General features: G+C 72.9%; 97 protein-coding genes and 8 pseudogenes (2 of these 105 only partly in view). 47 read left to right on the forward strand and 58 right to left on the reverse strand.

Translation table 11 applies throughout. The annotated features are described in order from the left end of the window. A protein-coding gene (locus ACFW47_RS25140; protein WP_386307195.1) for an endo-alpha-N-acetylgalactosaminidase family protein crosses the window boundary here: on the forward strand, positions 1-1,122 show its 3' end. It extends 2,856 nt beyond the left edge of the window; the window shows 1,122 of its 3,978 coding nt (coding positions 2,857-3,978); its start codon lies off the left edge, out of view; its stop codon occupies positions 1,120-1,122. A gap of 24 nt (positions 1,123-1,146) precedes the next feature. Here ACFW47_RS25140 and ACFW47_RS25145 read toward each other — a convergent pair whose 3' ends face one another. After that, entirely contained in the window at positions 1,147-2,187 is a 1,041-nt protein-coding gene (locus ACFW47_RS25145; RefSeq protein WP_386284117.1) for a LacI family DNA-binding transcriptional regulator, read from the reverse strand. A gap of 206 nt (positions 2,188-2,393) precedes the next feature. On the opposite strand from ACFW47_RS25145, the gene ACFW47_RS25150 reads away from it, so the two are divergent. The 5 genes from ACFW47_RS25150 (at position 2,394) to ACFW47_RS25170 (ending at position 9,003) form a co-directional block, all read left to right on the forward strand. Beyond that, positions 2,394-4,226, forward strand: a complete 1,833-nt coding sequence (locus ACFW47_RS25150) for a glycoside hydrolase family 35 protein (RefSeq protein ID WP_386307196.1) — start codon at positions 2,394-2,396, stop codon at positions 4,224-4,226. Between the two features lie 203 nt (positions 4,227-4,429). After that, entirely contained in the window at positions 4,430-5,260 is an 831-nt protein-coding gene (locus tag ACFW47_RS25155) for a PP2C family protein-serine/threonine phosphatase (RefSeq protein WP_386284114.1), read from the forward strand. A gap of 51 nt (positions 5,261-5,311) precedes the next feature. Next, positions 5,312-6,319, forward strand: coding sequence for an MASE1 domain-containing protein (locus tag ACFW47_RS25160; RefSeq protein ID WP_386284112.1), 1,008 nt, complete (start codon positions 5,312-5,314; stop codon positions 6,317-6,319). A gap of 280 nt (positions 6,320-6,599) precedes the next feature. Further along, positions 6,600-8,159 (forward strand): APC family permease, encoded by a 1,560-nt coding sequence (locus tag ACFW47_RS25165; RefSeq protein WP_386284110.1) that lies wholly within the window; start codon positions 6,600-6,602, stop codon positions 8,157-8,159. 22 nt (positions 8,160-8,181) lie between these two features. Further along, positions 8,182-9,003 carry a siderophore-interacting protein gene (locus ACFW47_RS25170; protein WP_386307198.1) on the forward strand — a complete coding sequence of 274 codons (822 nt, stop codon included), beginning with the start codon at positions 8,182-8,184 and terminating at the stop codon, positions 9,001-9,003. A gap of 7 nt (positions 9,004-9,010) precedes the next feature. Here the strand turns inward: ACFW47_RS25170 and ACFW47_RS25175 are convergent, their stop codons facing one another. The 7 genes from ACFW47_RS25175 to ACFW47_RS25205 all read right to left on the reverse strand — a co-directional run bounded on the left by ACFW47_RS25175 (position 9,011) and on the right by ACFW47_RS25205 (position 15,465). Further along, positions 9,011-10,531 (reverse strand): FAD-dependent oxidoreductase, encoded by a 1,521-nt coding sequence (locus tag ACFW47_RS25175; RefSeq protein WP_386284108.1) that lies wholly within the window; start codon positions 10,529-10,531, stop codon positions 9,011-9,013. A gap of 23 nt (positions 10,532-10,554) precedes the next feature. Next, positions 10,555-11,469 (reverse strand): diiron oxygenase, encoded by a 915-nt coding sequence (locus ACFW47_RS25180; protein ID WP_386284106.1) that lies wholly within the window; start codon positions 11,467-11,469, stop codon positions 10,555-10,557. 109 nt (positions 11,470-11,578) lie between these two features. After that, positions 11,579-12,676, reverse strand: coding sequence for a P1 family peptidase (locus ACFW47_RS25185; protein ID WP_386307199.1), 1,098 nt, complete (start codon positions 12,674-12,676; stop codon positions 11,579-11,581). A 43-nt stretch (positions 12,677-12,719) separates the two neighbouring features. After that, entirely contained in the window at positions 12,720-13,097 is a 378-nt protein-coding gene (locus ACFW47_RS25190; protein ID WP_386284102.1) for a TraR/DksA family transcriptional regulator, read from the reverse strand. A gap of 102 nt (positions 13,098-13,199) precedes the next feature. Beyond that, the gene (locus ACFW47_RS25195) at positions 13,200-14,057 is read right to left on the reverse strand and encodes a biotin-dependent carboxyltransferase family protein (RefSeq protein WP_386284100.1); all 858 of its coding nucleotides are present in this window, start codon (positions 14,055-14,057) and stop codon (positions 13,200-13,202) included. Then, complete coding sequence (locus ACFW47_RS25200) at positions 14,054-14,716, reverse strand: allophanate hydrolase subunit 1 (protein WP_386284098.1); 663 nt, start codon at positions 14,714-14,716, stop codon at positions 14,054-14,056. The genes ACFW47_RS25195 and ACFW47_RS25200 overlap by 4 nt, the downstream gene beginning before the upstream one ends. Beyond that, positions 14,713-15,465 (reverse strand): LamB/YcsF family protein, encoded by a 753-nt coding sequence (locus ACFW47_RS25205; protein WP_386284096.1) that lies wholly within the window; start codon positions 15,463-15,465, stop codon positions 14,713-14,715. Before ACFW47_RS25205 ends, ACFW47_RS25200 begins: the two co-directional genes overlap by 4 nt. A gap of 194 nt (positions 15,466-15,659) precedes the next feature. Here ACFW47_RS25205 and ACFW47_RS25210 point away from each other — a divergent pair, with 194 nt between their 5' ends. From ACFW47_RS25210 to ACFW47_RS25235, 6 genes are all read left to right on the forward strand, one after another. After that, entirely contained in the window at positions 15,660-16,379 is a 720-nt protein-coding gene (locus ACFW47_RS25210; RefSeq protein ID WP_386307200.1) for a DUF969 domain-containing protein, read from the forward strand. After that, positions 16,376-17,350, forward strand: a complete 975-nt coding sequence (locus ACFW47_RS25215; protein WP_386307202.1) for a DUF979 domain-containing protein — start codon at positions 16,376-16,378, stop codon at positions 17,348-17,350. The genes ACFW47_RS25210 and ACFW47_RS25215 overlap by 4 nt, the downstream gene beginning before the upstream one ends. 14 nt (positions 17,351-17,364) lie before the next feature. Beyond that, positions 17,365-18,015, forward strand: coding sequence for a pyroglutamyl-peptidase I (pcp, locus tag ACFW47_RS25220; RefSeq protein WP_386284090.1), 651 nt, complete (start codon positions 17,365-17,367; stop codon positions 18,013-18,015). Next, the gene (locus tag ACFW47_RS25225; protein WP_386307204.1) at positions 18,015-19,028 is read left to right on the forward strand and encodes a DUF2891 domain-containing protein; all 1,014 of its coding nucleotides are present in this window, start codon (positions 18,015-18,017) and stop codon (positions 19,026-19,028) included. The genes pcp and ACFW47_RS25225 overlap by 1 nt, the downstream gene beginning before the upstream one ends. A gap of 418 nt (positions 19,029-19,446) precedes the next feature. Next, positions 19,447-21,042: a hypothetical protein gene (locus tag ACFW47_RS25230; protein WP_386307205.1), complete on the forward strand. Its 1,596-nt coding sequence runs from the start codon at positions 19,447-19,449 to the stop codon at positions 21,040-21,042. A 176-nt stretch (positions 21,043-21,218) separates the two neighbouring features. Next, complete coding sequence (locus ACFW47_RS25235; protein WP_386307303.1) at positions 21,219-22,028, forward strand: endonuclease/exonuclease/phosphatase family protein; 810 nt, start codon at positions 21,219-21,221, stop codon at positions 22,026-22,028. 12 nt (positions 22,029-22,040) lie between these two features. On the opposite strand, the gene ACFW47_RS25240 is transcribed toward ACFW47_RS25235, so the two are convergent. The 3 genes from ACFW47_RS25240 to ACFW47_RS25250 form a co-directional block, all read right to left on the reverse strand. Continuing rightward, positions 22,041-22,967, reverse strand: coding sequence for an NAD-dependent protein deacetylase (locus tag ACFW47_RS25240; RefSeq protein WP_386307206.1), 927 nt, complete (start codon positions 22,965-22,967; stop codon positions 22,041-22,043). Positions 22,968-23,029: 62 nt separating this feature from the next. Then, positions 23,030-24,340, reverse strand: a complete 1,311-nt coding sequence (locus ACFW47_RS25245) for a phytase (protein WP_386307207.1) — start codon at positions 24,338-24,340, stop codon at positions 23,030-23,032. A gap of 476 nt (positions 24,341-24,816) precedes the next feature. Next, positions 24,817-25,770, reverse strand: a complete 954-nt coding sequence (locus tag ACFW47_RS25250) for an NAD(P)-dependent alcohol dehydrogenase (RefSeq protein WP_386307304.1) — start codon at positions 25,768-25,770, stop codon at positions 24,817-24,819. A gap of 118 nt (positions 25,771-25,888) precedes the next feature. Here ACFW47_RS25250 and ACFW47_RS25255 point away from each other — a divergent pair, with 118 nt between their 5' ends. Continuing rightward, complete coding sequence (locus ACFW47_RS25255) at positions 25,889-26,500, forward strand: TetR/AcrR family transcriptional regulator (protein ID WP_386307208.1); 612 nt, start codon at positions 25,889-25,891, stop codon at positions 26,498-26,500. Between the two features lie 34 nt (positions 26,501-26,534). On the opposite strand, the gene ACFW47_RS25260 is transcribed toward ACFW47_RS25255, so the two are convergent. The 3 genes and pseudogenes from ACFW47_RS25260 to ACFW47_RS25270 all read right to left on the reverse strand — a co-directional run bounded on the left by ACFW47_RS25260 (position 26,535) and on the right by ACFW47_RS25270 (position 30,602). Continuing rightward, complete coding sequence (locus ACFW47_RS25260; protein ID WP_386307209.1) at positions 26,535-28,319, reverse strand: beta-ketoacyl-[acyl-carrier-protein] synthase family protein; 1,785 nt, start codon at positions 28,317-28,319, stop codon at positions 26,535-26,537. A gap of 404 nt (positions 28,320-28,723) precedes the next feature. Next, a pseudogene (locus tag ACFW47_RS25265) lies at positions 28,724-29,284 on the reverse strand (aldo/keto reductase); the annotation flags it as partial. Between the two features lie 19 nt (positions 29,285-29,303). Next, a complete protein-coding gene (locus ACFW47_RS25270) occupies positions 29,304-30,602 on the reverse strand; it encodes an MFS transporter (RefSeq protein ID WP_386307211.1) in 1,299 nt (432 codons plus the stop codon). A gap of 314 nt (positions 30,603-30,916) precedes the next feature. On the opposite strand from ACFW47_RS25270, the gene ACFW47_RS25275 reads away from it, so the two are divergent. Together ACFW47_RS25275 and ACFW47_RS25280 are read left to right on the forward strand one after the other, a co-directional pair. Further along, positions 30,917-31,402: a VOC family protein gene (locus ACFW47_RS25275; RefSeq protein WP_386307212.1), complete on the forward strand. Its 486-nt coding sequence runs from the start codon at positions 30,917-30,919 to the stop codon at positions 31,400-31,402. A 34-nt stretch (positions 31,403-31,436) separates the two neighbouring features. Next, on the forward strand, positions 31,437-31,832 hold the full coding sequence (locus ACFW47_RS25280; protein WP_386307213.1) for a LacI family DNA-binding transcriptional regulator: 396 nt from the start codon (positions 31,437-31,439) through the stop codon (positions 31,830-31,832). Between the two features lie 6 nt (positions 31,833-31,838). Here the strand turns inward: ACFW47_RS25280 and ACFW47_RS25285 are convergent, their stop codons facing one another. From ACFW47_RS25285 to ACFW47_RS25310, 6 genes are all read right to left on the reverse strand, one after another. Further along, positions 31,839-33,053 carry an FAD-dependent monooxygenase gene (locus tag ACFW47_RS25285; RefSeq protein ID WP_386307214.1) on the reverse strand — a complete coding sequence of 405 codons (1,215 nt, stop codon included), beginning with the start codon at positions 33,051-33,053 and terminating at the stop codon, positions 31,839-31,841. A 3-nt stretch (positions 33,054-33,056) separates the two neighbouring features. Beyond that, on the reverse strand, positions 33,057-34,526 hold the full coding sequence (locus tag ACFW47_RS25290) for an MFS transporter (RefSeq protein ID WP_386307216.1): 1,470 nt from the start codon (positions 34,524-34,526) through the stop codon (positions 33,057-33,059). A gap of 37 nt (positions 34,527-34,563) precedes the next feature. After that, the gene (locus tag ACFW47_RS25295; RefSeq protein WP_386307217.1) at positions 34,564-37,080 is read right to left on the reverse strand and encodes an ABC transporter permease; all 2,517 of its coding nucleotides are present in this window, start codon (positions 37,078-37,080) and stop codon (positions 34,564-34,566) included. Beyond that, entirely contained in the window at positions 37,077-37,898 is an 822-nt protein-coding gene (locus ACFW47_RS25300) for an ABC transporter ATP-binding protein (protein ID WP_386284064.1), read from the reverse strand. The genes ACFW47_RS25295 and ACFW47_RS25300 overlap by 4 nt, the downstream gene beginning before the upstream one ends. Positions 37,899-38,037: 139 nt before the next feature. Then, complete coding sequence (locus ACFW47_RS25305; RefSeq protein WP_386284062.1) at positions 38,038-38,733, reverse strand: response regulator; 696 nt, start codon at positions 38,731-38,733, stop codon at positions 38,038-38,040. Then, positions 38,730-39,962, reverse strand: a complete 1,233-nt coding sequence (locus ACFW47_RS25310) for a sensor histidine kinase (protein WP_386307218.1) — start codon at positions 39,960-39,962, stop codon at positions 38,730-38,732. The genes ACFW47_RS25305 and ACFW47_RS25310 overlap by 4 nt, the downstream gene beginning before the upstream one ends. A 603-nt stretch (positions 39,963-40,565) precedes the next feature. On the opposite strand from ACFW47_RS25310, the gene ACFW47_RS25315 reads away from it, so the two are divergent. Beyond that, the gene (locus ACFW47_RS25315; protein ID WP_386284057.1) at positions 40,566-41,606 is read left to right on the forward strand and encodes a substrate-binding domain-containing protein; all 1,041 of its coding nucleotides are present in this window, start codon (positions 40,566-40,568) and stop codon (positions 41,604-41,606) included. Between the two features lie 20 nt (positions 41,607-41,626). Here ACFW47_RS25315 and ACFW47_RS25320 read toward each other — a convergent pair whose 3' ends face one another. From ACFW47_RS25320 to ACFW47_RS25330, 3 genes are read right to left on the reverse strand one after another with little or no spacing between them, the layout of a single operon-like run. Beyond that, positions 41,627-42,337, reverse strand: a complete 711-nt coding sequence (locus ACFW47_RS25320; protein ID WP_386284055.1) for a sulfite exporter TauE/SafE family protein — start codon at positions 42,335-42,337, stop codon at positions 41,627-41,629. Further along, entirely contained in the window at positions 42,334-43,755 is a 1,422-nt protein-coding gene (locus ACFW47_RS25325) for an amidohydrolase family protein (RefSeq protein WP_386284053.1), read from the reverse strand. The genes ACFW47_RS25320 and ACFW47_RS25325 overlap by 4 nt, the downstream gene beginning before the upstream one ends. Beyond that, positions 43,752-45,107: a uracil-xanthine permease family protein gene (locus tag ACFW47_RS25330; protein ID WP_386307219.1), complete on the reverse strand. Its 1,356-nt coding sequence runs from the start codon at positions 45,105-45,107 to the stop codon at positions 43,752-43,754. Before ACFW47_RS25330 ends, ACFW47_RS25325 begins: the two co-directional genes overlap by 4 nt. Positions 45,108-45,555: 448 nt before the next feature. Between ACFW47_RS25330 and ACFW47_RS25335 the strand changes: the two genes are divergently transcribed. Further along, positions 45,556-46,092, forward strand: coding sequence for a hypothetical protein (locus ACFW47_RS25335; protein WP_386307220.1), 537 nt, complete (start codon positions 45,556-45,558; stop codon positions 46,090-46,092). Positions 46,093-46,503: 411 nt separating this feature from the next. Further along, on the forward strand, positions 46,504-47,103 hold the full coding sequence (locus ACFW47_RS25340) for a LuxR C-terminal-related transcriptional regulator (protein WP_386284049.1): 600 nt from the start codon (positions 46,504-46,506) through the stop codon (positions 47,101-47,103). 46 nt (positions 47,104-47,149) lie between these two features. Here ACFW47_RS25340 and ACFW47_RS25345 read toward each other — a convergent pair whose 3' ends face one another. The 4 genes from ACFW47_RS25345 to lanKC form a co-directional block, all read right to left on the reverse strand. After that, entirely contained in the window at positions 47,150-48,949 is a 1,800-nt protein-coding gene (locus ACFW47_RS25345; RefSeq protein ID WP_386284047.1) for an ATP-binding cassette domain-containing protein, read from the reverse strand. Next, positions 48,946-50,691 carry an ABC transporter ATP-binding protein gene (locus tag ACFW47_RS25350; RefSeq protein WP_386307221.1) on the reverse strand — a complete coding sequence of 582 codons (1,746 nt, stop codon included), beginning with the start codon at positions 50,689-50,691 and terminating at the stop codon, positions 48,946-48,948. The genes ACFW47_RS25345 and ACFW47_RS25350 overlap by 4 nt, the downstream gene beginning before the upstream one ends. Before the next feature lie 125 nt (positions 50,692-50,816). Beyond that, positions 50,817-50,945 (reverse strand): SapB/AmfS family lanthipeptide, encoded by a 129-nt coding sequence (locus ACFW47_RS25355; protein ID WP_018849360.1) that lies wholly within the window; start codon positions 50,943-50,945, stop codon positions 50,817-50,819. Positions 50,946-51,007: 62 nt separating this feature from the next. Further along, a complete protein-coding gene (lanKC, locus tag ACFW47_RS25360) occupies positions 51,008-53,590 on the reverse strand; it encodes a class III lanthionine synthetase LanKC (RefSeq protein WP_386284448.1) in 2,583 nt (860 codons plus the stop codon). A gap of 341 nt (positions 53,591-53,931) precedes the next feature. Between lanKC and ACFW47_RS25365 the strand changes: the two genes are divergently transcribed. Both ACFW47_RS25365 and ACFW47_RS25370 read left to right on the forward strand, forming a co-directional pair. Continuing rightward, complete coding sequence (locus ACFW47_RS25365; protein ID WP_386284042.1) at positions 53,932-54,501, forward strand: chloramphenicol phosphotransferase CPT family protein; 570 nt, start codon at positions 53,932-53,934, stop codon at positions 54,499-54,501. A 40-nt stretch (positions 54,502-54,541) separates the two neighbouring features. Beyond that, on the forward strand, positions 54,542-55,111 hold the full coding sequence (locus ACFW47_RS25370; protein ID WP_386284040.1) for an O-methyltransferase: 570 nt from the start codon (positions 54,542-54,544) through the stop codon (positions 55,109-55,111). Positions 55,112-55,172: 61 nt separating this feature from the next. On the opposite strand, the gene ACFW47_RS25375 is transcribed toward ACFW47_RS25370, so the two are convergent. Next, positions 55,173-55,637, reverse strand: a complete 465-nt coding sequence (locus tag ACFW47_RS25375; RefSeq protein ID WP_386284038.1) for a GNAT family N-acetyltransferase — start codon at positions 55,635-55,637, stop codon at positions 55,173-55,175. 131 nt (positions 55,638-55,768) lie between these two features. Here ACFW47_RS25375 and ACFW47_RS25380 point away from each other — a divergent pair, with 131 nt between their 5' ends. After that, positions 55,769-57,205: a PLP-dependent aminotransferase family protein gene (locus tag ACFW47_RS25380; protein WP_386307222.1), complete on the forward strand. Its 1,437-nt coding sequence runs from the start codon at positions 55,769-55,771 to the stop codon at positions 57,203-57,205. 41 nt (positions 57,206-57,246) lie between these two features. Here the strand turns inward: ACFW47_RS25380 and ACFW47_RS25385 are convergent, their stop codons facing one another. Beyond that, positions 57,247-58,221, reverse strand: coding sequence for an aldo/keto reductase (locus tag ACFW47_RS25385; RefSeq protein ID WP_386307223.1), 975 nt, complete (start codon positions 58,219-58,221; stop codon positions 57,247-57,249). Positions 58,222-58,417: 196 nt separating this feature from the next. Here ACFW47_RS25385 and ACFW47_RS25390 point away from each other — a divergent pair, with 196 nt between their 5' ends. The 3 genes and pseudogenes from ACFW47_RS25390 to ACFW47_RS25400 all read left to right on the forward strand — a co-directional run bounded on the left by ACFW47_RS25390 (position 58,418) and on the right by ACFW47_RS25400 (position 61,625). Continuing rightward, the gene (locus ACFW47_RS25390; protein ID WP_386284032.1) at positions 58,418-59,533 is read left to right on the forward strand and encodes a MerR family transcriptional regulator; all 1,116 of its coding nucleotides are present in this window, start codon (positions 58,418-58,420) and stop codon (positions 59,531-59,533) included. A 555-nt stretch (positions 59,534-60,088) separates the two neighbouring features. Then, complete coding sequence (locus ACFW47_RS25395) at positions 60,089-60,754, forward strand: maleylpyruvate isomerase family mycothiol-dependent enzyme (protein ID WP_386284030.1); 666 nt, start codon at positions 60,089-60,091, stop codon at positions 60,752-60,754. 86 nt (positions 60,755-60,840) lie between these two features. Beyond that, positions 60,841-61,625 (forward strand): annotated as a pseudogene (locus ACFW47_RS25400) (formylglycine-generating enzyme family protein). On the opposite strand, the gene ACFW47_RS25405 reads toward ACFW47_RS25400, so the two are convergent. The 4 genes from ACFW47_RS25405 to ACFW47_RS25420 all read right to left on the reverse strand — a co-directional run bounded on the left by ACFW47_RS25405 (position 61,619) and on the right by ACFW47_RS25420 (position 64,634). Then, entirely contained in the window at positions 61,619-63,217 is a 1,599-nt protein-coding gene (locus tag ACFW47_RS25405) for a polyamine aminopropyltransferase (protein ID WP_386307224.1), read from the reverse strand. The pseudogene ACFW47_RS25400 and the gene ACFW47_RS25405 overlap by 7 nt on opposite strands. A gap of 10 nt (positions 63,218-63,227) precedes the next feature. Further along, positions 63,228-63,665, reverse strand: a complete 438-nt coding sequence (locus tag ACFW47_RS25410) for a DUF350 domain-containing protein (RefSeq protein WP_386284026.1) — start codon at positions 63,663-63,665, stop codon at positions 63,228-63,230. 64 nt (positions 63,666-63,729) lie between these two features. Continuing rightward, positions 63,730-64,131 carry a DUF4247 domain-containing protein gene (locus ACFW47_RS25415; RefSeq protein ID WP_386284024.1) on the reverse strand — a complete coding sequence of 134 codons (402 nt, stop codon included), beginning with the start codon at positions 64,129-64,131 and terminating at the stop codon, positions 63,730-63,732. Beyond that, positions 64,128-64,634 carry a DUF2617 family protein gene (locus ACFW47_RS25420; protein WP_386307226.1) on the reverse strand — a complete coding sequence of 169 codons (507 nt, stop codon included), beginning with the start codon at positions 64,632-64,634 and terminating at the stop codon, positions 64,128-64,130. Before ACFW47_RS25420 ends, ACFW47_RS25415 begins: the two co-directional genes overlap by 4 nt. Before the next feature lie 264 nt (positions 64,635-64,898). Here ACFW47_RS25420 and ACFW47_RS25425 point away from each other — a divergent pair, with 264 nt between their 5' ends. After that, positions 64,899-65,672, forward strand: a complete 774-nt coding sequence (locus ACFW47_RS25425; RefSeq protein ID WP_386284020.1) for a polysaccharide deacetylase family protein — start codon at positions 64,899-64,901, stop codon at positions 65,670-65,672. 209 nt (positions 65,673-65,881) lie between these two features. Here the strand turns inward: ACFW47_RS25425 and ACFW47_RS25430 are convergent, their stop codons facing one another. Together ACFW47_RS25430 and ACFW47_RS25435 are read right to left on the reverse strand one after the other, a co-directional pair. Beyond that, positions 65,882-66,307, reverse strand: a complete 426-nt coding sequence (locus tag ACFW47_RS25430; RefSeq protein WP_386284018.1) for a VOC family protein — start codon at positions 66,305-66,307, stop codon at positions 65,882-65,884. 161 nt (positions 66,308-66,468) lie between these two features. Further along, complete coding sequence (locus ACFW47_RS25435; RefSeq protein WP_386307227.1) at positions 66,469-67,743, reverse strand: DUF418 domain-containing protein; 1,275 nt, start codon at positions 67,741-67,743, stop codon at positions 66,469-66,471. Positions 67,744-68,013: 270 nt separating this feature from the next. On the opposite strand from ACFW47_RS25435, the gene ACFW47_RS25440 reads away from it, so the two are divergent. Continuing rightward, on the forward strand, positions 68,014-68,754 hold the full coding sequence (locus ACFW47_RS25440; protein ID WP_386284014.1) for an alpha/beta hydrolase: 741 nt from the start codon (positions 68,014-68,016) through the stop codon (positions 68,752-68,754). 187 nt (positions 68,755-68,941) lie between these two features. Here the strand turns inward: ACFW47_RS25440 and ACFW47_RS25445 are convergent, their stop codons facing one another. The 4 genes from ACFW47_RS25445 to ACFW47_RS25460 form a co-directional block, all read right to left on the reverse strand. Then, positions 68,942-70,660, reverse strand: a complete 1,719-nt coding sequence (locus tag ACFW47_RS25445; RefSeq protein WP_386307229.1) for a PP2C family protein-serine/threonine phosphatase — start codon at positions 70,658-70,660, stop codon at positions 68,942-68,944. A 464-nt stretch (positions 70,661-71,124) separates the two neighbouring features. After that, the gene (locus ACFW47_RS25450; RefSeq protein ID WP_386284008.1) at positions 71,125-71,286 is read right to left on the reverse strand and encodes a hypothetical protein; all 162 of its coding nucleotides are present in this window, start codon (positions 71,284-71,286) and stop codon (positions 71,125-71,127) included. Positions 71,287-71,383: 97 nt separating this feature from the next. Then, positions 71,384-71,953 (reverse strand): DM13 domain-containing protein, encoded by a 570-nt coding sequence (locus tag ACFW47_RS25455; protein WP_386307230.1) that lies wholly within the window; start codon positions 71,951-71,953, stop codon positions 71,384-71,386. Positions 71,954-72,072: 119 nt separating this feature from the next. Beyond that, positions 72,073-73,404: a hypothetical protein gene (locus ACFW47_RS25460; protein WP_386284003.1), complete on the reverse strand. Its 1,332-nt coding sequence runs from the start codon at positions 73,402-73,404 to the stop codon at positions 72,073-72,075. A 112-nt stretch (positions 73,405-73,516) separates the two neighbouring features. Here ACFW47_RS25460 and ACFW47_RS25465 point away from each other — a divergent pair, with 112 nt between their 5' ends. After that, a complete protein-coding gene (locus tag ACFW47_RS25465) occupies positions 73,517-74,767 on the forward strand; it encodes a molybdopterin-dependent oxidoreductase (RefSeq protein WP_386307231.1) in 1,251 nt (416 codons plus the stop codon). 340 nt (positions 74,768-75,107) lie between these two features. On the opposite strand, the gene ACFW47_RS25470 is transcribed toward ACFW47_RS25465, so the two are convergent. Genes ACFW47_RS25470 through ACFW47_RS25480 form a run of 3 tightly spaced genes read right to left on the reverse strand, consistent with a single transcriptional unit; the run spans position 75,108 to position 77,232 of the window. Beyond that, the gene (locus tag ACFW47_RS25470; RefSeq protein WP_386307233.1) at positions 75,108-75,875 is read right to left on the reverse strand and encodes a class I SAM-dependent methyltransferase; all 768 of its coding nucleotides are present in this window, start codon (positions 75,873-75,875) and stop codon (positions 75,108-75,110) included. A gap of 14 nt (positions 75,876-75,889) precedes the next feature. Continuing rightward, the gene (locus tag ACFW47_RS25475; protein ID WP_386307234.1) at positions 75,890-76,528 is read right to left on the reverse strand and encodes a DUF2064 domain-containing protein; all 639 of its coding nucleotides are present in this window, start codon (positions 76,526-76,528) and stop codon (positions 75,890-75,892) included. Beyond that, on the reverse strand, positions 76,525-77,232 hold the full coding sequence (locus ACFW47_RS25480; RefSeq protein ID WP_386307235.1) for a glycosyltransferase family 2 protein: 708 nt from the start codon (positions 77,230-77,232) through the stop codon (positions 76,525-76,527). Before ACFW47_RS25480 ends, ACFW47_RS25475 begins: the two co-directional genes overlap by 4 nt. Before the next feature lie 114 nt (positions 77,233-77,346). Between ACFW47_RS25480 and ACFW47_RS25485 the strand changes: the two genes are divergently transcribed. Continuing rightward, complete coding sequence (locus ACFW47_RS25485; protein ID WP_386307236.1) at positions 77,347-78,108, forward strand: response regulator transcription factor; 762 nt, start codon at positions 77,347-77,349, stop codon at positions 78,106-78,108. A gap of 1 nt (position 78,109) precedes the next feature. After that, on the forward strand, positions 78,110-79,219 hold the full coding sequence (locus tag ACFW47_RS25490; RefSeq protein WP_386307238.1) for a sensor histidine kinase: 1,110 nt from the start codon (positions 78,110-78,112) through the stop codon (positions 79,217-79,219). 16 nt (positions 79,220-79,235) lie between these two features. Here ACFW47_RS25490 and ACFW47_RS25495 read toward each other — a convergent pair whose 3' ends face one another. The 3 genes from ACFW47_RS25495 to ACFW47_RS25505 form a co-directional block, all read right to left on the reverse strand. After that, complete coding sequence (locus ACFW47_RS25495; RefSeq protein WP_386307240.1) at positions 79,236-80,237, reverse strand: NAD-dependent epimerase/dehydratase family protein; 1,002 nt, start codon at positions 80,235-80,237, stop codon at positions 79,236-79,238. Positions 80,238-80,701: 464 nt separating this feature from the next. Next, positions 80,702-82,417 carry a RecQ family ATP-dependent DNA helicase gene (locus tag ACFW47_RS25500; RefSeq protein WP_386307242.1) on the reverse strand — a complete coding sequence of 572 codons (1,716 nt, stop codon included), beginning with the start codon at positions 82,415-82,417 and terminating at the stop codon, positions 80,702-80,704. 158 nt (positions 82,418-82,575) lie between these two features. After that, complete coding sequence (locus tag ACFW47_RS25505) at positions 82,576-83,466, reverse strand: MBL fold metallo-hydrolase (protein ID WP_386283979.1); 891 nt, start codon at positions 83,464-83,466, stop codon at positions 82,576-82,578. Positions 83,467-83,753: 287 nt separating this feature from the next. Here ACFW47_RS25505 and ACFW47_RS25510 point away from each other — a divergent pair. Then, a pseudogene (locus ACFW47_RS25510) lies at positions 83,754-84,438 on the forward strand (alpha/beta fold hydrolase). A 115-nt stretch (positions 84,439-84,553) separates the two neighbouring features. Continuing rightward, positions 84,554-84,711 (forward strand): annotated as a pseudogene (locus tag ACFW47_RS25515) (Crp/Fnr family transcriptional regulator); the annotation flags it as partial. 137 nt (positions 84,712-84,848) lie between these two features. Here ACFW47_RS25515 and ACFW47_RS25520 read toward each other — a convergent pair. After that, on the reverse strand, positions 84,849-85,439 hold the full coding sequence (locus ACFW47_RS25520; protein ID WP_386283976.1) for a TetR/AcrR family transcriptional regulator: 591 nt from the start codon (positions 85,437-85,439) through the stop codon (positions 84,849-84,851). Between the two features lie 176 nt (positions 85,440-85,615). On the opposite strand from ACFW47_RS25520, the gene ACFW47_RS25525 reads away from it, so the two are divergent. From ACFW47_RS25525 to ACFW47_RS25535, 3 genes are all read left to right on the forward strand, one after another. Continuing rightward, positions 85,616-86,470 (forward strand): NAD(P)H-binding protein, encoded by an 855-nt coding sequence (locus ACFW47_RS25525; protein ID WP_386307244.1) that lies wholly within the window; start codon positions 85,616-85,618, stop codon positions 86,468-86,470. 97 nt (positions 86,471-86,567) lie between these two features. Further along, on the forward strand, positions 86,568-86,714 hold the full coding sequence (locus ACFW47_RS25530; RefSeq protein ID WP_386283972.1) for a hypothetical protein: 147 nt from the start codon (positions 86,568-86,570) through the stop codon (positions 86,712-86,714). 204 nt (positions 86,715-86,918) lie between these two features. Further along, positions 86,919-88,166, forward strand: coding sequence for an NAD(P)/FAD-dependent oxidoreductase (locus ACFW47_RS25535; RefSeq protein WP_386307246.1), 1,248 nt, complete (start codon positions 86,919-86,921; stop codon positions 88,164-88,166). Between the two features lie 307 nt (positions 88,167-88,473). Here ACFW47_RS25535 and ACFW47_RS25540 read toward each other — a convergent pair whose 3' ends face one another. From ACFW47_RS25540 to ACFW47_RS25560, 5 genes and pseudogenes are all read right to left on the reverse strand, one after another. Continuing rightward, positions 88,474-89,232, reverse strand: a complete 759-nt coding sequence (locus ACFW47_RS25540; RefSeq protein ID WP_386307248.1) for an SDR family NAD(P)-dependent oxidoreductase — start codon at positions 89,230-89,232, stop codon at positions 88,474-88,476. Positions 89,233-89,263: 31 nt separating this feature from the next. After that, positions 89,264-90,610, reverse strand: coding sequence for an MFS transporter (locus ACFW47_RS25545; protein WP_386307249.1), 1,347 nt, complete (start codon positions 90,608-90,610; stop codon positions 89,264-89,266). 100 nt (positions 90,611-90,710) lie between these two features. Further along, complete coding sequence (locus tag ACFW47_RS25550; protein ID WP_386283962.1) at positions 90,711-91,295, reverse strand: TetR/AcrR family transcriptional regulator; 585 nt, start codon at positions 91,293-91,295, stop codon at positions 90,711-90,713. Between the two features lie 78 nt (positions 91,296-91,373). Further along, positions 91,374-91,960, reverse strand: a pseudogene (locus ACFW47_RS25555) (dienelactone hydrolase family protein). Positions 91,961-92,040: 80 nt separating this feature from the next. Next, entirely contained in the window at positions 92,041-92,706 is a 666-nt protein-coding gene (locus ACFW47_RS25560; protein WP_386283959.1) for a MerR family transcriptional regulator, read from the reverse strand. 119 nt (positions 92,707-92,825) lie between these two features. On the opposite strand from ACFW47_RS25560, the gene ACFW47_RS25565 reads away from it, so the two are divergent. The 4 genes from ACFW47_RS25565 (at position 92,826) to ACFW47_RS25580 (ending at position 96,601) form a co-directional block, all read left to right on the forward strand. Beyond that, positions 92,826-93,239 (forward strand): DUF3291 domain-containing protein, encoded by a 414-nt coding sequence (locus ACFW47_RS25565; RefSeq protein WP_386283957.1) that lies wholly within the window; start codon positions 92,826-92,828, stop codon positions 93,237-93,239. 410 nt (positions 93,240-93,649) lie between these two features. Beyond that, positions 93,650-95,278: a ribosomal protection-like ABC-F family protein gene (gene abc-f, locus ACFW47_RS25570; protein ID WP_386307251.1), complete on the forward strand. Its 1,629-nt coding sequence runs from the start codon at positions 93,650-93,652 to the stop codon at positions 95,276-95,278. 14 nt (positions 95,279-95,292) lie between these two features. Further along, complete coding sequence (locus ACFW47_RS25575) at positions 95,293-95,607, forward strand: DUF5302 family protein (RefSeq protein WP_386307252.1); 315 nt, start codon at positions 95,293-95,295, stop codon at positions 95,605-95,607. Positions 95,608-95,830: 223 nt separating this feature from the next. Next, complete coding sequence (locus ACFW47_RS25580) at positions 95,831-96,601, forward strand: NAD(P)H-dependent oxidoreductase (RefSeq protein ID WP_386307253.1); 771 nt, start codon at positions 95,831-95,833, stop codon at positions 96,599-96,601. A gap of 247 nt (positions 96,602-96,848) precedes the next feature. Here ACFW47_RS25580 and ACFW47_RS25585 read toward each other — a convergent pair whose 3' ends face one another. Next, positions 96,849-98,747, reverse strand: a complete 1,899-nt coding sequence (locus ACFW47_RS25585) for an NAD-binding lipoprotein (RefSeq protein WP_386307254.1) — start codon at positions 98,745-98,747, stop codon at positions 96,849-96,851. 584 nt (positions 98,748-99,331) lie between these two features. Here ACFW47_RS25585 and ACFW47_RS25590 point away from each other — a divergent pair. Beyond that, positions 99,332-99,581, forward strand: a pseudogene (locus tag ACFW47_RS25590) (cardiolipin synthase B); the annotation flags it as partial. A gap of 94 nt (positions 99,582-99,675) precedes the next feature. Here ACFW47_RS25590 and ACFW47_RS25595 read toward each other — a convergent pair. Further along, the gene (locus ACFW47_RS25595; protein WP_386307256.1) at positions 99,676-100,359 is read right to left on the reverse strand and encodes a 1,4-alpha-glucan branching protein; all 684 of its coding nucleotides are present in this window, start codon (positions 100,357-100,359) and stop codon (positions 99,676-99,678) included. 223 nt (positions 100,360-100,582) lie between these two features. Here ACFW47_RS25595 and ACFW47_RS25600 point away from each other — a divergent pair, with 223 nt between their 5' ends. The 4 genes and pseudogenes from ACFW47_RS25600 (at position 100,583) to ACFW47_RS25615 (ending at position 101,963) form a co-directional block, all read left to right on the forward strand. Continuing rightward, positions 100,583-101,194, forward strand: a complete 612-nt coding sequence (locus tag ACFW47_RS25600) for a TetR/AcrR family transcriptional regulator (RefSeq protein WP_386283941.1) — start codon at positions 100,583-100,585, stop codon at positions 101,192-101,194. Then, positions 101,195-101,326, forward strand: a pseudogene (locus ACFW47_RS25605) (hypothetical protein); the annotation flags it as partial. It abuts the gene before it with no gap. 109 nt (positions 101,327-101,435) lie between these two features. Then, the gene (locus tag ACFW47_RS25610; protein WP_386283938.1) at positions 101,436-101,603 is read left to right on the forward strand and encodes a DUF6069 family protein; all 168 of its coding nucleotides are present in this window, start codon (positions 101,436-101,438) and stop codon (positions 101,601-101,603) included. A 174-nt stretch (positions 101,604-101,777) separates the two neighbouring features. After that, positions 101,778-101,963: a hypothetical protein gene (locus ACFW47_RS25615; RefSeq protein ID WP_386307257.1), complete on the forward strand. Its 186-nt coding sequence runs from the start codon at positions 101,778-101,780 to the stop codon at positions 101,961-101,963. A 136-nt stretch (positions 101,964-102,099) separates the two neighbouring features. Here the strand turns inward: ACFW47_RS25615 and ACFW47_RS25620 are convergent, their stop codons facing one another. The 5 genes from ACFW47_RS25620 to ACFW47_RS25640 all read right to left on the reverse strand — a co-directional run bounded on the left by ACFW47_RS25620 (position 102,100) and on the right by ACFW47_RS25640 (position 108,955). Further along, positions 102,100-102,633: a hypothetical protein gene (locus ACFW47_RS25620; protein WP_386307258.1), complete on the reverse strand. Its 534-nt coding sequence runs from the start codon at positions 102,631-102,633 to the stop codon at positions 102,100-102,102. A 147-nt stretch (positions 102,634-102,780) separates the two neighbouring features. Then, entirely contained in the window at positions 102,781-103,473 is a 693-nt protein-coding gene (locus ACFW47_RS25625; RefSeq protein WP_386283932.1) for a hemerythrin domain-containing protein, read from the reverse strand. Positions 103,474-103,634: 161 nt separating this feature from the next. After that, positions 103,635-105,761 carry a SpoIIE family protein phosphatase gene (locus ACFW47_RS25630; RefSeq protein WP_386307259.1) on the reverse strand — a complete coding sequence of 709 codons (2,127 nt, stop codon included), beginning with the start codon at positions 105,759-105,761 and terminating at the stop codon, positions 103,635-103,637. A gap of 224 nt (positions 105,762-105,985) precedes the next feature. Next, on the reverse strand, positions 105,986-108,298 hold the full coding sequence (locus tag ACFW47_RS25635; RefSeq protein WP_386283927.1) for an FdhF/YdeP family oxidoreductase: 2,313 nt from the start codon (positions 108,296-108,298) through the stop codon (positions 105,986-105,988). A gap of 36 nt (positions 108,299-108,334) precedes the next feature. Next, complete coding sequence (locus ACFW47_RS25640; RefSeq protein WP_386283924.1) at positions 108,335-108,955, reverse strand: SRPBCC family protein; 621 nt, start codon at positions 108,953-108,955, stop codon at positions 108,335-108,337. Between the two features lie 207 nt (positions 108,956-109,162). On the opposite strand from ACFW47_RS25640, the pseudogene ACFW47_RS25645 reads away from it, so the two are divergent. From ACFW47_RS25645 to ACFW47_RS25660, 4 genes and pseudogenes are all read left to right on the forward strand, one after another. Next, a pseudogene (locus ACFW47_RS25645) lies at positions 109,163-109,465 on the forward strand (SpoIIE family protein phosphatase); the annotation flags it as partial. Between the two features lie 293 nt (positions 109,466-109,758). Then, positions 109,759-110,514: a (5-formylfuran-3-yl)methyl phosphate synthase gene (locus tag ACFW47_RS25650; RefSeq protein ID WP_386283922.1), complete on the forward strand. Its 756-nt coding sequence runs from the start codon at positions 109,759-109,761 to the stop codon at positions 110,512-110,514. A gap of 8 nt (positions 110,515-110,522) precedes the next feature. Continuing rightward, positions 110,523-111,932, forward strand: a complete 1,410-nt coding sequence (locus ACFW47_RS25655) for an aldehyde dehydrogenase family protein (protein WP_386307261.1) — start codon at positions 110,523-110,525, stop codon at positions 111,930-111,932. Then, positions 111,929-112,733 carry the 5' portion of an NAD(P)-dependent alcohol dehydrogenase gene (locus tag ACFW47_RS25660; RefSeq protein WP_386307262.1) on the forward strand. It continues 302 nt past the right edge of the window, so the window shows 805 of its 1,107 coding nt (coding positions 1-805); its start codon is at positions 111,929-111,931; its stop codon lies beyond the right edge, outside the window. Before ACFW47_RS25655 ends, ACFW47_RS25660 begins: the two co-directional genes overlap by 4 nt.

Consider the following 112,733-nt stretch of genomic DNA (forward strand, 5'->3'; position numbering starts at 1 on the left):
GCGACCGTGCCCTTCGAGGCCGGGCACAAGTACGCCGTGTCCTTCCGCTACCAGACAAACGTCCCGGGCCAGTGGGCCTGGGTGACCGGCGCGGACACCGTCGGCGACGGGAGGACCGAGGCCCGGGAGATCACCCGGGAGACCTTCGAACCCGCTCTGGACACCGCCACGTACACCAGGGAGATCGTCGCCGGCTGCGGCGACACCTGGGTCGGCCTGCGCAAGCTCGGCGGGGCCGCGGGCACGGACTTCGTCCTCGACGACTTCCGCGTCGAGGACCTCGGACCGGTGGACGGCGGCCCGGCCTGCGCCCGCCTGACCGCTCCGGCGAACGCCGATCTCAGCCCGGGCTCGCCCGGCGAATACCGGACGACCTTCACCAACCACGAGGCGGCCGACGCGCGAAACGTCGCGGTGAGCCTGGACGACGTACCCGCCGGCTGGACCGTGGAGGTGAAGGAGAAGGACGGCAACCTCTTCGACTCGGTCGCCCCCGGCGAGACCGTCACGACGAGCTGGCTGCTCACCCCGCCCGAGAGTGCCGCGGGCACCACGGCCGACTGGCAGGCGACGGCCCTTTACGACGAGTCCGGCGCCACCAAGACCGTCACTGCGCGTGCCGGAGCCGCGATCTCCGAAGTGCCCGTGCTGTCCCCGGCCTCGATGACGGCGACCGCCGACTCGGAGAACCGCTCCTCCGGCAGCGCGGAGGGACCGGTCGGCAACGTGCTCGACGGCGACCCCGCCACCATCTGGCACACCGACTACACGGACACGGCCGCGCCCTACCCGCACTGGGTGACCCTGGAGCTGGGCGGGGAGGCCGAGGTGAACGGCCTCGGCTACCTCGGACGGCAGAGCGGAGGGCCGAACGGCCGGGTCGGGGGCTACCGGATCGCCGTGTCCGACGACGGCCGGGAGTGGACGACGGTGGCCGAGGGGTCGCTCGTCGACGCGCACGACATCCAGCGCGTCTCCTTCGAACCGGTACGGGCCGGCTACGTCCGGTTCACCGCGCTCAACGCGCTCAACGGGCAACCGTTCGCGGCCGCCGCCGAGCTGCGCGTCTACGGCGCCCCGGCCGACCCGCCGTCCGGATTCCCGCCGGGCACGCGGCCGTAGCGGCCACCGCGCGCACCGCCCCGCTCAGCCGGCCCCGCCGGCGGCCGGGGCGGTGCTGGCGCGCACGACCAGTTTCGGCTCGACCGAGGCGGGCTCGGGCCCGGCCGCCGGGTCCTCTATGTGCCGCAGCAGGTGACGGAACGCCAGCGCGCCCATGTCCGTGAAGGACTGCGACACGGTCGTCAGTGACGGCGAGCAGTAGGCGGCCAGGTCGATGTCGTCGACCCCGACGACGGAGACGTCCCCCGGCACTTCGCGGCCCGACTCGTGCAGTGCCCGGACGACGCCGAAGGCCATCTCGTCACTCGCGGCGAATACGGCGGTCACCTCGGGGATCCGGGCCAGGACCAGGCCGTTGCGGTAGCCGGACGACGGCGTCCAGTCCCCGGTGAGGACGGGCGGGACACTCCGGCCCTCGGCCTCCAGCGTCTCCTGCCAGCCCTTGAGCCGGCTCTGCGCGTCCAGCCACGCGTCGGGCCCCGCCACGTGCCAGACCGTCTCGTGGCCGAGGTCGAGCAGGTGACGCGTGGCCAGGCGGGCCGCCTCCACCTGGTCGACGGCCACCACCTCCGAGGCGGCGGTGCGGGAACCGTCCACCGTCACGGTCGGCAGCGACCGGGTCAGCTGCTCGATGCGCGGGCTGACGTGGATCAGGGGGACGGCGAGGACGATGCCCTCGACGCCCTGGTCCGCGAGCCGGGTCAGCGCCGCCTCGACGACGGAGGTGTCGAGCGACTCCGTGGAGGCCGTGACCACCGCCCAGCCGGCCGCACGGGCCGCCTGCTCGATGCCGAAAGTCAGGGTGACCCGCGAGTAGAACGTCGTCTGCAGCGTCACCACGCCGATGGTCCGGCTGCGTCCGGACGAGAGCGCCCCCGCCGCGCTGTTCTTGCGGTAGCCGAGCTGTTCGACGGCGGCGAGCACCTTGGCGCGGGTCTCCGCGCGGACATTGGGGTGACCGGACAGCGCGCGCGACACGGTCTGCGCGGAGACCCCCGCCACCCGGGCCACGTCCGTCATCCCGGGCGCCCGACCGGCCGCCGCCGCACCCTTCGCCGTCTCCATGGGGTCCTCTCTCGCGTAAGCGCTCAGGATGATACCGGGCGGATATGGACCATGAGCAATGCGCTATTGGCATCGATAACATTCTGTGCCATAGTTCCGGCCACGGGAGCGGGAGCCGCGCGGCCCCGCCCGTGCACTCACCAGTCCACGCAGCCATAAGGAGGCGCCGTGCCCGCAAGGCGCACGCGAACGGCGGGAGCGGCCGGATGAACCGCCCGGCGCCGGCCCCCCTGCTGACCCACCCGGACGGCCGTCTGCTGCGCGCCGGGCGGCCGCACCGCGTCCTGGCCGGCTCGCTGCACTACTTCCGGGTGCACCCAGGCCAGTGGGCCGACCGCCTGGCGCGTCTCGCGGCGATGGGCCTGAACACGGTGGACACCTACATCGCCTGGAACTTCCACGAGCGACGGCCGGGCGAGCGCCGCTTCGACGGCTGGCGGGACGTCGAACACTTCGCGGCCCTCGCCGCGGACGCCGGGCTCGACGTGATCCTGCGTCCCGGGCCCTACATCTGCGCCGAGTGGGACAACGGCGGCCTGCCCGCCTGGCTCACCGACCGGCCCGGCATGCGCCTGCGTTCCTCGTACCCGCCGTACCTCGACGAGGTCGCCCGCTGGTTCGACGTCCTCGTGCCCCGGATCGCCGGCCTCCAGGCCGCCCACGGCGGACCCGTCGTCGCCGTCCAGGTCGAGAACGAGTACGGCAGTTACGGCGACGACCACACCTACGTCCGGTGGGTGCACGACGCGCTGACCGCGCGGGGCGTCACCGAGCTGTGCTACACCGCCGACGGCCCGACCGAGCTGATGCTCGACGGCGGCACTCTGCCCGGGGTGCTGGCGGCGGCCACCTTCGGCTCGCGCGCCGCCGAGGCCGCCCGGCTGCTGCGCTCACGCCGGAGCGGGGAGCCGTTCGTGTGCGCGGAGTTCTGGAACGGCTGGTTCGACCACTGGGGCGAGAAGCACCACACCCGGTCGTCCGAGAGCGCCGTGGCCGCCCTGTCCGAGATCCTCGCCGAGGGCGGCTCCGTCAGCCTCTACCCCGCGCACGGCGGCACCAACTTCGGCCTGTGGGCGGGCGCCAATCACATGGACGGCGCGATCCAGCCCACGGTCACCAGCTACGACTCCGACGCGCCGATCGCCGAGCACGGCGCCCTGACCGACAAGTTCCACCGGATGCGCGAGCTGCTGCTGACCGCCACCGACCGCCCGCCGCGGCCGCTGCCCGAACCGCCCGCGCTCCTGCCCGCCCGCACCCTGCCCGCCACCCCGGGGCCGCCCCTGCTCGCGGCGCTCGAAGCCGTCGGTGAGGCCGTCCACTCGCCCGACCCGCCCAGCTTCGGGGAGCTGGGCCTGTCCGGCGGGCTCGTCCTGTACCGGGCGCACCCCGTACTGCCGCACGGCCGGGTCGAGCTGGGTGTGTCCGGGCTGCACGACCGGGCGCAGGTCTTCGTCGACGGAGAACCCGCCGGAATCCTCGACCGCGAGACGGACGCCCTCACACTCGACGGAGCGGGCCGGGCCGTCCGCCTCGAACTCCTGGTCGAGAACCAGGGGCGCATCAACTACGGCCCGCTCCTCGGACAGGGCAAGGGCATCCTCGGCGGGGTACGGATCGACCGCCGGCGGGTGCACCGCTGGACCGTGCGGCCGCTGCCCCTCGACGAGTGGACCGCCGACGACCTCGACCGGGCCACCGCCGTGCCGGAGCCCTCCGCGACCGCGTCGACGGCGGACCCGGGCGTGCCGGGCCGCCGGGCGGGATTCGCGACGGCCACCTTCGCCTCCGGCGGAGCGGCCGACACCTTCCTCGCCCTCCCCGGCTTCCGCAAGGGCTTCGTCTGGATCAACGGCTTCCTGCTCGGCCGCTACTGGAACACGGGTCCGCAGGTCACGCTCTACCTGCCCGCCCCCCTCACCACCACCGGCGACAACACCCTCACCGTTCTCGAACTGGAGCGGGCGGGCGACCGCGTGGAACTGCGCGAGGACCCCGAACTCGGCCCGCCGCAGGAGTACGTCGAGACCTTCGACTGAACCCCCGGACCCGGCGGGCGCCGGTATCGAGGCGCGCTCCCTCCGCCTGGCCCGCTCGGTGTGCCCGCGTCGCCGGCAGGTGGGAGACTTGCCGTGTTCGGGGCACAGGGAGGTGCCCCCCGGCGAAGCACGGGCGGAACGGATCATGCGGGGAGAGCAACCCGTCGGAGCCGCCCGGTCCGTGCGTGAACCCGGAGCGGCCGATGTTCCGCAAGCGTCCGGCACCTGACGGCGAAGAACTCCTGGACCGACTCGCGACGCTGACCACACGGGCGCGGGAGCTCGCCGAGCTGCGACGCTCCCAGGTGGAACTCGCCATCGCCCTGCAACGCGACATGCTTCCGGCCGACCTGCCCTTGGTCCCCGGCTTCCACCTCGCCGCCCGGTACGCGCCCGCCTACGCCGGACTCAACGTGGGCGGCGACTGGTACGACGCCTTCATGCTCCCCGACGGCAGGGTCGGCCTCTCCGTCGGCGACGTGCAGGGCCACGCCATCGACGCGGCGGCGTTCATGGGGCAGGTCCGCGCCGGCCTGCGCGCCCTGGCCTCGGTCACGGGCGAACCCGGCGACCTCCTCGCCCGCACCAACGACCTCGTCCTGTCCCTGGGCAAGGACCTCTTCGCCACCTGCACCTTCATGCGGTTCGACCCCGCCACCGGGGTGATGGAGAGCGCCCGGGCCGGTCACATCCCCTGCGTCTGGGCCACGGCGGACGGAAGGGCGGGGGTGTCCGACGACGAAGGGGGACCGCCGCTGGGTGTGGTGAGTGGTGTCGAGTACCCGGTGACCCGGTACCGGCTCGCCCTGGGCGGAGTGTTCGTCCTCCTCACCGACGGGGTGGTCGAGGGGCCCGCGCTGAGCGTCGACGAGGGGCTGGAAAGGGTCGTCCGCCTGGCGGGCATCGCGGCCGTCGCCGGCATGGACGCCCCCGCGCTCGCGGCGGCCGTGCTGAAGAACGCCGAGCTGGTCGGCCACGACGACGACGCGGCCGTCCTGGTCGTGGGCCACGACGCGCGCGCCGTTACCCCATAGGGGGCGTACGGGGTGCCTCCCGCCTCGCCGACGCGGCTCGGGCGGTGTCTGATGGCTGCTGTGGTGGGTATTCGCGCGTGGCCCCGGCCGGTCGTCCTCGCTCTCGGGACGCTGCTCGTCGCCGCTTGCTACTACGCGGCGGGACGGCTCGGGCTCATGCAGCAGCTGGTGGCGGAGGGTGCCGTGGTCACCCCCATCTGGCCGCCCACCGGGGTGGCGGTGACCTGTCTGCTGCTGTTCGGTCCGGCGTGCGTACCGGGCATCGCCATCGGCGCCCTGCTGGTCGTCGCCTCCATCACCCCTCCGGGACCGGCCGCCATCGGTGTGGTGGCCGGGAACACGGCCGCCCCGGTCTGCGCGTACCTGATGCTGCGCGCCGTGGGTTTCCGCACGGACCTGGCCCGCATCCGCGACGGTGTGGCACTCGTCTTCCTCGGGGCGCTGGCCGCCATGCTGATCAGCTCGGGTGCGGGCGTCGGCATGCTCGCCCTCGGGGACCGGCTGCCCGCGGGCCACGTCTGGTTCGTGTGGCTGGCCTGGTGGGTGGGGGATGCCATGGGCGTCGTCCTCGTCGCTCCGCTGCTGCTCCTGCTCTACCGCGGTCGCCGGGCGCCTCCGCGTGGCCGGTGGGCGGAGGCGGCGGTGCTCGTCGTGGCCGCGGGCGCGGTGGTGCCGCTGGCCGCCTACAGCCGGGTCAGCATGCTGTTCCTGGTGTATCCGCTGCTGATCTGGGCCGCGCTCCGCTTCCAGCTGGCCGGCAGCATGCCGTGCGCCCTCTTCGCCTCCGTCGTGACGACCGTCGCGGCCCGCGACGACGCGGGCTCCTTCGGGCGGCTGACCGACGTCGAGGTGATGGTGAAGCTGCAGGCGTTCAACGGCACCATGGCCCTCACCGCGCTGCTGCTCTCCGCCGTCATCAGCGAGCAGCTGCACACCCGGCGCTCGGTGGAGCGTGCCTGCCAGGAACTGGTCGAGGCGCTGCAGCACCTGAGCGCCGGAACGCCTCCGGGCCCGCCCCGGCACACCGGGGGAGGCCCGGCCGGCGCATCGGGGGAGTAGGGAGCAGGCGCCCCGGGGCGGGCGCCCGCCCCGGGGCGTCCGGCATGTGACGCAGATCGCATGGAAAAGTCAGGACGCCGGGAATCGGCCGGTGCTGCGATAACCGGATATCGGACAGTCCCTGCCCGACTGTCGAGATCAGTGGCCGCAGGCGTTCGTCAATCTTTGAACTGAAGGTTGAATGCCGATCATGGCCCGGGAAACCATGGTGAAACGTACCAGCGGGGGAGTGGCACCACGAACCGGAACCACGGAAACCGCAGGATTTAACGTCTCGTTCATGACTCAGCTGGACGTAAGGCCCGGGGCCGACGACACGGGCGACGGAGCCACCGCCGACGGCATGCGGGCCAAGGGCCTCAGCGGCAACTCCGTGGGGCTGCTGGGCAGCGCCGTCATCGGTGTCTCCACCGTGGCCCCCGTCTACTGCCTCACCTCCACCCTCGGCTCCACCGCCGGTGAGGTCGGCGTGCAGATGCCGGCCGTGTTCCTCGCCGGGTTCCTGCCGATGCTGCTCGTCGCCTTCGCCTACCGCGAGCTGAACAGGGCCATGCCCGACTGCGGCACCTCCTTCACTTGGACGGTGAAGGCCTTCGGCCCGCGGGTGGGCTGGATGTGCGGCTGGGGCCTGGTCATCGCCACGATCATCGTGCTGTCGAACCTGGCGGGTGTCGCCACCTCGTACTTCTGGCTGCTCGCCGGGGAGGTCACCGGAAGCGAGTCGGTGGCGGCGCTCGACGACAGCAAGGCCGTGCACATCGTGACCTGCCTGGCGCTCATCGCGATCGCCACCGTGATCAGCTACCGCGGCATGACGGCGACCAAGGGCCTGCAGTACGCACTGGTCGCCCTGCAGCTGGTGGTGCTGGCCGTGTTCGTCGCCATGGCCTTCAGCAAGGCGGGCGACGCCCGGTTCGCCACCTCCGCAGAGTTCTCCTGGTCCTGGCTGAACCCCTTCGCCGTCCAGTCCTTCGCCGCCTTCACGGCGGGGCTCTCGCTGTCGATCTTCATGTACTGGGGCTGGGACGCCTGCTTGACGGCCAACGAGGAGACCAGCGGCAGCAGCCGTACGCCGGGCCGCGCGGCGCTGGTCGCCATGGTCGTGCTCGTCGGCTCCTACCTGGCCACCGGAGTCGCCGCGCAGATGGTCGTGGGCTCCGGCGACCAGGGACTGGGGCTGGCCAATCCCGAGACCTCGGACAACGTCTTCGCCGCGCTCGCCGGTCCGGTCATGGGACCGGCCCTGGGCGTCCTGCTGTTCGTCGCGGTCCTCGCCTCGGCGGCGGCCAGTCTGCAGACGACCTTCATCCCGGTGGCCCGTACGGTGCTCGCCATGTCGGCGTACGAGGCGCTGCCCGCCTCCTACGCCGACGTGCACCCCCGCTTCCGCACGCCGGGCCGGGCCACGGTGACCGCCGGTGTCGCCACCGGCGTCTTCTACACGGTGATGACCCTGGTCAGCGAGCACGTCCTGGTCGACACCATCTACGCGCTCGGCCTGATGATCTGCTTCTACTACGCCCTGACGGCCTTCGCCTGCGCCTGGTACTTCCGCGCCGACCTCCTGCGGTCCGGCCGTGACCTGCTGTTCAAGGGGATCTTCCCGTTGCTCGGCGGAGTGCTGCTCGCGGCCGTCTTCACCAAGACCCTCGCCGACATGTGGGACCCCGCCTACGGCAGCGGATCGTCCGTCCTCGGCGTCGGCTCGGTGTTCGTCATCGGCGTGGGCCTGCTCCTGCTCGGTGTGGTCATCATGACGGTGATGAACCGGCGCAGCCCCGCCTTCTTCCGCGGCGAGGTGCTCACGAGGTCGACACCCGCACTGATCGCCGAGGACTAGTCAGCTCAGGCGACCTTCCCTCATGGCGAAGGACCGTCGGCTGGTGCCGCGGAATCCCAGGATGTTCCGTGCCCGCGTCGTGCGCACCGAACGTGTCTCCCCGTCGATGCACCGGGTGACCGTCACCGGAGCGGACCTCGGCGAGTTCCCGTTGCTGGGCTACGACCACTGGTTCCGCCTGTTTCTCCAGCTGCTCCACCAGCGCCGCCTGCGGCTGCCGGAGTTCACGGGCACCCGGTGGTGGCAGCCGTACCTGGACGTCCCCGAGGAGGAGCGGCCGCACTGCGCCAACTACTCCGTGGCCGACTTCCGCCGGGAGACGGCGGAGATGGACATCGACTTCGTGGTGCACCGGGACGCCGCCGGCGCCGTCGAGGGCAGGGCGGCCGTCTGGGCCTGCGCCGCCCGCCCCGGCGACGCCCTCGCCGTCCTCGACCAGGGCGTCCTGTCCGACCGCCCGCGCGACGCCGCGGAGGTCGTCGTCGTGGCCGACGAGACCGGCCTGCCCGCCACCGCGTCGATCCTGCGCTCACTGCCGCGGGACACCGTGGGACGGCTCATCCAGGAAGTGCCCACCGACGGTGACAGGCGTCCCCTCGACGCCCCCGCCGGAGTCACCGTCACCTGGGTCGTGCGCCGCGACGGCGCCTTGGTGCCCGGCGTCGCGGCACTCGACGGGGTACGGAGGATCGGCTCCGTCAGCCCGGTGGGCTACGCCTTCGTCGTCGGTGAATCGACCTTGGCCACCGAGGAGCGCAAGCACCTGCACCGGCTCGGCCTGCCCAAGGAGCGCATCACCTTCTCGGGCTTCTGGCGGCACGAGACGTCGGCCCAGGCCGCCTGAGACGGACTCAGCGACGGCGGCGCGCGAGACGGCGGAACGCCCGCGCACCGCCGGTGGGAGCCGGCAGCCGGCCCGCGACCGCGTCGGCGAGCAGCGTGCCGACCGTCTCGGCCGCGCACCGGCGGTTCGCGCCGATGCCGCCCGACGGCCCGCGCTTGATCCAGCCCACGACGTAGGTGCCGGGCAGGCCGGTCACCCGTCCTCGCTCGTGCGGTACGGTCCCGGAATCCTCGTCGAAGGGCAGCCCCGACTGCGGCACGCCGCGGTACCCGATGGCCCGCAGCGCCAGGCCCGCCGGGATCTCCCGCTCGCCGGCGCCTCCGGTGACCCGCACGGCCCTGAGGTTCTCGTCGCCGCGCATCTCCAGTGGCTCGGAGTGGAAGCGGAAGACGATGCGGCGCCGCCGCCCGGACGGGTCCGGCGGCGCGGACCAGTCGACGGCCTCGCGCGGTACGTCCCGGAACAGTGCGGCCTTACCCGCTGCTCCGGCCGCGTCGATCGCCGCGCCGACGCGCGGATCGTGGTCGTCCACGACCAGGTCGACGCCCGGGAGGTTCTTCAGGGCGAGGAGCTCGGTCCCGGTGCAGGCGGCGTGCTCCGGGCCCCGGCGTCCGAGGAGCACCACCTCGCGCACCTTGCTGCGGCGCAGCTCCTCCAGCGCGTGGCCGGCGACGGCCGTGCCGGTCAGGGAGCCGGGGTCACGGGCCAGGATGCGCGCGACGTCGAGGGCGACGTTGCCGTTCCCGACCACGACGACCCGGTCCGCCGAGAGGGCGACGGCGTCCGGGGCGACTTCCGGATGGGCGTTGTACCAGGCGACGAACCCGGTCGCGGCGATGCTGCCGGGCAGGTCCTCTCCGGGTATGCCCAGACGCCGGTCGGTGGCCGCGCCCACCGCGTAGATCACCGCGTCGTGGTGTGCGGCGAGTTCGGCGGCCGTGACGTGGGTGCCCACGTCGAGGCCGAGGTGCATGCGTACCCGGGGATGCGTGTGGAGGCGGGCGAAGGTCTCGCCGATCCGCTTCGTGGCCAGGTGGTCGGGTGCCACGCCGTACCGGATCAGCCCGCCGGGTGCGGGGAGCCGGTCGACGAGGGTGACGTCGGACCGGGTGTGCAGCAGCAGGTCCTCCGCGGCGTACATCCCGGCCGGTCCGGTGCCGACGACCGCCACCCGCAGCGGCGCGAAGTCGGCGGGCAGCACGCGTTCGAACTCCGGCGTGCCCCAGGCGTGGAAGTTCGGCCCGTGGTCCGCCCCCTGCCGTTCCGGCTGCCCGGACCGCTCGAAGTAGGCGGCGTTGACCGCGGCGTACGGCCGCTGCGCCGGCGTCAGCTCCTCGGCCGGACGGACGGCGTCCACCGGGCAGGCGTCGGCGCAGGCGCCGCAGTCGATGCAGGCGGCCGGGTCGATGTACAGCATCTCGGTGGCACCGAAGTCCCGTTCCCCGGGGGCCGGGTGGATGCAGTTGACCGGGCAGACGGCCACACAGGCGGCGTCGGTGCAGCAGTTCTGGGTGATCGCGAAGGTCATGTCGTCCGCTCGCCGGGTGGCCGTCAGATGAGGTCGGCGCGCTTGTAGAAGAACAGCGCGGGCTTGGTGAGCAGTCCCACCGAACTCAGGAACGTCATCAGTCCCGAGCAGCTGGAGCGCATCATCGCCTTGTGGTGCTCGTTGGCCTTCGCCTCGCGGAGCGCGCGCTCCTCGTCCAGCCCCGCGTTGGCGTACACCTTCCGGTTCACCATGCTGGTCACGATGACGTAGGCGGCCACCGCGATGAGCACGGCGTGGACGCGCAGACGTATCCGTCCGGCGCGCGCGAGGTGCTTGCGGGTCTCGTCGCGGGCGAACTTCATGTGCCGCGACTCCTCCACGACGTGGATGTTGTTGATGGTGCGGACGAAGGGCACCACCCGCTCGTCACGCATCCAGTCCCGCTGCATCACGTCGAGGACCTCCTCGGCGACCAGGATCGCCGCGTAGGCCGCCTCGCCGAACGCGACGGTCTTGAAGACCCTGCCGAGTTCGACCGCCACGCGGTGCGGCCGGTAGGCCGGCGCTCCGAGCTTCTTGGCCCCGCGGGCGAACATGATCGAGTGGCGGCACTCGTCGGCTATCTCGGTCAGGGCCCACTGGAAGGTGTCGTCCGTCGGGTCCTTCGCGTAGATGTCCCGCAGCACCATCTGCTGGAGGATCATCTCGAACCAGATCCCGGTGCTGGCCACGGACGCGGCTTCCTGGCGGGTGAGGGCCTTGCGCTGGGCGTCGGTCAGTTCGTCCCAGTACCGCGTCCCGTACAGGGTGCTCCACTCCGGGCTGGCCCCGTGGAAGTCCTCGTCGAGCGGGGTCTCCCAGTCGACCTCGGTGAGGGGGTCGTACGAGAGCTGCGCGGACGAGTCGAGCAGCCGCCGCGCGACGCCCACGTCCGGGGTGTGGCTCTTGGTCCTTGGCCGCGAGATGTGGATGGCCATGCAGGGGCTCCTCGAGTCGAGTCGGGGACGGTCCTCGCCCAGCGCTGCTATTACCGTCGGTAACACAGTCTTCTTGTTGACGGACTTTATAGCAAGGGCCGCCGTGTGACTACCCACTGGTAACGGGGAAGTGCGCGGCGGCAGGTCGGCGTGGCGGGGCGGCGAGGGCCGCGAGCAGGCGGTCCCCCGGGAGCGCGGGTGCCGTGCGTCCGCCGAAGCCGGTGGTCGTGGTGGCCGCGAGCAGGGAGTTGAGCACCGCTTCCTCGACGCCGTCGAGCACGGCCTCGAAGAGCGGGCCGAGTCCGGCGTCCGCCACCGGGCCGGCCGTGGGGGAGCCCGTGCCGAAGGCGATGGCGTAGTCCCCGCTGCCGTGGCTGTACGCCGCCCCCGTGCGGGCCAGCGCGAACACCGCGCGCCGCGCGACACGGGTGAGCTGCCGGGCGTCCAGCGGGGCGTCCGTGGCCACCACGATCATGCAGGAACCGGCGCCGGAGCCGGGTGCCGGAGTACCGGAACCCAGCGATGACGGGGTGAGGGCGCGGCCGAGGACCCGCAGGGTGCCGCCGAAGTTGGCCTGCACCAGTACGCCCGCGGTGCAGCGGCGGCCCGCCAGGTCCGTGACGCGTGACGCGGTGCCGATGCCGGCCTTGAAGCCCAGCGCGACGGTGCCCGTGCCCGCGCCGACGCACCCTTCGTCCACCGGCCCGCCGGAAGCGCTGTTGAGCGCCGCCCGCACGTGCTCGTCCCGCACCGGCCGGGAGCGGATGTCGGACAGCAGGCCGTCGTTGCACTCGCCCACCACGGGATTCAGGCTCAGCACCTCCTCGCACCCGGGCCGCTCGAGCATCCAGCCGACGAGCGCGTCGGCGACGCGGAAGGCCGACAGGGTGGAGGTGAGCAGTACCGGGGTCTCCAGCGTGCCGAGTTCGGCGAGCTGGGTGGTGCCGATGAGCTTGCCGTAGCCGTTGCCCGTGAAAACGCCGGCCGGCAGGGGCGTCCGGGGGCCGACGAGGTCGGGTACGACGGCGGTGACTCCGCTGTGGATGTCGGGCTCGCGCCGCACGGTGGCGTGTCCGACGCGGACGCCGGGCACGTCCGTGATGGCGTTGAGGGGGCCGGGGGCGGCCCCTCCGATGACGATGCCGAGGTCCCGGGACCGGGGCCGGGCGGGGACGGACGGGCGCTGGGGGAGAGGCGGTTGTTCCATGCGGGGACGCTACTCGTCGCGTCCCCCCGGCCGCCGCGCGGTCTCAGCGGGACCTCGGCCTGCCCTCCGCCTCGCAGCGCAGGCACCGTTCGAGGTGGGGGAAGGCGTGCAGGCGCTCGGGGTCGATCGCCTGGCCGCACCGCGCGCAGCGCCCGAAGCCGCCGGTGTCCAGGCGGGCCAGGGCCGCCTCGGTCCGGGCCAGCTGCTCGCGAGCCTCGTCCGTCTCCCTGCGGTGCCGCTCCAGCGCCTCGGCCGCCGCGCCGGCGTCCGCCGCGTCCAGGAGGCAGTCGGCCCGCAGCGCCTCGTCGCGCGACGGGGCCGCGGCGATCCGACGGCGGAGTACCGCTGCCTGCTCGGTGAGCCGACGGCGCGGCTCGTCGCCGGCCGCGGGGGCGCCGTCGGCCGGCCGGTCGTCGGTCATGGTCGTCCTGCCTCCTCGGTGGCGTCCCGCACGGTCGCCGTCTTCGGTGTCCTCGCCCTCCATTGTCCGGACGCGGACCGCCCGGCGCGCCCGCGCGCCCCGTCAGCCGAGTGTGAAGCGCACCGGCGTCCCGGCCACGGCCTGGGCCGCCGCGGCGAGGGCGCCCCGCGAGACGACCGCGACGACGGGGTAGCCCCCGGTCGTCGGGTGGTCGTGCAGGAAGATCACCGGACGCCCGTCGGGCGGAACCTGCACCGCGCCCAGGACCATGCCCTCGCTGGGCAGTTCCCCCTCCGACGCCCGTTCGAGCGCCGGTCCCTCCGTGCGCAGGCCGATGCGGTTGCTGTGCGGGGAGACGCGGTAGGTGGCCGAGGCGAGGACGCGCAGGGCGCCCGGGGTGAACCAGTCGGCACGGGGGCCCAGCCGCACCGGCAGGACCAGCTCGGCGGGGGGCGCGGGCCAGGGAGCGGCGACGGGGAGGGCAACGGGTGGGGCCGGGGCTCCCAGCGGGACGACCGCGCCGTCCCGCAGCGGCTGTGGGCCCAGCCCTGACAGGAGGTCCGTCGAGCGGCTGCCGAGAACGGGTTCGACGGCGACGCCTCCCGCCACCGCCACGTACGAGCGCACACCCGCCGTCGCCGCCCCCACGTCCAGGATCGCGCCGGCCGGCACCCGCACCGGGCCGCCCCAGGCGGCGGGGCGCCCGTCCACGGTGACGGAGCAGGGGGCGCCGCCGACCACGACGGTGACGGCGCGGCCCGGTCGCAGGGCGCACCCGGTCAGCGTGGTCTCCAGGACGGCCGCGTCCCGGTCGTTGCCCAGCAGCCGGTTGGCGAGCCGCATCGCGGGCGCGTCCAGGGCACCGGAGCGGGGCACTCCCAGGTGGGCGTGGCCGTGCCGGCCCGCGTCCTGGACCGTGGTGAGCGCGCCGGCCCGCACGACGGTGAGCTCGGCCGTCATGCCGTGACCGCCCCGGGAGCGGTGTCCGCCATGACGAACCGGACGCGCGTGCCCGGCGCGAGCAGCGCCGCCCGCTCCCGCGCCGGGTCCCACAGCGGCCCGGGGTCGGGCATGGTGCCGATCAGCTGCCAGCCGCCCGGTGTGGCGCGGGGGTAGACGGCGCTGTAGGGCCCGGCGAGGGCGACCGCGCCGGCCGGCACCCGGGTCCTGGGCGTGACCCGGCGGGGTACGTGCAGCTCCTCGGGCAGCCCGGTGAGGTAGCCGAAGCCGGGGGCGAAGCCGCAGAACGCGACGCGGTAGGCGTGGGCGGTGTGGAGTGCGGCGACCTCCTCCGGAGCGACCCCCCACAGGGCCGCCACGTCGGCGAGGTCCGGCCCGTCGTAGCGCACGGCGATCTCCACGGCGTCCCCGTGGTCGTCGGCGGCCGGCGGCACCTCCCAGCCGCCGAGCGCGCGGGCCAGTGCCTCCGGGTCCCGGACGCCGTCCAGCAGCACCGTCCGCGCCCCCGGCACGACCTCCTCGACGGACGGCAGCGTCCCGGTGGCCCGCCGGCGCAGCACCTCGGCGTGGAAGGCGGCGGTGTGCCCGGCGTCGGGCAGTTCCACGAGGAGCGCGTGCCGGCCGACGGGACGCGTCGTGAGGACAGGGCTCCGCGTCATGCGAAGGCCCCGATCGCGACCCCGGACGACTCCAGCTCCTCGCGGACCCGCGCCGCGATCCTCGCGGCGCCCGGAGTGTCGCCGTGCACGCACAGCGACCGGGGGGCGACCTCCACCGTCGTGCCGTCCACGGCCTCCACCGAGCCGTGCACCGCGAAGGCGAGCGCCCGCCGGACCACGGCGTCCTCGTCCGTCACCACCGCGTCCGGCTCGCGCCGGGACACGAGGGTGCCCCGCGGGGTGTAGGCCCGGTCCGCGAAGGCCTCGGGCACACCCGTGAGACCGGCCTCCGCGGCGGCGGTGAGCAGCAGCGAGCCGGGGAGCCCGAGCACGGGCAGCGTCCCGCCCGCGAGCAGCACGCCGGCCACCACGGCGCGGGCCTGCTCGGCGTCATGGACGGTGCGGTTGTAGAGCGCGCCGTGCGGCTTCACGTACGCCACCTGCGCCCCGGCGGCCTCCGCGAAGACCCGGAGGGCGCCGATCTGGTACGCCACCTCGGCCGTCAGTTCCCCGGAGGGTACGTCCATGGCGCGCCGTCCGAAGCCGGCCAGGTCGCGGTAGGACACCTGGGCTCCGATCCGCACCCCGCGTTCGGCGGCGAGGTCGCAGACGCGGCGCATCACCGAGGGGTCGCCGGCGTGGAAGCCGCAGGCGACGTTGGCGCTGGTGACGACGGACAGGAGGGCGTCGTCGTCGGTGAGGGTCCAGCGGCCGAAGCCCTCACCGAGATCTGCGTTGAGGTCGATCACACCTTGAACGTAGACGATCGTTGAACGATCCGACAAGAGATCGATGGCTGGTCGACTCTTGTTAGATCGTTCAACGATCGCTAGTGTCCGTGCATCTGCCACGTATCTGCGGCTATGGTCCGGACCGATGAAGCGTCGGTTCCGTTCGTCTCGGATGCGCGCCCTGCCCCCTCCTGCCTGAAGAAGGCCACCGAATGATCGTTCTACTCGGTGTGGTCGTGGTGATCCTCGGATTCGTCACGCGCCGCAACCCCGTCCTCGTGGTGGGCGTCACCGGTATCGTCACCGGACTGCTCGGCAAGATGAACCCGCTGGAGGTCCTCGCGGCCTTCGGCCGGTCCTTCGCCGACAGCCGCTCGGTCACCGTCTACGCCATCGTGCTCCCGGTGATCGGCCTGCTGGAGCGCTACGGCCTGCGCGAGCAGGCCCGCAACCTCATCGGCCGCCTGGGCAAGCTCAGCGCCGGCCGCTTCCTCACCGTCTACCTGCTGGTCCGGCAGGTCACCGCGGCCTTCGGGCTGAACAGCATCGGCGGCCCGGCGCAGACCGTACGCCCCCTCGTGGCTCCCATGGCCGAGGCGGCCGCCGAGCGCTCCACGGGGGCGAAGCTGCCCGACCGGCTGCGCGAGAAGGTGCGCTCCTACTCCGCGTCGGCCGACACCGTCGGCGTCTTCTTCGGCGAGGACTGCTTCATCGCCATCGGCTCCATCCTGCTGATCACCGGCTTCGTGAACTCCACGTACCACCAGGAGATCGAACCGACCCAGCTGGCGCTGTGGGCGATCCCGCTCGCGGTCTGCGCCTTCGTCATCCACGGTGCCCGGCTGCTGCTCATGGACAAGCAGCTGGAGCGCGAGATGGCCGTCGCCGCCGCCGAGCACGACCTGCCGCTTCCGGAGGAGGCCGACAAGTGATCAAAGTCGAATGGCTGTACTGGCTGATAGGCCTGGTCTTCGTCGTCATGGCCGTCCAGATGGCCGGCGACCGCAGCAACCCAAAGCGCTGGACGTCCGCCGCGTTCTGGGGCCTGCTCGGACTCACCTTCCCCTACGGCACGGGAGTCGCGGGCGCCACGGCCGGCAACGGCGGCTGGACCCTGCCCGCCGAACCGCTCGGCGTCGCCGTCCTGGCCCTCATCGTGCTCGCCGGGTTCAACTTCCTCGGCAAGGGCGTCCCGGTCACCACCACCGGCGAACAGCGCGAGGCGTCCGCCGCCCGGCTCGGCAACAAGATCTTCGTCCCCGCGCTGACCATCCCGCTCGTCGCCATCGTCTGCGCCTCCGTGCTGGACGAGTCCGGTCTGTTCGAGCCGGGCAAGGCCACGCTCCTCGGGCTCGGCCTCGGCTGCGTCGCCGCGCTCCTCGTCGGCATGCTGATCACCGGCGAGAAGAAGGTGACCGTCCCGCTCCACTCCGGCCGCTCCATGCTGGAGGCGATGGGCTCCGCACTGCTGCTGCCCCAGCTCCTGGCCGTGCTCGGCGCCATCTTCGCCGCAGCGGGCGTGGGTGACCAGGTCGGCAGGATCGTGAACGACGTCCTGCCGGAGGACTCCAAGTACCTCGCGGTGATCGCGTACTGCGTCGGCATGTTCCTGTTCACCGTGATCATGGGCAACGCCTTCGCCGCGTTCCCCGTGATGACCGCGGCGATCGGCTGGCCCGTCCTCATCCAGCAGATGCACGGCAACGAGCCCGCCGTCCTGGCGATCGGCATGCTGGCCGGTTTCGCCGGCACGCTGTGCACACCGATGGCCGCCAACTTCAACATCGTCCCGGCCACCCTGCTCGAACTGAAGGACCAGTACGGGCCGATCAAGGCACAGCTGCCGACGGGCATCGCGCTGCTCGGGTGCTGCACCGTGATCATGGCGCTCTTCGCCTTCTGAGCCAAGGAACATCCATGACCCGTGTCCTCATCACCGGCTTCGCCCCCTTCGGCGGCGAGAGCGTGAACCCGTCCTGGCAGGCGGCGTCCCTGGTGGCCGCCGAACCGCCCGCCGGGCTCGACGTCAGGGCCGCCGAACTGCCCTGCGTCTTCGGCGAGTCCCTCGACGTCCTGCGCGACGCCGTCCGCGCCCACACCCCCGGCCTGGTGCTCTGCCTGGGCCAGGCGGGCGGACGCCCCGGCGTCACCGTCGAACGCGTCGGCCTCAACGTCGACGACGCGCGCATCCCCGACAACGCGGGCCGGCAACCGGTCGACGAACCCGTCGTCCAGGACGGCCCGGCCGCCTACTTCTCCACCCTCCCCGTCAAGGCCTGCGTCGCCGCCATGCGGGAGGCCGGCGTCCCCGCCGCCGTCTCCAACACGGCCGGCACCTTCGTCTGCAATCACGTGGCCTACGGCCTCGGCCACCTCATCGCCACCGAGTTCCCGCACGCGCGGGGCGGTTTCGTCCACGTGCCCTGGGCGCCGGAACAGGTCACCGACGGCACCGCGCCGTCCCTGCCGCCCGCCACCGTCGCCCACGGCCTGCGCGCCCTCCTGGCCACCGCCGCCCGCACCCCGGCCGGGCAGGACCTCAAGGTCACCGAAGGAGCCACCCACTGATGCCGCTGCGCACCCACGCCGCGCCCTTCGCCCGGCTCGCCCTCGCCAACATCACCCGCGAGTACCCCAACTTCCCCGCCCACCTGATCACCTCGCCCGACGAGCACCTCGCACCCCGCGCACTGCACCCGGCCTTCTACGGTGCCTACGACTGGCACTCCTCGGTCCACATGCACTGGCTGCTCGTCCGCCTGCTGCGCCGACACGGCGGCACACCCGCGCTGCCGGACACCGCGCGGGCCGTCGCCGTGCTCGACCGGCACCTCACCCCCGGCAACGCCGCCGCCGAAGCCGCCTACCTCAGCGACCGCCCCTCCTTCGAGCGGCCCTACGGATGGGCGTGGCTGCTCGTCCTCGCGGCGGAGTGCCGGGCCCTGAAGAACGAGTCCGGCGCCCGCTGGGCCGAGGCGCTGGAGCCGGCCGTCGCCGCCGTCGACGGGCTGCTGGCCGACTGGCTGCCCAAGGCCACCTACCCCGTGCGCCACGGCAACCACCCCAACAGCGCCTTCGCGCTGGGCCTCGCGCTCGACTCGGGAGAACTGTCGCCGGCGACCGAGCGTGCCGTGCGCGAACGACTCCTCGCCTGGTTCGCCGACGACCACGACGCGCCCGCGCACTGGGAACCGTCCGGTCAGGACTTCCTGTCCCCGGCGCTGAGCGAGGCCGACGCCATGCGCCGGGTGCTCCCGAAGGACGCGTTCGCGACGTGGCTCGACCGCTTCCTGCCCGCGCTGCGCTCCGGCGCCCCGTGCCCGCCGCTGGACGTGCCCGTGGTCTCCGACCACGCCGACCCGCAGATCGGCCACCTGCTGGGCCTGACCCTCAGCAGGGCGGCCGCCCTGCGCTCCCTGGCCGACGCCCTGCCCGACGGGCCCGCCCGCGGCCGCCTGGACGAGGCGGCCGGCGCCCACCTCGCGGCCGGCCTGCCCGCGGTGGAGCGCGGCGACTTCACCACCGACCACTGGCTGGCGACGTTCGCGGCACTCGCCCTCGACCCCGTCGGTCTCGGCTGACCAGCGGTGCGTGACGCCCGGTCGGGCTCCGGGGGTGAGGGCGTCGGCGTACGCCTGATCGGGCCGGGAGGCGCCGGTGATCGCGGAGGCGGCCCAGGTGCGGCGCAGCACTCAGGCCGGCACCAGGACGGGCATGCTGATCCCGGCCTCTGCTGCGGCGAGCGGGACGAGGCGCTGGACCGCTCCGGGGCTGGCGTCGCCGTGGACCAGACCCTGGGAGAGCGCCGTGTCCGCCGACGCGAACCGGCTCCCTCCGGGCCGGGCCGGCCGGGCTCGTACGTGCCGGTGAGGACGCCCGAGACACCCGGGTCCCGGCCTCGCTGACGCGTAATCAACGTTGCGCTCGCACAAGTGTTTTGGGAGCCTCCGTTCGACTCAGGACTCAAGCGTCGAACGAGCAACGGAGGACTCCCCCCACATGCTGAGAAGTCGAATACGCCGTGCCTGGCTCACGACCGCCGCCGCGGCCACGCTCGCGTTCACCGGCCTCGCGGTGCCCGGTCACGCCGACGACCTCCCGCCGGACGTACCGGACTCCTGGATCCAGGAGCCCCGGGCGACCGAGGGCACCCCCTCACCGGGCCTGGCGGCGCGCGACTGGACCGGCCCCGGCGGCGCCGCCTCGCCCGGCGACTTCACGCTGTCGCCCGGCGCGATGAACGCCGAGACCACGCGGCGGGTCACCCGCCTCGACTCGGTGCTGCCCAAAATGGGCGTGCAGAACCTGCTGGCCGGCGCGAACCGCGACGCCCGGCCGTGGTGCTCGCGCGATCCGTTCGGCACCGCACCGGACCCCGATCTCAAGTACTGCCTGCAGAACGACGACTCCGTCTCGCGAGAATGGGTCCCGCAGGGCTTCACGGGCGTCTCCGACGCCAAGGACAACGAGCTGTGGGGCGACGCCGGGAACATCCAGCTCTTCGCCTCCTACGACGGCTGGGACCCGGGCCGGGAGAACGACCCCGACCCGGGCGGCGACTGCACCGCGGGCGAACTGGAGGACAACGACGCCTGCAACCAGAAGGGCGTCCGCGTCACCTTCGTGCAGAGCCGCACCAACCCGGCCACCGGCAGTCCGGAGATCAAGTACCGGCACGTCCTGCTGGGATGGACGTACGTGAACTCGGCCGACCACGTCTCCTTCGACGGACTGCACGCCTCCGAGTATCCGATCCAGAAGGGCGTCCACGCCGGCGGCATCGTCTGGTACGGCAACTACCTCTACCTCGCGGACACCCGTAACGGCCTGCGCGTCTTCGACATGCGCTACATCATGGACCTCAACCCGGACGGCGACGCGAGCACCAACGACCCGATGGGCTCCGACACGGACGGTGTGAAGACCACCGCCAACGTCCAGGACAAGACCAAGGTCGGCCGGCACAACAACGTCTGGTACAGCTTCGGTTACCGCTACGTCATGCCGCAGGTGGCCGCGTGGAGGTTCAAGGCCACCCAGAGCAATCCCAAGGGCTCCTACGCCTGTGTCTCCACCGGTGCCCCGAAGGCCTCGCACATCTCCCTGGACCGCAGCACGGTCCCGGACCGGCTGCTCATGGGTGAGTACTGCCGTCCGCAGAGCGGCTACCCGTCCACGGGGCGCATCGCCTCCTACCCGGTCGCCGACCTGGCCGGGCGCTCGGCCGACGTCCCCGCGCAGGGCTGGGCCAATTACCTGCCGATGACCAGCGGCGGCGCGCAGGGCGCGGTGGCGTACGACGGGACGCTGTACGTGAACCAGTCCGCGGGCACGGACGAGCCGGGCAACCTGTGGCGCTACAAGTGGGACAACGGGCAGTTGGTGCAGGACGGCCAGGCCGTCAAGACCGCCCGCGGCGCCGAGGACCTCTACGTCGAGCGCGGCACGGGACGCCTGTGGTCCGTCTCCGAGCACCGCCCGGGAGTGGCGGCGGACTGCACGGCGAACCCGGACCCCGGTGATCCGGCGGGCACCGACTACTGCCAGCGAGTGCTCTACGCGCACAAGCTGAGTTGGCTCGACGGCCGGCCGTGACCCAGGCGGACCGGTGGGGCGCGGGACGGCACGCGGCCGTTCCGCGCCCTCCCCGGGATGCCGCGGACCCGTTCCCGTAGTCTCCTGCCTGCAGACGTCGGATGCCGTGCGTGGTGCCACGGTGAAGGGAGGGGGCGGCGGTGTTCGCAAGGGGGACGCGGTGGCTCGCGGGCGTCATGACCGTCGCCTGTCTCGTGCTCCTCGGTCCCAGCGCGCCGGTCGGAGCCCTCCTGGCCAGGCCGCTGCCCGTCGGCGCCGCCGACGGCATCGTGCCGAACCGGGTCATGACGTGGAACATCTGCAACCCCTGCGAGGTGAGCAACGTCGACCGGGCGGCGGACATCGCCACCTACGCGCCGCAGGTCATCGGCCTCCAGGAAGCGTGCGTGCGCGACGTCGAGCAGATCCGGGCCTACCTGCGGAGCCTCTACGGGCTGGCGTACCACGTCGAGTACGGAACCGTTCTGCGCAAGCGCGGCCGCTGCGGAGGAACGCCGTGGAACCCGGGAGCCTTCGGGCAGGCGATCCTGTCCGCGTCACCGATGACCGACCGCGTCAGCGTGGAGTACCCCGAGGGCGGTTCCGAGGACCGCGGTTACATGGCGGTCACCACCGTGGTGGGCGGCCACCCGGTGCGGGTCTTCAACACCCATCTCGCCCACCGGCGTCAGCAGCCGGTCCGGGCACACCAGACCGGAGTGCTCGCCGCGGCCGTCGAGCGCCATGAACGCGCCATTGTGCTGGGCGACTTCAACGCCGTACCGGACGCCTCCGAACTCTCCCCGCTGTGGGCACTGGCCGCCGGCTCGGACGCCGAGTGCCGCCCGTCTCCGGCCGCCATCTGTGAGCCGACCACCGACTGGAACAGCCGGTTCGACTACGTCTTCCTGCGCGGCGTCGGCTCGGTCGAACAGCACGTGCACCCCACCGCGTACTCGGACCACCACCTGCTGCACACGGACGTGGTACCGGCCCGGGACGCCTGAACCGGGCAGCGGCTACGACGCGGGCGGGGCCGCCGGCCGGCGGCCGGGTCCGTCGCCGTCGGCGGGAATGCCCAGCCGGTCCGCCACGGTGGTGAGGGCCGCTCCCAGGGGGAGCGAGACCCGGGTGAGGGCGTGCCGGTCACCGCGGGTCGGGTCGCGGTTGACGATCAGCACCGGCTTCCCGGCCCCGGCCGCCTGACGGACGAAGCGCAGCCCGGACATCACCGTCAGCGACGAGCCCAGGACCAGCAGCGAGGCCGCCTCCCGCACCAGCGTCCGGCAGTGCTCCACGCGCCCCGGCGGAACGTTCTCGCCGAAGAAGACGACGTCCGGTTTGAGCACGCCGCCGCAGACCGCGCAGGGCACCACCCGGAAGTCCCCGACCTGTTCGTCGGTGAGGTCGGCGTCACCGTCCGGGTTGATGCCCGCGGCCACCGGGGCGAAGCCCGGATTGGCCTCCTCGAGCCGCCGGGCGAGTTCGCGGCGCGGGCTGAAGGTGCCGCAGGTCAGGCAGACGACGCGGTCCAGGCTGCCGTGGAGTTCCACGACGTCCTCACTGCCGGCCGCCTGGTGCAGGCCGTCGACGTTCTGGGTGATCACGCCCGAGAGCAGGCCCCGCCGTCCGAAAGCGGCCACGGCGCGGTGCCCGGCGTTGGGGCGGGCCCGGCCGAAGGTGCGCCAGCCGAGGTGGCTGCGTGCCCAGTACCGTCGCCGGGCCAGGGGATGGGCGGTGAAGTCCTGGTACGTCATCGGAGTGTGCCGGCTCAGGCTCCCGCCCTCGCCCCGGTAGTCGGGAATGCCCGACTCCGTCGAGATACCGGCACCGCTGAGCACGAGCACCCCGCCGGCTCCCACCGCCTCGGCGACCGGCCGCAGGTCCGTGGTGCCCGGCGGCAGGTCCTCGCCCGGGGTCCAGCTCAGAGTGGGGCGCATGCGCATGCGGCAAGGGTACGTAACGGGCGGCCCGGGCAGAGGCGGTGGTCCGGGCCGCCGTACGAGCGTCAGTCGTCGAGGGCCTCCAGGACGTCCGCGAGATCGACGAACTTGAAGCCGGTGGCCTCCCGGTCGCCGTCCTCCGGGGCCATGTGGCCGTCCTGGACGACGAGCAGGCCGTTCGGGTACCTGGAGCCGAGCGGCTCGGCGAGGGCGTCCGCGCCGTCGCACTCCTCGGAGCCGTCCAGCGCCTCGGACGCCGCGGTCACCCGGAAGCCGCCCTCGTACTCGTGGCCGTCGGACCGTTCGCGGTCGTAGGCGACGAAGGTGTCGTCGCCCTGGCTGGAGGCGAGCAGGTAGCCGTCCCCGTCCTCCTCCTTCAGCAGGGTCAGGCCCTCGACGTCCGCGGACACGCGCTCGCCCCCGAAGCCGGGGTCGTCGCCCGCCACGCACTCGTCGGACGGTGCGTCGTAGCGGGCGGGGACGCCGTACTCGCGGACCTTGTCCTGGAGGACCGGCCTGCCCCTCAGGTCGGCCGGCAGGCGCCAGATGCCGACGTCCTCCTGTCCGGCGAAGAGCGTTCCCGTCTCCGGGTCGACGACCATGCCCTCGACCTGCGGCCCCTCCCCGGGGTCGCCGCAGGGCGTCCATCGTGTGCCGTCGGGCATCCTGAACGCGGCGGGCAGGTCCAGAGTGCGGACCTTCCGGTAGGAAACCGTGCCGCCGCGGGCCGGGGTCAGTTCCAGCAGTGCGACACGGGTGGTCGCGTTCTGGCTGACGACGGCGTACGACCGGCCGGTCGCGGAGTCGGTGTACGTGGCCAGGCCGTACGCCGTGCTCTCCCCGTCGACCTCCTCCTGGGAGGCGGAGAAGATCCACGGCGCGGAGGCGTCCGTGACATCGGTGAGGGGGGCGTCGGGCCGGTCTCCGTCGATGCGGTAGACGCGCAGCTTGTCGCTGCCGCGGTCGCTGACGACGGCCAGGTCCGCGGTGCCGGAGCCCAGGGACACGCCGTGCACCAGGTCGACATTGTTGAAGCGGCCCGGGGCGTGGTCCGGGCCGGGCGCCGCCGGGGCGGGGACCGACTGCACCTCCCGTGCGTCGAGGTCGTAGACCCTGAGGCCGCCCTCCTTCGCCGTGGCGATGACGAGACTGGCGTCGGGGTCGGCGGCGTTGCGCCAGATCGCGGGGTCGTCGGCGTTGGCGTTCCCGCCCTCGTCGTCGTCGAACATCGCCTCGGTCTCGGCGCGGGGGACGACTCCGGGCGGGGCGGCCTGCGCCGCCGCACCCGCCGGGGGAACGGCCGCGACGGCGGCGGCGAACACCAGGGCCGCCGCCACCGCGACGGCACCGGAACAGCGTTTCGGGAACGCGTGCACGAACGGTCTCCTTAGTCGGGGAGCGTATGCGTGACATGCTCACGAAGTCAGGCGGAGGTCCGGCGTCGCGTCGGCCACCCGCCGGCGACGGACGAGCGGCCACGAGGTGAACGGCGCCGCCCACCGCTCTCCACTGCGCGATCGGCCCGTCCCCGGGGCCCCGCCGGACGGTCCGCGCGGGCACGATGGCCGGCCCGGCTTGCTGTACTGCAAGTAACAAGATCAAAGTTGGTCTCCGCCCCTCACAGGCCCCCTTGAGGCGGCTCCCCGCTTCCGCGCACCCGTGACCGCGGGTGCCCGGACGAACACAGAAAGAAGTCGGATGAATCCGTCGTACGACCGTCTCGGGCAGGCGCGCGAGGACTACGAGACCCACCTTCGGACCTGCCGCCAGTGCGAGGCGGACGGCGCGAGGTGCCCGGTGGCCAAACACCTCAGGCGCCTCTACAACAACCTCCTCAGATCGGCGTGACCCGTCAGTCGATCCGCACGACGAACTTGCCCCGCACGCCTCCCGCTTCCAGCGCCCGATGGGCCGCCCCGATCTCCTCGAGCGGGAACACGGTGTCCACGACCGGCCGGATCGCGCCGTCCGTCACACGGGCCGCGAGGTCGTTGAAGAGCGCGGTCCTCGGGTTGCCGCTGAAGAAGCGCACCCGGCGGCGGCCGTGCACGGCACTGGCCAGGAGGTGGCCGAGGGAGGCGGCCGGGCGTTCGATGTCGAAGGCGATGGACACCATGCGGCCGGCGGGAGTGAGCAGCCGGCGGTGCGCCTCGACGTCCTTGCCCACGGTGTCGAGGACCACGTCGTACCGGCCGAGGCCGGCCGGGCCGGTGGCACGGTAGTCGTGGACCTCGTCGGCGCCGAGGTCGCGGACGAGGGCGAGGTTGTCCGCGCGGGCCAGCCCGGTGACGTGCGCTCCCATCGCCCTGCCCAGCTGGACGGCGACATGACCGACGCCGCCCGCGGCGCCGCGTACGAGAAGGCGCTCTCCGGGGCGGAGCCGAGCCTTGTCGCGCAGCGCCGTGATCGCGGTGGTACCCGCGGGCAGCGCCGCCGCCTCGACCAGGTCGAGTCCCTTCGGTACCCGGCCCAGCTGACGCGCGCGGACGGCCACGTACTCGGCGGCGCTGCCGAAGCCGGAGGCCCGGGGCATGATGCCCCACACGCGGTCGCCCACCGCGGGACCGGTGACGGCCGCGCCGAGCGCCACGACCTCCCCGGCGAAGTCGAGTCCCGTCCGCTGGGGGAACTTCCGTCCGGTGACCAGGCGCACGCGGCCCGCGCGGGCCAGCAGCTCACCACCGTTGACGCTGGTCGCCCGGACCCTCACCAGGACCTCACCGGGTCCCGGCGCGGGCTTCGGCGCCTTCCCCACGTAGAGCACCTCGGGACCACCGAAGCGGTCGTACATCGCGGCTCGCATCATCTCGGACACTGTCTGCACCTCGTTCGTCATGGCTCTCGCCGTCGAACGTACGATGCCAAGTGGAAGCTGGCGTCCACTTGTGCCGGAGGTGAGAGGGATCGACGGGAAATCCTCTCGGTTGCGCGCCGACGCGCGGCGCAACCGGCGACAGATCCTCGAAGCCGCCCAGGAGGTCTTCACCCGGGACGGCGTGGACGTGCCGATGTCGGTCATCGCCCGCAGGGCGAAAGTGGGTGTCGCCACGCTCTACCGGCGCTTCCCGACCCGCGACGACCTGGTCCGGGAGGTGTTCGCCGAGCAGGTCGAGGCCTGCACGGCCGCACTGGACGAGGCGCTGGACGACCCCGACCCGTGGCGCGGCTTCTGCCACGTGATCGAGAAGATCTGCGCCTTGCAGGCGGCTGAGCGGGGCTTCACCACCGCCTTCCTCAACGCCTTCCCGGAGCGGGCCGCGGACCATTCCCGCCGCCGCCTGGACGGGGAGCGCGGCTTCGCGACCCTCGTGCGACGGGCGCAGGGAGCCGGGAAGCTGCGGCCGGACTTCCACCCGTCCGACATCACCGTGCTGCTGCTCGCCAACAGCGCGCTGTCCGGGACCCCCGACCCCGGAGCCGCGTCCAGACGGCTCGTCGGTCTGCTCCTCGACGCGTTCCGCGTCGGCCCCGGACGGGCGGCACTGCCGCCGCCGACCGGCCTCGGCCTGACACACCTGCACGCTCCGGCGCAGTGAGTCCCGCGGCCGGCGGAGGGGCGCGGGCTCCTCCCTACCGCGACGGCCGGCCCACCCGGCGCAGAGCCAGCACCGCGTTGTGGCCGCCGAAGCCGAAGGAGTTGCTCAGGACGAGGTCGCCCGCACCCGGCAGGGTCCGCGGCTCGCCGCGTACGAGGTCGAGATCGACCGCGTCGTCGAGCTCGGCGCAGCCGACCGTGGGAGGCACCACCCCGTGGTGCAGCGTGAGCACCGCGGCGACGGCCTCGACTCCGCCCGCGGCGCCCTGGAGGTGTCCCAGGTGGCCCTTGAGCGCCGTGACCGGTACCTCACGTCGCCCCAGCACGCCGCGCACGGCCCGTGCCTCGGCGAGATCGCCGTCGACCGTGGCCGTGGCGTGGGCGTTGACGTGGACGACGTCATCGAGGCGGGCCCCGGCGTCCCCCACCGCCCGCCGCAGCGCGAGAGCGATGCCGTCGCCGGACGGATCCGGCGCCGCGACGTGGTGGGCGTCGGCGGACAGCCCCCAGCCGGCCGCCTCGCAGTAGACGCGCGCCCCGCGGGCACGGGCGTGCTCCTCGGACTCCAGGACGAGTATTCCCGCCCCCTCCGCGTTGACGAAGCCGTCGCGGCCCTTGGCGAACGGGCGCGAGGGCGAACCCGCCGACGGGTCACCCTCGGCCAGTGCCCGCATGGCGGCGAAGGACGCCATGATCGCCGGTGTGACCACCGCCTCGGCACCGCCCGCGAGGGCCACGTCGACCCGGCCGTACCGGATGCGGTCGACGGCCTGCCCGATCGCCTCGGTGCCGGAGGCGCACGCGCTGGTGACGGTGCGCGCCTCGCCGGTGATGTGCAGGTCGAGCGAGACCTGCGAGGCCGCCTGCGAGGGGACCGTCATGGGCGTGGTGAGCGGGGAGACGCCGCGCGGCCCCTTCTCCCGCAGTTTCCGGTCCCCGCCGACGAGCACCGACGCGTCCCCGAGGATGGCGCCGAGGCTCACTCCGACCCGCTCCGGGTCGAGCCCGCTCTCGCGGGTGCCGCCGTCCTGGTAACCGGCGTCGGCCCAGGCCTCGCGCGCGGCCAGCACGGCGAACTGCGCGGCGCGGTTCATCCGGCGCGCCGCCTGCCGGGGCAGCAGCCCGGCCGGGTCCACCGGCACGGTCCCGGCGATCCGCACCGGCAGTCCGTCGAACTCGTCGTCCGCCAACTCCCGTATGCCGTGCCGCCCTTCGAGAAGCCCGTGCCACAACTCGCCGGTGCCCACGCCCAGCGGGGTGACGGCGCCGAGCCCGGTGACGACGACGCGCCGCTCTCCGGCCGCCCGGGCCTCCCGCGCGGGGCGCGGCTCATGCCGTACGACCTCGCCCTCGCGGTCGGCCACGGCGGCCCACCGGCGTACGTCGGTGTCGGTCACGCCGCCGTCCGAGTCCGAGTCCGGGCCCCGGTGCCAGGCGCCCCAGCGCCGGACGTACGTCACCTGCCGGGCCTGCGGATCGACGGCGCGGAGACGGGTCACCCGGTCGCCGTCGTGGAATTCCACGTCGTCGAGGGCGGGCGAGCTCACCAGCGGCACAGCGGACACGTCGAGCCGCCGCCCGGCGACGGTCACCCGCTGCTCGCGCCGCAGCTCCTCCTCGTGGTCCACCCCGCCCAGCGGGGGCCGTAGCGCGACGAGGATCACCTCCGGGGAGGCGGGCTGGGTGTGCGTGACCACGTACCACCGGTTCTCGGCCGCGTCCTCGGGGGACAGGGCGAGCAGATCGCCGGGGACGACCTCGGCGGCGGTGACCGGGTAGGGGCGTATCGGTACTTCAGGCGTTTCGGGGCAGTGGGTCATGTCCGAGCATGCTCTCTTTGGTCCGAACTGTCGTACTGGAAGCGTTTATGAGTGTTCTGTACGAAGTGCGAACCGGCCATTGTTGAACTTAAGACATGTCCGTTTTGTTCCGTTCTACCAGTTGGGTGACGTGTGACACAGGGAGCAAGTCCCATGCGGGACAGGGGAGTTGACCCGTCGGGAGGGCTCTGTGTGAAAGGTCACGAAAACCGTCGTCGGTGAGGGACAGGCCGGTGGACGAGCTCGACCGCCGTCAACGGGCCGGTCGAGGGGTGCCCGGTCGTTCACCTGCCGGAGCGCTGAGCCGTTGCACCGGTCAGGCCTCCGACAAACGGTCCAGCCGCCTGCGATGAGCCGGTGTCAGGTGGAGGCGTTCGGCGGCGAGGTTCTCCTCCAGGTGGTCCTACGGGCTCGTGCTCGCGGTCCAGCAGGTTGTAGCGGTTCTGCACACTGGCGATCCCGACGATCCGGCGGGCCCGCTCGAGTTCGTCGACCGTGACCTCGGACAGCCCGATCCGCCCGATCTTGCCTTCGGCCCGCAGCTCCCGCAGCGCCCCGAGCTGATCGGCGAGGGGCGTATCCGGATCGACGCGGTGCAGCTGAAGCAGCCCGATCCGCTCGACGCGCAGTCGGCGCAGCGCCCGCTCGACCTGCTCCCGCAGCACGGAAGGCCGCCCGTCGAGCTTCCACTCGCCCGACGGCCCCGAGCGGGCGACACCGACCTTGGTGGTGACGAGTAGCCCGTCCGGCCAGGGATGCGGCGCCTCGGCCAGCGGTTCCTCGTTGGCGCCCCCGCCGTACAGATACGCGGTGTCGACGAGCGTGACGCCCAACTCGACGGCCCGCCGGGCCACCGCCACCGAGGCCGCGCGGGCCCGGCCCGGTTCCGTCGGCAGATGCATGGTCCCGAACCCGAGCCTCCGCACGTCCAGGTCCCCGGCGATACGCGACACAGTCGTTGCCACGTGCGGTCCCTCCCTCTCGTCACGGGCCGGGGGCCTCGGGCGGAACGGGAAGGGTCCGTCCCACACGGGTCAGTGGGGACAGGGCCATCAGCGCCGGCGACAGCAGCATGCCCGCCGCGGCGGCCAGCAGGCCGGTGCGCGTCCCCCACGCCTCGGCGAGACACCCGCCGAGCAGCGAGCCGAGCGGGGTCAGCCCCATGCCGACGAAGGTGATCGTCGCGGCGGCGCGTCCTTGCATGCCGTCCGGAGTGACGGCCTGCCTCACGGCCATGACCGTGACGTTCACCAGCTGGCCGAAGGCCCCGAACACCAAGTTGACCGCGACGAGCGCGGGAACCGTCAGGGCGGAACCGCCGTGCAGCGCGGGCACGAGCAGGAAGACGCCGTCACCGATCGCCGCCGCGGACACGAGGACGGCGCCGTGCCCGAAACGGCCGGGCAGCCGGGCGGCCAGCAGTGACCCCAGCAGCGCGCCCGGCCCCGTCGCCGCGAGTGCCAGGCCCATGGCGGTGCCCGACAGGTGCAGTTCCCGTGGCAGATGCAGGAGATAGACGGTCATCACGGCCGAGAAGAAGAGCTGGAACGCGGCCGACGCAAGGCAGACGGCCCGCAACCAGGCGTCGCCCGCGACGAAGCGGAGGCCCTCACGGATGCGCCGCCGGACCCGAGGAGGACCTTCCGGGCGCACCGGGACGGACTCGTGGCGGCCGATCCGCCGGATCGACAGGAACGACAGGGTGAAGAAGACCGCACCAAAAGCGGCGGCGGCCGGAGCCGACAGCACGGACACCAACGCGCCGCCGAGGGCGGGACCGCCGATCTGCGCTGCGGACCGGCTGCCCTCCAGCGCGCTGTTGCCGCGCACCAGCTGGTCGCGCCGCACCAGCCGGACCAGCGACGCCTGGTAGGCCACGTCGAAGAACACGGAGAGAGCCCCTACGGCGAGGGCCACCACGAGCAGCGCCGGCAGACCGAGCCCGCCGAGGAGACCGGCCACGGCGGCCGCGCCCAGCGCCAGCGCCCGGCCCGCGTCCGTCAGGACCATCACCGTGCGGGTCCGCCATCTGTCGACGCACGCGCCCGCGAAGAGCGACAGCAGCAGGACCGGTGCCTGTCCCACCGCGCGCAGGACGCCCAACTGACCGGCACCGGCATCGAGCGTCAGGACGGCGAAGAGCGGCAGAATCACCAGCGTCGCGTGCTCACCCAGCTGGGAGGACGTCTGGCCGAGCCAGAGCATGCGGAAGTCGCCGTCCCGCCACAGACGTGAGGCGGGAGAGGGACCGGAATCGGACGAGGTGGAGGAAGCGCACGGCACGGAGGACCCCTCGGAAGACCGAAGACGAGACCCGCCGACCGGCACACGACAGGAAGAGCCGGCCGATTCGGGCAGCGGGAGAGGAAGGCTCGCTGTGCCGCGTGGTACGAGCAGCACGCGATGACGGGCCGTTCACGGCCTCGAACGTCAACGCGTGCTCGGACGACCGACCATGCTCCGCTCCTCCCGGTCACTCTCGGCGTACACACTAACCCGCCCTCGCCGGTGGCCGCTTGACCTTGAGCGGACTTGAGCTTCTAGGTTCGTTCCAGAGCCGCGGGACCGACCGGTGGCACCGTCCGAGGAGATACGCCATGGCAGAGCGCACGGAACCCATCGAGATCCCCGACCGCTACCGCTACGCCGTGATCCCGCACATCATGGTCGACGACGCGGCCGCCGCGATCGACTTCTACGAGCAGGCGTTCGGCGCCCACGAGGAGTTCAGGATCGAGGCTCCCAGCGGCGGCGTCCTTCATGCAGAGATCACCGTCGGACGCTCGTCCCTGATGCTGGGAGACGCCGGTGCGGGCGGAGCGGAGTTCGGCGACTTCCGCTCGCCGGCCGCGCTCGGCGGAGGCACGTCGGTGACGCTGCACGTCTTCGTGCCGGACGTCGACAGCCTGGCGCGGCGTGCGGAGGCCGCGGGTGCCGAGATCCTCCAGCCGCCGACGGACATGTTCCACGGGGATCGCACCGTGGTCCTCAGAGACCCCTCGGGACACATGTGGGTCTTCCTGACCCATGTCGAGGACGTCTCGGAGGAGGAGCTCATGCGCCGCCTGGCCACCGCCGGATGACCCGCGGTCCCGCATCCGGCACGCCTCGTCCGCGATGACGGCCGGCGAGGCCTCCGCGTCCTCGCCCCGCCCCGCCGGCACCCCGCCCACCAGTGGTGAAGTCGCGCGCGCCGCGGGGGTGTCCCGGGCCGCCGTCTCCTGCGTCCTCAACGACACCGAGGGCGGCCGGGGCAGTGATGCCACCCGGCACAGGGTGCGGGAAGCGGCCCGGCAGCTCGGCGGCGGGCCGCACGCCGTGGCGCGGGCCCCGCGGGCCGGGCGCAGCGGGATCGTGCTGCTCACCGCACCCGCGGTGACCTTGGGGCCGCTGTTCGCGCAGGCCTGCGCCGACCTTCGGCAGGCCCTCGCGGAGGCGGGCCGCACCGCCGTCCTCTACGGACCGGCCGGGGCGAGGGGACCCGCCGCCCCGGAGCGCCGTGCGGCCCGGTGACGAGGGTCAGCGGTCGCTGGGACCGCTCTGGACGGGTTCGGGCAGTGTGAGGGCGGTGTGCGCCGGGCGTCCGGTGGCCGGTGGCGAGGCGGTGAGGGCGCGGAGTCTTGCGTTGCGCCTTTCGAGGGCCGCGGCGGTGGTGGGGAAGAGCGCCGCGTCGCCTTCCGTGACCTGTGCCTGGTTCAGTTCGACGAATCCGCGCAGATCCCTTTCGTAGGCGGCGAAGGCCGCGGTGTGGTCACGGTGCGCGGCCAGCGAGGCGGCGAGCACATAGGCACCGACGAGGGCGAGGCTGGAACCCTGCCCGGTCAGGAACGACGGGGCGTAGGCGGCGTCGCCCACGAGCGCGGTCCGGCCACTGGACCAGCGCGGCATGCGGATCTGGCTCACGGTGTCGAAGAACGGGTCGCTCGCGCGGCGCATGGCGGCGACCATGGCCGGGATCTCCCATCCGGCGTCGGCGAAGGTGGTGGCCACGAGGTCACGCTGGGCCTCGGGGTCGCGGAGCACCTCGTACCCGGGCTCCGGGCCCGCGAAGTTGAGGAAGGCGTGCACCTCGTCGGCGTCCTCGACGGCGTAGAGCGCCGCGGCCCTCCCAGGGGTGTTCCACATGAGCACCTCGTGGGAGAGGCCGAAGGTGTTGGGCATGGTGAAGACGGTGAAGCAGTACCCCAGATAGTGGTGGAACCGCTGCTCGGGGCCGCACACCAGCTCCCGGGTACGGGAGTGCAGCCCGTCCGCGCCCAGGACCAGGTCGAAGCTGCGCCGGACGCCGCTGCGGAAGGTGACGTCGACACCGTGCTCATGCTCCGTGAGCACCTCGACGGAGTCGTCGAACACGAACTCCACCTCGTCACGGACGGCCCCGTACAGGGCCCCGGCCAGATCGCCGCGACGCACCTCGACGTCACGGCCCTCGACACCGCCGGCCACCGCCTGGGGATGCACCACCGCCGCCTCGCCGCCGTCGGCGTCCAGGAAGGTCAACCGGCGCGACTCGACGTGCGCTTCCCGGAGTTGCGGCAGGATCCCCATCCGGCGGGCCACCTCCACCGCGGTGCCCCGCACGTCGACCGGATACCCGCCGGCGCGCAGCCCGGCGGACTTCTCCACCACCGTCACCGCGAATCCGTACCGCCGCAGCCAGAACGCCACGGCGGGACCCGCGATGCTCGCCCCGGAGACCAGGACGGTGCCCTTCGTCGCTGTTCCCATGACCATGTGTCAGCTCTCCTTGCTGTGACGGGATACCGGGATGAGGCGGGCGCCGCTTCGTACGAGCACGAGGGCCAGCACCGCGGCTGCCGCGAACGCGGCGGAAGCGATCGCGAGGTAACTGAACACACCCGTGGCCGAGTTCGTCGTCTCTCCGCCGACGACCACCGACGTGGACTCGAGCACGGCGGCACCCGCGAAGTTCAGCACCACCGACCCCATCGAGACCATGACCATGACCAGGCTGGAGACGATGCCCTGCCGTTCGGGGGGAGCCAGGCTCCCCGCCATGTTGAATCCGGACGTCCCGAGCGCTCCCACCGCGACACCCAGCAGGAAGCCGCAGCAGAGCGCCACGGGAAGCCGTGACACCCCGGCGAACATCCCGACGGTCACCACCGTTCCGAGCAAGATGGCGCCGGCGAGTGTCCGGGCCGGTCCGACGCGTGCGGCGAGCCATCCGGCCGACGGGCCCCCGAGCGTGACGCCGAGTCCCGGCGCCGCGAGGAGCAGCGCCACCGACCCCTGGCCGGCCAGTCCGTAGCCGAGTCTCTGATCCGCCGGCACGTCACCTATGAGGGGGATGAGCTGCAGCACGCTCTGGTACGAACCCGCGGCGAGGAAGACCACGAGGAGCGTGAGCACCAAGGGGCCGCCGAGGTTCCTGACGTCGATCAGAGGGTCGGGCTTCCGGCTGGAGACCAGGAACCACCTGGCCAGTGCCGCCACGCCGCCGACGAGGAGGGCCAGCGGAACAGGGGTGAGCCAGCCGAGGTCCGAGCCGAGACTGACGTAGCCGAGTACGCCGGCGAGACCCCCGCCGAGGAGGAGGGCACCAGCGACGTCGAGCCTGCCCGGCGTCCTGGCCGGGGCCTCCGGGAGGACGTGGTGCACGCAGATTGCCATCGCGGCCGCGACGAGGGCCGACACGAGGAAGAGGATCTGGAAGCCGAACCGCTCGGCCAGGTCCTCGATGACGAAACGCGACGCGATGTTGAGGACCGCGGAGCCGGAGGTCACGATGCCCACGACGATCATCGCGATGCGGGGCGCGCAGAGCCCCCGGACCATCGCCACGGAGAGGAAGACCGTGGCCAGGGCCGCCCCCTGCAGCACGCGTCCCGGCACGAACAGCCAGAGGCCGGGCGTCACGGCACACAGCAGGGCCCCCGCGCAGCTCAGGAGCAGTGCCAGGACCAGCACCCTGCGCCTGCCGTGGAGGTCGGCGGCCTTTCCCAGCAGGGGCGCCCACAGCACACCCGCCAGCATCGCGGTGGCGTTGAGCCACGCCGCCTGGCCGGTGCCGAAATGGTCGAGCATCTCCGGGAGGACGACCAGCGGGGCGGTGATGGCCGAGTCGACCACGAAGTTCACCAGGGCCAGGACGGCCACCAGGCCGACGAGCCGTCCGCTCCACCTCGTGTGCCGTCCGGCGTCCGTACGTGCGGGGTCCGTGCTTCCGGTCCTGCTCTGCTGCATGGCTGGCTCCTTGTCGGAGGTGCTGCCGCGGGCGGTCTCAGACATTGCGGTCACGCAGTGCGGCGCGGGCCGGGAGGGTCACGGCGACGAGTCCGAGGGACACCGCGGCCGCGGCGAACGCGGCGTACAGCAACGGGGGCACGTACGGGAGTTCGCCCGTCAGGCCGCGCATCATCGGGGTCAGCGTGATCATGGCGATGGCGGTGCCCAGGGCCACGCCCGCCGCCGACACCAGCAGGCTTTCCCAGCCCAGCATGCGCATCACCTGGCGGCGGGTGGAGCCGACGAGGCGGAGCGTGGCCAGTTCACGCCGGCGGTCCAGGACCGTCATCACCAGGGTGTTGACGGCGGCGACGGCGGCGAAGCCGCCCAGGACGGCGGCCATCATGTAGTTGGCCCAGGCGCCGAACTCCCGGTCCACGTTCTGCGCGACGGCGTACCCGGAGGCGTCGGTGACCTCGCCGAGCGCGGCGAGCGGACCGGCGTCGCCGCCGCTGACGAGCAGCGTGTCCGCGAAGGCCGACGTGACGTGCCCGTCCAGCGAGGCGCGGTCCATCGTCACCGCGGGCAGGCCCAGGCCGCGGCCGTAGACCGCGACGACTTCCGGGGCGGCCTTCGTGCCGTCGGGGAGGTAGAGCGGCAGCTTGTCGCCGAGCTCGACCTTCGCCGCGGTGGCGAGGGTCTTGTCGATGGCGATGCGGCCCTCACCCACCCGCTCCAGGCTGCCGCCGCGCACGTCCAGGTCCTGCACCTGGGCGAGCCGGGCGCCGGGGCCCGAGACGCCCTGGGCCGCGGTCCCCTGCAGCGACGTCTCGCCGCCGCCCTCGACGGGCACCAGTACCTGCGTGTCGAGCAGGCTCACCGCCGCGTCGACGCCGGGGACGCGGGCGGCCCGGTCGGCGGCGTCGGCGGGCAGGCCCGCCGGGTTCGTGACCACGTGGTCCGCCGTGATGCCTTCGCGGAGCTGCTGCGAGGCCACGTGGCTCTCGCTCGTGTGCATGAAGACGAGCGTCGAGGCGAAGGCCATCGCCAGCACGATCGGCGTGATCGCGGAGGCCAGCCGACGGGCGTTGGTGCGGGAGTTGGCGGCGGCCAGCGACGCGGAGGCGCCGCCGCCGCGCAGCAGCAGGCCGAAGAGCGCCGCGCACAGCCGGGCCAGGACCGGGCCGAGCAGAGCGACGGCCAGCATGAAGAGCATCACGACACCGAGGGAGGCGTTGGCCGCGTCGGAACCGGCGGCGGAGGCGGCGACGCCGGCGAGTGCGGAGCCGCCACCGACCGCGCCCAGCCCGAGGACGGTGCGGACGACTCCCGGCCGCAGCCGCTCCACCGAGGCTTCGGCCAGCGCCTGCCCCGGCCTGGTCTTCGCGGGCCTGCGCCCGGCCGTCCAGCCCGCGCCGAGTGCCGTGAGCAGGCCGACCCCGACGGCGGCGAGCAGCGGAAACCCCGAGACGTGCAGGTCGACCGCCTCCGGGACGGCCCCGCGGTCCTGCATCTGCCCGAACCACCAGTGCGCGAGCCCGATGCCGGGCAGACAGCCGAGCAGCCCGGCGAGCGGGGCGACCAGCAGCGCCTCGGCGGCGACCGCGCGACGGATCTGCCGCGGCGTGGCACCAACGGCACGCAGCAGCGCGAACTCGCGGGAGCGCTGGCCGACGGAGAGGGCGACCGTCCCGGCCGCGGTGAAGACCGCGACCAGGGTCGCGATACCGCCGAAGGAGCCACCGACCGCGAAGAGCGTCTCCTTGGCGTAGGCCAGACCGCGGTCCTCGACCTCGCCGCGGTCGTCACCGGTGAGCACTCGCGCGCCGGAGCCCGTCAGGGACTTCTCGACGGCGGCGGCGAGGTCGCCGGGGCCGGCTCCGTCCTCGGCCGTGACGGCGATGGCGTCGGCCTTGCCGGGGTGCCCCGCCAGCACGGACGCCTCGGCGTCGGCGAACCAGGCCGTGGCCCCGCCCACCCCTTCCTCCGCGGTGTCGCCCGGACCGGCCTCGGCCAGCCCGGACACCCGGAAGCCGGCGCGGCCGTCGGCCGTTTCCAGCGTGATGGTGTCGCCGACGCTGGCCCCCGCCGCGCGGGCCGCGTCGGCGCCGAGGACGACCTCGCCCGTCTGCGGCGCGGCGCCGTCGGTGAGCTCGCTGCCGGTGAAGGTGTGCGCGCCCCAGCCGTGGCCGGTGAGCGCGCTCGACGAGGCGGCGCCCCGGTGCACCGGGAAGGTGAAGTCCGGGACGGCGGTGGCCGCGCCCGGCACCTCGGCGGCCCTCGCCGCCAGCCCCACGTCCACGCGGGCGGTGTCCGGCAGCGGGTACGCGGTCTCCTCGGGGCCGTCGATGGTGTCGGCGACGACCCGCGCCGACTGGTCGGCCGCCACGACGACCGGCGCGTTCGCGTACCGCTCCGCCGGCACCGACGCCCTGAGGCCGGTCTCCAGCAGGACGCCGCAGGCCGCGACGATCAGCGCCGACATCATCAGCGCGACGAACGTGCCCGTGAACGAGGCGGGCTTGAAGCGAACGGCCGCGCGAGCGAGGCCGTTCGGAGTGAACTTGCTCATGCCGCCGCCCCCGCCATCGCCCGGGCACGGCCGGTGAGTGCCGTCATCCGGGCCGCGATCTGCTCCGCCGAGCCGCGCTCGAGGTGGTCGGCGAAGGCGCCGTCGGCGAGGAACAGCACCCGGTCGGCCCAGGCGGCCGCGGCCGGGTCGTGGGTGACCATGACGACGGTGGCGCCGAGGGTGTCCACCGCGTGCCGGAGCAGGCCGAGGACCTCGGCGGCGGTGCCGGTGTCGAGGGCGCCGGTGGGCTCGTCCGCGAACACCACGTCGGGGGCGGTGACCAGGGCGCGGGCGACGGCCACGCGCTGCTGCTGACCGCCGGAGAGCTCACCGGGCCGGCGCCGCGCCTTGTCGGCGAGCCCGACCTGAGCCAGCACTGCCGCGGCACGGGCGCGGTCCTGGCGCTGCCCGGCGAGGCGCATGGGCAGCAGGACGTTCTGTTCCACGGTGAGCGACGGCAGCAGGTTGAACGCCTGGAAGACGAAGCCGAGGCGGCTGCGGCGCAGCTCGGTCAGCTCGTTCTCGCTCATGCCGGTGATCTCCGTACCGCCGAGGCGCACGGAACCAGCCGACGGCCGGTCGAGCCCGGCGGCGCACTGCAGGAAGGTGGACTTGCCGGACCCGGACGGGCCCATGACGGCGGTGAACGTGCCGCGCGGGAGGGCGAGGTCGACTCCCGCCAGCGCGTGCACGGTGCCCGCGCCCCTCCCGTACTGCCGCCGGACCCCGCGCAGTTCGACGGCGAGACCGGGAGTGGCGGCCGGCGCCTCCTCCGGTCGGTCGTCCGCCTTCTGCCTCTTGGTGCTGCGCAGCCTCATCTTCGGCCCTCTCGTGATCTTCCGTGCTGACGGGATCAAGAGTGCGAGGGCGGCTGCGCTCCGGGCGTCATACCCGGGAGCCAACGTGGAGGTGCTACCGCGGTAGGGGGTGGAGGAGGGACGAGGGGCGGAGACCGGCCTACTCGCCCGGCGCCACCAGGCCCGATTCGTACGCGAAGACCACCGCCTGCGCCCGGTCGCGCAGGTCGAGCTTGGTGAGGACGCGGCTCACGTGTGTCTTCACCGTCTGTTCGGCCAGCACCAGCGTCCGGGCGATCTCCGCGTTGGACCGGCCGCGGGCCACCAGGGTGAGGACCTCGGTCTCGCGTTCCGTCAGGGCCTTCAGCCGCAGCGCGGGCCTGCCCTTGGCGGCGGGACGTTGCCGGGCGAAGTCCGCGATGAGCCGGCGCGTCACGGAGGGGGCGAGCAGCGCGTCGCCCGAGGCGACGACGCGCACCGCCGCGATGAGGTCGGCCGGCGGGGCGTCCTTCAGCAGGAAACCGCTCGCACCGGCCCGCAGCGCCTCGTAGACGTAGTCGTCCACGTCGAACGTGGTGAGCATCAGGACACGTGGCCGGTGCTCACCAGCCGCTCCGGCGCCCGCGCCGCCCGGCGGGGGAGCGAGGATGCGGCGCGCGGCCTCCAGCCCGTCCATCTCGGGCATGCGGACGTCCATCAGCACGACGTCGGGACGGGTGCGGCGGCTCAGCTCGACGCCCTGCGCGCCGTCGGGGGCCTCACCCACCACGTCGATGTCGCTCTGGGCGGCCAGCAGTGCGGCGAAACCCGCCCGCACCATGGCCTGGTCGTCGACGATGATGACGCGCGTGGTCACGTGAGGTCCTTTTCATCGAGGGGGAGTCGGGCGGCCACCCGGAAACCGCCGTCCGGCAGCGGTCCGGTGTCGAGGGTTCCGCCCACGAGCCGCACGCGTTCGCGCATGCCGACCAGGCCGTGCCCGGTGCCGCCCTCCTCGAGCGGCGCGACGGGTGGCTCGGGCGGCGGCCCGTTGACGACGAGGACGGTGAGCCGCGCACCGTCCTCGGCGGCGGACGCCGACACCGACACCCGCGTCGGAGCACCCGGCGCGTGCCGCACCACGTTCGCCAGGGCCTCCTGGACGATGCGGTACGCCGAGAGGCCCACCGTCTCGGACACGTCGGCGTCGCAAGGGGTGAACTCCACCGGCACGCCCGCCCGCACCGTCGCCTCCACCAGTTGACCGATCCGCGTCAGGCCCGGCTGGGGCACGAGCTCGCCGTGCGCCTCCTCGCTCCGCAGCACGCCCAGGAGCCGCCGCATCTCACCGAGGGATTCGCGCGCGGTCGCCGCGATGGACGTGAACTCCTCCTGGACGTCCGGGGGCAGCCGGTCGAGACGGTACGCCGCGGTGTCCGCCTGCACCGTGATCACGGACATGTGGTGCGCCACCACGTCGTGCAGCTCGCGGGCGATGCGGGCGCGCTCCTCCAGCAGCGTCCGCCGGCCGCGCTCGGCCTCGCTGATGGTCTCCTGCTCGGCCAGTCTGCGCTGCGCCTCGTACCGTTCGCGGAGCGCTGCGGCGAGCAGGAGCGTGATGCCGCCGAGGATGGTCGGCAGCAGGGTCATGGCATCGGTGCCGTGGGGCGAGGCGAACCCCAGGCCGATGTTCGCGCCCGCCGTCGCCAGCCACACCACTAGCAGCGTCCGGCGCCGCTCGCTGAGGCCCAGGGCTAGGCAGAGGCCGACGTACCCGACGATCTCCATGGGCGGGAACGGCCACAGGAGCCGCTCCTCGAAGTCGACGGTGAGCAGGGCGAGCGCCCCGGCGACATCCGCGGCGAAGACCACGTACCAGGCCCGCAGCGGGCGGACGACGGCGAGCAGCAGCGGTGCCGACTGTGCGACGGCCAGCGCGCTCGCCAGGCCGCCGTTCAGGCCGTAGTCGGCGGTGAGGACCTGGATGGTGGTGGGCAGCAGGGCGACGCAGAGCACGAACGCGACGCCCCACGGCAGCAGCCGCACCCACCGACGCGAAGCGCCCGCGAGCAGCGCGCGTGGGCGTTCCTCATCCACTGACGTCATGGGCATCACCTTATGCGCGTCGTGTGCGCAGCCGTTCACGCCGCCGGCGTGAAGCAGGACCCGTCCGTCCGGCGGTGTCCGGCGCGGTCGACCGGACGATGACGGCGAGAAGGCTAGGAAGGCGGTGCGGTGCGGGGCGTCCCCCCGGGGAGCCAGACCTGGTGTGATACCCGGGTAGGGGGTGGGCGACGGGCCGTCGGGGAGCAGGGCGGCCGGTGCGGGCACGCGTGACGTGTCCGCACCGGCGGCATCCTTGGCACCGGCAGCGATCAGGAGACGGCGGTCCCGAAGATGCCCGGTTCGTGGATCGCGTGACCGCGCAGGGCCTGCTTGCAGGCCGAATCCGTGTTGTTGCAGGCGGTTGCGGCAAGTCCACCGTCGGCCGCTCCCTGACCCAGCTGCCGCGCCCGGCTCCGGCACCGTCCGCCCGGCGTCCGGTTCGCCGCGCCCCTCGGCGGGGAGGGAGTGCCGCTCGCCCTCGCGGCACAGTCGGAGAGGGCGGCCGCCCTGGGACCGTCCGCCCACCCGCGACCAGTGGCCGTAGGCTGATCGGCGAAGATGGCTGGGTCAGCCACAACTGCCGGTGAGGGGTGTCCGTTCCACATGGCTCCGTCCGCCTCGGGTCCGAGGCCGCCCACGATCACGGACGTCGCACGCGCCGCCGGCGTTTCGCGCACCACCGTGTCGCACGCCCTCAACGGGCTGGGCAAGGTCGACCCCCGCACGCGCGAGCGCATCCGGCAGGTCGCCACGGAGCTCGGTTACCGGCCCAATCTGCGGGCGCAGCGGCTGCGGCGCGGGCAGGCGAAGGCCATCGCGCTGGCCTCCTCGATGCCGTTCGCCGTGGCGGGCGGGCCGTCCCGGCTCGGGTTCTACATGGAGGTCGCCGCAGCCGCCGCGGAGAGCGCCCTGCTCCACGACTACGCCCTCGTGCTCGTGCCGCCCGTGCAGTCCGGTTCGGCGCTGTACTCCGTCGACATCGACGGGGCCATCGTGGTCGAGCCGGACGTCGAGGACGCGGCCGCCGCCCAACTGCGCGAGCGCGGACTGCCGTACGTGGCGCTCGGCCGGCCGGTGTCGCCCGAGGAGGACGCCCCGTACGTCGACCTCCGCGGCCACCTGGTCGCGGACCTGCTCCTGGACCACCTGCGGGAGCAGGGCGCCGTTCGTCCGGCGCTGATCGTGGGCGCCGGCTCCCGGCACTCGTCCGTGGAAGCGGTCGCCGCCTACGAGCGACGCGCCGAGGAGCACGGCTGGACGCCGGTCGTGGCGAGGGTGCCGGAGTCGGGCGGTGAGCAGGCCGGGTACGAGTGCTGCGCCGCCCTGCTCGCCGAGCACCCCGGCACCGACGCCGTCTGCGCGCTGGTGGACGCCTTCGCGGTGGGCGCCGTCCGGGCGATCCGCGACAGCGGACGTGCCGTACCGGACGACGTCATGGTCGTCACCCGCTACGACGGCCTGCGCGCCCGCACCTGCGAGCCACCGCTCACGGCGGTCGACCTGCACCTGGACCGCGCGGCGTCGGACGCCGTGGAGCTGCTGCTGGGGCGGCTGCGCGGGGACACCGCCGCACCCTCGGTGGCGGTGTCCCCCGAACCGCGGGTGATAGCCCGCGCGTCGTCGCTGCGTACCGCCCGGGCCTGAACCCGGGCGGTACCGGCCCGTCACACTCCCAGCATCAGGACGAGCCCCGAGACCAGCGCGAAGACCAGGACGAACAGGCGCGTCCTGCGGGCGTCCAGCCGGTGGTGCACCAGACGGCTGAGCCATGCGCCCAGGGCGATCGCCGGCAGCAGGACGACGGCCCGGCCCAGCTCCGCGGCCTCTGCCTCCCCCGTGCCGAACAGCAGCGCCAGGGAGGCCACTTCCCCGACCAGGAAGCAGGCGGCGACGGTGGAGCGCAGTTCGGCGGGCGGCCGGTGCTGGTAGACCAGCGCCAGCGGAGGCCCGCCGACGCCGGTCGCGGTCTCGGTCAGCCCGGTCACCGCACCGGCGCCGACATAGGCGGCCCGGCCGGGCGTGAACGCGGGCGCGGCCAGGCTCACGACGGCCGCGAGCACGGTGGCCACGCCGACGAACACACCGAGGCTGCGTTCCGGGATCAGCCAGAGCACCGCCAGCCCGGCCGGGGTGGCGGCGAGCCGCGCACCGGTGATCCAGCCCGCGCCGCGCAGATCGAGCGACGCCCGTTCCCGCCAGGCCACGTACAGGTTGAGCGGGATCATCGACGCCAGGACGAAGACCGGTACCAGGTGCGGGTCGATGATGCCGGCCACGGGGGCGACGATCAGCGCGAAGCCGAGGCCGCTGCTGCCCTGGACGAACGCGGCCACGGCCACCGTGACGGCGAGCACCGCCAGCGTTGCGAACGTCACCGTGCCGCGCCCCGTTCCCCTGCCCGGCGCAGCGCGCGTGCCGCCGTGGAGGTCGGGTGGACCCGGGTCACACCCGCCCGGTCCACGACGGCGCGGGCGAGTTCGGTCGCGCGCCGCACCAGCGCGGGACCGTCCCAGTCGACGGGCGTGCCGTGCCACAGACGCAGCCGACCGGCGACGAAGACGGCAGCTATCTGGTCCCGGTTGCCGCGGCGTACGAGCTCCCAGGGCAGGTCCCAGGAGAGCGCGAGTTCCGGCGTGTCGACGTCGACGAGGAGGAAGTCGGCCGCCATGCCCGGAGCGACGGTGCCGGTGCGGGCACCGAGACCGACGGCGTCGGCGCCCCCGCTGGTGGCGCGCTCCAGCCAGGTCCAGCCGGCACCGCACGAGGAGTCACCGTTGACGAGACCGTACGCCAGCCGCTGGGCGAACTCGGCGGCCTCCGCGAGCCGGAAGCCGTCGCCGCGGGTGCCGTCGGTACCGAGCCCGAAGCGGATGCCGCGCTCGGCCATCGCGGTGGCGGGCGCGACCGCGTTGCCCTTCCACGCGCTGGCCACCGGGTTGTAGCTGACGGCGGTGCCGGTGTCGGCGAGCAGGGTCAGCTCGCGCGGTGTGAGGAGCGTGGCGTGCGCGGCGAGCAGCTGCGGGCCGAGCGCGCCGACGGCGTGCAGGTGCTCCAAGGGCCGCGACCCGTGCCGTACGAGGGAGCGTTCCACGCCCGCCAGGTGCTCGTTGACGTGGATCTGCACGACCGCCCCGGCCTCGGCGGCCAGGCGTGCGGTCGCGCGCAGGGTCCCTTCGGTGGCCGCCTCGGGGATGGAGACGGCCAGGGACGCGTGGACGAGCGGATCCCCGTCGTACCGGGCGAGGTGTTTCTCGGCCCGCTCCAGTACGGCCACGGAGCCGTCACCGCCACCGGTCTCGTCGGTGTCGTTGCAGACAAGGCCGAGTACGCAGCGGATCCCGGCGTCGCGCGCCGCCGAGGCGACCACGTCGGCGTCCACGTCGGCGCGGGTGCCGGCGTCGGCGACGGTGGTGAAGCCCCCGCGCAGCGCCTCCAGCGCGGCCAGCTTGGCCGCCGTGTACGCCGACTCCTCGTCCAGCGCGCCCTCCAGCGGCACCCAGACCCGGCGGAAGATCTCCGACGGCTCCCCGAAGGCGAGCGCTGCGCCGAAACTCTGCGTCAGGTGGTGGTGGGCGTCGACGAAGCCGGGCATCAGCAGCCGGCCGGGCAACGGTACGGCCCGCAGTCCGGGGTGGGCGCGCCGCACATCCTCCGCCGGACCGACGGCCTCGAAGCGGCCGTCGCGGATCACGACGGACCAGCCGTCGACGGGTCCTTCGGGGAGCAGGAGCTTGTCCGGCACGAGGAGCAACGGGCCGGGGGCGGCGAGGAGATCGCGTTCAAAGTGGGTCATCGGTCGCTTTCTGTGCGTGCTGCGGCCAGCCGGGCGGCGACGCCCGGACGGACGTGGTGGAAGAGGATGTTGAGGACGGCGGCGACGAACGCACCGACGGCTACGCCGCTCTCCAGGAGGATGCGGACGTTCGGCGGGAACCGGCCGTACACCCCGGGCACGAGGATCGGCAGCAGCCCCAGGGCCAGGGCGACGGCGCAGATGAACGTGCTGGTGTGCTTGTCGAGGTCGGAGCGGCCCAGCATCTGGATGCCGAGCACGGTGATGACGGCGAAGACGACCATGGCGGTGCCGCCGACGACGGCGGACGGGATCACGCTGATCGCGCGGCTGACGGGCGCGAGGAACCCGATCACGATGAGGACCACCCCGGCCGCGGCGGTGACGAACCGGCTGCGGACGCCGGTGACGCGGACGATGCCGATGTTCTCCCCACTGGTGACCATGAGCGGCAGTCCGAAGCAGCCGCCCAGGAGGGAGGTGAGGGCGTCACCGCGGACGGTCTTGGGCACGTCGGTCCGCGCGTCGATGTCCTTGCCGACGGCCTCGGCGTTGATGACGGTCTGCCCGGTGGCCTCGGCCATGGAGGCCAGGCTGTAGAGCATCAGCGGCAGCGCGGCGACGAGGTTGAAGACCGGCGAGCCGAACGGCATCGGCTCCGGGACGCTGAACAGGCCGCCACCCCCGGCGCTCCCGGTGTCGATCGCGCCCAGCACACCGGCGAGCGCGGTGCCGGCGAGCAGGCCCATCATCACGGCGAGTTGGCGCAGGATGCCGGTGAAGAGCAGGTAGAAGGCGACGGTGAACCCGATCGTCGCCATGCCGAGAGCGAGGTTGGAGGGGTCGGCGAAGCCGGTTGTGCCGGGCTGTCCGGTGACGAGCACCGCGCCGACCTTCACCAGGTTGACGCCCACGATGACGATCATGGTGCCGATGACCAGGGCGGGGAAGAACCTCAGCAGCCGGGAGAAGACCGGGAGCACGACGAAGTAGAACGCCGCCGTAAGGATCACCGCGCCGGTGGCAGTACGCAGCCCGTGCTGGTCGGCGATCGACAGGAACAGGATGAGCGGCGCCCCGCCCGGAAGCATGACGAACGGCAGCCGCGGCCCGAACTTCCAGGGCCCCAGCGACTGGATCAGTGATCCGACGCCGGACAGCACGAAGGCGGCCGAGAGCAGCTGGACGGTCAGTTCGGCGCCGAGCCCGAGGGTGGCGCTCATCAGGAACATCGCCGAGATGGGGGTCGCGGCCATGACGAGGACGTGCTGGACGCCGAAGAGCACGATCCGCAGGAGCGGACGTGACTCGTCGACCGGGTGGGGCGCCGGCCGGGCGCCGGTCCCGGCCAAGGCATGGACCTCTCCGGTACGGACCGCACCGGGGTCGTCGTGCTCGGCGGGGTGTGCGGTGGCTGATCGGCCGGCCGGGTGGGTGGCCGGCTGGGTGGCCGTTGTCGGGCCGGCTACGGGCGGTTGGCCGGCCACAGGCCGGCTCTTGCGGGGATCGGACACGCTCGGGCTCCGTTCGGGCGTACGGGCACAACGCTCGGGTTTCAGCCGCGATCCGGCCCCGGACGGGAGGCCAAATCGATTTGGCCAAATCGATTTGGCCGTCAGTATGGAAGGCCGTTCAGCCACCGTCAAGGGCTAGGCCGTCCGGCCCGGCGACGCCCCGTCGCACCGTTCGGCGCCCGAGCGGCGGTCACCGGTAGGTGTCCGGCCCGCGTGGCACACCTCCCCCGCAGTCGGGCCGGGTGAGCATGGAGCGACCCGTGTTCCCCCGAGCCGAGGCGATGCGATGCCCGACCGCGCCCACCACGTCCCTTTCGAGGCCACCGCACCCAGGGGTGGCCTGCGGCCACGACTGGCGGAGCGGTGGCTGTTCCGGGGCATCTACGGTCTGGTGCTGGCCAGCGCACTCGTGGCCGCACTGGACGTGCCGGGCGAGGAGGCCGATCCCGGCCAGGACGCGCTGTGGGTACTCCTGACCGCGCTGGCCGCGGGCGCCGCCCACGGGTACGCGCACGTCATCGCCCAGCGTGCCGCCGCCGAAGGAGCGGCGAGGCACGGCAGGACGCGGGCGGTTCTCGCCGAGTGGCCGCTGGTCGCCGCCGTACTGCCCACCGTGCTGCTCCTGCTCGGCGCGCTGGCTCGGTGGTGGAGCGAGGACACGGCCGCCGAAGTGGCCCTGCTGTTCAACACCGTCGCCCTGTTCTGTCTGGGAGTCTCGGCGGCCCGCACCGCCGGGCTCGGCTGGCCGGCCTCCTGCCGGGCAGGAGTCGCGGACATGCTGATCGGGCTGGTGGTCATCGCCGCGGACGCGCTGATCGAGTGACGCGGCGGCCGTACCGGCGCATGCCCCGGGGGGCCGGAGCGGGCGGGCCATTCGAGACACATTCACTTCGCCTGTTTTGAGTCTGTGACGCTCCGGTAACAACGGTCCGGCCGCGCAGCGCCGCCCCGCCCGCCGGGTACCCGCCGCCACGGCACCCGACGGGAGCAGCCAACGCGCATCCCGCCCGTCGGACGCGCCGGGGAAGCCCGGTGCGCCACGGACGTGTTCCGGCCGCGTCCCGCCTCGCCCGGGGCCGCCTTCCGGGCGTCGAGAACGGCGCGTTGGCATCGCTTCCGCTCCGAGGCGACGGGACTGCGTGCTTCTCGGGCGGTGACCAGGGGCAGACGGCTGGGGACTGGGGGACGAGCCCGGCGGTCCGCAGGGGCAACCGGGGAAGGCAGGGGGTTGTACATGGTCCGTGTTCTCGTGGTGCACGACGCCGCGCTGCTGCGGTCGGCGTTGGTGCAGTTGCTGCGGTCCGCCGACGGACTCGAGGTGTCGTCCATGCCGGCCCGCGGCGACGAACCTGACGACCACGACTTACCCGTGGACGTCTGCGTCGTCGACGGGGACTGTCTGGAGGGACCGCGGGAGGAAGTGGCCCGCGCGTCCTTCTGGAACCGGTGCGGGACGCGCCTCGTCGTCCTCGCCGCGCCCGAGCGGCCGGGGGTGTTGCGCAGGGCCTTCGACGCGGGCGTGCTCGGTTTCGTGGACAAGGACGCGCCCGCGCGGCGGCTGGTGGACGCCGTGCACACGGTGGCCAAGGGGGAGAGCTTCCTCGACGAGCGGCTCACGGTGGCGCTGCTGCGGGCGTCGCAGACGCCGCTGACGGCCCGTGAACTGAGCGTCCTGGCCGAGGCCTCACGGGGCTCGTCCGTCGCGGAGATCGCCGGCGGCCTGCACCTGTCCCGGGGAACCGTCCGCAACTACATGGCCAGCGCGATCCGGAAGGTCGGGGCACGCAACCGCGTGGACGCGATCCGCATCGTCCAGAGCGCCGGCTGGTTGTGACGGCGGGCGGGGTGAACCAACACCCCGCCCGCCCCCACTCGCACGCTCAGGTACGGCTCCAGTGCCCCACCAGATCGCGGTAGAGGGGCGAGCGTTCGAGCAGTTCCTCGTGCGTGCCGAACGCCGCCCGGACGCCGTCCAGGAGGAGGACCCGGTCGGCCCGGACCGCCGAGGACATGCGGTGGGCCACGACGAGCAGCGTCCCCGGACGTCGTGCGAGCGCCTTCTCGGCGCGCTCCTCCGACGCGGCGTCCAGGTGGCAGGTCGCCTCGTCGAGCAGGAGCAGCCGGGCCGTGGACAGGTACGCGCGCGCCAGCACGATCAGCTGGCGCTCGCCCTGCGACAGGTCGTCGGGCCGCAGCTCCGCGTCGAGCCCGCCCAGCCGCTCGACGAGGGGCGCCGCGCCGAGGTCCAGGACGGCGGCCTCGACGTCGGCCCGGGAGGCGCCGGGCCGCAGGTACGTGAGGTTGCCGCGGACGGTCCCGGTGAACACGTACGCCTGCTGGGGGGCCAGGACCCGCAGCGCGCGGAGCTCCGCCGGCCGACGGCCGGCGACCTCCCTGCCCGCGACCCGCACGGTACCGGTCTGCGGCGTGCACAGGCCGGCGATCAGCCGGGTGAGGGTGGACTTGCCGATGCCGCTGGGGCCGACGACGGCCACGTGTTCGCCGTCCTCCACGCGCAGGTCCAGCGCGTCGAGAACCGGCTCCGCCCGAGCGCCGTACCGCACGGTCACCGAGCACAGCTCCACCGCGGGGGCCTCCCGCGACCGCGCCGCGGCCGCAGGGCGGGGGAAGCTCGCCCGCCACCCGAGCGGGGGCGCTTCGGCGACGGGCGGGCTCGCCGCCTCCGGGCCGGTGAACCGCTCGAGGACGACGAGCAGTCTGCTCCCCGCCGCGCCGATGGCGGTCACCAGGGAGTGCACCGCGGGCAGCAGCGCCTGCGCGAGGTAGGTGAACGCTCCCAGCAGAGCGCCCGTGGTGACGCCCTGCGCGCGCAGCCACGGCACGGTCACCAGCAGGAGCAGCACGGGCAGCTGTGCCGCGGCCCCGAGCGCCAGGGCCCGTACCGCCGCCCAGCGGGCGAGGACACGGGAGGTCACCGCGGCACGTGCGACGAGACGTTCTCCGTCCCGGGACGTCTCCGGCAGGATTCCGCAGGCGGTGACGTCGCGCAGCGCCTTCCTCACTCGCGCGGCGTGGTCGCCCAGCGCCTCGTCCGCGGCGAGGGCCCGCCGCTGGGCCGCCGCCATCGGACGCAGCGTCAGCAGGAACAGGGCCACGCCTCCGGTCAGCGGTGGCACGACGATCAGCACCAGAGCCGGGTGCAACGAGAGCAGCCCGGCCAGTGCCCCGGCCGCCGTGAAGACGAAGGAGCGCAGGGTGAGCACGAGACCGGCGAAGCTGTCCCGCACCATCTCCACCTGGTTGGTGAGCCGCGAGACGGCCGCGCGGTCCCCGCCACCGGGCCGGGACAGGGCGCGGGACAGCGACCGGTCCACCGCGCGGCGCACGAGACGGTCACGCAGCGGTTCCGTCAGCCCGGCCAGCTCGGCGAAGACCCCTCTGATCACCGGGGCTCCCAGCAGCACCGCGCAGGCGGCGACCGCCAGCCAGCCGAGGCCCGCGGCGGTGTCTCCGGCGAGGAATCCACGGTCGAGGGCCTGCGCCACGCCGTAGCCGACCAGGAAGGTCTGGACCGACTCCGCCACCGACCACGCGGCGAGCCGCACGAGCACGCCCTTGCGTTCGGCGAGGAAACGACGGGCGGACGGCCCGAGCCGGTGCTCGGCTCCCGAGCCACGGCGGGAGCCCGCCGTGAAGGCCGGTTCCTCGGTGGGCGTCACGGTCGTGCCTCCTTCCGCAGCGCGCCGACCCGCCCCTGGGGGGCTCCTTCGCCGGTGGACGATCCGCCGCCTTCCTCCCGCCCGCCGAACACCGCCCGGTAGGCGGCCTCCCGCCACAACCGTCGATGCGGGCCGACCGCCCGGACCCGCCCGTCCTCCAGCCAGATCACCAGATCGGCCCGTGCCGCCACCGACGGCCGGTGCGTGACGACCAGGCGGGTGGCGACGGAGGGGGAGCGCCGCTGAGCCCGTTCCACCGCGTGCTCCGTGGCGGTGTCGAGGCTGGAGGTGGCGTCGTCCATGACCAGCATCCGGCCCGCGTGCGCGAACGCGCGTGCCAGCCCCAGGCGCTGGTACTCACCGCCGGACAGCGGCGCGTCGGCGAGCGGTGTGTCGTACCCCTGCGGCAGCCGGAGTACGAAGGCGTCGGCACCGGCGAGGCGGACGGCCGAACGGACCTGGTGGGGCGAGACGGTGCGAGGGCCTGCGGCCACTGCCTCCGCGACGGTGCGGTCGCCCAGTTCCGGACGGGCGAAGGCGAAGCCCACCTCGGCGCGGAGACTCGGCCGGGTCAGCGCGTCGAGGGGTGTGCCGTCCAGCAGGACCCGTCCCCGGTCGGGATCGGTCAACCGGCCGGCCACCGCGGCCAGGACGGACTTGCCCGAGCCGCTGCGGCCCACGACCGCGGCGGTCCGGCCGCCCGGCACCGTCACCCGGTCCGCCCGCAGGACCTCCGCGCCCCCTCGTGACACCCGCACCCCGCGCAACTCCAGCGTCCCGGGTCCTCCCGGGGAGAGCGTGCGGGTTCCGTAAGACAGCGGGGGCAGCTCCTCCAGGGTCCGGGTGCGCTCCCGCGCCGCGCGGCCCCGGGCCACCGCGCCGACCAGTGTGGCCGCGCCGCCGATCCCCGCGGCCAGTTGGGCGTACCGGATCACCGCCAGCAGTTCGCCGGCGCTCAGTACGCCCGCGCCGAGCCGGAGGCCGCCCACGGCGGTGGCGGCCACGGTCAGCAGCGGCACGAGGACACCACCGGTGGCCAGCGCCCGCCCGTGCAGCTTCCACATACGTTCACCGAGCGCTCCCAGTTCGGTCAACGGGCGCAGAACGCGGTCGCGTTCACGGGCGGCGGTGCCCGCGGCGGCGATGGTCTCCGCGCCCTCGACGGCCTCCAGCAGCCGGGACGCGATGTCCGACTGCACCCGCTGGTAGGCCCCGACCGACACGCCCGTGTCCCGCGCGAACGCCCTCAGCAGCAGGGCCAGGGCCGGCAACCCGACGAGGACGCAGGAGGCGACCCACAGATCGACGACGGCCAGCGCGACCAGGGCGCCGGCCGGTGTCACGAGTGAGGCCGCGAGTGCCGCCCTGGCCGCCGGAGCGGCACCCGCGTCCGAGGCGTTGAGGGTGAGCCGCGTCGCGACGTCCCCGGGAGGGTGCGCGCGGGCCGTGTCCGGCACGGCGTACAGGAGCCCGCGCAGTGCGCGGGAGCGGATGGCGGCGGTCCAGTCGGCGGTGCACCGGCCGGTCAGGAACGCGGTGAGACCGTCGAGCAGGATCTCGCCGACGAGGAGTGCGACGCTCGCCGCGAGCCAGGGGCCGGCGTCGCCCCCGCCCAGCAGCAGGTCGAGGGTGCGGCCGAGGGCGAAGGGCTGGGCGACGGCGGCGGCCGCCGCGGCCACCGAGCATCCCAGCACCAGCAGTTCCGGCCCGCGCCCCGGCTCGGTGCCGGGCGACTTCTCCACCGGACGCGAAGGCCCTGGGACCGGAGCGCTTCCCACCGGTCTGCCCCTCTCCTGATCGGCGCCAACGGGCGCGACACGGTGAGCGCGGAGTGCCGCGCCCACCGTGTCGGCTGGTCCGGACGACGTCAGTTACACGTCGTCACGCTGAGGCTGCTGTCGCCGCAGAGCAGCAGGCTCGCGCGGCTGCCGGTCTCCACGTCGCCCATGGCCTCTTCCTTCGGGGTCTCCAGCGACTGCAGCTCGAACAGGTTCATGTGTTCTTCCTTCCATGTGACAAACGGGTGGTGTTCTCTTCACGGCCCCGTCGGGGACCGGCTCATGGGCGCCGCTGGTCCAGCGGCGCTGGGAGGAACGGCAGACCGGCGGGCCGGTCGCCGTGGACGGAGGCGACGGCCAGCAGACATCCGGCCGTCCCGGTGGACAGGTCCATGGACAGGCGCATCATCTGCTCGCCGGGGAAGGCGAGGTGATCGCGGTACGACATGGCGTGCCAGGCCAGCGCGTCGATCTGCCGCCGGACCGCCGCGGGGCCGGTCCCCGGTCCGGTGGCGGACGTGCGCCCCAGGAAGAGCACCATGCCGGCCACCCCCCGGTACAGCCCCGGCTGGGCGTAGAACATGGCCTGCGCCGCGCGTACGATCTCGTGCCGCGCCCGCTCGAACCGCTCGTCGGCGCGGTGCGCGAGGTAGTCGTCGAGCACCATGCCGATGCCCACGCTCCCGGCGCCGAGATACGGCATGGTGCGCCAGCCCTCGTCCACCTGGAGGGCTCCTCCCGCGCCGTGCACGCAGTGCGAGAGGTCCCGGCGCAGCGCGTCGCGCGCCAGATCGAGCAGAGCGGCGTCGCCCGTGCGCTCGTACCGGCGCAGGAACAGCAGGGCGCTGCCCGTCGCGCCGTACAGCAGGCCGGCCCGACTCCGGCGGCCTGGTGCGTCCTCCGCGGAGCGGCGGGCGCTGAGCTCGACGCACCGTGTCGCCGCGTCGCGCAGGGCGGTGTCGCCGGTGCGGTCGGCCAGGGAGTCCAGCGCCAGCCCGACCCCGGCCGTCCCGCTGTGCAGGTCGGTGGAGAGACGGTCGAGCGACTGCTCGGCCAGGAGCCGCGCGAGCTCCAGCGACCTCGCCCGGTGACCGAGACGGTCCAGGACCCACGCGGTACCGGCGATCCCGTCGTGGAAGCCGAGCGGCATCCCCGAGGGCAGGTCCTCCGTCCGGTCGAGCAGCCACTGCTCCGCGTTCTCGTCGCGCTCGGCCCCGCTCTCGGCCAGGGCGTAGAGCACCCCGGCCGCTCCGTGACCGAACGAGAGCCCGCCGCCCGCGGTGGCGAACTGGGCGACGTCCCCCGGGTAGAGACGGTCGTCGCGCGCGGGCGTGGCCGACGCGCGGATGGCCGCCGTCATCGAGTCCCGGCTGCGGGGCCAGTCGCCGGGCGGGACAGGGACGAACCGACGCCCCGTACGGCGGGCGGCCGGTGACGCGCCGGACGCGCCGGTGATCTCGTCGACCGCCGCGTCCAGGAACGCCCGCGGTACGGGGAACTGCCGCGCGACCAGATCCGCGAGGTGCTCCGCCTTGCGCCGGTCCAGGGCCAGCAGGCTCGTCAGCGGCAGGAAGAGGGCCAGGCGCAGACAGGCCAGCGCGTACCGGTCCACGGCGGTGCCCCGCCGGCCCGAAGGAGCCACGAACCCGGGGTGGGCGACCGTCTGGCGGCCCGGCTCGTCGACGTGGTGCGCGGCCTCGAAGTCGAGCAGGGCCACCCGTCCGTCGTCTCGGACCATGATGTTGAACAGGTGCAGGTCGTTGAAGACGACGCCCCGGGCGTGCACTTGCGAGACGGCCCGCTCCACCTGGCCGTGCACGTCGAGCGCCCACTCGGTGTACTCGGCCAGCCGCCGGTCGTCCGGGTCCGCCTCGATGAGCGGGTGACGCCGGGCGAAGAAGGTGTTGAGGGGCTTGCCGTCCAGGTATTCAAGAACCAGGAAGTGATGCTCGCCCACGGCGAAGCGGTCCCGCACCTCGGGGGTGCAGTCCAGCCCCGACAACCGCTCGAGCGCCCGCTGCTCGCGGTCCAGCCGCGCCACCGCGTCCGCGCCGTCCGCCGCCAGCCCGGCGTACGGACGGGCCTCCTTCAGGACGACGGCCTCGCCCGTGCGGGTGTCCCGGGCCCGGTAGACACCACCGCCGTTCGAGAAGTGGATCGCCGACTCGACGGTGTACGGGATGCCGGCCATCGTGACCGTCGCCCGCGCGTCGAGGTGCGGCTTCAGGAAGGCGGGGACACTCACCCAGTCGGGCACGCGGAACACCGGTCCGCGGACGTCGGGCACCAGCTCGCCGGACGGATCGGCGATGGCCGGCCGCAGCTCCCCCTGGTCGTCGTAGCAGTCGCGGCGGGTGAAGCTGCCGTAGCGCACGTGCACCGGGCCCCGGCCGATCCTGAGGTCGCTGAGGATGTGCGGCCCGGCCTCGCCGTCCAGCAGGGCGGCCAGCTCGCCCACGACCCGCTCGAACCGCCCCTCGTCCGCCGGGTACACCGTGACGAACTTCCCGCTGCCCGACCGGTCCGCGTACTTGGCGTTGCGCCGGTGCAGCAGGTAGCGGCTCGGCACGAACTTGAACGCGATGCCCCGGGCGAGGCAGTACTCCCGTACTCGCGCCAGCACGGACTCGGCGTTGTCCAGACAGGCGGACACGTGGAGCTTCCAGCCCTGCGCCGGCAGTACGGCGTCCACGGGGCGCAGTGCGAGCCAGTCGCCCGTCTCGGTGCGCCGCCATCCCGGCGGTACCGGCAGGTCGGCCACCGCGTACCGGGTGCCGGCGGTCGCCGTGCCGGGAGTGGCACGGTGCGGCGCGTCGTAGAAGTGCGGGTCTGCGTCGCAGTACACGGCGTAGCCCTTGTTCACGCCTTCTCCCTCCACCGGGTCGGTGCCGGGTAAGACGCTGTCACGGGCCGCCTCGCCGGGGACAGTCACAGCTGTCACCTGTCCGGCGTGCGGAACTCACAGGTAACCGCACCTACGTTCGGATTGCGTTCGCGTGCCCGAACACCGCCGCAGTTCCCGGTCCTTTCTCTCGCCTCCGACCGGTACACGGCCTCCTCCACGGCATCGAACCCCAGCAGGGCCAGCAGGTCCGGGCCGGCCTCCCGCGACGTGCGCTCTCCCACGCCCGCCCCCACTCTCCCGTGCTGCTCCGGTTCACCGGCGGCGCCTCCGCCGCCCACCACGGTGGGATCATGAGGCGCATGGCGTCCGGACAGGTCATCTTCCTCAACGGCACTTCCAGCTCCGGGAAGTCGAGCATCGCCCGGGAACTGCTCGACGTCCTGGACGACGGTGTCTACTTCCACCTGGCGGTGGACAGCTTCAACGCGATGCGCACCAAGCGGGACCTCGGCCCCGAGGAACTCGACGCCGCCCTGCGGCGTACCAGGCAGGGCTTTCACCGCTCGATCGCGGCCATGGCCGAGGTGGGCAACAACATCGTGGTCGACCACGTCCTCAGCGAACCCTGGCGCCTGCTCGACTGCCTCACGGTGCTACGCCCCCAGGACGTCCTGTTCGTCGGTGTCCACTGCCCCCTCGATGAACTGGTCCGTCGCGAGCTGGCCCGGGGCGACCGCCCCGCCGGCCTCGCCGAGCTCCAGTACGACCTCGTGCACGCGCACGGCGACTACGACATGGAATGCGACACCGGCACGGCGACTCCACGCGAATGCGCCGAGCGGATCAGAGACTTCCTTCCCGGGCGACCCACCCCCACGGCCTTCACCCGGCTGCGCGAACGCTGTCTGCCGAGCCGACGCCGGACGTGAGGCCGTGCTTCGTCGACGCGGCGAGGAAAGGGGACGCGTGATGACGGAAGGGCCCGCGTTGCCTTCCCGCGTGGCAGCCGCGCAACGTGCCGCTGCCGAAGCGGGGTTCGAGCAGAGCTGCATCCCGGACGTGGGCAGACTGCTCGGTCTGGCCGCCACCGCGAAGCCTCACGGGATCATCGCCGAGAGCGGCACCGGCTTCGGAGTGGGGACCGCCTGGCTGCACAGCGGACTGGGCGCCGGCGCCCGCCTGATCACCGTCGAGCATGACGAGGAGGCGGCCCGTCGAGCGGCCGGTGTCTTCGCGGACGACGACCGCGTCAGCGTTCTCACCGGGGACTGGCGGCTGCTCGCACAGCACGCCCCCTTCGACGTCTTCTTCTGCGACGGCGGAGGCAAGCTCGACGATCCCGAGGGCGTCGTCGGCATGCTCGCTCCGGGGGGCCTTCTGGTACTGGACGACTTCACGCCCTCGCCCCACTGGCCGCCCCGCTTCGGTGGCGAAGTGGATGAGCTCCGCCTGTTCTACCTCGCTCATCCAGCACTGAGGGCCACCGAAGTACTCACCACACCGTTCAGTTCCGCGATCGTCGCGGCACGCCGCCCGTAGCCGGGAGGACCGCACCGCGCGCTCCCGCCGGCACGCCGGGCGGCCCCGCCCGCTCCGTGCCTCAGGCGACCGTGCGGCGGAAGACCTGCCGTGAACCGCCCTCGGGCCCAGGGGCGGCGGCCTCTCCGGGGACGAAACCGAGGCGCTCGTAGAAGACCCGGGCGCCGCTCACGTGCGCTCCGGGGTGGTCGCTGCCGAAGGTGACCACCTCGACCGTGCCGGGGCCGCGAACCCACCGGCGCATCGCTTCTTCCATGAGCGCGCGGCCGACGCCAGTCCCGCGCGCCTGCTCGGACACGACGAGCCAGTGAACGTGGTAGTCCGGTGCCGTCGGGCCGAACAGCATGGCGCCCAGGAGGGGCGAACCGACGGGGCCGGCCACGAGCGCCTCCGACCGGTCGATGTGGTCCCGCACCGCCGCGTGGAAGCCGGCCTCACCGACCATCGGACCGAACCAGTGCTCGACCTGCCCCGCCAACGCGAGGAAACCCGGGACGTCTTGCGCTTCGGCGAGTCTGACGTTCATCCCCACAGTCTCGCAGACCGGCCGGTGCCGCCACAGCCGCCGACCAGTGCGGCGCGGGTGTCCGGCCCGTGCCGGCCGAGCACCGCGCCCGCCGCTCGACCGGCGCGGACCGGTCGGTAGCATCGGCTGCCGTGGCAGACGATCGGACGGACTCGGCCTGGGGGACCTTCCTCGAACTCGGCCACCCCGCCGAGGGCCCGATGCACGTCCGGCTGACCCGTGCGCTGCGGACGGCTGTGACCGGCGGACGGATCGCCTCGGGCAGCGCCCTGCCGCCGAGCAGGTCCCTCGCGGCGGACCTGGGCTGCTCGCGGTGGGTCGTGACGGAGGCGTACGCACAGCTCGTCGCCGAGGGGTACCTGGAGGCGCGCAGCGGCTCGGCCACCAGGGTGCGGGCGCAGGCCGTCCCCGCGTCGGCGAACAGCCACGCCGATGCCCCCGCGCCGTGGGAGCCGGAGTTCGACATGCTGCCCGGCGTGCCCGACCTGCGGGCGTTTCCCCGCAGACGGTGGGCGGACGCGGTGCGGGAGGCCACCGGCGCACTGACGTGGGGCGAGCTCGGCTACCCCGACGCGGCCGGTCTCGCCCGGCTCCGGCAACGGCTCGCCGCGTACCTCGTACGGGGCCGCGGCGCGTCCCTGGACGCCCGGCGGCTCGTCGTCTGTGCCGGCACACTGGACGCGGTGCTCAGGCTGTGCCGTGCCCTGCGGGCCGACGGCCACACCCATGTGGCCGTGGAAGACCCCGGCTGGTCGCGGCTGGGCGCCACGGCCGGGGCGGCGGGTCTGGTGCCCGTCCCGGTTCCCGTGGACGGTGACGGTCTGCGGGTGGACCTGCTCAGGCGCACGCCCCAGGTGCGGTCGGTGATCCTGGCCCCCGCCCACCAGTTCCCGACCGGCGTGGTCCTCGCCCCGGCCCGCCGAGCCGAACTGGTCGCCTGGGCCCGTGAGGTCGACGGCCTCGTGCTGGAGGACGACTACGACGCCGAGTTCCGCTACGACCGCCACCCCGTCGGCGCCCTCCAGGGCATGGCTCCCGAGCACGTCGTGCTGATGGGCTCGGTCAGCAAGACGCTGTCGCCGGCCCTGCGGATCGGCTGGGCGGCGGCGCCGCCGCGCTGGGCCGACGCCCTGGCCGCGGACCACGTCGGGGGCGTGCCGCCGCCCGTCATCGACCAGGAGGCGTTCGCCCGGTTCCTGGACCGCGGAGCCTACGACCGGTACCTGCGGGCCTCCCGGCTGCGCTACAAACGCCGCCGCGACCACCTCCTGCGCGAACTCGAGGAGTCGCTGCCCGGGTTCCGGGTGTCCGGCGCGGCGGCCGGTTTCCACCTGCTGCTGTCCCTGCCGGACTGCCCGGCGCCCGCCGTCGTCGACGAGGCCGCACGGCGCGACCTGAGGCTCGCGGACCTCGACGACTACCGCATGGTGCGGACCGCGGGCACCGCGGGCACGACGCTGGTCCTCGGCTACGGCAATCTCACCGACCGGGCCGTCCCCGGCGCCGTGCGACGCCTGGCACAGGCCGTCGACGCGGCTCGGCGCACCGGCGGCCCGCCGAGCCGGTGAGGGCCGGGGAGCGACCGGCCCGAGGGGCGGCGCGGGGCACGTCAGCCCGTCGCGGCGTGGTCGAGCCGCGCCCTGCTCTCCGCGGGCAGCCCCAGCTCCACCGCGCCCAGCACTTCGTCCAGCTGCGCGACGGAGCTCACCCCCACGATCGGGATCACCGGCGGATCGCCCCCGAGCAGCCAGGCCAGTACCACCTGGTTGGGCGTGGCACCGAGTTCGTCGGCCACCTCCCGCAGGACGCTCAGGCGCTGCCCGGTTCCGGGGTGGTCGTAGGCGGCCGGCAAGGTTTTGTCGGGCCGTGTATAGGCGCCCGAGAGCAGCGACGAGTAGGCCATCAGCGTCAGGTCCGGCTCACTGCGCACGTAGTCGAGGAGCTCGGCGGTCACGTGGACGTGGCCGCTCTCCGGGAGTCCGATGTCGAAGCGCGGCTGGAGGTAGGAGTAGCGCTGCTGGACGCAGGTGTACGCGGTCCAGCCGTTGGCCCGGGCGATCGAGCGGGCCCGCTCGGTGCGCCAGGTGGTGTGGTTGGAGCAGCCGAGCACCGACACCTTGCCGCCGCCGACCAGTTCCTCGAGCGCACCGAGCGTCTCCTCCAGGGGGACGGACCGGTCCTCGATGTGCGTCCAGTACAGATCGAGGCGATCGGTGCCCAGGCGTCTCAGGCTGTCCTCCGCGGCCTTGCGTATCACCGGTGCCGACAGCCCCTCGGCCGTCTCCAGGCCGCTGCCGGGCACGGTCGGCCGGGCCCCGGCCTTGGTGGAGATCACGACCTTGTCGTGCATGCGGCGGCTGGCCAGCCATCGGCCGACGGTGCTCTCGCTCTCGTCCCCGGTCCCGCCGGGAACCCAGAACGCGTAGTTGTCGGCGGTGTCGACGAGATCGCCGCCGGCCTCGGTGAAGCGGTCGAGAATGGCGAAGGACGTCTTCTCGTCCACGGTGGTGCCGAAGGGCAGTGCGCCCAGGCACAGGGCGCTGGCGACGGGGCCCGACGGGCCCCCGACTCGGCGTCGGAGCAACGGTGTCACCTCACTTCGTGCCCGCACGCCGAAGACGCGCGGGATCGGACAGGAACGTCTCCACCGTAGGAAGACAACGGTCCGGTGTCCCGGTCCGTTGGGACACCGGAAAACCGGACCGATTCGCGCCGGACGACGCCCGGCCCGCCCCCCGGCGCTTGACCCTCACGTGGCGTCATACCGCATAGTCCGTGGCATGGAAGACCACCTGACCGTGGGACGCGTGGCCGAGCTGGCCGGGGTCAGCGTCCGCACGCTGCACCACTATGACGAGATCGGCCTCGTGCGGCCGTCCACGCGCACCGCGGCCGGGTACCGGGCCTACGCGGCGGCCGACGTGGAGAGACTGCGGCAGGTGCTCGCCTACCGGCGACTCGGTTTCGGACTGCGCGAGATCGCGGACCTGGTCGACGACCCCGCCACCGACACGGTGGCGCACCTGCGTCGTCTGCGCGGTCTGCTGCTGGACCGGCGCGATCGCGCCGCTGCCGCCGTGACGGCCATCGACAGGGAACTGGAGGCACGGGCCATGGGGATGAGGACCACACCGGAGGAGCAACTGAGGGTGTTCGGCGCGCAGCTGTACGACGTCATCGGGTCCGCGTATCCGGCGACGCGGCGCACCGAACCGCGGATCGCCGCGAGGATCTGGGACGCGCTCGGGGACGCGCGGACCGTGCTGAACGTCGGGGCCGGCACCGGCTCCTACGAGCCCCCCGACCGTGACGTGACGGCGGTGGAACCGTCGGCCGTGATGCGCGCGCAGCGACCGGCGGGCTCGGCGCCGTGCGTGGCCGCCGCCGCGGAGCGCCTGCCCTTCGAGGACCAGTCGTTCGACGCGGCGATGGCGGTCAGCACCGTTCACCACTGGCCGGACCCGGTCGCCGGTCTGCGGGAGATGCGGCGCGTGGCCCGCAGGGTGGTGGTGTTCACCTATGACGCCAGCAGCACCGGCTGGCGTGACCGCTTCTGGCTCACCCGCGACTACCTGCCCGAGTTCGGCGGCCTCCTGGCCGACTGGCCCTCACTGGCCGACCTGACCCGCGCGATCGACGGTCGCGCGGAACCGGTGCTCGTCCCCTGGGACTGCGCCGACGGCTTCTTCGAAGCACACTGGCGCCGGCCCGAGGCCTACCTGGACGAACAGGTGCGCCGCGCGGTGTCCGTGTGGACCCGGGTCGGGCCGGAGGCGGAGCAGCGGGCGGTGGACGGTCTCCACGACGACCTCTCCTCGGGCCGGTGGGCCGAGCGCAACCGCGACCTCGTCGCCCTCGACGCCGCAGAGCTCGGCCTGCGCCTCCTCGTGACGTGAACCGGCGCTGAGGGTCGTCAGCGCCGGTCCACGTCACGGTCTGTGCCGAAGGGCCACGGTGGTCACCCCGTCCCCGACCGCCCGGGGCACCGAGAGGCGGAAGCAGTCGTCCGGTGTCCGGGCGGCACGCGCCTCGGCGTCCGGACCTCACCCTGTGGTCGTCCATGTCACCGGGCTGCTGCACCAGTTCGCAGCCCGGGGCGGCGACCGCACCGATCCGTTCACGTCGCCGCCCGGGCGGGTGCAACTCGTCGCCTGCGCGGGTCCTGGCGGCCCGCACCGGCCACCTGCTCGGCACCCACCACATGGCCGCCCGCACCTCTGCCACCCGCAGGCCGTTCGGCGAACCCGGTGCGCACACCGATGAGTTGGAACCACCCGGCGACAAGCCGTTCCGCACTTCGGTCGCGTTGGTGGCGCCGTCGGAACGGTCACCCGGCGGGCGATGACTTCGGTCCAGTGGGGGAGTCTCTTGTTCGAACACCTGCCGGACGAGCACGTTTTCCGGACCAGGTGCGTCCCGGAAGCACGGCTCGTGACAGGAGACTCGCCCGCATGACTGGTTCGGAACTGGCGGCAGACCGCAATCCGAGGACTGAGGTCTGGTCATTGATCCACACGGAGCGAGCGGCGCTGGCGGCCGACCTCGCCGACCTGCCCGACGACCAGTGGTCGGCCCTGTCGCTGTGCGCCGGGCTGACGGTGCGTGAGGTACTGGCGCACCTCACCGCGGGGGCGAGCCTCAACGCAGTGCGCTGGCTCGCGGGTGTGATCCGCTGCCGGTTCGACTTCGACGAGCAGGTGGCGATGCGGCTGGCCGAACAGCTCGGCGCGACCCCGGCCGAAACACTGGACCGGTTCCGACGCGTCGTCCCCAGCAGGACCAAGCCGCCCCTCCCCGCCGTGGCCATGCTCGGCGAGACGATCGTGCACGCGGAGGACATCCGGCGTCCGCTGGGCATGCGTCGGGACTACCCGATCCGGGCGGTCACCCGGGTCGCCGAGTACTACCGAGGGTCGGATCAGGTGGTCGTTGCCAAGGGACGCATCACCGGCCTGCGACTCGTCGCGGACGACGGCCCGTTCGAAACCGGCTCGGGTCCGCTCGTGTCCGGCAGCACTCTGGCCCTGACGATGGCCATGACCGGACGCGCGGCCCACCTCGACGACCTGGAAGGCGAGGGTGTCGAGCGCTTGCGCGAGCGCTGCGGAACGGTGTGAGGGGAAGCCTTCCAACGATCCTCGTTCCAAGGTCGCGGTCGGGACCAGCCCATCGGCCGAAGCCCTCCGCGGTCACCGAGGCGATCATGGGAGTCGTCCGTTCAAGCCGAGGAGGAGCCGTGCGGGTGGAGCAGGTGGACTGGGTCGAGGTCCCCGCCGGAACGCTGCGTCGGGGTACGCCGGGTGACGAAGTGGCGGCGGTGGCCCGCCGCTACGCGGACACCGGGGTGCCGGTGGACTGGTACCGGAAGGAAGTCCCGCGTGCGGAGATCCACGTTCCGGCGTTCCGGATCGCCCGCACGCCGGTCACGGCCGGCCAGTGGGCACCCTTCGCGGCGGCTCCGGCCGACCGGTCCCGGCGACGCCGGCGGACCACCCCGTCATCGGGATCTCCTGGGAGGCGGCGACCGCCTACTGCCGGTGGCTCGGGGGCCGCCTCGGGCTGGGCGTGCGGCTGCCCACGGAGGACGAGTGGGAGCGCGCCGCGCGGGGCGACGACGGCCGGGAGTTCCCGTGGGGCGAGGAGTACCGCACCGGTCTGGCCAATCTCGTGGACCTCGGCATCGGCACCACGACGTCGGTCGGCTCGTTCCCCGACGGAGCCAGCCCCTTCGGAGTGCTCGACATGGCGGGCAACGCCGACGAGTGGACCTCGACCCTCTACGCGCCCTACCCCGGTGCCCCGGCCGATGTGCCGGGCACCGAGGACTGGGCCTTCGACCGGCACATCACCCGGGGCGGCTCGTTCCGCCACGACCGGGACCTGGCCCGTTGCGCCCGTCGGCACGGCGCCTACGAGCCGGACCTGGCGGCGATCGGCGTGGGCTTCCGCCTGGCGGCACCGGCCCGGCCGGTTGCCGGGGCTCAGTAATTGCGCCACTCGTCCAGGACGTACTCGAGCACCGCGGGATCCATCAGGGTGCTCGGCCGTACGTCGGTGCGGCGGCGGTCGACGGGGAACACGGCCGCCGCCCTGAGCACCGCGTCGTCCAGGTACCGCAGCTCGGGAGCCTCCGCGGCGAGCCGCAGCTCGGGCGCCGCGCCGCCGCGGGCGGCGAGCACGAACCCCCAGTTGCCGAAGCTGGGCACATCGACCTGGAACTCCGTGGTCGAGTACCCCGCCGCCTCGATGGTCTTCGCGATCGACCAGTACGTCTTCGGCGCGAAGAACGGCGATCCACTCTGCACCATCACCTTGGCCTGCGGTGTCAGGACCCGGCCGAGCAGATGGTAGAACTCCACCGAGTACAGCTTGGCCAGCGATGCCGAATCGGGGTCGGGGAAGTCGATGACGACCGCGTCGTACTGCTGCCGGGCACCGCGCAGCCAGTTGAAGGCGTCGGCGTTGACCACCTCGGTCCGCGGGTCGTCCAGCGCGTCCCGGTTGAGCGTGCGCAGCGGCCCGTAGTCCCGTGCCAACCGGGTCATCGCGGGGTCGAGTTCGACGAGGGTGACGTGCCGGACGTCCTTGTACCGCAGCACCTCGCGCAGCGCGAGACCGTCACCGCCCCCCATGATCAGCACGCTGGAGCGGCGGCCCGACAGCGCCGGGTGGACGAGGGACTCGTGGTAGCGGTACTCGTCGACCGAGCTGAACTGGAGGTCGCCGTTCAGGAACAGCCGTATGTCGGGGTCCCCGGTGAAAGCGGTGGACCGGGTGATCACGATGTCCTGGTACTGCGTGGTCTCGGCGTGCACGATGGGGTCGGCGTACATGTGCTGACGCGCGGTGATCTCCAGGTCGTCCGCGAACACGTACGTCGTGCAGAGCACGGCCAGCACCGCGGCGACGCCCGCCAGCAGACCGGCCTTCACCATGCGACGGATCTCGTGGCGGAAGATGAACACCACGACGATGACGCCGGCGACCGCGTTGACCGAGCCGACCACCAGTGCGCCCTTCAACTGGCCGAAGGTCGGCAGCAGGAGCAGCGGGAAGCACAGGCCGCCGACGAGGGCACCGATGTAGTCGACGGCGAACATGTCGGCGACGGCACTGCTCGCGTCCTGCCGGCGGATCCGCTGCAGGAGGGTCATCAGGAGCGGGATCTCGGCGCCGATGAGAACGCCGATCACCAGGGACACCACGATCATCGCGGGCATGTAGAGCTGCAGCCAGGCGAATGCCGCGTACAGGGCCAGGACGGACAGGCCGCCGATCAGCGCCAGAGCACCTTCCAGCACCGCGAACGCGACGACCGCGCGGCGCCGCAGCGGTTTGGCCGCCAGCGAGCCCACACCCATGGCGAAGACCATCACGGAGATGACCACAGAGGTCTGCAGCACCGAGTTGCCGACGAGGTAGCTGCCGAGCGCGGTCAGCGCCAGTTCGTAGACGAGGCCGCAGGCGGCACAGAGGAAGACGGCGAGCAGCAGGAGGAACCGCGCCCCCCGGGGCGGAGGAGTCACCGGGGGGCGGGAGGCGGTCGTGGTGTCGCGGTCGTCCAGGGTGGTGGAACTCATGGGAGCCGTTCTAGGAGAGGGCCGCGCCGACCATGAAGGCGGTGCCCAGATACATGCCGGCCTGCACCCAGGCGGCGGGGTGCGGGCGGTCCCCGACGTCCTCCAGGGCGACCGCGCCCATCTGGCCCGGTGCGAGCTTGCCGATCACGATGCCGACCAGTGTCATCACCAGCACGCCGGCCAAGCCGTAGAGGAGTGTGCTGAACAGACCCTGGCCCAGTCCTTCCTCCGACTCGCTCGCCCGGATGGCCTCCATGATGACCAGGCCCACCGCTACGGACTGGCTGCCCAGCAGCACGGCCGCGCCGCGGTTGCGGTCCCGCCACACCACATGGAAGAGCTTGCCGGGCGTGACAAGGTCGAGGGCGACGAAGCCGACGGCCATCACGACCAGGCCCACGACTCCGTAGAGCAGGGCCTGACCGGCCGACTCGAAGATCTCGGTCACAGGGATGCCTTTCTGGAGAGCGTCGTCGGAGCGAGGAGGTGGTGCTGCCTGGACGGCACGGGGCTCACTTGCCTTCGCCGGGACCGCCGCCGCGGTAACTCTGACTGTTCGGGTTGGGCCAGTTGACGAGGTGCTGCTGGTGGCGGCGGTAACCGTTGCGGTAGTCCTCGATCTCGATCATGCTGCCGCCCCGGTACGGCGAGACGGTCACCATGTCGTCGCCGTAGCGCAGGAACTGCATGCCGCCCCCGGAAGACCGGTCGAGCGCCTCACGCTTGTCGTCGATCGCGTCGGCGACCCGGGTCGGGCCGCTGTCCTTGTCGAGCCACCGGGACCCGCTGGCGGTGTACTTGTCGCGGATCCAGGAGCGGGGAACCCCGTCGTCCCCGTCGCTGGAGCAGGCCGCGAGCGAAACGGTGATCAGAGCGGCCGCCACCGCTGCGCGGACGAGTCGGGCGCTGTTCATCGGGCCTCCAGTCGAGTGCGCGTCGATACGATCTGCCCGTTCTGCGGGTACGTGTGCCAGGTGCGCCAGGCCAGTGGGGGGCGTGACGCCTCATCGGATGCCTCGACGACGACTGCCGTCACCGCTTCGGGCGAACCCGGGAAGGTGCCGCACAGGCTGTGTTCCGCGTCCGCCGCCCGGCCGAGAATCCTCGCCACCCGCGCGCTGAACTCTGCAGGGTCGAGACGCGCCGTGGAGGCGCTGAAGTCGTAGGTCCAGCCCGCCAGTTGCCGGGTGAGTCCGGCCGGCAGTCCTCGGGCGGCACCCGGCAGGCACGCCACGGTCTCCCGCACGAGCCCGGCGAACACCTGGTGTGAGGCGCCCAGCAGCCGCATGCGTACGGTCAGTCCCCCCACGAGCACTTCACGTTCGGCGAGCGCCGGCCGCTCGCCCAGGTCCAGTGAGAAACAGAGTTGGTCCGCGTCCGTGTCCAGATAGGGGGCTTGCAGTGTCAGTGCGTGCATGCGGCCCCCGGTCCGATATTGCTACGAGCGGCGCTGAGTATGGCACACGGCCCCCAGGGTGTCGGAACGGCGGGTGCCCGCGGCAGGTCCTTGCCGAACCGGCACGCTGCCGTCGTCACTCGAGCCGGTCGGTTGTCCTTGAACTCTTCCGGAATTGTCCGTGATCGGTAACGGACGCATCCCGCGGCCGTGGTCTTCCGTCCTGCCATGTGGTCCCGACGGGACCGGGGAACGGCGAAGAACTTACGCGAAGGCGGGACGGACATGGCGCGGCACGGCGGCGGACGGGCCTGGTACGGCAAAGTGGTCGGGGCGGCGCTCGGAGTGACGGTCCTCGCGGTCGGCGCCTCGGTGTGGACCGCGCAGGCCGGACCCGTGGGCGCGCCGCCACCGAAGCCGTCCGCATCGGCCACGCCGGGCAGTGACGTCGACCCGGTCGACCCGACCATCGCGCACGCCTCCGACGAGGGGGCGCGGGGCGTCAACATCACCATCGACGACGGCCCCGACCCTGCCTGGACCCCCCAAGTGCTCGACCTGCTGCGCGAGTACGGGGCCAAGGCCACGTTCTGCATGACGGGCACGCAGGCCCAGGCCCACCCGGGCCTCGTGAAGGACGTCGTCGCGGCCGGGCACCGCCTGTGCGACCACTCGGTGTCGCACGACACCGCCATGGACAAGAAGTCCGAGGCGTACCAGTCCAAGGAGATCCTCGACGCCGAGCGCATGATCACCGAGGCGTCCGGGGGCGTGCGGCCGATGTACTACCGGGCCCCCGGCGGTGCCTTCACCCCCCACAGCCGCACGCTGGCCGCATCCCGGGGGATGCGGCCACTGGGCTGGAACGTGGACACCAAGGACTTCGAACGGCCCGGCGCGGACGCCATCGTCGCAACCGTCCGGCGCGAGCTGCGCAACGGGCCGACGATCCTCTTCCACGACGCCGGGGGCGACCGCGCCCAGACGGTCGAAGCCCTGCGCAGGGTCCTTCCGTGGCTCAAGGAGCAGGGATACTCGTTCGGCTTTCCGGTCCACTGACGCGTCCCGCCGCCAAGGCCGTCTCCGTGCCGCAGCGGAAGGTACTCGAGGGAGCTTCCACCGTCCTGGAGGCCGTGAGTATCACAGCATCCCGGGGCGCACATGTCCGTTCGTCCCGCCGGATCCCCGGCATCCGGCACCGGACGTCGGTTCGGTACCGGATGCCGGGGAGTCGCAGGGCGGGGGAGCCTGCCCTGTTGGGCTGTCCGCTACGGCCGTGCGTACGGACGCGTCATGATCTCCATGTTGTGGCCGTCCGGGTCGTCGAAGTAGGCGCCGCGACCGCCGAAGAGGCGATTGATCTGGCCGGGCTCGGTGTGACCGGGGTCGGCGTAGTAGGTGACCCCGACCGCCTCCAGACGCGCGATCATGGTGTCGAACCGCCCGTCGGGCACGAGGAACGCGTAGTGCTGGGACTGGATCGGCTCGTCGCGCTTCTCGTAGTAGTCGAGTGTCACGCCGTTGCCCAAGTCGACCGGCAGGAACGGGCCGAAGGGCGCGCCGACCTCCAGGCCGAGTATCGCGGCGATGAACTCGGCCGACAGCTGCCGGTCCTTGGCGTAGACGGCGGTGTGATTCAGCTGGACGGTGGCCGCCGATTCGGGTTCGTGCCGATGCTGCTGGTCATGGGGCATGTGAACGTGTCTCCGAGTCTTGGATCCGCTGTGGAACGCCGCGTAGGGGCGTTGGAAGGCTGGAAGGGAGGACACGGAGAAACGGCGGGGCTCTTACCCGCCTCGCGCTCACGCCGAGGCCGGGCGCCTCACTCGTGCATGGCCTAGGGCCGACCCGGCAGTCACCTGACCGACTTTAATGCCGCACCGTGCGTCACGGCAACGTCAAGTGTCCTTGCCTCCCGGCTGGGTTCCACCCACCTCACGGCCCGGTCCGGTCGTCGATACGTGACACGCCGGACCAGCGTCTCGAACGGGCCCCGCTGTCCTGCCTGGCGCATGCGGTGCGCCAGCAGCACCGTCGCGATCCAGGTCGCGAGGGCCAGGAGTGCCGTGGTGGCGACGGTCATGACCGCGGAGAGGTTGAGCAGGAAGGGTGTGAAGACCAGCGCCCAGACGACGGACTGTGCCAGATAGCAGGTCATCGACCGCTGACCGACGGCGGCGATCGCGTTCACCACCGTTCCCCGTCGGGGCTCGAGCCGACGAGTGAGCAGTGACACCAGCGCCGCGTACCCGAACCCGCCCAGGACGCCCGTCGAGTCGTGCAGAGGGCCGATCAGCTCCAATACCGGTTGTCCCGGAACGTCCACGATGCCGGTGAGCATCAGCGAAATGGGCTGGGCGCCGAGTACGGCGGCGGCGATCCCCGCGGAGGCCGTGACACGCAGCAGTATTCGGTACCGTTCCGGTCGCTCCAGAATCCGTCGCCGTCCTGCCCAGAGTCCGACGGCGAACGGGCACATGAACCCGAGCGGCCCCAACAACGCGACCAAGGGCGCCACCTGCACCCGCTCGGTGACCATCGTGAGCACGTCCGTGGGAAGCATCGAGCTGTCCGGCGGATCGCCGCTGATGGTCGACGAGTCGCCACTCGGCAAGGAGACGAGCACGAAGAACAGCAGAGCGGTCAGCAGCAGCCAGCGGTCCTTCCAGCGGACCATCCATGCGCCCGCCAACAGCAGCACACCGTATGCCGCCAAAATGTCACCGACGTAGAGCAGCACCGCGTGCACGACACCGACGACGATCAGCACCAGACTGCGCCGCCACAGCAGTCGCCGCACTGACCGCGGCTTTCGGGCCTCCTGCCGGCGCACGATGAGGGCGACGCCGTAGCCGAAGAGGAGCCCGAACATCGGGAACGCCCGGCCGTCGACGAAGGTCGAGATCAGCCAGATGACGAGCGAGTCCGAAGGCGAGCCGTCCCGCGGGTAGCCTCCGAGCACTGACGGTCCCCTAAGGAAGTAGTGGGAGTTGGCCAGCGCGATGAACAGCAGCATGAGGCCTCGCGCCAAGTCGGGTGCAAGGGCGCGCGCGGCAAGAGCGGTCGGTTCGGACACTTGGATCGTCACCCGATCAGTCAACGGCGTCCAGGCACACGGTGCATCGGCCATAAGTCGATCGCTCCATGACTTTCGTACACCAGGTCGCCACAGCCGCTTCCGGCGAGGCCGGCCGGCCACGGTCTCTCCGCATCGAGCGCCGTCCCCCGAAGAAATGGTTGGCGGCCCCCCGTGCTCACTGCTACGTTTCCGGAGGCCGTGCGAGAGATCGAGGAGGTGGTACCCGTGAGCGAATCCACATGGGTGCTCTCCTCCGGAGCCGCGGTCGGGCGATAGGTCGTCCGGGAGCGCCGTTCAACAGCCCTCCCGAAAGGCACGACCATGCGGTTCACTTCCGAGCAACACCTCGACGACGGTCTCCGCGAGCGCGCGTTCGCCATCGGCGAGATCCCCGGCATCCTGTGGTCACCCCTGTCCGCGTCCCCGTCCGCAGCGGCACCCCTGGTCCTGCTCGGCCACCCGCCGCTCGGACTCCACCGGATGTACCCCCGACTGGTCGCCCGGGCCCGGCGCGCCGCGGCGGACGGTTTCGCCTCGGCCACCATCGAGCTGCCCGGAAGCGGCGACCGCCCCCGTTGGCCCGCCGCCGAGCAGGCCCGCGCCGATCTGCGTCGTACGGTGACGGCGGGCCGGCGAGTCGGTGACGAGGCCGTCGACGCCCTCGTTCTGCCGCTGGTCGAGCGGGCGGTCCCGGAATGGCAGGCGGCCCTGGACGCACTTCTGTCACTGCCGGAGATCGGCGGGCCGGTCGGCTACTCGGGCGGAGTCATCTCCATCGGTGTCCGGCTCGCGGTGGTCGAGCCGCGTGTCTCGGCGGCCGTCCTGTTCGCCGGGAGCTTCGTGCCTCGTGCCATCCTCGAGCAGGCTCGGCAGGTCACCATCCCGCTGCACGTCCTGCTGCAGTGGGACGACGAGGCGAACGACCGGCAGTCGGCCCTGGACCTCTTCGATGCCTTCGGTTCCACGGCGAAGACGCTGCACGCCAACATGGGCGGTCACACGGGCGTCCCGGAGTTCGCGGGGGAAGCGGCGGCCCGGTTCCTCACCCGGCACCTGAGGTGAAGCCGACGGGCTGGGCAGCACCCCCGCACGCGATCCTCAGCTCGTCAGGCTGTGACTTCGCGTATACGCCGCCTGTGGGCCGGCCAAGGCCTTCACCGAGGCCGACTCGCCAAGCCAGACCGTCGTATCCATGAGATCGCGGCAGAGCAGGCCGGTGCCCGCGCTGACCGATGTCTTCTCCCACCCCCTATCCGCCGTGCGGCGCGATCCGGCGCAGGGCGAGGAGGGTGGCGTCGTCCGAGCGGTGCGGGCCGTCGAGGCGGGCGACGAGGTGCTCCGCGTAGGCGTGCAGTCCCTCCCGGACCGGGCCCGGGGCCGCCGTCCGCAAGGAGGACTCGGCGGCGTCGAGGAAGCGCAGTGTGTCCAGGTCCGGGTCACCGTCCCGCCGCTCGGTGAGGCCGTCCGAGTAGATGAGGACGATGTCGCCGATCCGCAACGGGGTCTCGTCGGCGGTGTAGGACGCGCCGGGCAGCACGCCGAGGGGGAGTCCCGGTCCGCCGGGCGGGGCGGGCAGGGACGTGGCGCGCCCGTCGCGGACGAGCACCGGGGTGGGGTGCCCGGCAGACACCCAGCGCAGCAACTGCCGCTCGGGGTGGTAGCTGGCGATGATGCCGGTGGCGGTGGACTCGGTGCCGTCGGCGCAGGCGGTCTCGTTGAGCCAGTACGTCAGCTGCTCGACCGGCTGTTCCGTGTAGGCGAGCCCGGCAAGGGCATAGCGCAGTTTCGCCATCAGGGTGACCGCGGACAGTCCGTGTCCCCGGGCGTCGCCGAGGGCGACGAGGAGCCGGCCGTCCGGCAGCTTGCGAGCCTTGTACCAGTCGCCGCCCACTCCCGCCTCGCGCGCGTCCGGCCGGTAGACGGCTGCGGCCTGGAGACCGTAGGCGGCCAGCTCGTCGTGGAAGTGCGGGAGCACCGCTTCCCGCAGGGCCTCCGCGACCTCCCCGAGCGTCTTGGCGTGCTGGCGCTGGCGACGTGCTTCTTGCTCGGCGTGGTCTGCCGTCTCACGGCGGCGGTGTTCGGCGGTGACGTCGGTGAGCACGGCACGGACGCCCCAGACCAGGGCACCGGGGGTGATCCGTACGGGCTCACCGATCATGCGGGTGATCCGGTTGATCCGGCCTGGCAGGCGCAGTGTGCAGTCCGCGGTCCGCTTCCGCAGGATGACGTCGTACAGCATCTGGTAAAGGCCGGGCAGACTGTCGTCCGTGACGGTGTCCGCGAGGTCGGACAGGGTGGGCGGCGGTGTGCCGGCCGCGAGTCCGAGCACCTGGTGGAATCCCAGGGAAGGCTCGACGCCGTCGTCCCCGAGGTTCCACTCCGCCCAGCACGTGCGTACCAGCTGCTGGGCGGCGGTGGCCATGTGCCTGCGGTGGCCGGGTTCCCAGGTGAGCAGCAGTTGGTCACCGCAGGGGGCGACGCGGACTTCAGTGACGAGCCTTACCGGACCGGAAGGGCTGCCGACCACCCACTCGACGGCTTCCGGCCCCTGGGCCGCATGGTCACGGTGCGCGCGGCTGATCATCCCGACGATCGGCGTCCGGCGCAGGGAGGGAAAGCGTGCGTACAGCGACACGGGCCCCGACCACCGTGAGAGCACGCTTTCGGGGAGCCGCTCGGTCACGTAAGCGACGGCCGCCGCGTTCTGGGTCATGTAGAGGGTGTCGACGATCTCGCCCTGGTCACCGGGCACGGGGGTCAGCAACAGGGCCGGTAGCGGGAGGGCGTCGAGGACCTCCTGTCCCGTGGGAAGCCCCGATACCGGCGGAACCTGCGGTGAGGGGTGCCTGCCGGGAGCGGCTTGGTGGTCGGTGTAGTGGTCCCGCGTGTAGGACCGGATGCGCCGACGCTGGGCTCGCAGCAGCCCTCTGATCGCTTCCCGCTCCAGGCGGGCGCGTGCGTTGGGCACCGGGGGGCGATGATCCATGGGGGCTCGGGCCTCCAGCGACGCACAGCGGGGGCAGTAACGAACAGCTTCGACCCGGGGGCGGCGGTCGGCCACTGGTGTTACGCCGGGCGAAGGGCTCGCCGGCCGGCGCCCGAGTGACCCGCCGGACCCCGCACGGCGACGCGCCCCCGTTCGCTGTGCGCGACCGGGATGTCGCCGGGGCATGCGGCACGCGGCCGGGCAACCCGTGCGGTCCGCCACGGCGGCCGCGGCCGGATCCGCCAGGAGCAACACGGGCGTCAGAGGACCGGCTCGTCTCGGAGGAGCCCGAGCAGGGCACAGCCGATCGAACCGCCCGCAGGCCCCACAGACATACCTGACCTCGGCACACGACGTGACCGTGCGGCCCGGGCCCTCGGTCAAGGCCGGTGGCCCCGGCCTGTCTCGTCGTCGGTACGAGGGCGAACCGCTCGAACCCCAAGCACTCAAGGGCGCAAGGCCTCAAGCTCGTCCGCGCGACGGTGGTCCTTGGGCCGCCCGAGGGAACGGCGCATGAGGATCAGATCGTCCAGGCCGGCGTAGCGGACGGCGAAACCCGCCGGATCATGGGCGTCGACCGCCCGGCCAAGGCTGGGCGCGACGTCCATGTCCCCCCAGGGCAGGGCGGGAGTGCACAGGTCGCCGCCGACGCCAGCGACCCGGTAGGCCACCCGAGAACCAGCGAGGTCGGGCGGGTTCGCGACCTCAGACGCGGGCGAGCTCAGCGGCGCCGAAGGAGACGTCGAAGCGGTCGCACCAGATGCTCACACTGGTGTAGCGGGAGGGGTCGATGTCGGCCGGTACCGTGTAGTTCTGGCTGCCCTTGTTCCCCTTGAGCTTCCCGAGACTGACGTACTCCCCGTCGTCGAACACGTGCCAGCCGGCCGTCCCCGACTTCACCGGCGCGTCGGTCAGCCACACCCGCAGGTCCGGGCCGTTGCTCGTGTCGAGGTTCTCGACACGCACGATGTGGGAGCCGTCGGTGAGCCGCACCAGTTTCACCGTTCCCGAGGTCGCGTGCTCGTGGCTGATCAGCCCGCCGCTCGCCAGGGTCACCGGGCCGGCCGGGGCCGGTGCGGAAGGCGTGCCGCCGGCCGGCTGCCCAGCGGACGGCCGCGGTGGCGCCACGGCTTGGGGCAGTGCCTCGTTGACGGTTTCCTCCTGCCACAGCTTCCATGGCTGGAACCAGTAGGAGCCGAAACCGCCCACCCCGACGGCCACGGTCAGCGCAGCGATGCCCCACGGCCTGACCAGAACACTTCGAAGACGTCTCATTGCGCCCCTCCCGAGACAGTCGTTGACCGAACCATTCAATGCGAGAGCCGGCCGGCGCGGGCCACCCGGCAGATGACGAAACTCTTACGGCCGGCCGCTGAGCCGCCGCGCGCCCCGCCTCACCAGCCGGTCGCCAGCAGGTGGTTGAGGAGCAGGGCCAGGACCGCCTGCGCTGCCAGCCAGGCGCGCGGGCGGGTGAGGAACGCGCAGGCCGGCAGGAGCCACAGGGCGAAGGGGAGCCAGATGCGTTCCGTCTCCGCCTTGCTCATGCCGGACAGGTCGGCGACGAGCAGGGCGAGCAGCGACGCGGCGACGAGGAACGCGAGGCGGGTGTCCTCGGCGCGGACCTCCTCACCGTGCCGCCGGACCACAGCGGCCCGGCGCAGGCCCGCCGCCGTCGCCAGGCCCGTGATGAGCACCGTGCAGGCGAGGTTGGCCCACACCCAGTAGCCGTAGGGGCGGACCCCGCCCGCACCCTCGTAGTAGCGGGTGACCAACAGGTGGTACGCCTCCCACCAGTCGAACCCGGCCATGGCGAAGGCCACGGGCACCACCGCCGTCCCCGCCAGCAGCGGCACGAACAGCAGCGGCCGTTCCCGCACCTCGCGTCTGCCCAGCAGCAGTACCGCCGCCCCGAGCACCGCGAAGAGCGTGAGCCCGTACGAGAGGTAGCAGGTCAGGCCGAACAGCAGCCCCGAGCCCGCCGCCCACCACAGCGAGCGCCGCGTGACGGCGAGGGCCAGCAGGGCCACGGCCCACGCGGCGACCGCCGCGAAGTAGCCGTCGGCGGACGTGCCCATCCACACCGCGGCCGGTGCCAGCACCAGGAAGGGCGCCGTTCGCCGGGCGAGCCGTTCTCCGGCCAGGGCGCGTACCGCCACCAGCACCGCCACGCACGCCGTCGCGCCGATGGTGATGCACCAGGCCCCGGCCCAGCCCCCGCCGCCCAGCCCGATCCGGTCGAGCAGTACGAAGGTGAGCGTGGCCGCCGGGGGGTGACCGGCGACGTGGGCCGGCCAGTTGTCGGGGGAGTGGAGCAGGATGTGCTGGGTGAAGTCGCGCAGGGTCGCCGGGACGTCGTTCCAGCGGCCGATGACCGACAGGTACTCCTGGTGGGTGGTGAGCCGGCCCGCGATGCCCCGGTGCCAGCCGTCGATCAGGGCCAGTGACCAGGTCCAGGCCATCGCCGCGCCCCAAGCCGCGGGAAGCAGGGCGCGCCACGGCAGGCGGGCGGCGACGGTCGGGCCGTACGCCACGGTCGCCACCGCTACCAGGGCCGCCGCCGGCGTGCCGGGGCCCAGGTGCGGGTCCCAGCGGCCCAGCAGGGGTGGCCAGCCGACGATCAGGTCCTCGTAGGTGAACACGTACCGGCCGACGAGGACGGCTGCCGCCACGAGCAGCGCGGCGGCAGCGACGGCGTACAGGTCACGGGGAACGGAGCGGAGGGTCACACCGGCACCGTAGGCCGGGAACCCGCGCACCGGTCGGTGCGCGGGCGGACGTCAGCGTTTCGTCATGGGTCGTGGGCCGTCCCGGGTACCGGTCGCGGCCTACCGTCGGACCATGCGCGACCTCGCCCCACGGCCTTTGTCCTCGCCGCGCCTGTGGCGCAGCCCCCTGCGCGGCCCCTGGTTCACCTCGGTACTCGGCCTCGTCCTGCTCGCCGGCATCAGCGTGCTGTTCGCGACCGGCCTGCTCTCGTACGCCGCGTACAACCCGGACCTGTCCCCGGTCAACGACAAGACCCCGGGCAAGGGGCTTCTCGGCTTCTATCTCTTCGCCTGGCCGACCGACCCTCCCTGGCTGTACCGCCTCACCCAGGGCGTCCACGTCACCCTCGGGCTGACCCTGATCCCGGTACTGCTGGCCAAGCTGTGGTCGGTGGTGCCGAGGCTGTTCACGCTGCCGCCGGTCCGCTCACTCGCCCACGCGCTGGAGCGGGTCTCGCTGCTGCTCCTGGTGGGAGGCGCGCTGTTCGAGTTCGTGACCGGGGTGCTCAACGTCCAGTTGGAGTATGTCTTCCCCGGCTCCTTCTACCCGCTGCACTTCTACGGGGCCTGGGTCTTCTTCGCCGCGTTCCTCGCGCACGCCGCGCTGAAGGTGCCGGCCGCGGTGCGCAACGTACGGCGGATGCGTGCCGGGGGAGGGGAGGAGCGGGACAGCCTGGTGGCGTCGCGGCCCGACGCGCCGACGGTGTCGCGGCGCGGGGCCCTGTGGACGGTCGGCGGGGGATCACTGCTGCTGTTCGCCACCAGTGCCGGCCGCAGCTTCGACGGGGCGGTGCGGGCGACGGCCGTGCTCGCGCCGCACGGCGGGGCCGAACCGGGCGGCGGCCCGAACGGCTTCCAGATCAACAAGACCGCCGCCTACGCGGGCATCGACCCGGCCGAGACGCACGAGGACGCGTGGCGGCTCGTCGTCGTCGGCCCCACCGGAACGGTCCGTCTCGGCCGCGCCGACCTGCTGCGACTGCCGCTGCACAGCGCCGCGTTGCCCATCGCCTGTGTCGAAGGCTGGTCCACCTCCGACCAGTGGTGGCGCGGGGTGCGGCTGCGCGACCTCGCCGCCCTGGTGGGCTTCGACGGCGACGCGCCGGACGTGCTCGTCGAGTCCCTCCAGCGGCGGGGCGCCTTCCGCAGGGGCGCCCTGCGCGGCAACCAGGTGGCCGACCCGCGCTCCCTGCTCGCGCTGTACGTCAACGGGGAGACGCTGAGCCCGGACCACGGCTATCCGGCGCGGATCATCGTGCCCGCCGCGCCCGGCGTGCTGAACACGAAGTGGGTGGCGCGGATGACGTTCGGAGACCTGGGATGAACCTCGTACGCAGGGTACGGCCGGCACGCCCTCCGCGGCCCGTGATCGGCAGCCCTTTCCAGATCCCGCTGCTCGCCGCCTCGTTCGCGCTGGCGGGCTACGCGGGGGTGCGGCTGCTCGCCGGTGACTGGTCCGGCGTGGTGCTGTGGTTCGTGGGGGCGGCGCTCCTGCACGACCTGGTGCTGCTGCCGCTGTACGCGGTGGCCGACCGCGCCCTGGTGCGCGGGCTGGGGAAGGCGGGCCGTCGTGAGTGGGTGCCGTACGTGCGGATCCCGGCCGCCTTCTCGGCGCTGCTTCTGCTGGTGTGGTTCCCGCTGATCAGCGGCCGGGTGGACGCGCGCTACCGCTCGGTCGCCGGACTGTCGGCGGACGGCTTCCTCACCCGCTGGCTGGCGATCACGGCGGTGTTGTTCGGCGGTTCGGCGCTGGTGTTGCTGCTGCGCAGGGCGACGAAGCGGCGGTCCCCCGACGTCCACTGAGCGGCCGTCCGCCAGCCGCCGGCGGCCGCGCGGCGGCGCAGGGCGCGGGCGCCGATCCGCGCCCAGGGGAAAGGGCTGCCGGGAGCGGGGCCCGCCGAGCCGTCGACGACCTGCACGTGAGCGCGCTCGTCGACGTCCGCCCGGGCTGTCTCCGCGATCAGCAGGCCGCCGGGCGCGAGCAGGGCGGCGATGCGGGCGAGCAGGGCGCCGGGGTCGCCGCCGATGCCGACGTTGCCGTCCATGAGCAGGACGGTGCCCCAGCGTCCCTCGCCGGGCAGCGGCTCGAACACGGAGCGCCGCAGCGACTGGCCGCCGGTGCGCACGGTGCGGGCCACGGCGGCCTCGCTGACGTCGATACCGAGGACGGTGCGGCCCCGGCCGGCGAGCTCCGCCACCAGCCGGCCCGGACCGCAGCCGACGTCCAGCACGGGGCCCTCGCACCGGTCCAGCACCTCCAGGTCGACCGCGTCGGCCCGCGCGCACCACCGCTCCACGTCCAGCGGCAGCAGCCGGCCGTCGGTGCGCCGCAGGAACAGCGGCCCGCGACCGGTGCGCAGCGCGGCCGCATAGGGGTCGCAGGACTCCCAGTCCCCGGCGGCGCGCGGCGCGGACAGCCGGCCGGGGCCCACACGCGGGGCCGCCCTCACCGGCTCGCCCGCCGGTCCGCGACCGGCGTGCCCGCCGCCAGCCGGGCGGCGAAGCGTCCGTGCGGGGCCAGTGCGGCCACGGCCCGCGCGTCGTCGGCGGTGTCGACGTCCCGGAGCGGCGGCAGGTCGCGTACCCGCAGGCCGGCCGCGACGAGCCGCCCGCGCTGCACGGCGCCCGTCACCGGCGTCGACATGGGCACACCCCGCAGCAGGGCGGGGTCGGGGCGGGACAGGCCCAAGGCCCAGAAACCGCCGTCCTCGGCCGGGCCGAAGCAGGCGTCGCAGTCGGCGAAGTCCACGTCCAGCAGTTCCGGCGTCACCTGCGGGGTGTCCATCCCGATCAGCAGGGCGGGCCCCGTACACCCGGCGAACGCGGCGGCGAGCCGTTCGTCGAGGTCGCCCGGGCGCTGCGGTACGACGTCGAAGCCGGCCGGCAGCCAGGGGCCCGGTTCCCCGTCGAGCACCAGAACCCGACGGAGTGCGGGCGTCGCCGCCACGGCGTGCAGGGTGTCGGCGAGCGCCGCCTCGGCCAGCGCGGCCGCCTCGGCGGGGGTGAAGGGAGGGGTGAGCCGGGTCTTGACCCGGCCGGGGCGCGGCTCCTTGGCGACGACGAGGAGAGTGGTCGCGGCGCTCACCTGGAGGTCTCCTCTCGGAGGTCCGGTTCCTCGGCCAGGACGCGGCGCATGTCCCGTACGGCGTGCCAGGTGCCGCGCCAGGTGCCCGTCACCTTCGAGGCGCCGGTGCGCGGCAGGTACGGGACGTCGTGCTCGGCTACCCGCCAGCCGGCGTCGGCGGCGCGGACCACCATCTGGAGCGGGTATCCGCTGCGCCGGTCGGTGAGGCCGAGGCCGAGCAGCGCCTCGCGGCGGGCGGCGCGCAGCGGGCCCAGATCGTGCAGGCGCAGTCCGGTGCGGCGGCGCAGCATCCGGGCGAGGGCGATATTCCCGGCGCGGGCGTGCGCGGGCCACGCACCCCGGCCCTGCGGGCGTCTGCGGCCGAGGACGAGGTCGGTGCCGCCGGCGAGGATCTCGCGCACGAAGGGGACCAGGAGGGCGGGATCGAGGGAGGCGTCGCAGTCGCAGAAGCAGACGACGTCGGCGGTGGCGGCGGTCAGCCCGGCGTGGCAGGCGGCGCCGAAACCACGGCGCGGCTCGGTCACGACCGTGGCGCCGTGCGCGCGGGCGATGTCCGCCGAGCCGTCGGTGGAGCCGTTGTCGACGACGAGCGCGCGCCAGCCGGCCGGGACACGGGCCAGGACCCAGGGCAGGGCCCGTGCCTCGTTCAGACACGGGAGTACGACATCGACGTCCGGAGGGGGCGAGGTGGTCACGGCTTTCACCCTACGAGCGCAAAACGCGCGAATCGGACTTCCGTTCCTTACGAAACGCGGACGTCGGAGCTGGAGCGTCTCCCGGTGGCGACGCCCGAGGGTCCGCGGTGCGAGGCTGAGTACATGCAGCAGCCCCACGAGTCCACCGTCACGGACGTGTTCCCCCGCAGGCCTCCGGACGGACCCCCTGCCGGTCCCGCCCGGATCCTGGTCGTCGACGACGACCCCACGGTCGCGGAAGTCGTCGCCGGATACCTGGAGCGCGCGGGCCACGTCGTGGACCGGGCCGACGACGGTCCGGCCGCGCTCGACCGAGCCGCCGCGCACTGGCCGGACCTGGTCGTGCTGGACCTGATGCTGCCCGGCATGGACGGCCTCGAGGTGTGCCGGCGGATACGGGGCACGGGACCCGTGCCGGTCATCATGCTGACCGCACGCGGTGACGAGGACGACCGGATCCTGGGCCTGGAGGTCGGCGCCGACGACTACGTGACCAAGCCGTTCAGCCCGCGGGAGCTGGTGCTGAGGGTGGAGTCGGTCCTGCGCCGGACCCGGCCCGCCACCGCGCCGCGCCCGCCGTCCGCGGCCGGGCTGACCGTCGACCCCACCTCCCGCAGAGCCACCAAGAACGGTGTCGAACTGGCACTGACCCTGCGTGAGTTCGACCTGCTCGCCTACTTCCTCCGGCACCCCGGGCAGGCCTTCGCCCGGGAGGAGCTGATGCGCGAGGTGTGGGGCTGGGACTTCGGCGACCTGTCCACCGTCACCGTCCATGTGAGGCGGCTGCGCGGCAAGATCGAGGACGATCCGGCCCGGCCCCGGCTGATACAGACCGTGTGGGGCGTGGGCTACCGCTTCGACCCCGCAGGACGGGAGACGGACTGACGTGCACGAAACCCTCCTCATCGCCCTCTACGCCTTCGCCGGCGCCGCCGCCGGCCTGGCCGGCGCGGGCGTGCTGCGGCTGATCCGGCGTCGCTCGCTGACGGCGTCGCTCGCCGTGGTGGCAGCCGTCGCCGTCCTCGCGATGCTCGCGGGTACCCTCGCCGTCGCGTGGGCGATGTTCCTGTCCCCGCACGACCTGTCCGTCGTCACGACCGTCGTGGCCATGGCCGCCGTCGTCTCCCTCGCCACCGCGCTGCTGCTCGGCCGCTGGGTGGTGGCCCGAAGCCGTGAACTGGCGGCGGCGGCCCGCTCGTTCGGTGACGACGGCGACTACGCGGCACCCACCACGCCGGCCACCGCCGAACTCGACGCGCTCAGCCGGGAACTGGCGGCCACCAGCGCCCGGCTCGCCGAGTCCCGCGAACGGGAACGCGCCCTGGAGACCTCCCGGCGCGAGCTGGTCACGTGGATCTCGCACGACCTGCGCACGCCGCTGGCCGGCCTGCGCGCCATGTCCGAGGCTCTGGAGGACGGCGTCGCCGCCGACCCCGACCGGTATCTGCGCCAGATCCGCACCGAGGTGGAACGCCTCAACGACATGGTCGGCGACCTCTTCGAACTCTCCCGTATCCACGCCGGCACGCTTCCCCTCGTTCCCGCCCGGATCTCCCTCTACGACCTGGTCGGCGACGCCCTCGCGGGCGCGGACCCGCTCGCCCGCGAACACGGCGTGCGGCTGGTCGGCGACGCGGTGGCGGCCGTACCGGTCGAGGTGGACGGCAAAGAGATGAGCCGGGTCCTCGGCAACCTCCTCGTCAACGCGATCCGCCGCACCCCCGCCGACGGCACGGTCGCGGTCGCCGCCGAGCGCTCCTCCGAGGGCGTGGTGGTCTCGGTGACCGACGGCTGCGGCGGCATCCCCGAGGAGGACCTGCCCCGCGTCTTCGACACCGGCTGGCGCGGCACCCACGCCCGTACGCCCCCGGCCGGCGCGGGGCTGGGCCTGGCCATCGTGCGCGGCATCGTCGAAGCCCACCGCGGCCGCGCCACGGTCCGCAACATCCCGGGCGGCTGCCGCTTCGAGGTGGTCCTGCCCCCGGCGGAAACCTGAGCCCCCGGGCCCGCGGTCACCGCCGGCCCGACTCCGCCCGCGCGAACTCCCGCATACCCTCGGCGAACCCGACCCGCGGCCGCCACCCCGTCTCGTTCCGCAGCCGCGCGCAGTCCGCGGTGATGTGGCGTACGTCGCCCAGGCGGTACTCGCCGGTGACGACGGGCTCCGGCCCGCCGTACGCCGCCGCCAGGGCACGGGCCATCTCCCCGACCGTGTGCGGCTCACCGCTGCCGGTGTTGTAGGCGACGAGGCCGCCGCCCGGACTCTGCACCGTCAGCGCGGCGACGTTCGCCGCGGCCACGTCCCGTACGTGCACGAAATCCCGGCGCTGACGCCCGTCCTCGAAGACCCGCGGAGCCTCGCCGCGCGCGAGGGCGGAGCGGAAGAAGGAAGCGACACCGGCGTACGGGGTGTCGCGGGGCATCCGGGGCCCGTACACGTTGTGGTAGCGCAGCGACACCGCCGCAGCGCCGGTCGTCCGGGCCCAGGCGGCGGCCAGGTGCTCCTGGGCCAGTTTGGTGGTCGCGTACACGTTGCGCGGATCGGCCGGGGCGTCCTCACCGGCCAGCCCCGGCACCAGGTCCGCACCGCACACCGGGCACGGGGGCTCGAACCGTCCCGCCTCCAGGTCGGCCACCGCGCGCGGACCCGGCCGCACCACCCCGTGCCGCGGACAGCCGTAGCGCCCTTCCCCGTAGACGACCATCGACCCGGCCAGTACGAGCCGCCGCACGCCCGCCTCGGCCATCGCGGCGAGCAGGACGGCGGTGCCGAGGTCGTTGCGCGAGACGTACTCCGCGGCGTCGGCGAACCCGGTGCCGAGTCCGACCATCGCCGCCTGGTGGCACACGGCGTCCACCCCTGCCAGGGCCCGCGCCACCGCGGCCGGGTCGCGCACGTCGTCGCCGGGATCCTCGCGCACGTCGAAGCAGACGGCGTCGTGCCCGTCCTCCCGCAGGGCGTCGACGACGTGGGACCCGATGAACCCGGCACCGCCGGTGACCAGTACGCGCATACGCCCACGCTAGGCCCGCCGAACGCCCGCACCGCGCGCCGCGAGCGGCACGTCACGGGTCCGTAAGAAGCGGTCGGCACCGCTGCGGTTGTTCGGACGGTCGCCCGGTGCGGAGCATGCGCAGCACCGCGCGTTCGGCGGGGCCCTGAGTGGCGGGGATGGCGTAGGGCCCCTCGTCGCCGAGGTGGGACAGCGCTCCGGCCACCGTCACACCCTCCTCCAGCGGGCACGGCGGTTGCCATGACGCGCTGCCGGGTCAGTCCCCATTCGCTCAGACGCGCCCCGACCGCCTCGCGTACCCGACCAGGCCGCGGATGCGGGCCGGCACGGCCGGACCGCGCACGGGCTGCCCGTGGGCGTCGAGGCCTCCGAGACCGCGCCCGTGTCGTTGCCGGTGGCACCCGGGATCGGCCGGTCGACTGCGGTGAAGACGGATGGGTCTCTCCCTTCGGCCCTCCGGTCGGCTACCGCGGACCGTCGTCGGGTCCGGGCCGGCGCACCACCGTGATCAGGTCGTCCCGGTCGGCCAGCGTCTCAAGAGACAGGGTGCGGTATCCGGCCTGGTCGAACAGGACGGTGATGCGGTCGCCGTCCTCGCTGAGCACGGTGCCCCCGCCCCACTGACCGTGCCGTACTTGAGTGCCGACCGGGTAGCGGGAGGCGGTGCGATGCACGGGCCGGCGGGCCCCGGCGGGGTCTCGGGCGTCGTCGGGTTCCTCAGCCTCACACCGGTCACAGTTGCCGCACGGCGGCTCGTAGGCCTCGCCGAAGTAGCCGAGCAGGAAGTAGCGGCGGCAGCCGGTCTCCTCGGCGTACGCCCGCGCCATGTCGACTCGGGTGCGGTCGGTACGCCGGTGTGCCTCGGCCGCGCGTGCGGCCTCCTCCACTGCCTCGTCCGGTGGTGTGTCCGGGGCCGGACGCACCTCGCCCTCCTCTCCGGTGGTGACCGTGCCGGCCTCCTCCAGGAGGTTCACCGCGGCCGTCACCCGTGGGCGGGACAGGCCCGTCTCCTGACGCAGCTCCGTGAGGTCGGCCGGGTCGTCCTCGTGGTCGTGGACGGCGTCGGCGACCTCGGTCAGCGCCTGTCTGCCGGTAGTGCGGGCGGCGAAGAACGCCTGCATGCCGGTGTCCTCGGGACGGTAGTACAGCACGGCGCGGGCCGGTCGGCCGTCCCTGCCGCAGCGGCCGATCTGCTGGTAGTAGGCGTCGAGCGAGCCGGGGAGCGCGGCGTGCAGCACGTACCGCACATCCTCCTTGTCGATTCCCATGCCGAAGGCCGAGGTGGCCACGACCACGTCGGCCTCACCCGACTGGAAAGCCTGGTGGACCCGGGTGCGCTCGGCGGCGCTCAGACCGGCGTGGTACGCCTCGGCCGCGAGTCCCAGCGAGGTCAGTTCCCCGGCGTAGTACTCGGTGTCCTTGCGGGTCCCCGCGTACAGCAGGCCCGGCTTGGGCTCGGCCGCGGCCCGTTCCACCACGGCGCGCCGACGCTCGGCGTCGTCCTGGAAGCGCCTCACCTCCAGCCGGATGTTCGGCCGGTCGAAACCGGTCACCATCACCCGCGGACGGGTCATGCCCAGGCGCTCGGTGATCTCCCTGCGTACCGGCGGCGCGGCCGTCGCCGTGAGGGCCAGGACCGGGGGCCTGCCCACCCGACGCACGGCCTGTTCCAGACGCAGGTAGTCGGGCCGGAAGTCGTGGCCCCAAGAGGAGACGCACTGCGCCTCGTCCACCACGAACAGAGCGGGCCGTACCTCGGCCAGCCGCTCGACCACCGGGTCCTTCGCGAGCTGCTCGGGCGCGAGATAGAGGAAGCGGACGCTGCCCTCGCGCACCTCCGCCCAGGCGGCACGCTCCTGTGCGGAGGTGAGGTCGGAGTTCAGGGCGACGGCACCCGGCGACGTGTCGTCCCCGGAAAGGCCGGCGATCTGGTCGCGCTGCAGGGCCAGCAGCGGTGAGACCACGACGACCGGACCGCTCAGCAGGAGGCCGGGCACCTGGAAGACCGCGGACTTCCCGGAGCCGGTCGGCATCACCACCAAGGCGTCCGCCCCGTCCAGCACCCATTCCATGGCTGTCAGCTGCTCAGGGCGCAGACTGTCCCAGCCGAAGACGCCGGCTGCCACACCGCGCAACCGCGCGGCCCGTCCCTCGCCCGCGACCAGTCCCGTCGCACCCATACCCAGCACCTCACTGTGATCACGGCGGTGAGCACGTCCGACTGCCTCGGCAGGCGGACCCGGAGCGCTCGCCCGGGGCCCGGGTACCCCGGCAGCGGGCGGCAACCGGCCCACCGGGAGGCCGCCGCCACAGGGTGCGGCGCAGCAGGCGGCGAAGGCTACGCTGCGCGGAACCTTCCCTGCTCGACCTCCGTGACCCTTCCCGTGCCGATCAGCCGGTTCAGGTGCTGTGCCGCGGTCCGACGCTCGACCGGTTCCACGTGCGGGCCCTCGACGTGCGGGCGGTAGACCAGCCGGTGCTCGGCGATCTCCTCGACGGTCCGCGGCTCGGCCAGGAACGCCAAGAGGGTCGCGTCACGCTTGTCCACCACCCCCGCGAAGGCGTCGAGCCGCGCGGAGAACTCTGCGGCGCCCTCGATCACACCCTTCTGGTGAGCGGTGCCGTACCAGCGGACGCCGATCTCCCGGCACCGGCGCAGGGAAGCCTCGAAATCCGTGAGACTGCTGCCCGTGTCTCCGTAGTACGGACCGAACGAGGTCAGGTCGATGTCCGCCACGAAGAGGAAGCCGTCCGGCTCGACCAGGAAGCCGCTGTGGCCCGGCGTGTGGCCCGGGAGGTGGACGACGGTCACGGTGCGGCCGCCGAGGTCGAACACCGTGCCGTCCTCGAATCCCGTGGCGTCGGGGCGATCCCGCACGTGGAAGTGGTCGCGCAGCATCGTGTGGGTACGCTCGGTGGCCTCCGGGGGGAGGCCGTAGCCTTCGACCATGACCCCGCGTGACCGCAGCGCGGCGAGGTCCCCTTGGTGGATGCGGACGGGCGCGTCGTAGTCGGCGAGACCCGCTACGTGGTCTTCGTGCGCGTGGCTCACGAGGACCAGGTCCGCGGGGGGCGCCGTTCCGACGAGTGACAGTGACGGGTCGATGAGCAGTGTCTCGGCGGTGCCGCGCACGAGCACGGAGTTGGCGTAGGGGTAGGCGCCCAGTTCGGCGCCCACCAGCACGGTGACTCCGCCGTACCGCCTTTCCGTGTACGGGGTGGTGGTCAAGGCAGGCAACTCCTTCGTCCGCGCGCGAGTCTGGTGAACGGATCCAGGTGTCGAGGCCGGCCGGCCCGGAAGAGACCATTCGTCGAGGGACCAGATGCCGAGGGGTGGACCTGAGGGTGGGCCGTCGGCCGAGGCGACGGCCGCCACGGCCGCGTCCTGCTCCCCGGCACCTCGGACACGTCCACACGATCACCCTACGGCGCCCGGTGGAACACGTCGCCGGCCTCGTCGCGGAGCGACGCTCGCCGCACCGATGAGTTCCCTGGGCGGGGCCGGTCTGCACGGGTATGGAGACGCACACACTCGAGACAGCCGGCGCGCACCTCGTCCATGACGTTCGCGGGCCGCTGCCGATCACGGACGGACGCCCGCCGCTGTTCATGATCGGGCAGCCCATGGACGCTACTGGCTTCGCCACGCTCGCCGCGCGCTTCCCCGAGCGGACCGTGGTCACCTACGACCCGCGTGGGCTCGGTCGCAGCACTCGTAAGGACGGGCGAGTCGACCACACCCCGCAGACCCAGGCCGACGACGTACACGCCGTCATCGAGGCGCTCGGGGCCGGGGGGCCGGGATGGCTGCGTTCGTGGCCATGACCTCGTGGGAGGGAGAGTTCACCGACGCGTACTTCGAACAGCCGGAGGCCGATCCCGCCGCGTTCGGGATGCCCACGGAGGATGACGGCTCACGGGACGATCCGCTGCTGTCCGACCGGTCATGGGCGGTCAGCGGTTACCGTCCGGACGCCTCCGTGATCGCCGCCGCCCGACCCGCATCGTGATCGCCGCGGGCGAGGAGTCCCACAACCTGCTGACCGGACGCACCTCCGTCGCGACCGCCGAACTGCTCGGGCAGAGGGTGACCGTTTTCCCGAGCCACCACGGCGGCTTCTGCGGCGGCGAGTTCGGGTACCCCGGGAAGCCGGACGAGTTCGCACATCGACTCCGCCAGGTCCTTGACGGCGCCTCGTGACCAACCGCTGACTTCGCCGCGGTCATGGCCTCGCCATGGCCGCTCGCAGTCCTGGCAAGGGTCGCGTCCTACCGACGTTGTCCAGGGAGAAGTCCCGCCGAAGTCCGTCGACGGCATCCCCGGGAGCCCGGACCACCCCCGGCCACGCCGCAGCAGTCCCTCAGTACCGCCGCCCGCAATCTCGCCACCACCACCAAGTCCGCGCCGCGGATGCAGGAGATCACCTCACACTGGCTGCTGCGGATGCTGCCACGGGTGGAGGCCGCGGACGGTGAGGCAGGAGGTGATCGCCCTTTCGTCGATGCGCCCTGATCGCGGCGGACCGCGTGCAGGCACGCTTGGCCGGGCCGGGCACCGCAGGTGCGCCCCGGCCTCACGGGGCGACGCGTGACATCAGGGCAACGGCGCTGTCAACGTCCGCCCGAAGCGGACCGACGCGGGCGGATACCGTCCAGGAGGTAGGCGGTGCGGCGGTCGTAATCGTCACGAGGAGGCCGCTCGCCGTGCTTGAGGGCGAGGGCATTGTCGACGAAGAGAGCGTGAAGGTCGTCCGCCGTGAACTCCGGCCGCAGCGCACCGGAGGCCCGTGCCGCTGCGACGAGTTCGTCGTTGGCCTCGCCTCCGGCCCGGCAGATGTCCATGAGTTGCGGTGAGTGCGGATACGTCTGCAACAGAACGTCGTTGACCGCGGGCTGGCGGTACTGGAGGTCGCGGATCGCGGTGAGGTAGTACGCGATCCGCTCATTGACGTCGTCGATGGTCCGAGTGTGGTCGATGACCGCGAACAGCTCCCTCGCGACGACCTCTTCGATGACGGCCTCGATGAGGCCGATCCGACCGCCGAACCGGTTGAAGACCGTGGCCTTGCTCACCCCCGCCGCCTTGGCGACCTCTTCCAGCGGAACCGTCAGGCCCCGCCCCTGGAAGGCGCCGATCGCGGCAGAGCGGATCTGCTCGGAGTTGCGCCTGGCGTCGGCGCGCAGGCGGGATCCCGAAGGCACCGCACCGGTCAAGGCCCCTCACCGTCTCCCACTGCCGTTCACGTCAAAACTTGACTCGCTTGGTCAGCTTACCTACGGTGGTCGAAAAGTGCGAAGCTGACCTGCCTGGTCAACTTATGGTGCGGCCCCCACCAGGGCGGATCCGGTGTGTGGGCACACAGGAAGAGGCCACGAACATGATCGTTGTCACCGGTGCCACCGGGGCTCTGAACGGGACCACCGTCGAACACCTCCTCAAGCGCGTCCCCGCTGGCGAGATCGGTGTCAGCGTCCGCGACGTCGCCAAGGCGCAGCACTTCGCCGATCGTGGTGTACGCGTGCGGCAGGGCTCCTACGATGACCCGGCCGCGCTGCGCGATTCCTTCGCCGGTGCCGAACAGGTGCTTCTGGTGTCCGGCAACGACCCGGCGGCCGACTTGGTCAGCCTCCACCGAAACGCCGTCGAGGCCGCCGTCGCGGCCGGCGCCCAGCGGATCCTGTACACGAGCCAACTGGCCGCCGTCCCCGGCAATCCGTACCCGCCGTCGGCGATCCACATCGCCACCGAGGCGATCCTCGCCGAGTCCGGAGTCGCCTGGACCGCACTGCGCAATGGCGCCTACGGCACACTGGACCAGGTACTCGGCCCGTGGCAGCAGACCGGAGAGGTCGCCCAACCGGAAGACGGTCCCGTCCCGTACACCGACCGTGCCGACGTGGCCGAGGCCGTCGCGGTCATCCTCGCCGGTGACCGCTCCTTCGACGGCCCGGTCTCCCTCACCGCGCCAACCGCCGTCACATTGGACGACTTGGCCAAGACAGCCTCCGGTCTCACCGGCCGCATCATCCAGCGCATCGTTCTGGACGACGAACAGTGGGTCGCCGACCAGCTCGCGGTCGGCGTCCCGGAGCGGACGGCCCGGTTCATGCTCACCTGGTACCAGGCCGCCCGTGCCGGCCACTTCGCGGAAGCCGGCCCACTCCTGGCAGAACTCCTCGGCCGCGAGCCCCGCAGCGTCGCTGACCGGCTCGCAGCCGGCATCGCCGCCTGAAGGGCTTCGCGTCCTCCGTGCCGCCGACCGGTCAACGAGTGCCACGCCACCGGAGGCCCCGTGAATCTCTCCGCCGCCCTGCTCGGCTCCGCCGGCGGTGACTGCCCGGCCCTCCGTCGGCGTCGATGCCCTGCGCAACCCCGAACCGCACTTCTTCATCCTGGGTGCCAAGTCCTACGGCGGCCTCAACACCTTCCTGCTGCGCACCGGATGCGAACAGGTCGACCGGCTCGCCGCCACGTAGCCGAAGCATCCGAGCTTCTGCCTTCCGGTACGTGAGCGATGCTGCCAGCGCTCACCCACCGTCAGCTCACGCGCGAGGCGGGCCTGGTCTCCACCCGGGTACCGGATCTCCCGCGGCGGTCGAAGTGATCTGCCTCACGTCCTGTCACAGGAGTCGGTGGCGCGGGGTCTTCATGCCGAGCAGCTGAGCCGAAGGGGAGGAACCATGATCGGGAAGACCCAGGTGGTCGTGGCGGGCGGCGGGTACGCGGGCCTGATGGCCGCGAACCGGCTGACGCAGCGAGACGACCTGACCGTGACGCTGGTCAACCCGCGGTCGGAGCTCGTACACCGGGTCCGACTGCACCAGGTGGCGGGCGGCTCTCACGACGGGGTCGTCGCCTATCAGGACATCCTGGCCGACGGCGTCCGGTTGCTGGTCGATGCCGTGACCCGGATCGAAGCAGCCGGCCGCCGCGTGGAGCTGGCGGGCGGCGGCATGCTCAACTACGACTACCTGATCTACGCCGTGGGCAGCGGCAACGCCGAACCGCGCGTTCCCGGGGCAGCCCAGTACGCCCACTCGGTCTCGAACCTGGAGGAGGCTCAGCGGCTGCGGACGGTTCTCGAGGCCACGCCCGTGACTGCTCACGTGACGGTGGTGGGTGCCGGTCCCACCGGTATCGAGACCGCCGCGGAGTTGGCGGAACAGGGCCGCGCCGTGACCTTGGTGTGCGGTGGCCTTCTCGGCCCTTACCTGCACACCCGGGGCCGACGTGCGGTCGCGAAGAGGCTGGCCGGGCTCGGCGTGTCGGTCGTCGACGGCTCCGGCACGAAGGTGACGGCCGTCAGCCGTGAAGCCGTGCGGCTCGCGGACGGCCGCGAGCTGCCCAGTGAGGTCACCGTCTGGACCGCGGGCTTCGGCGTGCCGGACCTGGCCGTGCGCAGCGGGCTGAGCACCGACACGGTCGGCCGCCTGCTCACGGACGAGACGCTGACGAGCGTCGACGACGAGCGCATCCTCGCGGCCGGGGACGTGGCGGCACCGTCGAACCTGCCGCTGCGGATGAGCTGCCTGAACGCGACGCCGCTGGGGGCACGTGCCGCCGACACCGTGCTCAGCCGACTCGCGGGGGAGCAGCCGGAGCCTCTTCACCAGGGCTTCTACGCTCAGTGCATCAGTCTCGGGCGAAACGCGGGCATCTACCAGTTCGCCAACAGGTCCGACACCGCTGTGATGCTGCATGTCGACAAGGGCCTGGGCGCGAAGATCAAGGAGCTGGTCTGCAACGGCATCATCGACCATTTCGCGAAGGAAGCGCGGAAACCCGGTTCGTTCCGGCTGCACCGCATGCCGGGAGGCGCCGCGAAGCGCCGGCAGCTGCTGCGCACCCAGCGGTCCGACCTGGCCGCCGCCGACCGCGACGGACCGGGTGTTGACACCAGCCGTGAGACGGGCCCCTCCATCCGGTGATCTCCTCCTGCGTGTGAGGTTGTTCCTGCTGCCGGCGTCCAGCGCCCTGCTTTGCCCATCCCTGTCGCCGGGCAGCTCAGCCGCGTATGGGCGCCGGCTCGGCCGTGCGCGGTACGCTCCAGAGCGCTCTCGGCGCGGCCGTCGCGCCGTTGCTGGGCGTCGCCGGCGGGCACACGGTGGTGCCCCTCTTCCCCGGCATGACTCTCTGCGCGTTGATCGCCGTCCTCGCCCGCTTGCTGACCGGGCGTCATGCCGCAGCCGCTGCCTCCTGTACCGATCCGGGGGCGCCGCCGGAGCCCGCCGGCCGTCAGGCCGAGGCCCCGCTGTCGATGACCAGGTCGGCGCCGACCACCGCGCCGGCCGCGGGCGAGGCGAGGTAGAGCACCGCGGCCGCCACCTCCTCCGCCTCGGCGACCCGGCCGAGCGGGTTCTCCGTCTTCACGCGTTCGGCGCGGTCGGCCTCGTTCTCGCCGGGCCGCAGCGACATGGGGGCGGCGGAGGCGCCGGGGCTGACCGCGTTGATGCGGATGCCCTGGTGGATGTGGTCGAGAGCGGCGGCACGGGTCAGCGCCGAGACCGCCGCCTTCGAGGCGACGTACGCGGCGGTGTTCGGGAGCCGCAGGTGCGCGCCCAGGTTGGAGGAGATGTTGACGATGGTGCCGCCGCCGTTGTCCTTCATGTGCGCGATCTCGTGCTTCATGGCCAGCCAGACGCCGGTGACGTTCGTGCGCAGCACCGCGTCCCAGTCCTCCTCGCTCACCTCCCCGGCGGGCACGGTGCCGCGGAGTATCCCGGCGTTGTTGACCGCGATGTCCAGCCCTCCGAAGCGGGCGACGCTCTCGCGCACCAGGTCCCGGAGCCGGCCGGAGTCGGTGACGTCGGCGGTGACGGCGGCGGCCGTGCCGTCCGCGGCCTCGATGAGGCCGGCCGTCTCGTGCAGTGTGGCGGCGGTGCGACCGGCGGCGACCACCAGCGCGCCCTCGGCCGCGAAGGCGAGCGCGATCGCGCGGCCGAGGCCGGAGCCCGCGCCGGTGACGAGGACGGTCTTGCCGGTGAAGCGGTTCATGGGGTGGCTCCTCGAGTAGTGGATTGGTGGATTACCTGGTGCGGTGGTTCAGGAGGGCGACGGCGGCGAGGGCGGCCCCCGTCGCGGCCAGGGACGAGGCGTCGCTGCCGAGCGTGAGCAGAAGGGCGAACAGGACGGTCGGGCCGAACTCCATCGCGGTGTTCAGCACGCCGCCCGCGAGCCCGGTCCGCTGCCGCGGCACGCCTTCGGTGGCGAGCACGGCGGCTCCCGCGAAGGAGGCCGCCGTGCCGGCCGGCAGCAGCACGAGGCCCGGCAGCAGTCCGTATCCGTACGGGATGTGCGCGTCGGTCCCGGTGAGTGCGAGGAGGACGAGCCCGGCCGCGCCGGTGCCGAGGCCGGCGGCCGTGACGGTCCGGGCCCCGTACCGGCCGATGAGCGCTCCCGCCGCCCGGCCCGAGGCGATCAGCACCACGGCGAACGGTACGAACGCCGCCGAGGTCCGCAGCTGTGACCAGTCGCGTGCCTGCTGGAGGTGGAGCGAGAGGACCACGAAGGTCATCGCGGTCGCGCAGGCGCTCAGTGCGATGGCCGCGAGGGCGAGGACGCGCCGCCGGTCGAGCAGGAAGCGGGGCGGCAGCAGCGGGTCGCGGGCGCGGCGCTCGGCGTACCAGAACCCGGCCAGCAGCGCGGCCCCGCCGAGCAGTGGCACGAGCACGCCGGCCGACGACCAGGGGCGGGTGTCGGTGACGACGAGTCCGTAACTGGCCAGGGTGATCCCGGTGGCGGCGAGCAGCGCGCCAGGCAGGTCGAGGGTCCTGTCCCGGCTCGCGGTGGTGTCCGGCAGCAGTCGGGGTGTGAGGGCGAGGGCCGCGAGGGCCACCACGAGCGGCACGGCGAGGGTCCAGCGCCAGGACAGCAGCGTCGAGATGACGCCGGAGAGCAGATTGCCCGCGGTCGCGCCGAGTATCGAGAGCCCGCCCCAGGTGGCCATCGCCCTGCCGTACGCGGTCGGGGAGGGGAAGACGGCGCGCAGCACGGCCATGGCGGCGGGCGCGATCAGGGCCGCCCCCGCGCCCTGCGCGAAGCGCGCTGCCAGCAGCGTCCCCATGCCGGGGGCGAGCGGGGCGGCGGCCGAGGCGGTGGCGAAGAGGACCAGGCCCGCGGTGAGGGCACGCCGCCCGCCGCAGCGGTCCGCGAGGCGCCCGCCGAAGAGCAGCAGCCCCGCGAAGGTCAGTCCGTAGGCGGCGCTCAGCAGGATGAGGTTGGCACGCTGCAGGCCGAGTTCGCGTCCGATGCGGGGCAGCGGTACGGCGATCGCGGCGAGCGTGAAGATCAGCGTGGCCTGGACGCCCCCGAGGAGGAGGAAGGCGGGTCGCTGCCGCACGGTGGCGACGCGGGCAGATGCTGTGGCGGTCATGCCTTCCTCCGGTACTTGACACCTGATACTTGACCGATCAGTCCATTATTTGGGCAAAGGAAAGCCGCCCCGTGTTTCCGGCACCTTTGGCGGGCGCGAGTCAGTCCAGCAGGGCCAGGGCCTGTTCGGCCGCGTCCCGCACCCGGGCGGGGTCGCTCGACGCCTTGCCGACGACCCGTACGCCCTGCAGCAGGACGAGCAGCATGCGGGCCAGGGCGCGCGGATCGCGGCCCTCGGGCAGCTCGCCCTGCGCCTGGGCCCGTACGAGCGCGGAGTGCAGCGGGGTCTCGATGTGCTCCCAGCTGAGCTCGACCCGGCGGGCCGCCGCGGGGTCGCGCGGGGCCAGTTCGGCGGCGGTGTTGGTGACGAAGCAGCCGCTCAGCCGGTCTTCCGGGGAGGTGGCCTCCGCGGCGAAGCGGCGCACCAGCGCCCGCACCGCGGGCAGTGCGGGGCCCGGCTGGGACAACTCGGCGAGCAGGGCCGGGTCGCGGGTCTCGGTGTAGCGGTCCATGGCCTTCAGATACAGCTCGTGCTTGCTGCCGAAGGTCGCGTAGAGGCTGGCTCGGCCGATGCCGAGGTGCTCGACGAGGTCCGCCATCGACGTCGCTTCGTAGCCGCGCCGCCAGAACAGCTCAAGGGCCGACTGCAGGGCGGCGTCCGGATCGAATTCCTTGGTCCTGGCCACGCCGAAGAGCATAGGCGTATCCAGAACGATCGGTCAAATAACTGTGGGTCGTAGCGGATTCGGTCCCGGGCCGGAGCCTCAGCCGCCGCCCAGGGGGCCGTCCAGGAGGGGGAGCAGGCGGTCCCAGTGGTGCTTCAGCCCGGAGGAGCTGAAAGCGTCGGTGTCGGACATGGTGAAGCCGTGGACGCTGCCCCGGGGTGGATCTCGCTGGTGTAGCCGACGCCTGCGGCGTCCAGGGGCTGGTTGAGCTCGCCGAGGGCCTCGGGCGTCAGGTCGCCTTCGGCGTGGCCGAGGTGGGCCCGGGCGGTCAGCCGGGAGAAGAGGCCGGGCCCGTCGACGCCCGCCGGGCCGTGGAACGCGGCGACGGCTGCCACCCGGCCGGGGTGGGCGGCGGTGGTGCGCATCGCCGAGAGGCCGCCTATGCAACAGCCGGTCACCGCGACGGGACCGGCGGCGACCTCGGGTTGGGCGGTGCGGAACCCGAGGTGGGCGTCGGCGTCGGGCAGAACACGTTCGGCGGTGTGCGCCTCGATCAAGGGCATCAGCCGGGCGAGGACCGCTGGCCGCAGCGCGGGCCGGATGCCGAAGCCGTCCGCGTGCATCAGCACCCCCGGGCGCTGCTCACCGCCGCCGGCCTGCGGGCGGGCGAGCGGCGTCCTGCGCACCGGCGCCGCGCCCGACGGGGTGCGCGCGGGGATGCTCGTCGTCCCGGCCGTGTCCTTCGGTCCGGACGTCGCCGGCCGGGTCAGCCGCTCCTGAACCGCAGCGCCGAGTGGTGCTCCTGCGCGAGCCGCCGCAGAGCCAGCAGCGCGGGCTCCAGCAGCACGGTCAGCAGCAGGGCCCGCTCGGCCTGCTGCAGAGGGTCGCCCGCGTCCCGGAGCTGGTCGAGGTCCAGCCGCGCCTGGCGATCGGCGAGTTCGGCGTACGGGACGAGCGAGCGCCAGTCGTAGTCCACCCCGAGGGCCCGCAGCGTCTCCAGCGTCTCGGCGACCACCTGCGCGGCGGGCGGGTTCGGGGACGTCTTCCAGCCCATCTCGGCGGTCAGCGCCGCCACGTCGTCGTCGACCTCCTCCGAGTCCGCCCCGGCGGCGGACGGTTCCGCGGCGCCGGCCCGGCGCGGCGGCCTGCCGGACCGCTCGACGGGCAGCGCGCCGAGCACCAGCCCGAGCAGGAGATGCACATCGCCCTGCTGCTCGTCCACCGCGGCCAGTACGTCCCTGGTGGCGCTCACCGACAGCCCCCTCACCCCGATCAGGGAGCGGATCAGCCGCAGTCGGCGTACGTGGTCATCGTCGTACTCGGCCTGGTTGGCGGCCGTGGAACGGCCGGGGGGCAGCAGCCCGTCCCGCAGGTAGTACTTGATCGTGGGGATGGAGACCCCGCTGCGGCGGCTCAGCTCGGAGATGCGCATCCGGTTCGCTTCCTGCTCGTTCTGGCTTTTTCATTGCCCGTCGGATAACGGTTAGTGCCACTGTCCATTACTGTCTACTATGGATAGTGTCACTTCCCATTCCTGAAGGCGAGACCACGGTGCCCACACTTCCCTGGACCGTTCCGAATCCGCCCCCGCCGAATGGCGTGGCGTACGTCATGGCGTCCCGCTTCGAAGTGCGGTCGCTCAAGGACGTGCCGCGCTTCTTCCTGCGCTCCCTGGCGGCCTGGAAACAGGTCCGTTCGGCCCCCGGCGCCTACGGCGCCTCACTGGTCGCGCAGCCCGCCCGGCGCGTCTTCTACACGCTGTCCGCCTGGCAGGACCGCGACGCCCTGTACGCCTATGCCAGGACCGAGCCGCACCGCGGCATCATGACCTCGCTGCGCTCCACGATGAGCGACTCCACCTTCACCTTCTGGGAAGTCGACACCGCCGGGCTGCCCGTCGCCTGGGAGGATGCCAAACGCCGGCTGGCGGAGCAGGCCCGCACCGATGCCGCGGGCGGCGCCTGAGCCGCGACGAGCACCCGTCGCGCACACGTCCCCTCGGGGCACTCGACCACCCGCTCGACGACGACGGCGGCGCGCCGCGCGTACCGCTCCTCCCGGAACCGTCGCAGCGCCACGGCGGCTTCCATCCCGGCGTTGACGGCCACCAGGTCCCCCTCGAGCGTCTCGGTGGCCGGCGGCAGCTCCCGCGCCGCCTCGGGCACCTGGACCGGCCACGCGGTACGGCCCCGCCGGCCGCCTGGCCGGTCCAGGTTCCCTCGCCGGAATATCCGCTTGCTCTCACCGCCGCCACCATGACAACTTCTCAACGCAACTGCTGTCGCAGTAAGGAGTGGACATGCTCTTCCGGGGCGCTCAACCGACCCCGCGGCCCGCCGGGGCCGCCCTTCACGCGAACGCCTCGGAGCACCCCCATGCCCACGCAGATCAGCGCCCGTGCAGTCACCAAGTCGTACAACGGCCGTCTCGTCCTCGACTCCGTCACCTGCGCCCTCACCACGGGTGAGCGCACCGGCATCATCGGAGAGAACGGCTCGGGCAAGACCACCCTCCTGCGCCTGTTCGCCCGGGTGGAGCAGCCGGACGCCGGCGAGGTCACCGTTCAGAGCGACGGCGGTGTCGGCTACCTCCCACAGGACGGTCGGCTCCCCGCGCACCACACCGTCCAGCAGGCCGTCGACGACGCACTGAGCGACCTGCGCGCCATGGAGCGCCGCATGCGCGGACTCGAGGCCGCCATGACCGACGGCGCCGGCGACGACCGGGTCCTCGCCGAGTACGGCGACCTGCTGACCGCCTTCGAACTGCGCGGCGGCTACGAGGCCGACGCACGGGTCGAACGCGCGCTGCACGGCCTCGGCCTCGGACTTCTGCCGCGCGACCGTACCGTCGGCGTGCTCTCCGGCGGTGAGCAGGTCCGCCTGCGCCTGGCCGCACTCCTCGCCGCGTCCCCAGAGGTCCTCCTGCTGGACGAGCCGACCAACCACCTCGACGCCTCCGCCCTGACCTGGCTCGAGGACCACCTGCGCACCCGGCGCGGCACCACCGTCGCGGTCTCCCACGACCGCACCTTCCTCGGCCGCGTCGCCACCACCCTGCTGGAGGTCGACGCCGACCGGCACACCGTCACCCGCTACGGCAACGGCTACACCGGCTACCTCGCCGAGAAGGCCGCGGCCCGGCAGCGCTGGGTACAGGAACACGCCCGCTGGGAAGCGGACGTGGCCGCCCAACGCGAAGCCGCCGGCACCACGGCCCGCCGCGTCGCCCCCGGCCGGGCCATGACCGACGGCAACAAAATGGCCTACGACCGTGCCGCCGGCCGCGTCCAGCAGTCCCTGGCCAGCAGGGTCCGCAACGCCGAGGAACGTCTGCGCCGCCTGCTCGCCGACCCCGTGCCCCGGCCGCCCGAGCCGCTCCGCTTCACGCCGACCCTGCGGTCGGGCCGGCTCTCCGGCACGGTCCTGGACGCCATCGGCGTCGCCGTCACCGGCCGCCTCGCTCCCACCGACCTCACCGTTCGGGCAGGGGACCGGCTCCTGATCACCGGGAGCAACGGCACCGGCAAGAGCACCCTGCTGAGCGTCCTGGCCGGCAGGCTCACTCCTGCGGCCGGTCGCGTCACACGCCGGGGTCGCATCGGCCATCTCCCCCAGGAGCCCGCCCCCGGCCGCCCCGGCGAGACCCTGCTCCACGCCTACGCCCGGGGGCTGCCGGGCCACCCCGAGGAGCACACCGAACGCCTGCTCGCACTCGGCCTGTTCACCCCCGAACGCCTCACGGCCCGCGTCACCGAACTCTCCACCGGCCAGCGCCGGCGCCTGGCCCTGGCCCGCCTGCTGAGCCGCCCCAGCGACGTCCTGCTGCTGGACGAGCCCACCAACCACCTCTCCCCGGCGCTCATCGAAGACCTGGAACAAGCCCTGGCCGACTACCCCGGCACGCTTCTCCTGGTCTCCCACGACCGCCGCCTGCGCGCCCGGTGGCAGGGCGACCACATCGCCCTCCCGCCGCGTGACACCGTCCCGTCCCTGACCGACTGACCAGGAGCCGACACATGACCGACACGCCGACGCCGCACAACCAGCCCGCCACCCAGCCGGAGAACGAGAAGCCCGAGAACGAGAAGCCCGAGACCGAGAAGCCGGAGACCGAGAAGCCGGAGACCGAGAAGCCGGAGACCGGCACCCCCGCGAACGAGAAGAAGACGGCTCCGGCCGAGACGGATGCCAAGCGGAGGTTCCAGGAGGCCCTGGAGCGCAAGGCAGCCGTCAGCCGCTCCCGCCAGGCCCACGAGGACGGCCGCCTCAAGCTCAAGGGCTTCAGCGGGCCCAAGGGCCAGAACCGCGCCTTCCGCCGCAAGTCCGGCTGACCGCGGGCCGCAGAGAGCGGGCCGTCGGCCGACCAACAGGCCGGCGGCCCGCCGCACGCAGGGAACGGGAGCCCTCTGGCTCCGAAGGCACCGAGAAACTGCAGGCTTGACAGCTTCCTGCCGCGCGTGCTCGATTCCCTCTGTCCGCGGTGGCCAGATTCTTTCACTCCATGGCCATCTGGTCACTGACGCTGCGCGAGGACGGAAGTACATGCTGGGGCGCATGAACATCCTCTGGGTCTTCGCTCACCCCGAGCAGCGCTCTCTCAACGCTTCCCTGATGTCCGACGCGCTCGGCGCCCTGGACGCGCTCGGACACGCGTACCAGGTGTCCGACCTGTACGCGATGAAGTGGAAGGCGGTCGTCGACGCCGACGACTTCGGCGGGAGGCCGCCCGACGGTGAACGGCTGTTCGTCGGCGCTGCACAGGAACACGCCTACACGACAGGCGAGTTGAGTACCGACATCCGCGCCGAGATCGAGAAGCTGCTCTGGGCGGACGTGCTGGTCCTGCACTTCCCGCTGTGGTGGTTCGGGCCTCCGGCGATCCTCAAGGGCTGGTTCGACCGGGTCCTGGTGCAGGGTCTCGGGTTCGGCGTGAAGGCGCCGGACGGGCACACCCGCCGGTACGGGGACGGCGGTCTGGCCGGCAAGCGGGCCCTGGTCGTCACGTCGGTGGGGGCCCGGCCTTCCGGGTTCGGGCCGCGCGGGATCCACGGACACATGGACAAGGTGCTGTTCCCGCTGCTGCACGGCACGTTCTGGTACACGGGCATGGCGCCGCTCATGCCGTTCGTGACGTACGGCGCGGACCGGCACGACGCGGCGGACTACGCCCGTACGTCCGCCGCCCTGCGGGAGCGGCTGCGTGCGCTGCCCGATGAAGGACCGCTGCGCTACCGGCCCGAGGCAGGCGGTGAGTACGACGACGAGCTCGTCCTGAAACCCGACCACGCGCCGGGCCGCGAGGGCCTGGGAATCCACGAGCGGTGAAGATGCCGGAAACCCACGCCGGTCCGGCCGTGACGCGGACACCGGTGCCGACAGGACGCACTCGACAGGGCTGGCCGTGGCGGGTGTGATGGGCCCGCCCGCGGCCGCCGAGCCGGATGAGGTAGCCGGTCAAATCCCGATCAGCTGGCGGCTCCGGCGGTGTCCGCACGGCACCGCCGCAACGGTGGCCGGCCCCGTGACGGGTCTCCCGGGCTGAGTCCTGGCGAGCCCCTGCTCATGCCCTCCGTCAGTCCCTGCCGATGACGACCACCTCGTCCTCGGCCGTCCACCGGCGCAGCTCGCGTTTGGGCGGATTGATCCGCACGCCGTAGCGGGGGCTCGTCGACGAGTCATCGTGGCTGCGGTAACCGATGGCGCATTCTCCGCGACGGCGTGCCGCGGCCACAACCGTGGCGAAGAACGTCTCACTCCCCGGCAGCACGTAGTCAGTCGCCGGCCGCAGGCGGACCCCGGCCCCTTCGGCGGAGAACAGTTCCTCGAACACCTCTGCCAGGTGCCGGTTCTGGGAGATCTGGGACATGAGCAGGCCGATGAGCTTGCCGCTGATGATCACGTCGGCCCCGGGGCTGATGGGGGCCAGTGCCCGGTTTCGGTCGTCGATCAGCTCGGTGACGACCGGCAGCTCGCGCCCGGTGGCTTCTTCCAGTTGGCGCAGCAGCAGAAGGGTGACGAGTGTGCGGTTGTCGGGATCGTCCGACGGCCGCCCGGGAACGGGGTCCCGACCCAGCACGATCACGCTGTCGTAGGAGTGGACGTCCAGGCGCCGCAAGGTCTCGGGACGGGTGATGTCCCCGTGGTACAGCGCCAGGCTCAAGCCGCTCCCGCTGTCCGCGTCGGCCTCGCTCACCTGGCGCATCGTCGCTTCCCCCCGTTCCGCCACCACATCGACGGCTGAGCCGGGCCGGGCGCGCCGGTGCAACTGGTCGACGATGAGTGGGGCCCGGCGGTTCCAGCCCAGCAAGAGAATCCGCTCCGGCGGCGCGGGCGTCGAAGAGCGGGATGCCATCGCGGCCTTCTCGACCGACTCCGCGCACTCGTCCAGCCAGGCGGTGTCGTCGTCCTGGGTGATGACGACGAGCAGGTCGTCCGGGGCGATCGGCGTCTCCGGCGGCGGGCTGAGCACAGGGGTGCCGCATCGCATCAGCCCGACGACGCTCGACGTCGAGTAGGACAGGAGAGCGTCGCCGAACGGGCGGCCGGTCAGGGCCGGCTCGCTGATGAGGTAGAACTCGTCTCCGGCGAAGTCGAGGAGTTCCTGGTGGACGAGGGAGATCCCGGGACGGCGGGCGGCCTGGACGATCAGCCGCGCGGTGACGGTGTCACTCTCCAGGACGACGCCGCCAGGTCCGGCGGCGAGACAGGCGGCCAGGCGGTACTGGTCGTCCCGCACGGCGGCGACGACGGGCGGACGCGGCTCCGCCCCGGCCAGCGCCGTCCGGAGCGCCAGCAGTGTCTTCACCACCTCCGCGTCTGCGTCGGGCTCGTCAGGGGGCAGGACCAGCACGACACCGGCCGTGACCGGGCTGGTCAACGGCAACACCGCCGGGTCGGTGGTGGGGCCGCTGCGGCAGATCAGCCGCGTACGGCCGAAGGAGCCCACCTTCGTACCCAGTGCCTCCTCCATGACGGTCTTGTCCCGGTCGGCCAGCACCACAACCGCCGCGCTGCGCTGGTTGACGTTGGCGGCCACCAGCTCGCTCACCACCGTGAACACCTGCTCCGACCATCCCAGAACCACGGCGTGCCCCTGTTCGAGCACGGTGGAACGGCCTCGTCGCAACGAGGTGAGCCGCTCCGTCAGCGCCGTCGTGATCAGGCCGACGAGCGTGGAGACGTACAGCAGAGTGACCAGCGCGAGCAGCACCGACATCATCGCCCGCAGCGGTGTACCCGTCGCACCGCCCAGCCGCAGCGTCTCCCCGGTGAGACGCCACACCTCCGCCAGCCGCTTCGCCAGGGACGGCGGGGCATCGGGGTCGGTCCACACCAGCACCGCACTGGTCGGCACGACGACGGCCAGACACAGCAGCGCCATCCAGCCGACGAGAGCGGCGGCACCGCGGGCCAGTGTGCTGTCGAACCAGTAACGGGCTCTGTCACCGAGCGGAGTCCGCCGCTGCGCCACCGTTCCCCCTTCCGTCTCCCCGTGCTTCCACGAGGCCACGGCGGCACCGCATGGGCGATGCGCCGAGCGGCCCGCCGGAGAGCGCGGACGTGGACACGCATGTCGCAGTGTGGGCTATCGATCCGGGTGGCAGACGGAGTTCGATCAGCGTTCATCCCTTCGGGTGCCCGAGGCGTTCACGCGGCGGACCTGCGCAGACGTGAGTCTCTCCACCGTCTTGGCTCCTTCGGGCCAATGTCTGAGCGAGGAGCGAACGCCTGGCCACCGCCGCCGGTACGAGGACCGCCGTGACTGACGGTCACACGGTGGCGCGTTCCGACGGCGGTCTGTCGCGGTGGAGCTTCGCGGCGGCGGCCGGGACACCGAGTGCGACCGGTGTCTCACCGCAGCCCGCGCTCCCGGTAATAGACTTCGACGATCGTCCCCTGGTGCCCGGCTGCCAACGCGTCCTGCAGAAGGGACTGTCGGCCCAGCGACGGGCGCGGCCCGAGAGCGAAGAATGACCGGCACCCAGCACACACCGGTACCGCGGACGGCGCACACGGTGAAGGGGCCGTCGGTGAGCTGGCCGTGCGGATACGGCGCCGTCTGGAGCGTCTGCCGTGGTGCAGGTGGTGCGCGGCTCGGCCAGTTTCGGTTGGCAGGACACGCAGACGCTGATCCGGGTCCTGATCGAGTCGGCCGAGGAACGCTTTCGGCCGGCCACCGCCTACTTCTCGCCGGACACCCCGCTTCGTCGAGCTGCCGTGCGCCGCCGCGCGGCGGGGCGTCGAGGTGGAGATACAGCTGCCCGGCCCGCACATCGACAAGCGGGTCTGCCGGCTGGCCGGGCAGCCGCTACCTGTGACGGCCCACCGGCGCTGATCGGGTTCGCCCACGCCAGCGGCACTCGGTGTGGTGAACCGGGCGCAGGGTCGGCTCCCGGCGCTCAGCTGGGCCCGGTCGCGGCTGCCTGCCCGTCGTTGCGCAGGACAACGAACAGCCCCCGCGCGCGGCTGCCGTCCGGCATGTGCCAGGCACCGGCCACGTGGCCAGTCACCTCCGGCGGAAGGACGGGCGCGTTCTCCGGGGCGGCACGCAGGACCCGGTGCAGGCGGAGGGCCGGGCCGTCCGGCGCGGACAGCACAGTGCCCTCCTGGTCGTCGACGGCAGTGGCGGAGAAGTCCGTGGGGGCGGGGCCGTCACCCGTGCAGGAGCGGGTGACCTCCCGGTCGGGGGTGTCGCTGGAGTTCTGGTCCTGGGCCTGGACCCGGCCCGCGACCAGAGCCAGCAACTGGGCGACCAGCACCGGGTCATGACAGCCGTCGTAAGCCCAGCGCCGCCCCAACACCGGGTGCTCCATGGTGCCGACGAGCGCGTGCTCTGCCCCGTCGAGCGGGGCACCGCGATAGGTGAGCGGCACCAAGTAGGCGGTGGGCTGGGCGTCCGAGGTATCGGTGACCACCACGAACTCGATCCCGACCTCACCTTGAGGGTCATCCAGCCGGAAGCCGCCGGCCTTGGCCAGTTCCGGTTCGCCCGGGCCGCCGGAGTACCAAGGCCGGGAGGGGAGCCAGGAGGTCAGCAGATCCAGCTTGGTCGGCTTGAGAGCAACGTGGTGGATGACGGCCATGCCGAGGGTTCCCTTCAGTCGAGCGAATGCGACCTTCATACCCTCCCATCAGCGCGACGCCGGCAGGCCGGTTCCTCAGCCGGGAACCTGCGTGAAGTCACCGGCTTCGAGCCGGCCGGCGAGTACCTGGGGCATGTCGCCGATGCCGGGGCCCCGGGCTGTCAGCCCGTCAGCTACGGCTGCTCCAAGCCGGAGTGAGTACTCACTCCGTATGCTGCCGACCATGACAGCGCCCAAGGAGAACCAGACCACCCGCCGCCGCGCCCCCGCGATGACGCCGGAGGAGCGCCGCGCGATGATCATCCAGACCGCGATTCCACTGATCGCCGAGTACGGGGCCGCGGTGACGACCGCGAAGATCGCCCGCGCCGCGGGCATCGGTGAGGGCACGGTCTTCCGGGTCTTCGCCGACAAGGACGAGCTGCTGCAGGCCTGCGTCGCCGAGGCGCTCTCTCCCGAGCACGCGGTCCGCGAACTCGACGCCATCGACGTGCACCAACCGCTGCCCGACCGGCTCGCGGACGCGGCCGAGGCTCTGCAGGCGCACATGTCCAGGATGGGTGCGATCCTCGGCTCGCTGGGGCATCGCGGCGGCAAGCACCCCGGCACGGTGCGCGGTGCCGGCCGCGACGAGTCGACGACCCGTATCCGCGCGGCCCTCGCGGAGCTGCTGGAGCCCGACAGGGCCACCCTTCGCCGGCCGCCGGAGCAGATCGCGGCCCTCTTCTTCGGGCTGCTGTTCACCCAGCCGCGTACGGAGAACGAGCCCGACCTGACCCCGCAGGAACTGGTGGAGTTCTTCCTGCACGGGGCGCTCTCCGGGGACGCCGAGTGAGTGCGCGGAGAAGGCGCCTGGCGGCTACGGCCCCTGGCCGTCCTGGCCCTCGCCCTGGTCTGGCTGGTCGCGGACCCCCTGCTGGGGCACCGGCTGCAGCTCGCCGACGGCGATCGGACGCTCGACATCGGCGCCGCGCCCGTCGCGGTCGCCGCACTGCTCGCGTCGCTCTCCGGCTGGGGACTGCTCGTTCGCCCCGGAGCGGTTCGGAGCGCGGGGCGCCCGCGCCATCTGGACCGGGGTGGCCGGGACCGTCCTGGCCCTGTCCTTCCTGCCCTTCATCGGCGACGGCATGGACGGCGGCACCCAGGTCTCGCTCGCTCTGATGCACCTGGCGGTGGCGGCGGCCCTGATCCCGGGGCTGGGCGGCACGTCCCCAGGGACGGGAGCCGGCGCGGCCAGAGGGTGACCGCTGCCAGTACCGAGTGCACCGCGACGGCAGCGGAGGGAGGCAGCCCTGCTGTCGCGACCGGCCCACCCCGGAACCGCAACCCTCGACCGTCCCGGTGGGACCGTCGGCGGTGAGGGACCCGTAGGCTGCTCCCGTCCGGCGAACCGCCCGCTGAAGGGAAGCAGCCCCACCGTGTTCCAGCAGACCCCCGTCTACGACCGCCTCGTCGCCGAACGCGGCGACATCCCCGTCCAGGTCCGCGGCGAAGCCGACCGGATACACCGCGATCTGGCACAGGTACTGCACCAGGCGGCCGCCAACCCGCCGAGCGCGCCGCAGAGTGTGTTCGAGCCGAAGACGCCGCCCGGCGACCTGTAGGCCCGGGCCGTCGGCTCCCCCCTCCGGCAGACGGCGGGCATCCGCGCCGGGCTTTTGCACCGGCGCGGTCCGGGCGGCCTGCGCGCCCTCTCACCGGCCGCAGGGGTGACACGAACGCCAGCAGCTGCGCGCGGCGCTATCGCCCCCGCGCCTGGTCGGGGGGTACGGGGGCCACGTCCGTCTGTCGGCCGGGACGGACCGCCGCATGGCGCTGCCCCGGGCCAGGGCCTGAGCGACCTGCCAAGGCGTCGGCGACCACACCCGTGGCGAAGGCGTACACCGCCTTGTGGAGCAGGTCGACGACGAGTTCGTGGCGTGGCCAGGTCTGGGGCGGAGCGCCGACGCCGGTGGCGTTCTCCAGGATCTGGTCGCTGGTGACCCGGACGACGGCGAACTTTCCCGACGACCAGGGCCCGCGAAGCCCGGCGTGCGCCATCACCGACCGCAGGACTCCGAGGAGGGCGCCCTGACCGACGTGCATGGCCAGGTTCACCGGCACGGGTTGGCGGCCCGGGTACTCCCGCATGCCGGTCAGACGTTCCATGGTCCGGGCGGGAACGTGGGAGTCGGGCCGACCGGTCAGCCGTTGCTCCGCCTTCTCGCCCAGTGTCATCACCAGCACCCCGGCCGTACCGGCCAGCAGTCCCTGCCACAGCGCGCGCTTCATCATGACGTGGCGGGTACCCAGGGCTCCGCGGTCCACCTGCCTCCTGAACCTCGCGACTGTCATCGTCTCGTTCGGGGGAGGGCGGAAACCCGGCGCCGGACGGCGCCCACCGGACACCGTGGCGCAGGGCGTCCGCGATGAGTGACCGGGTCAGCGACCAGGGGCCCGGTCCACCGGACGGGTGGCACGGAGCACGCGGAAGACGACGCACGCAGCCCCAGCGGCGCCCAGGACCACCAGGAAGGCGCGGCGGGCGGCGGGGCCGCTGGCCGGCGCCAGGTCACGCAGCCGGTCGAATGCGCTGAGGGGGACACCTCGCACGGCGTTGCCCGGTGGGCGACGAGGGACGCCGGGGTGGGGGCGGGTCGGAGCGGTCGCCCGCACCGCTCCCCACGCGGCGCCGATCCGGCGCAACCGACGGTCGCTGAACGCGTCCCGGAGATGAGGCAGCAGCTCGTCCTCCTCATCCCGGATGTCCTGGCGGATGAGGGTGAACGCCCGCTGGATCCACTCGGCCCGCCGGGGGTCGTCGGGCGACTTCTCGACCCGTGCGACCAGTTCGTTGATCGCCTGATGCTCCTCCTCCACGCGACCGGTGAGCTCCCCGCCGTCGGGGGCCACCCGGCGCAGGACGGGCCACAGGACCGTCTCCTCCGCGAAGGCGTGACTGAACACCAGCTGGACGATGTCCTGCCACAGGGCGTCGAGCTCTTCGTCCGGACCGCCGGCCAGCCAGCGGTTCATCATCGTGTCGAGCCGGGCGTGGTCCCTGCGCTGGCGCATCAGGATGCTGCCGCTCCCTCCCAGCGCCGCGGAATCCCGGTGGGTGATCGAGACGGTCATGGTCGCTCCTGCCTCGCGGCAACGCCTGGCTTCCCGGACCGGCGCTTCTGCTCAGTGCCGGGGTGCGGCCGGTCCGCAGAGTCGGGGTTCCCGTCGAAGGCGTGATCCATCACCTGGCGCTACGTCGGTCATCGCGTCACGGGGCGGCCCGCGGACGCGTCTCATCGGGCGCGCAGCAGGAGCAGGGCGATGTCGTCGGTGTAGGTGTGCCGCGGTACCGCGTAGTGCAGCAGGTCGTCGGCGAGATCGCTGATGTTCTGGCTGCTCGCGGTGGTGAGGTGCTGGGCCAGGGAGTCGATGGTTTCGGTGATGTCGGTGTTCGGCGTTTCCACGAGACCGTCGGTGTAGAGGGCGAGAAGCGATCCGGCCGGCAGGGGCGAGGTGGTGACCGGGTAGCCGGTTCCCGGCGTCGAGCCGATGCCCAGGAGAGGGCCGGGCTCCACATCGATGACGCGGGTGTGCGGTGCGGGCGCCACGGTGCGCAGGAGCGGGGGAGGGTGCCCCGCGCTGGCGAGGTGAAGGCGGTGACCGGCGAGGTCGATGTGGATGTAGAGACAGGAGACGAAGAGGTCCGTTTCCAGGTCCGCCAGAACGCGGTCGGTGCGGACCAGGACTTCCTCGGGGTGTGCGCCGGCGGTGGCGTGGACGGCGGTGCGGACCTGTCCCATGAGGGCGGCGGCGTTGATGTTGTGTCCCTGTACATCCCCGATGACGGCGGCGGCGGTGGTGTCGCTGAGACGGATCAGATCGTAGAAGTCACCGCCGATGTCCATGCCGTGCGTGGACGGCAGGTAGCGGGCGGCGACGTCTAGGCCGGGGACGCGCGGCAGGGTCGTCGGCAGGAGTGCCTGCTGCAGGCCGTGGGCCAGGTCGTGCTTGGCGTCGTAGAGCAGGGCGCGGTCCATGGCCTGGGCGATGAGCCCGCCCAGCGAGACGAGCACGGCGCGTTCGCCGGCACCGAAGGAGTGCGGCTCGTCGTAGGACAGGATGCAACAGCCGACGCGCCGGTCGGACACCACCAGGGGGAGGAACGCCCACGCCTGCTTGCCGCTCAGTGCGGGGGCCCTCGGATAGGACCGGGCCATCTCGTCGGGGTTGGCGAAGAAGGCCGGGATGGCGTTGCGCAGCACGTGACCCGCGGGTGTCACGTCCGTGTCCAGGGGCAGTCCGTCGAGGCGGGCGATGGTGCGCGGGTCGTACCCGCGCTGGCCGGTGATCTTGAGGCGTCCGGAGTCGGCGGCCGAGATGACCATGCCCTGGGCTCCGAACGCGGGCAGGATCTGGTCGGCCACCACGTTGATCACGTCGGCCGTCGTGACGGTCTGGCTGAGCGCGGCAGACAGGTGGATCAGCTGGTGGACCCGCCCCGTGGCGGGGCCTGCCGGTGAGGTGAGCGGGGTGCTGATACGAGGTGGTGGCCCGTCGGCCGGATGCTGGTGGTCCTTGTTGCGGGAGACGAGGACGCTGATGCCGCTCTCGTCCGGGTAGAGCCGGAAGTCGAGCCAGGTGCCGGGCGGGCGCAGCGCGGTGAAGGCGACGGGCTCACGGCTGAAGACCGCCGCGCGGTAGTGCTCCTCGTGGACCGGGTCGTCGAGCCACGGCACGGCCTGCCACGGCATGGTGCCCAGGAGACGGTCGGCCGGGCGGCCCAGCAGCTGTGCCGCGGCGTCGTTGAGATACGTGACGCGCCCCTCCAGGTCGAGACTGAGCGCGCCCACGGGCAGTCGCTGGACCAGGTCGACGGCGGCGAGCTGGGCCTGTGCCGAAGCGATGTCGGCTCGTCGCAGGGGCACGGTGCGCGGCTGGTCCGGGAGGGCCCACGAGGTGGGTGCCTGGTCCAGTACCTGGGTGAGGCGCCGCGCGCTGGACAGGATCTGTCCGCGTTCCCGCGGGGTGAGGGACGGCGGGTGACTCCTGGACCACACGAGTACCATCGCCCCGTAGCGGCGGACACCGTGCAGGGGCGCGAAGGCCGCCGCGAACTGGTAGGGCATGCCGGCCGCGGCGTTCGGGTACACGCGGGCGAGGTCCTCCTGGCGGCCGACCCAGACCAGGTGGTCCTCCCGCACGGCCTCCGACAGGGGCCCCGCGGCCGATACCGCCACCCGCCGCCACGGCGCCACGGTCGCCGTCGGCATCCCGCACACCGCCGCCAGACCGAGCACGGGTTCCCGTGCCGCCAACAGGTACAGACCACCTGCCAAAGCCCCCGTGCGACGGACCGTGGCGCTGAGCGCTTCGTCCAGGGAAGCCGCGTCGCCGTCGCGGACAGGCAGGTCATCACTCACATTTACGACGGTATGCCAACTCGGGAGTTCTTGGCGGTGTGGGCCGAGTGCCGACGTGACCGCGCGGAAGGTGCGCTCGCGTCCTCTTGGTGAGCCTCGAGGGAGCACGGCCCCGCTCGGCTCGGCGGAGCCGCGAAGTCCTGCGGAGCCGCGAAGCCCGGCGTACAGCCCGGGGCGTCCGAGGGTGCCCGCCGCGGTCGGGCCCCCTCGGAGACGTACCGCGGTCAGGCGGGTGAGGGTTGCGTCCGGTCGAGGACGGGTTCGAGGCGGACGACGATGCCCTTCGACGTGGGCTGATTGCTGATGTCCGCGACGCTGTCCAGCGGTACCAGGACGTTGGTCTCGGGATAGTAGGCGGCGGCCGAGCCCTTGGCGGCCGGGTAGGAGACGACCTGGAAGTTCTCGGCCCGGCGCTCGGTGCCGTCCGCCCAGACGCTCACCAGGTCGACGTGATCGCCCTGGCTGAGGCCGAGTACGCTGAGGTCGGCCGGGTTGACGAGTACGACGTGACGGCTGCCGTGGATGCCGCGGTAGCGGTCGTTGTCGGTGTAGGGGACGGTGTTCCACTGGTCGTGCGAGCGCAGTGTCTGCAGCAGCAGATGGCCTTCGGGCGCCCGGGGGACCACGCTCTCGTTGCTGGTGAACAGGGCCTTGCCGACCTTGTTGTTGAAGACGCCCTCGTTGACCGGGTTGGGCAGTTGGAAGCCCCCGGGCCGGGACACGCGTGCGTTGAAGTCGTGGAAGCCCGGCACGACGCGGGAGATGCGGTCGCGGACGGTGTTGTAATCGCCCTCGAACGTCTCCCAGGGGATGCCCGCCTTGTCGCCCAGGGTGCGCCGGGCGAGCCGGCACAGGATCGCGATCTCACTGAGGAGCGTCGGGGAGGCCGGTTCGAGGCGGCCCCGGGACGTGTGCACCTCACTCATGGAGTTCTCGACGGTGACGAACTGCTCACCGTCGGCCTGGACGTCGCGTTCGGTGCGTCCCAGGGTCGGCAGGATCAGTGCGGTGTCACCGCATACGGTGTGCGAGCGGTTGAGCTTGGTGGAGATGTGGGCGGTCAGCCGGCACGAGCGCATCGCCTCCTCGGTGACGTCGCTGTCGGGAGCGGCGCGGACGAAGTTGCCGGCCAGGGCGAGGAAGACCTTGACGCGGCCCTCGCGCATCGCCTTGATCGAGTCCACCGAGTCCAGTCCGTGGGCACGCGGCGGGTCGAAGCCGAATTCTTTCTGAAGGGCGTCGAGGAAGGTGTCCGGCATCTGCTCCCAGATGCCCATGGTGCGGTCGCCCTGGACGTTGCTGTGGCCGCGCACCGGGCAGGCGCCGGTGCCGGCGCGTCCCAGGTTGCCGCGGAGCAACAGGAAGTTGACGATCTCCCGGATGGTGGGCACGCCGTGCTTGTGCTGGGTGATGCCCATCGCCCAGCAGACGATGACGCGTTCGCTCGCGAGGACCTCGTCGCGTACCTTCTCGATCTCCTCGCGGGTCAATCCGGTCGCCGTGCACACGTCGTCCCAGTCCACCGAGCGGGCGTGCTGGGCGAACTCCTCGAAGCCGGTGGTGTGGGCGTCGATGAAGTCGTGGTCCAGGACGGTGCCGGGCCGGGCGTCCTCGGCCTCCAGCAGCAGGCGGTTGAGGGCCTGGAACAGGGCGAGGTCGCCGCCCGGCTTGATGTGCAGGAAGCGGTCGGCGATCTGGGTGCCGCGCCCGACGATCCCGCGCGGCTGCTGCGGGTTCTTGAAGCGTCGCAGCCCGGCCTCCGGGAGCGGGTTCACGGCCACGATCCGGCCGCCGCCCCGCTTGGCCTCCTCCAGCGCGCTGAGCTGCCGCGGGTGGTTGCTGCCCGGATTCTGCCCGACCAGGAAGATCAGGTCGGCGTGGTGGAGGTCGTCGAGGCTCACGGTGCCCTTGCCGGTCCCCAGGGTCTCGCTCAAGGCGAAGCCGCTGGACTCGTGGCACATGTTGCTGCAGTCGGGCAGGTTGTTGGTGCCGAAGGCACGGGCGAAGAGCTGCAGGACGAAGGCGGCCTCGTTGCTGGCGCGGCCCGAGGTGTAGAACACGGCCTCGTCGGGTGAGGCCAGCGACTTGAGCTCCTCCGCGAGGATCCCCAGCGCGTCGTTCCAGCCGATGGGCTCGTAGTGCGAGGAACCGGGCCGTTTGATCATCGGCTCGGTGAGCCGGCCCTGCTGGTTGAGCCACATGTCTGAGCGTCCGGCGAGGTCGGCGACGCTGTGCTCACGGAAGAAGCCGGCGGTCACCCGCCGCGTGGTGGCCTCGTCGTTGATGTGCTTGGCGCCGTTCTCGCAGTACTCGTTGCGGTGGCGCCGGCCCGGGGCCGGGTCCGCCCACGCACAGCCGGGGCAGTCGATCCCGCCCACCTGGTTCATGGTCAGCAGGTCCACTCCGGTCTTGCGCGGGGAGGTCTGCTCCAGGGAGTACTCCAGCGCGTGCACGACCGCGGGGACTCCGGCCGCCCACTTCTTCGGCGGTGTCACGGAGAGGCTGGTCTCCGGCTCCTCACCGTGCGGCTTGCGCATGTGTTCGCCTTTCTCTCGCCGTGTCCGGTCCTCGGGTCAGCCGACGGGCCACTGGGCCACCCGGCTCCTGGGCGGTTCCGGTCGGTCGTGTTGCACGCGGCCGTTGCGGATGGTGCCGCGCCAGGCGCCGCCCTCCTGCCCCAGCCCCTCCATGAACTGTTTGAACCTCACGAGCTCGCCGTGCACCAGTCGGGTGGTCAGCCGGGCGGCCCAGGACGAACGGGTGAGGATCCTCGCCGCTCCCCGCGGTTCCAGAAGCATCCGGACGGTGATCGCGGTGCCGCCGGACTCCGTCGGCCTGAACTCGACCTGGCCCCGGTGCCACGGCCTCTGCTCCAGGCCGCGCCAGGCCAGGAAGGCGTCGGGGTCCTGCTCCAGGATCTCGACCGCGAAGCGGCGGCGCAGGGGTCCGTAGCCGATGGTCCAGGCGGTCACGGTGGGCCGGACCTGCTCCACGTCGCGGACCACGGCCGAGAACCGCGGGAAGGACTTGAACTGCGTCCACTGGTTGTACGCCGTCCGTACCGGAACCGCCACCTCGACCGTCTGGTCGACGTGCCGCTCGCGCAACGGACGACGGCGCGTGCCCCCGTCACCGCCGGTGCGCGTCCCCGCTGTGCTCGGCACGGCCCGAAGGCCGTCGTGCTGCTCCGCCATCGTGGTCTCTCTTCCGGTGAGGGAACCGGGCCTCCGGGCGCCTGACGTCCCCTCGTGCGTCAGGGCTTCCCTCCCGGTTCCCACTTCCGGCGTTTCGAGTCACCCGGGTGCCGGGCGGGCCGCACGGCGCCGGCGTGAGCCGCGCCATCAGGCGTCCGCGGGCCGCACGGTCGTGACCGACCGCGAAACCTTGGAACGGGGTTCGGTGTGGACAACGCGCGCAGGCGCACACGCGAGCACCGAGTCGCGCCTGAGCTGCGAAGACGCTTGCTGCCGCAGGCCTCCACTTCGACCCGGGGCATGGTGACCGCGGGAGCCTGCGTGCCGGCGTCGGGTGGCGCGGAGACCGTGGGGACCGGTCCGACGCCACGGAGTTCCCGTCGCTGAGAACCGCCCTCGTGGTCGGGGACGTGACGGGTCACGGACTGCACGCCACCGCCACGATGGGCCGACCGCGTACCGCCGTGCGGACACCCGGCGGACCTCGAACTGCCTGCCGACGAACTCCTCGCAGGTGGTTGGTGATGAAGCGGGCGGTTTCGGCTCCCGGTCGGACAACTCGGGATGCCGGTGGAGGTGGTGTCGCCAGGAGATCACCTGGGCGGCGACCGTCGAATGACATCAGTGAAGCAAGTTTGTCCGTTATGTACGGCGCATCGGGCGTGGGCGAGAGCGCCCGATGGACACTGTGTGCGCCCTCCCGGTTCCGCTGGGTGACAGAAATGATGAGCGCACCGCGCGTGGGCCAGGCGGCCCGCGGTCCCCTGCCGTTCGGTCAGGGCCGGTGACGGAAGGAGTTCACGGTGTTGCTTCTCATCTCTCCGGACGGTGTCGAGGAAGCCCTCGATTGCGCGAAGGCGGCGGAGCACCTCGACATCGTCGACGTCAAGAAGCCCGACGAGGGCTCCCTGGGCGCGAACTTCCCGTGGGTGATCAGGGAGATCCGCGACGCGGTACCGCCGGACAAGCCGGTCTCCGCCACCGTGGGGGACGTTCCGTACAAGCCCGGCACCGTGGCGCAGGCCGCGCTCGGCGCGGTGGTCTCGGGGGCCACGTACATCAAGGTCGGTCTCTACGGATGCACGACGCCCGAACAGGGCATCGCGGTCATGCGCGCGGTGGTCCGGGCGGTGAAGGACCACCGTCCCGAAGCGCTCGTCGTCGCCTCGGGCTACGCCGACGCCCACCGGATCGGCTGCGTCAACCCGCTCGCCCTGCCCGACATCGCCGCCCGTTCCGGCGCCGACGCCGCGATGCTCGACACCGCGATCAAGGACGGCACGCGGCTGTTCGACCACGTTCCGCCGGACACCTGCGCCGAGTTCGTCCGCCGCACCCACGCCGCCGGCCTGCTCGCCGCCCTCGCGGGCAGTGTCAGGCAGGCCGACCTCGGCCCGCTGACCCGCATCGGCACGGACATCGTCGGGGTGCGCGGAGCCGTCTGCGAAGGCGGCGACCGCAACGCCGGACGCATCCGGCCGCACCTGGTGGCCGCCTTCCGGGCCGAGATGGACCGGCACGCCCGGGAACACCGGGCCGGCGTCACCGCGGCGAGCTGACCGCCGGTATGCCGACCTCCTTACCCGACCACGCCCCCGGACAGCGGGCCACTCGTCTCGCGGTCGTCGATCCGGCCACCGGAACGGTCTTCGACGAGGCCCCCGACCAGCGACCGGACGTGCTGGACGCCGTCGTCGACCGGGCCCGCCGGGCCTGGCACGGCTGGCGCGCCGATCCTGACGCCCGCACCACCGCGCTGCTCTCGGCCGCCGACGCGGTCGAGGCGGCCGGGGAGGACCTCGCCCGGCTGCTCACCCGGGAACAGGGAAAGCCCCTGGCCGAGTCGCACGCGGAGGTCGCCCGCACGGCGGCCCGCCTGCGCTACTTCGCCGGCCTGACCCCCCGGACCCGGCGCATCACCGACGGCCGGCCGGTGCGCAGCGAGGTCCGCTGGCGCCCCCTCGGACCCGTCGCCGCGATCGTGCCGTGGAACTTTCCCCTCCAACTCGCGGCGGCGAAGTTCGCGCCCGCGCTCGCCGCGGGCAACACCATGGTCCTCAAACCGTCCCCCTTCACCCCGCTCGCCACCCGGCTGCTCGGGTCCGTCCTGGCCACCGCCCTGCCCGAGGACGTGTTGACCGTGGTCACCGGCCGCGAGCCGCTCGGCGCCCACCTCGCCACCCACCCCGGCATCCGCCACGTCACCTTCACCGGATCGGTGCCCACGGGCCGGGCCGTCGCCCAAGCGGCGGCGGCATCGCTCGCCCGGGTCACCCTGGAACTGGGCGGCAACGACGCCGCCGTCCTGCTGGACGACGTCGACGTGGACCGGATCGCCGACCGGCTGTTCTGGGCCGCCTTCCGCAACTGCGGGCAGGTCTGCATGGCGGTCAAGCGCGTCTACGCACCGGCCCGCCTCCACGCACAGGTCGTCGAAGCCCTCACCGAGCGCGCCAAGGACGTCGTCGTCGGGCCCGGCCTCGACCCCGGCACCCGGCTGGGACCGGTCTCCAACGCCCCCCAGCTTGCCCGGGTCGAGCAGATCACACGGCGCGCTCTGGCGGACGGCGCCCGGGCGGCGGCCGGCGGCCACCGGCTGGACGGGCCGGGCTACTTCTTCGCCCCCACGATCCTCACCGACGTCCCGCCCGACAGCCCGGTGGTGACCGAGGAGCAGTTCGGGCCGGTGCTGCCGGTGCTGCCGTACCGGAGCCTGGACGAAGCCGTCGACGCGGCCAACAGCACGGGATTCGGCCTGGGTGGCTCCGTGTGGGGCACCGACCCCGAACGGGCCGAGGCGGTGGCCGACCGGCTCGAATGCGGCACGGCCTGGGTCAACCACCACGCCGAACTGTCCCTCGCCCAGCCCTTCGCCGGCGTCAAGGACAGCGGCGTCGGCGTCGCGGGCGGACCGTGGGGACTGTACGGCAACCTCCGCCCGTTCGTCGTCCACCGGACGCAGGGGGAGGGACGGTGAGCTTCCAGGCGGCCGTACTGCGCTCGTACGAGGACCCGTTCACGGTCGAGGAGGTGACTCTGGGGACGGAGCCCGCCGCAGGCGAGATCCTGGTCGAGATCGCCGGCTGCGGGATGTGCCGGACCGATCTCGCGGTCCGGCGCTCGGCCGGCAGGAGCCCGCTTCCGGCGGTGCTCGGCCACGAGGGCTCCGGGGTCGTGGTGCGGACGGGCGGCGGCCCGGACACCGCGATCGGCGTCGGTGACCACGTGGTGCTGAGCTTCGACTCCTGCGGGCACTGCCGCAACTGCCGCGCGGCGGCCCCCGCCTACTGCGATTCCTTCGCCTCCCTCAATCTCTTCGGCGGTCGTGCGGAGGACGCGCCGCGGCTCACCGACGCGTCCGGGGCGGCACTGGCTCCCCGGTGGTTCGGTCAGTCCGCCTTCGCCGAGTACGCGCTCGTCTCCGCCCGCAACGCCGTCCGGGTCGACCCCGCCCTGCCCGTCGAACTGCTCGGGCCGCTCGGTTGCGGCTTCCTCACCGGAGCCGGAGCCGTGCTCAACACCTTCGCCGCCGGCCCGGGCGACACCGTCGTCGTGCTCGGCGCGGGCGCCGTGGGCCTGGCCGCGGTGATGGCGGCCACCGCCGCCGGAGCACCGTCCGTGGCCGTGGACCGGCACCCCCGTCGCCTGGCGCTGGCCGAGCAGTTCGGCGCGGTCCCGCTGTCCGCCGGAACGTCCGGACTGGCCGAGCGGATCCGGCGGCTCACGGGCGGCGGCGCGCAGTACGCGCTGGACACGACCGCCTCCGCCCCCCTGATCA

This window comes from Streptomyces sp. NPDC058796 (genome assembly GCF_042745235.1).
In the GTDB taxonomy this organism is placed as follows: domain Bacteria; phylum Actinomycetota; class Actinomycetes; order Streptomycetales; family Streptomycetaceae; genus Streptomyces.

Bases quoted from the DNA above. Each gene is read 5' to 3' on its own strand.
- ACFW47_RS25190 (WP_386284102.1), bottom strand. From the start codon at position 13,097: ATGACCGACGACCGGCCGGCCGACGGCGCCCCCGCGGCCGGCGACGAG.
- ACFW47_RS25425 (WP_386284020.1), top strand. From the start codon at position 64,899: ATGGCGCGGCACGGCGGCGGACGGGCCTGGTACGGCAAAGTGGTCGGG.
- ACFW47_RS25540 (WP_386307248.1), bottom strand. From the start codon at position 89,232: ATGAACCGCTTCACCGGCAAGACCGTCCTCGTCACCGGCGCGGGCTCC.
- ACFW47_RS25195 (WP_386284100.1), bottom strand. From the start codon at position 14,057: ATGACGGCCGAGCTCACCGTCGTGCGGGCCGGCGCGCTCACCACGGTC.
- ACFW47_RS25290 (WP_386307216.1), bottom strand. From the start codon at position 34,526: ATGCAGCAGAGCAGGACCGGAAGCACGGACCCCGCACGTACGGACGCC.
- ACFW47_RS25355 (WP_018849360.1), bottom strand. From the start codon at position 50,945: ATGAACCTGTTCGAGCTGCAGTCGCTGGAGACCCCGAAGGAAGAGGCC.
- ACFW47_RS25230 (WP_386307205.1), top strand. From the start codon at position 19,447: ATGCTGAGAAGTCGAATACGCCGTGCCTGGCTCACGACCGCCGCCGCG.
- ACFW47_RS25435 (WP_386307227.1), bottom strand. From the start codon at position 67,743: ATGGCCGATGCACCGTGTGCCTGGACGCCGTTGACTGATCGGGTGACG.
- ACFW47_RS25275 (WP_386307212.1), top strand. From the start codon at position 30,917: ATGGCAGAGCGCACGGAACCCATCGAGATCCCCGACCGCTACCGCTAC.
- ACFW47_RS25525 (WP_386307244.1), top strand. From the start codon at position 85,616: ATGATCGTTGTCACCGGTGCCACCGGGGCTCTGAACGGGACCACCGTC.
- ACFW47_RS25450 (WP_386284008.1), bottom strand. From the start codon at position 71,286: ATGGACGTCGCGCCCAGCCTTGGCCGGGCGGTCGACGCCCATGATCCG.
- ACFW47_RS25295 (WP_386307217.1), bottom strand. From the start codon at position 37,080: ATGAGCAAGTTCACTCCGAACGGCCTCGCTCGCGCGGCCGTTCGCTTC.
- ACFW47_RS25340 (WP_386284049.1), top strand. From the start codon at position 46,504: ATGGTCCGTGTTCTCGTGGTGCACGACGCCGCGCTGCTGCGGTCGGCG.
- ACFW47_RS25300 (WP_386284064.1), bottom strand. From the start codon at position 37,898: ATGAGGCTGCGCAGCACCAAGAGGCAGAAGGCGGACGACCGACCGGAG.
- ACFW47_RS25390 (WP_386284032.1), top strand. From the start codon at position 58,418: ATGGAAGACCACCTGACCGTGGGACGCGTGGCCGAGCTGGCCGGGGTC.
- ACFW47_RS25440 (WP_386284014.1), top strand. From the start codon at position 68,014: ATGCGGTTCACTTCCGAGCAACACCTCGACGACGGTCTCCGCGAGCGC.
- ACFW47_RS25535 (WP_386307246.1), top strand. From the start codon at position 86,919: ATGATCGGGAAGACCCAGGTGGTCGTGGCGGGCGGCGGGTACGCGGGC.
- ACFW47_RS25580 (WP_386307253.1), top strand. From the start codon at position 95,831: ATGAACATCCTCTGGGTCTTCGCTCACCCCGAGCAGCGCTCTCTCAAC.
- ACFW47_RS25185 (WP_386307199.1), bottom strand. From the start codon at position 12,676: ATGGAACAACCGCCTCTCCCCCAGCGCCCGTCCGTCCCCGCCCGGCCC.
- ACFW47_RS25595 (WP_386307256.1), bottom strand. From the start codon at position 100,359: ATGGCCGTCATCCACCACGTTGCTCTCAAGCCGACCAAGCTGGATCTG.
- ACFW47_RS25240 (WP_386307206.1), bottom strand. From the start codon at position 22,967: ATGCGCATGCGCCCCACTCTGAGCTGGACCCCGGGCGAGGACCTGCCG.
- ACFW47_RS25655 (WP_386307261.1), top strand. From the start codon at position 110,523: ATGCCGACCTCCTTACCCGACCACGCCCCCGGACAGCGGGCCACTCGT.
- ACFW47_RS25625 (WP_386283932.1), bottom strand. From the start codon at position 103,473: ATGACCGTCTCGATCACCCACCGGGATTCCGCGGCGCTGGGAGGGAGC.
- ACFW47_RS25155 (WP_386284114.1), top strand. From the start codon at position 4,430: ATGTTCCGCAAGCGTCCGGCACCTGACGGCGAAGAACTCCTGGACCGA.
- ACFW47_RS25395 (WP_386284030.1), top strand. From the start codon at position 60,089: ATGACTGGTTCGGAACTGGCGGCAGACCGCAATCCGAGGACTGAGGTC.
- ACFW47_RS25560 (WP_386283959.1), bottom strand. From the start codon at position 92,706: ATGCGCATCTCCGAGCTGAGCCGCCGCAGCGGGGTCTCCATCCCCACG.
- ACFW47_RS25640 (WP_386283924.1), bottom strand. From the start codon at position 108,955: ATGGCGGAGCAGCACGACGGCCTTCGGGCCGTGCCGAGCACAGCGGGG.
- ACFW47_RS25235 (WP_386307303.1), top strand. From the start codon at position 21,219: ATGACCGTCGCCTGTCTCGTGCTCCTCGGTCCCAGCGCGCCGGTCGGA.
- ACFW47_RS25260 (WP_386307209.1), bottom strand. From the start codon at position 28,319: ATGACCCACTGCCCCGAAACGCCTGAAGTACCGATACGCCCCTACCCG.
- ACFW47_RS25280 (WP_386307213.1), top strand. From the start codon at position 31,437: ATGACGGCCGGCGAGGCCTCCGCGTCCTCGCCCCGCCCCGCCGGCACC.
- ACFW47_RS25430 (WP_386284018.1), bottom strand. From the start codon at position 66,307: ATGCCCCATGACCAGCAGCATCGGCACGAACCCGAATCGGCGGCCACC.
- abc-f (WP_386307251.1), top strand. From the start codon at position 93,650: ATGCCCACGCAGATCAGCGCCCGTGCAGTCACCAAGTCGTACAACGGC.
- ACFW47_RS25465 (WP_386307231.1), top strand. From the start codon at position 73,517: ATGCGCGACCTCGCCCCACGGCCTTTGTCCTCGCCGCGCCTGTGGCGC.
- ACFW47_RS25335 (WP_386307220.1), top strand. From the start codon at position 45,556: ATGCCCGACCGCGCCCACCACGTCCCTTTCGAGGCCACCGCACCCAGG.
- ACFW47_RS25415 (WP_386284024.1), bottom strand. From the start codon at position 64,131: ATGAACAGCGCCCGACTCGTCCGCGCAGCGGTGGCGGCCGCTCTGATC.
- ACFW47_RS25145 (WP_386284117.1), bottom strand. From the start codon at position 2,187: ATGGAGACGGCGAAGGGTGCGGCGGCGGCCGGTCGGGCGCCCGGGATG.
- ACFW47_RS25635 (WP_386283927.1), bottom strand. From the start codon at position 108,298: ATGCGCAAGCCGCACGGTGAGGAGCCGGAGACCAGCCTCTCCGTGACA.
- ACFW47_RS25485 (WP_386307236.1), top strand. From the start codon at position 77,347: ATGCAGCAGCCCCACGAGTCCACCGTCACGGACGTGTTCCCCCGCAGG.
- ACFW47_RS25315 (WP_386284057.1), top strand. From the start codon at position 40,566: ATGGCTCCGTCCGCCTCGGGTCCGAGGCCGCCCACGATCACGGACGTC.
- ACFW47_RS25175 (WP_386284108.1), bottom strand. From the start codon at position 10,531: ATGACCTTCGCGATCACCCAGAACTGCTGCACCGACGCCGCCTGTGTG.
- ACFW47_RS25495 (WP_386307240.1), bottom strand. From the start codon at position 80,237: ATGCGCGTACTGGTCACCGGCGGTGCCGGGTTCATCGGGTCCCACGTC.
- ACFW47_RS25620 (WP_386307258.1), bottom strand. From the start codon at position 102,633: ATGATGAAGCGCGCGCTGTGGCAGGGACTGCTGGCCGGTACGGCCGGG.
- ACFW47_RS25160 (WP_386284112.1), top strand. From the start codon at position 5,312: ATGGCTGCTGTGGTGGGTATTCGCGCGTGGCCCCGGCCGGTCGTCCTC.
- ACFW47_RS25500 (WP_386307242.1), bottom strand. From the start codon at position 82,417: ATGGGTGCGACGGGACTGGTCGCGGGCGAGGGACGGGCCGCGCGGTTG.
- pcp (WP_386284090.1), top strand. From the start codon at position 17,365: ATGACCCGTGTCCTCATCACCGGCTTCGCCCCCTTCGGCGGCGAGAGC.
- ACFW47_RS25210 (WP_386307200.1), top strand. From the start codon at position 15,660: ATGATCGTTCTACTCGGTGTGGTCGTGGTGATCCTCGGATTCGTCACG.
- ACFW47_RS25455 (WP_386307230.1), bottom strand. From the start codon at position 71,953: ATGAGACGTCTTCGAAGTGTTCTGGTCAGGCCGTGGGGCATCGCTGCG.
- ACFW47_RS25420 (WP_386307226.1), bottom strand. From the start codon at position 64,634: ATGCACGCACTGACACTGCAAGCCCCCTATCTGGACACGGACGCGGAC.
- ACFW47_RS25365 (WP_386284042.1), top strand. From the start codon at position 53,932: ATGGCGTCCGGACAGGTCATCTTCCTCAACGGCACTTCCAGCTCCGGG.
- ACFW47_RS25405 (WP_386307224.1), bottom strand. From the start codon at position 63,217: ATGAGTTCCACCACCCTGGACGACCGCGACACCACGACCGCCTCCCGC.
- ACFW47_RS25170 (WP_386307198.1), top strand. From the start codon at position 8,182: ATGGCGAAGGACCGTCGGCTGGTGCCGCGGAATCCCAGGATGTTCCGT.
- ACFW47_RS25375 (WP_386284038.1), bottom strand. From the start codon at position 55,637: ATGAACGTCAGACTCGCCGAAGCGCAAGACGTCCCGGGTTTCCTCGCG.
- ACFW47_RS25285 (WP_386307214.1), bottom strand. From the start codon at position 33,053: ATGGTCATGGGAACAGCGACGAAGGGCACCGTCCTGGTCTCCGGGGCG.
- ACFW47_RS25325 (WP_386284053.1), bottom strand. From the start codon at position 43,755: ATGACCCACTTTGAACGCGATCTCCTCGCCGCCCCCGGCCCGTTGCTC.
- ACFW47_RS25165 (WP_386284110.1), top strand. From the start codon at position 6,600: ATGACTCAGCTGGACGTAAGGCCCGGGGCCGACGACACGGGCGACGGA.
- ACFW47_RS25200 (WP_386284098.1), bottom strand. From the start codon at position 14,716: ATGACGCGGAGCCCTGTCCTCACGACGCGTCCCGTCGGCCGGCACGCG.
- ACFW47_RS25545 (WP_386307249.1), bottom strand. From the start codon at position 90,610: ATGACCGCCACAGCATCTGCCCGCGTCGCCACCGTGCGGCAGCGACCC.
- ACFW47_RS25180 (WP_386284106.1), bottom strand. From the start codon at position 11,469: ATGGCCATCCACATCTCGCGGCCAAGGACCAAGAGCCACACCCCGGAC.
- ACFW47_RS25150 (WP_386307196.1), top strand. From the start codon at position 2,394: ATGAACCGCCCGGCGCCGGCCCCCCTGCTGACCCACCCGGACGGCCGT.
- ACFW47_RS25600 (WP_386283941.1), top strand. From the start codon at position 100,583: ATGACAGCGCCCAAGGAGAACCAGACCACCCGCCGCCGCGCCCCCGCG.
- ACFW47_RS25310 (WP_386307218.1), bottom strand. From the start codon at position 39,962: ATGACGTCAGTGGATGAGGAACGCCCACGCGCGCTGCTCGCGGGCGCT.
- ACFW47_RS25370 (WP_386284040.1), top strand. From the start codon at position 54,542: ATGACGGAAGGGCCCGCGTTGCCTTCCCGCGTGGCAGCCGCGCAACGT.
- ACFW47_RS25250 (WP_386307304.1), bottom strand. From the start codon at position 25,770: ATGATGCGAGCCGCGATGTACGACCGCTTCGGTGGTCCCGAGGTGCTC.
- ACFW47_RS25575 (WP_386307252.1), top strand. From the start codon at position 95,293: ATGACCGACACGCCGACGCCGCACAACCAGCCCGCCACCCAGCCGGAG.
- ACFW47_RS25225 (WP_386307204.1), top strand. From the start codon at position 18,015: ATGCCGCTGCGCACCCACGCCGCGCCCTTCGCCCGGCTCGCCCTCGCC.